Source organism: Microbulbifer sp. NBRC 101763 (genome assembly GCF_040371615.1).
Lineage (GTDB): Bacteria > Pseudomonadota > Gammaproteobacteria > Pseudomonadales > Cellvibrionaceae > Microbulbifer > Microbulbifer variabilis.
Genome location: NZ_BAABQV010000004.1, coordinates 57672 through 173014, shown reverse-complemented (window position 1 = coordinate 173014; position 115343 = coordinate 57672). Strand labels below are relative to the sequence as shown.

The following is a 115343-nucleotide window of genomic DNA, read 5'->3' as shown; positions in this document are numbered from 1 at the left end:
ACAGTTCAGGCCCGATTAAGCCAGGTAGTTTATGAAAAAAATCGCAAGACGAGTTATCTCCTTAATTGCCATTCTTGCCATTGCCAGTTGTGGCTGGCATTTACGCGGCACACCAAAGAACTTCCCTCCAGGCAGCACTATTTATATTTCCAGCGAAAACCCACGCAGTGATATTGCTGATGAACTCAGTCGCCTGCTCCACAACGGTGGTATTCCCGTTGCTGCAACTCCCATGGAAGCAGATTACGTAATGGTTATTAACAGGGAAATCGAACGCAAACTCACAGTTGCCGTAGACTCGGAGGGGCGCGCATCAGAATACGAACTGATCACCAGCGCTATCTATAGTGTTCGTACCGGTAGCGGTGAAGTCTTGCTAAACAAAGCCCAGGCAGATGTTTACCGTTCTCTTGAATGGGATGTATCTGAGATTGTGAGTAAGGGCGAAGAGGAACGCTTACTGCGTGCTGAAATGCGTCGCGAACTTATCAGCCGGATGATTGACCGACTGCGTCGAATTGATGTCAATGCCCCGCTGGAGGATAAAAGCTACTAAGTAGCTGTACAGTAATGCGTATCAACCCCCAGCAACTACCACAGAGTCTCAAAAAGGGGCTGGCCCCGGTTTATATTATTTCCGGAGATGAACCCCTGCTGGTCCAGGAGTGTTGTGACCAGGTTCGTAAGGCGGCGAAGAAGGTTGGCTTTGATGAGCGTGAGCTTCTCCATGCCGAGCACAACTTTGATTGGGGGCTTCTACTCGCCTCTGCTGGCAATATGTCGCTTTTTGCCGAGAAAAAGTTGATCGAAGTACGCGCACCTGGTGGAAAACCGGGGGACAAGGGCAGTAAGGCCCTTCAGGAATTCGCAGCCCTCGCCAGCCAGGACTTGGTTCTGCTTTTAATTCTACCCAAACTGGAAAGATCACAGCTCAACAGCAAGTGGGTAAAAGCACTGGAACAAGAAGGCGTACTAGTCCAGATCTGGCCAGTGCCTGCCCAGGAAATGCCACGTTGGATCAATCAGCGGCTTAGCGCTGCAGGACTGACTGCCGAACCCGAAGCAGTAAAAATTCTGGCAGAACGCGTGGAGGGCAACCTACTTGCCGCTAGCCAGGAGATAGAAAAGCTCAAGCTATTAAATAAGAGCGACACCACAATTACCGTCAGCTTACTGGAACATAGTGTTACCAGCTCCGCTCGCTATAGTGTATTTGACCTAATAGATAGAGCCTTGGCCAGTGAAGCCGATAAAGCAATAACGACTTTACAGGGATTACGCAGTGAAGGCATTGAAGCACCGGTAGTGCTTTGGGCCCTGGCACGGGAAATTCGCTCATTGCTGGAAATTGGGGAAAAGCTCAATCAGGGCCAACCACTGGCTCGCCTGGTGCGTATTCAAAAACGTCAGCCACTAATTCAATCCGCTCTTTCCCGGCTGGCGCCTCGCCAGCTTGAAACTCTGCTTTTACGCGCTCGCGCTATCGATACCGCCATCAAGGGTGGCACTGGACACCAATCACCCTGGACGGGCCTACTGGAGCTCACTTTAAACCTGAGTGGCCAGCGCAGCGTCTAGCTCTCGGTTTACCCTCACCTAACTACCAATCTATTTAATAAACAACCCCTGCCCCTAAAGGGGAGGGGTTGTTTAGGCGAACTAAAATCAGGGTTAGTTCTGAGTAATCGTAGCCATGTTGCTATCACCAATCTGATGAACACTGGCCATATTGAACTCGCTAGATTGAGTAACAAAAGTGGCGTTATTGTTACCAGACTGTCCCAAGTGGGCGCCATGCTCAAAGCCAGATTGAGACAGAACAATCATGTTGTCCCCGCCCATATCCTGGTGAACTTCTGCCAAGTTAAGCTCGCCAACCTGGTCAATATCAACCATGTTAGCTACGCCTTCACTGTAGCCGAAGGTAGAGTTAGCGCTACCAGACTGATCAATAGTCACCTGGTTCAAATCACCGGTCTGAGAAAACTCACTCCAGTTCATGTCACCATTTTGAACCAGGGCAGCAGTATTGCTGTTGCCGTATTGATACATGTCACCAATATTATTAGTGTCGTTCTGAGCGATAGTGGTTACGTTGTCATCGCCATACTGAGCTGCAACACTGGAGTTACCGATTCCATCCTGGGCAATGGTCGTAACGTTGTTAATACCCGCTTGGGACATATCCAGGTAGTTGTAATCTCCAGTTTGCACCAGATTTGCAGTATTTTCAGCACCGCTCTGGTAAGCGAAGCCCACGTTACCCTCACCAACTTGACCGCCCAGGAAGCCATCCGCCGATGGATACCAGGTGCTGCCCCAAACACTGTTTGAGTCGCCAACCTGGGTGCTCACAAACAGGTTGCCATCACCTTCCTGCTGCAAGAAAGCAGTATTGTCATTACCATCCTGTAAAGCATCCATGGTGTTATCATGGGAATTAGAGTACTGGTCCAGGTGCATTACGTTTTCACTGCCCATCTGGGTAGCAAATGCTGTGTTTCTGGCACCATCCCATTGGTGAATAACACCCTGGTTACCCTCTCCCTGCTGGAAAGTGTAGGCTTGTGAACCATCCTGGTTATTCTGGCTGGTAGTCGCATAGTTGCGATTTCCAACTTGGGTCTGGTCAATAAAGTTACTATCAGCAAATGACTGCTCGGTAGAAGCGAGATTGTCATTACCTTCCTGCCATTGATAAGCGGCATTATTGGTAGACTCGACTACCTGATAAATGTCAGCGGCATTATCGTTGCCAGCCTGCAGTTGATCACCGTAGTTACCATCAGCCATGGCCTGTCCAGCACCTACAAGCATTGCAATCGCGGCAGCAAGTGAAAGCTTTTTCATTTATGTTTCTCCCTCGGACTAAATAAACAAATACAAACAAAAAGAAAGCAGCGAGCTAGTCATACTGGACTACCTCCACCGCATGGTTGTCACCGAACTGCGCGACAAATCCAAATAGCCCATCACCGTTTTGAATGATGTTGGCTGAATTTCCATAACCAACTTGATTTATAAGGGCAATATTATCTATACCGTTCTGTATAGCAGTTGCTTGGTTGTAAGCCCCAGACTGTGAAATAGCCGCATAGTTATAGTCACCACTTTGGTGAACTACTGATTCATTGGACGAACCATCCTGAACCAGGAATACCTGGTTGTACTGACCTGTCTGTACTACTTCAGCTACGTTGTAGTCTCCTAACTGCGTTACTTCAGCCAGCTGTCCATTAATTGAATCATCCCGCTGAAGAAGTAGATCAAGTGCACCTTGCCCAGATAACAGTTCATCGTGACTATCGAGATCTCCAGCCCAGGACAATGTAATGGGCATTAAAACTAGAATCAGATAGAAAACAGCCGCCCTAATAGCAGTCACTCAGATTTCCTCAGTCAAATTAAATAAACTATATAAAGCTCATCTACTAAGGAAACTATAGGAATAATAAGAACAGGAATAAATCAGAAGAAAGCGTATTTTTCTATACAAAAATAAGCAGAAACGTAAAACTTTTGTATGATTAAGGAAAGATAAAAGCTATGAAACAGATAAAAATCTGTGAGAGCAACCAGGAGTCCCGTAAATTACACCAACTTACAGAAAAGTTCAACTCGCAAAAAAGCTGGCCACCTAACCACTTTTAATTCAGATAGATATTGCCAGCTTTTTGAATAATTAAATTATTATTAATCAACAATAATTACATTGTTTTCATGAGATCAGAGAATTTTCACCGGACTTTCAGAGTATTCATCCAAGATCGATGCAGGAAACTCACTACTATCCTGCAAAGCCCATAAATTTCCAGTAACCCCATTAGCAATAAGGTGAATCACGGCAGACTCGATAGCCGAAAGTACACAAAGCTGAGCAGGATCATTGGTCGTCATCCCAGCCTCAACCTCTAATAAACGTTTATATTCTACAAATGTGTAAATATCTCCTTGCACCTGCCGGGACAAAATCTTTTTACTGGTAAGCACGCTACTTAGTACACGACCCGTTCTTACATCGACAGCACGCAAGTTTACTGTCACTTCATCAACACGGTACTGTGAAGAAAGGCCAATTCCAAAATACCTTGCCCCTGCTCCACCAGTTTTGATATTGGTGTCATAAGCGACAATCCCTCCTTCCAACATAATATTTGCTGACATCAAGGAGGGTAAATCAAAAGGAGGAACTGTATCTTCCTCTTTCAGTGCAGCACGAATTATCTTTCTCTCTGTCAGCAGGTTTTGCAGTCCTTCCCGCTCTAAAGTAACAAACCATCCTGATTCATTTAAGACCTGCACCAACATAGAAGCAGCGCCCTGAGTCACTGCAGTTGAAAACGAGCTTGATGGGGCCGGCCTGTACTGCCCTGTCTGGTCACTAAAACCATAAACTGCTACAACAATTTTCCCCCTGGGAGAGGGCAAATTGATCAAGTCGGCATAGGTGCTCATTCGATCTGTTAAAGTGGCCTTCTCATATCCTGGACCAAATAGAGCCTCACGGGTTTTCTGAAAAAAACTACAACCACTTATGAAAATAATAAATACTACAAGCAATATTCTAGGCAACATCACCACCACCCCTGAAATCCTCAAAAATGCCATCCAATGGCAGTATGGCTGTTAATTTCCCGGATCTAATCCTACTACGACAATCTCAGAAATTTCGCCGGTGACAGCATCTGTAATAGTTATTGTTAAAGTTCCATCCACATCAATTATATTTACAATAAAGTCATCGGTTACCAGAGTGCCATCATTTCCATTACCTACATCGGTCAAGAGTTGAGACAACAATCTGGATTCCAAAGTATCAGTGAATCTATCTAGAGAGGAAGATTCTGAATAAGGTGACTTACCTGCTTTTGGATCTTTCTTACTATTCTGGGCACTCGCATTATTCAGTAGATAGTTACCATTTAATGGGTTGCCACCGAACGAGGGGTTAACCGGTGTGTAAATCAACTCAGTAGCGTACCCTGCAAAAGGAATCATTAATATAATCGTAAAGAGAGTAACTAAAAATCTTTTCATTAAATTTCATCCCCTGCCAAATCCAAATTTTGAGAGAACAACTCTTGCAGCCTCTGCTGTCGAATATTGTTATTTATTTGAGTTGCTGCTTGAGCAACAATCTCTCCAAAACGCCTTCGCCCAGGGTAGATCACAGTTCTAAAAACCTGTTTATTTTCATAGGTAACCCATACCACGCTACCCCACCTTGCTGAAGGTCGCTCATGAACGGTTAGGTTATAATCGAATTCCGTGAGGTTACTGGTGATATAAATAGAAAGAGAACGGGCAAATTCGTGACCAATACCGCTCACAGTACTGTCGATAACCAGCCCAGTAAGAAGGGAGTCCTCACCCTCTATTGACTCGAGCTCTTGCGACTGGACAAGTGGGGAGATTGAGATAAGCAGAATTAGGAGAGAAACTCTCTTAAAGCAGTAAAAATAGATACTCATTTTATAAGTTCTGGCTAGCCCAACTACTTGCTTCTAAGCGATTTTTACAGCCAATCTTTCTGTATATCTTATAAAGATGACTCTTAACCGTGTGCTCACTAACACATAAAACTTCTGCAATATTTGCATTGGTATGACACTCACATATCAACTGCAATATTTGCGTCTCACGCTGAGTGAGATTCGACGCTTTTTCCCGCCACTTTTTTGGCTTCCGGTGCTGACGTAAAAAATTATGCAGTACATCCCTGGGAAACCAGTATTCACCAGAAAAAATCCTGCCCAATCTTTCCATGATCACTTTGGGCTCACATTCCGAAGGCATCAAGCCAAGAACCTTCTCCCAGTGAAGAACAAAATCCAAATCAGTTGTATCCGCTACATTAATCAGAACAATACTGGGTGGATTGGAAATTGTATGAATGTCACGCAGAATCAGGTCCAGATCGGATGATGAGAGATCTGCGCAGTCCAGGAGAAGATATTCAGTGATAATTTCTTCAAGCGAAGAAATTGACAAACGCTGGAATATAGAACACTTAGTTCTAAACTCATCCTCTATACGCCCTGCAAAGATAGAGGATTGAAGATTAATAGAAGCCGTTAAAAAAGCTACTTCCGGCCCTTCGGATTCATGACCCGGAGTCACAACTTCAAGGCGTGCATAATCCTTATGCAAATTCATCTGGGTTCCCCCAACATGCGGTCCTTTTAAGATCTTACTTAATATCTGATTTGCTCTTATTTTCTATTTATTCTATGGCCGTCTTTCGCTGTGAGCTAAATCTATTCGATCAACTCCCTGCCTGCAACAAGAAGTGATCTAGATATCAAAATTTCAATCTTAAGTGTGCCAACATAAATTTAGAATGTCATTTTTACATACAAAGGTATTACATTTACAGCTGTAAACCACCTCATAGAACATCCTTTGGTATAGACTCAGGAGCCCACAAAAAATTCAACGAATATCGAGAAATTTGTACTGGTCCACAAAATTAATAGATTAATTTTGATAAAAAACAAATTTTTCTGATCTGAAGAATGTGAACAGTCACATATAATCCACGAAGCATCTTAAAATATAAATTAAATCGTTTAGTACTATTCAATTGATATTAAATAAAAATCAAATGAGAAATAGAGCAAACGGTATTACTTTGAATAAAAGTCACAAAAAATATAAGTCTAAAAACACAGCCACAATTTTTTCTGAATTATCCGCAAACAGGTTCCGTATAAATAGTAATCAGTTTGAAGTTGATTTAACCTTAAATACGAACTTCCCAGTGTTAATAAAGCACTTGAAGCTGGGATGAATGTACCGATTAGACCAAGAAATAGGCTATATTCAGCCCAAACTGCATGGAATAAATTCATGAGCACCAGTATCCAACCCTCCGCACATGCATCCACTCATACAATCAATAATCAGGTTCCCCCTCTTACGGGCCATAATTTATACGCGGGGGATCAAGCACTTAAAGAAGCAGTACATATCAATGGAGGACACTGGGCCGAGGAAGATTTACAGCGCTATGGAGAAGTATGTGGTCGCCCAGAAATGATTGAACGTGGTTACGCTGCCAATGAATTCAAGCCAATATTCGAAAGCCATGACCGTATCGGCAATCGTATAGATATAGTTCGTTACCATCCTTCATATCATCAATTAATGCAACTGGCACTCTCAGAAGGATTGCACTGTTCACCCTGGACGGATCCACGTCCGGGAGCGAACGTGGTAAGGGCAGCAAAGAACTATTTACAATGTCAGCTTGAAGCTGGTCATGGATGCCCAGTAACTATGACTTTTGCTTCTATACCGTCAATTCAACTCAACCCCATTGTTGCCGCTGAATGGGCCCCCAAAATATTAAGCAGAGGATATGACAACAGTAATCGCCCTTACTTTGAAAAGTCCTCTCTAACTATCGGGATGGGTATGACGGAAAAACAAGGCGGCTCTGATGTACGTGCTAATACCACGACCGCTATCCCTTTAGGGGATAACGTCTATGAGCTGCTCGGGCACAAGTGGTTTATGTCTGCTCCCATGTGCGACGGTTTTCTGATACTAGCCCAGGCACCCGGAGGGCTCTCCTGTTTTCTGGTACCCCGCTGGCGTCCAGATGGTAGTAAAAATCCCCTGGAAATCCAAAGGCTCAAAGTGAAAGCCGGTAATGTCTCCAATGCTTCTTCAGAAGTGGAGATGCGAGGTGCAATGGGTTGGTTGTTAGGAGAGGAAGGCCGAGGCGTAAACGCAATTATTAAGATGGTAGCCATCACTCGCTTCGATTGTATGGTCGGTTCTTCCGGAGGTCAGCGTCAAGCAGTTGTTCAGGCCATTTACCATGCCTCACAACGAAAAGCCTTTGGCCAAAAGTTGATTGACCACCCCCTAATGCGCAATGTGCTGGCGGACCTGCAATTAGAAGTTGAGGGATCTATTGCCTTAACTATGCGTATGGCAAGGGCTATGGATCAGGAGGACCAGGAGCACGAAAAAATGCTACTTCGTCTGGGAGCTGCGGTGGGAAAATACTGGATCTGCAAACGCAGTCCTCACCATGCCTATGAGGCTATGGAATGCCTGGGAGGAAATGGGGTCATCGAGAACTTTATTACTGCCCGCCTATACCGAGATGCTCCAATCAATGCTATCTGGGAAGGCTCTGGCAATATACAGGCTCTGGATGTCCTTCGGGCAATCACAAAAACACCCAGTGTAGTAAATCACTGGTTGGACGAAATGGCAGCCAGCACAGGTAAGAATAATTATTTTGATAAAGCACTAGATTCATTAAAGAAAGAATTGGCAGATTTAGATCAGTTTGAGTACCGAGCTCGCGCTATCGTAGATCAAATGGCAGTTACAATGCAGGCCCATCTACTTATTCAATCTGGTGATAAGGCAGTCAGTAGCGCTTTTATTCTATCAAGGTTGGAGGGCAAAGGCGGCCATAGCACTGGTAGCCTACCCAGGGGAGTCGATATAGAACAATTGCTCACACGCGGGAACCCACTTTCAGTATAAAAAATGAGCTATATATTAACTTAAACTGAAAACCCGGCATAACCGGGTTTTTTCTAATAAAAAATAAAGATCAGCTAAAAAAAACTATAGCGAAAGCCCAGTTGGCCACGAACCCCATAATACTCAACTTGCTTTGGCCTATCTTCATCACCAATATAATAAGTTAAAGGTTCATTCGTAAGGTTTAAGGCCTCAGCAAAAATAACTAAATTGTCCCCAATCGTATAATTTGCACTCATATCCAGGCTTGTGTAAGCACCGTAGTACTGGTCTTCATTTTTATTGCCACCATGCTCTTCAATATACTCTCCCTTATGGTTTTGAGCCAGGCGAATGGAGACAGTACCATCATCATAATAGATAGAGAGATTATGTAATAAATCAGCTTGACGGGAAATCGGCACCGCACCATCACGGCCCGGAATACGCATTTCTGAATCCAGCATAGTTAAATTTGTCGACAACCCGGTATTTGAAAGAAATCCGGGAAGGAAATCCATTTTTCGCACCAGATTAAATTCCAATCCCCTCAGCCACGCATCTTCACCATTTTCCGGACTATAAATATCGACTCCTGACACCCCATTATATTCACCTTCTTTCACATCTTTAAAGATTGGATCTGTAATATCTTTATAAAATAAACCAGCAGATAAAATCCCCGAGTCATTAAAATAGTACTCATACATAAAGTCCAGATTCCAAGAGTAAGTAGGATCAAGATCTGGATTACCTCCTATAAACTCATTATCGTGCTCGGCATAGTACCCTCCCGGATTCAGATCACCAAAGTCCGGCCTGGCAAAGGTTCTGGTCAGCGCGAGCCTGATATTGCTATCCTCTGTGAGCGCATATTTTAGATGTGCCGATGGCAAAATGGATAAATACTCTTTATCACCATTAAACGGCACCAAATAGCCTTTATTAGCTTCATCGTTAACAAATACCTGGCTTTCCACCTTCGTTTGTGTCTGAGTGAGTCGTAATCCCATTACAAGAATGGCTCTATCTGAAAGCTCATAATTACCCATGCCATAAGCCGATAGGTGCCTCTCTGTTAGCTCAAAATTTCGCCCAAGAGCCCCTCCATTTTCAACTAGAGCTGATTCTTCGGGAATCAAAATGAATTTATCCCGGTTTTGGTTCCAAAAATTCGCCAATTGAGACATTGAAGCAACCTGAGAGAATTGGGAGTCATAGTTGATATCCAACTCTGATAGGAAATCATTTCTGCCAGGCTGATCAGACAAGGTAAAGTCAGAGAGAACTGGGGCAGGCCCATAGTTTTCCTCATCCCAAATGTAAAATGCATCGGAGAATTCAGACACCCGTTCCTTGTCCCGATATTTCATACCGAACTTTAACTCCAGCTCACTGGAAAACTGGGAAGAAAAGTCAAAAGTGGCCACCACTTTATCCTTTTCGTTGACATACACTTTATATAGTTCAACCCAAGATAGGCTGGACTGGGTTGGGTCCATTACAAAACCATCCGGGAGGTGAGTGGGTATATTTTCTGCTGGGTCAGTACCACCATCGATTTGGTTGTAAGCCAGCCCATCATCATCCAGACCAACATAACCTACTTCCGTTTGATCAAAACGCATTACAAAATAAGAGCGATCATCTTTATTGGGTGTATTCCCATAGCGGAATTCATTATCATAGCTGGCTAAATTCCAATTCAGCTGCTTATCATCACCAAAAAAGTGCTCTCCACCAACTTCAACACCTTGCATACGTGTTATCAAAGTATTGTGGATATGCTGAAGTTCCATTCTATCTTTATCGAACCGCAACCTGTGCTTGTAATGTGTCTCCTCATCTTCTAATGTCCCATACAAACCACGAGCAAAAATCTTACCTCCTTCTTCCAATCGGTATTCAGTAGCAAGGTTTAACCCCAGGGTATCTCTGGTTCCGGTATAATCCCGCAGTTCCAATCGATATATTCCCTCCCCTTTACGGCGAGGCTCGTAGTTATCTGTTGCCCAATCCCTGCTCCAACCAGTTACATTGGCCAAAAATCCCCATTTACCACCTTCACTTCTATCCCCATAAAGAATGCTCATGGATTTAATATCACCGTCGGCTTTATCCGCATAGCCACCAGATAGGGATATATCCAAAGTGCGTTCTTCAGGGGCTGTACGAGTCACAAAATTAACATTGCCGCCAATAGAGTCACCTTCCTGATCCGCGGTAACAGCCTTAGAGACCTCAATACGTTCAATCAGCTCCGATGGAAAGAAATCAAACGCCGTAGCCCTGCTGGTAGTTTCCTCTTCTGCAGATGGCAAACGATGACCATTAAGGCTAGAAGAACTCCATTGGGACGGGAGGCCACGCACAGCGACAAACCGTCCTTCCCCCTGGTCACGCTCGATAGATACGCCTGCGACTCTTTGAACTGCCTCTGCGGCATTACGATCCGGTAACTTTCCTATACCATCTGCCGATACCACATTAACAATCCGGTTGGATTCCCTCTGTAACTCCAGGGAACGTAACTCTGTCTCAAACATTCGTCCAAGCACAACAATCTCTTCTATTTCGCTATCATCCTGGACACTCTGCTTACTACTTTCTTGTGCATGAGCGTAATTTACTTGTCCCACCAGCAGAGCAATCGTTGCAGGCAATAATTTGACATAAATCATTTTACTTCCCCTGTATCAATCAAAAAATGATTGGCAAATTTTTATCGACACAAATTAACTTGCTCGATCATCAACATAAATCTGGACTAGACCAGAATCCTAAATTGTCGCTATGACGTTTGTATAACAGGTGTGTGAATATTCCCTGCGAATATATAAATGAAAAATTTTTACCATCTGGAATGGTTATTGAACTTAAAAAAGACTGTCACAAAAACGCAATCATAAGCACCTAAAATCTGGTCTAGACCAAATGGCAGCTATCGATAAAATGGAAAAAACCAGTAAAAAACAGGAATCTGATTCCAGTGAAGATTTCAACAGTGAGCTTTTCTTGCTACTCTTTTCCGGAGTTGCTGCATTCTTCACTTATTTTTGTATGTATGCTTTCCGCAAGCCCTTTGCAGCAGCATCTTACGCCAACATTTCCGGCTGGGATTTCACTCTAGACTTTAAAACCGCACTTATAATTTCCCAAGTACTGGGTTATGCGTTTTCAAAAATTATCGGGATTAAGGTTGTCTCAGAGTTACGGCCATTGCAGCGGGGAAGAATACTGGTAATTCTAATTCTTTTCAGTCATCTGGCCTTGATAGCATTCGCATTGATCCCCGCTCCTTATAATGTTGTCATGCTTTTTTTTAATGGTCTCCCACTTGGAATGGTGTGGGGACTAGTATTCAGCTATTTAGAGGGGCGTCGTCTTACTGAAGCACTAGGCGCCATTTTATGTGTTAGCTTAATCGTCTCTTCAGGAGCCGTAAAAGCAGTAGCCGCATATCTAATGCTGGAATGGAAAGTGCCGGAAATCTGGATGCCTGCAACCGTGGGCTTGTTATTTCTACCTGCACTGATTCTATCGACATTTACACTCAGTAGAATTCCCCAACCCAACCAAGCAGACATCCGTGCACGAAAACAAAGAGTACCAATGACGAATGAAATGCGTTGGACTTTCGTCAATGAAACGAATCTGGGATTGTTGGCTTTAATCATCGCTTATGTATTCCTAACGGCATTTCGTGACTTCTCTGATAATTTCGCTGCAGAGCTTTGGCAAGCTTTGGGTCATGGTCAAGCACCCCAGATCTTCCTTACCAGCACTCTACCCGTGGCACTGATAGTTTTAGCATCCCTGGCGCTACTTATTTTTGTACGTAACAACTATCGCGCATTGCAGCTAAACCAGCTATTAGTCGCGGCTGGGGGAGCAATCTGCATAACTTCAACTCTCGCATTTGAGTTAGATATTGTATCCGGGGCTGCCTGGATGATTGGGATCAATATCGGGCTCTATATAGGCTATGTTCCATTTAACTGTTTATTATTTGAACGTCTGGTCGCCTGCACCAAGAGCCTAGGTAACGCAGGATTTGTGATTTATCTGGCAGATAGTGCGGGTTATATCGGCAGCATTAGTGTCATGCTCTATAAGACTTTCGCGCAACCAAACCTAAACTGGTTACAGTTTACTCAGCAACTTTCCTATGCTACTGGTATTGCATGTATTTTGTTAATGCTGCTCTCACTTCTTTTCTTTCGCCGCTTGCACCGTAATTCTTCTTCACGGTTGAGGCTTATTACTTCTCCAGTGTAAAAAAGGCTATAGAGCAGTTATGAAATTTGATATTGCCATTGTCGGTGCCGGGATATTAGGCAGTTTTGCTGCTTACCATGCACTAAAATCCGGAAAAAAAGTGCTGTTAATTGAAGCCAGCACTAAGCCTCACGGAGCCACGGTACGCAATTTTGGCCAAGTAGTACCATCTGGTATGAATCTAAAACTATGGCGAAATCTGGGGCGACGATCGCTGGAACTTTATGGCAAGTTGGCGACAATAATGCCGGACGCACTCTGGCAGCATGGCTCTCTCTACGTGGCTTCTTCTTTAGAAGAGGCCAATCTACTAGAGGAAATGCATGAGATTAATCGTGAGACTAACTACGTTTCCAGGCTTCTTACCTCGACGCAGTGTCACAAGCAAATTAATTTACTAAAGCAGAGTTACTGCCATGGTGGCCTCTACTATCCACAGGAAATGAGTGCCGAAAGCTCCCTGCTAATGAAGTATTTTTGGAAACTACTTGAAGACACGAAAAATTTACATTTTAAAAAGGCATCTCCAGTAATAGCCGTAGAGGAAGTCAAAAATGGGGTCCAGCTTCGCTGCTCAACAGGTGAGTCTTTTATTTCAGAACAGGTAATGATTTGTTGTGGCCATCAACTTAGTCATTTATTTCCGCACTTATTACAAACAGAACAACTACGGCTTAGTAAATTGCAGATGTTGCGCACCCAACAAATCAAGAGAGTCAAAATACCAGGGAACCTGCTTACAGGTCTGACAATACGCCGCTATGAAGCATTTAAAAGTTGCCCTAATTATAAAAATCTACCGAAGCCCCATATTGATCCAAGCTATGGAAAATTTGGTATCCACCTTCTGTTTCGACAATCTGCCGATGGCAGCATCATCATTGGCGATTCTCATGAGTACTTCACTGCCCAGGACTCAGGCACTTTGAACTATGAAATATGTCAGGAAATCAACTCACTGATGGTAGCTGAAGCCAAGCGTATTCTTAATCTACCCCATTTAAATGTTGCCAGGATTTGGAATGGCTATTACAGCCAGGAAAGTAGCCAAGGCGTATTCCTAAAATCCGCAACAGAAAATATTCATTTAATAACCGGTATTGGAGGAAAAGGTATGACAACCGGACCAGCATTAATGGAACGGGTAGTGAAGGGTATTTTGGACAAGATCCCTCTAGATGAGTGCTTAATCGATGAGAGCTAATGTTGTCGATAAAATTAAACAGTTATTTTTGCAGTACGGGAATTTAACACTTGGAGAAAAATGCACGCAGCTACAGCATGCTACCCAGTGTGCCACCTTGGCGGAACTCTCTGGTATCTCCGATGAAATGACTGTTGCAGCGTTTCTTCATGATATCGGCCATCTCCACGCTATAAAGGAAAAAATACCCGGGACGGATACTGAAGGCTACAGTGCACATGACTTAATAGGTGCAGATTTACTCGAAAGGTGGGGTTTTCCCAATACAGTCACGAAGCCTATCGCCCTACATGTTCAAGCTAAAAGATTTTTAATGAGTACAGATAACATTTATGAGACACGGCTATCCGCAGCAAGCCACAAAACCCTAAAAAAACAAGGCAAAATAATGACAGATAAAGAAAAAGATAATTTTCTTAATACCCCCTTCGCCGAGGATGCTCTGCGTCTGCGCGAGTGGGATGATTCAGGAAAAGTGCCTGGTTTAGCCGTAGCTCCTTTGGATCACTGGCTAAAGATCTGCTCAAAGGTACTTAGTCGATAGATATTTTGCCGCTCAACTCCCTTATCAATTACCAAAAAGGAGATAATCCATGGAACCACTGCAACTTAAAGCTGCTATCCTCGACTGGGCCGGAACCTTAGTAGATTTTGGCTCCCGCGCCCCTTTACAAGCGTTTATGCAAATTTTTGCTGAGGCTGGAGTTACAGTCAGTGAAGAGCAAACCCGTATTCCAATGGGTACTGAGAAGAAAGAACATATTCGCCAGATGCTACAACAAAATTCCATTCAAACTGCCTGGCAAGTGGTTCATGGGCGCCCATCCCAGGAATCTGATATAGACGGACTATATCGCCGTCTGGCCCCGATACAGATTCAGGAAATCGATAGGCACAGCCAAATAATACCCGGAGCCGAAAAACTATTTGTCCGCTTGCGTGAGCGTAATATACGTATTGGTAGCACCACAGGTTACAGTCGCATAATGATTGAGGGCATGCTGGCAAAAACTCAACAACAAGGCCTAGAGCCCGACTGTGTTATTGCAGCAGATGAAGCTGTGGGCGCAAGACCAGGACCCGCAGCTGCATTAAAGAACGTCATTGAAATGGAAATCCCGTCTGTCAGCCAATGTGTCAAGATTGATGATACCGCCGCAGGAATTTATGAGGGGCGCAATGCCGGCATGTGGACAGTTGCAGTAGTACTTTCAGGAAATGCTTCGGGATTATCTCTGGGAAGTTGGCAAGCACTCTCGGAGGAGGAAAAAAGAAATCACAGTATTGGCGCTTATCAAAAACTTGAGAATTGCGGCGCTCATTATTTGATAGACGATATCAATAAGCTTGAACCCGTACTGGTCGATATCAATCGCCGACTGGCTCTTGGACAACGCCCCTGATAGGCTATCAAACTTCAGAAATACCAGTTTGGTAGCCCAGGCTTAAGACCGAGTTTTAGATCAAACCCAAGAGAAATACTGTGTCCTCCAGTTACGTAGAAATTAAATCACATATCCAACTGTTGATCGGTAATGGTCGCCTGGCCGCCAATCACAAGCTGCCCGCTGAGCGCGAGCTGGCGGAGCAGCTGCAAGTCACACGTATTACTTTACGAGATGGTTTAAACCGTCTTGAAGGTGAGGGACTGGTGTACCGACAAAATCGCAGAGGCTGGTTTGTTGCACCAGATCGATTTGTGATGAACCCGACACAAAAGGTAAATTTCAACTCCATGGCCCGACAACAGGGTTTTAGAGCAACCACCAAAGTACTTGGGGTCCGTAAGCTGACCGTAAGACACGATATTTATTCCGCCTTTAACGCCACTAAAAGTACCAGGTACTTTGAAATCCGAAGAGTCCGCTACCTGGACCAAAGGCCAGTCATGGTAGAAGAGAGTTATCTCTCATCAGAGTGTTTTCCTGAATTATCTGACTTCGATTTATCCGGATCTATTACCGAAATATTGCAAGATAATTATAGGGTAAATATCACTCACGAGCGCTGTAATATTCAGGTTGCGAACCTGGAGTTGCAATATGCAGAGCCATTGGGTATACCCGCTGGTGCTCCAGGCCTGAGAATCTTAAGACTTCGCTATGATTCTGCTGAATATCTGATTGATTATAATATTGAATACTGGCTACCCCACGCCATAGAAATGGAAGTAGCCACTAGATAGTACTTATTTTTTACCGCACCTAAAAAATTCCTTGCTCTTTAATTTTAATGAGGGAGATTGGTTAGTTGTTAGCTTTTAAATAGCTGTCTTTTCTTTGCAGTATCGCTGTAAAAATCCCTTCATTGGGATTTAATAGCTATCGTCTATTCTATCATTACTGGTCTAGACCAGAAAATCATTGAAAATACGGGATATTCGATATGAAGACACTTATCTCCTGCCTGTTGTTAATTTCGTTTGTTTCCAGTAACCAATTCGTTTTTGCCCAGAATAATAAAAAGGTACTTCTAATTGGCGTTGATGGGCTGCAGTACGAAAAGCTCAAGGATATAGACACCCCCAATTATGATCGATTAATTCTACACAAGGCTTATACCGGTGGTATCAGTGGCTCTCAAAGTCAACAGGACACTAAAAGTGGCCCCGGCTGGTCCACTATCCTTACAGGAGTTTGGGTTGACAAGCACCAAGTCACGTCCAATGACTCAGGCCTGGCAAATGCAGAATTCCCCAGTTTGTTCAAACGGATAAAGGAGGCTGATAATAGCCTTTGGGTGGGCAGCATATCCCATTGGAGCCCTATAAATACCAACTTTTTTACTACCGACCTGGCACAGGCTAACCTGGTTTTAAGTGGCCTTTCCGATGCGGATGTCACCACACGCGGCGTGCAGGAAATAGCCTCAGGTCATGTGGATTTCCTTTTCCTGCACCTGGATGATCCCGATGGTGTCGGTCACAGCTCCTGTTTTGGCAATCACTATAACGAAAGCATTCGCACAAGCGACACTCAGCTGGGCGCTCTGTTAGATGCCGTAGATACACGTATTGCAAAAGGTGAAGAATGGTTAGTGCTTGTAACTACAGACCACGGCCGTGATTCTCGCGGCTGCGGGCATGGGGCACAAACTGCCAGCGAGAAAACAATTTTTATTGGCAGTAATTTGCCGTTAAATGCTGAGCACAGCGAGTTTATTGGAGATATCCACAATGGAGATTTCAATGGAATTTATGGCCATGCTGCCCAAACCTCCATTGCACCAACGGTGTTGCGTTTTATGGATATTGAGCTGCAAACGAATTGGAAGCTGGATGGTAACCCACTGATTGGCAGCCCTGGAATACGTAAAATGATGGCTGCTGACAATAAGACAATTAAATGGTATTCCACAGATGGCGGACCCGTGGAGATTCACCAGAACGACCAGTTCATTGATGTCGTCGACGCTAGCTCACAAAGCTGGACCGACTATACAGAAGCACAGGGAGTCCTGGACTATGTATTCGTACATAACGATACCCCAGTTGCTTTGCGTAAATCGGCCCTGGAAATTACTGCTGGCCTGGACTGGAGCACTGCACGTGCTTACTATTTTCGCGGTGACGATCAATATGTACGCTACAATAAAACCCTGGACAAAGCCTCTAGCGGTTATCCGCGCATAACCAATAACAGTACATGGCCTGGCTTGGGCGGCTATGCCCACCTGATTGTTGCTGCATTTAAAGCCAACAGTGACAAAGGCTATTTCTTCTTAAATGACGGGCGTTACCTGCGCTATGACCTCAATGAAGATCGGGTCGATTCCGGCTATCCCAAATTGGTGGACAACAATACTTGGCCTGGTTTGGCTACCTACGCGACAAAAATTCGCGCTGTCCTGAAATGGCCTAATAGCAAAGTTTATTTCTTTCTCAAAGACGGGAATTATTTACGCTATGACCTGGAAGAAGACCAACTTGACAGCGGCTACCCCCAACCTATCAATGACAGCAATTGGCCAGGACTCGGTCCTTATGCTACGGAGATTACCGCAGCCCACCAATGGAACACATTTCGTGCATATTTTTTCCTCAAAAACCAGCGCTATATACGCTACTCCATCACATCTGATCAAGCATACAGTGGGTATCCGAGAACAACAGATAATGAAACCTGGCCAGGCTTGATGACCCCCTGATTCACTACCAGGGCAAACGGCTACCATCCCAAAAAAACAGATTACCACTATCGGCGGGCGCCAGTTGTTGTAGTACATCCACAATACGCCCGGCACTCAGTGCCGGGCTGTATAATTTTCCCGGCGCCAGATTACCCTGGAAGGGTTTGGAAAGTGCTGTATCCGTAGTGCCCGGATGAATGGCCACCACACAACTGTTTTCCAATCGGCGCCCCCATTCAATAGACAGGTTTTTTACCAACATATTGAGTGACGCCTTGCTGATACGATAGCTATACCAGCCCCCCAACTCATTATCGCCGATACTACCCACCTTGGCAGACAGGGATACCCATAGCAGCGGCCGCTTGCGTTGTAATTTTCTATCCAGCGCCTGGGCCAGGTGCATATGAGTGAGGAGATTGATACGCATAGACTGTATCAACCAATCATCCTCACATTGCGCTAGAGATTTTTCCGGGCCATGAAATTCATCGTGCAACAATCCACAACAGTTAATTACCCAGTCAGGCGGAGAGGAAAATTCAGAAAGGAAGGTCTCGACAACCCTGGTAGAGTGCTCGTCCGCGAGAGAGACTGTCAGGTGACGACGCTCGCCGGCGTGTCCAGGTACCCGATCTACTGTACCACGGCTCAAAGTCATCAAAGTAATATCGGGATAGCGCCGAACAATTTCGGCGCCGATCGCGCGAGCCAAACCGCCCGAGGCACCCGCCAGTAATACCATCCTTGGTTGATCAAACATACCGGCCTCCATGCCGGATAGCTCGTGTGGCTTTATTTTGCCTTTTTGCCGCCGGACTTTTTGTCTTTGTTTTCTGATATCTCAGCGACTTCCTTGACTACACGCAGCATAGGTTCATCTGAGCGGAAAATCAGGCCGTGAATCTCCGTAGTATTCTGCCCCTGCAACAACTGCTGCAAGTACTGCACTATCTGCTCAGAAATCTCCTGGCCAGGTACCAGAACAGGGATGCCCGGCGGATAAGGCACTATCTCATCGGCGCTGGTGCGACCGATAAGATTCTGTGTAGCGTCCACCCCATTGTCCATCAACGGCAACTCTTCCGTATCGGCAAAGTAGGCATCCGCCGGCAGACAGGTGAAGCGGGTAAACTCAGGCAGGCGGCGCGGAGTACCGACATGAATACGCTTGTGAGTATTCCCCGCCAGCTGCTTCAGTGCATGAATCAAGCGCAACAATTTACTCTCAGTACTGCCCAGAGTTACCAGTACTGTGATGGTATTGTAGGTGGTCTTTTCCACTTGAATACCGTATTGATCAAACAGCTTGATCTGCATCTCATTGCCCGAATAGCCGCTGCGGGAAATATCGATGGTTACCTTGGTGGGGTCCAGGCCGATATTGTCACCTGCTAGAGGCTCAGCAATCAGGTCATCGCGGGTGAGGGCTCGGAATACTCCGGTTTCATTGACTGCACGGCGAAGGGTTTCCACCATCTGCAGACACTGCTTGAGACGCCCATATCCCTCCATCGCCATCTGCTTACGGGCAACATCGAGGCTGGCAATCATGGCGTATTGCGGGCTGGTAGACGCATGCATGTTCAGGTTTTCGCGGAAGCGGAATTCGTCGAAGTCCGGGTCCTGCACATGAATCATGCTGGCCTGGGAGAAAGCCGACAACATCTTATGGGTACTCTGGGTCACATAGTCGGCGCCACACTCAAGCGCGGTCGGGCGCAGCTCTGGGTGGAAGAAACCGTGGGCAAACCAGGCCTCATCGACCAGCACCTTGACACCGCGCTCATGGGCGTAATCGATAATAGGTTTCAAATCGTAGCGCAGACCATCGTAGGTACAGGAAGTGATAACCAATAAGCGCGCATCGCTATGTTCATCAAGCGCCGCCTCGATATCCGAGCGCTTCACCGGGCCATAAATGCCGAATTCAGGGTGCAGTACCGACTTCAGATAAACCGGCTCACAGCGATTCATCACTATCGCATGGTGAACCGATTTGTGGCAGGCCTGGTCGACAATAATCTTGCCGCCGCCACCGAGTATCTGCTGAATCACGACCTTGTTGGCAGTGGAGGTGCCATTGGTCAGGAAAAAGGTATGGCGCGAACCAAACGCCTGGGCGGCAAGATCCTGTGCTTCCTGAATTACCGAGTGCGGTTCCAGCAGGCTGTCGAGTATCTGTACGGAAACAGACAAATCCGTATTGAATACATGCTCGCCCATAAAGCGGTAAAAGTCCCCAACCCAGGGGCTGTTGCGCAGGCTGTCACCACCGGAGTGACCAGGAGTATGCCAAGCGTCACGTGCGGAGAATACATATTCCTTCAGGGTATCGGCAAAAGGCGTGGAGGCGCGGCGGGCAATAAACGCCTGTACCAGGCGGAACATATGGTTGAAATTGCCCTCTCGGCGATCAAACAGCTCGTCAAAGCGGCGACGCAGGTTGGCGAGGGATTCTGCCCCCGCCTCACCAATTGGCGAGGTAGCACCGGCAACATCACTGTGGGCCACCAGGAAGATATTGAGTTGAGAGCGCAGAGCATGGATGCGGTCGGCCAACTGGTCGGCCTCTTGCAGGCCTTTAGCATCATTGCCACCATCCACTATAACCGCTTGTAAGCGATCTTCATCGCGCCCCAGGCGCTCTACATCTGCGGGGGCTACCGCTTCAAAGTGCAGTCCGAAAGGATTTTCATGGCGAGCGGCGGTGCTGTTCAGGGCACTGATCCAGTCCCCCGCCAATTTGCTGTCTGCACTCACCAGAGCGATATGACATTCCAGCTTCTGCGCGCTGTCATTCAGGTTGCCCAATTCAGGCATTTTCAATTCCAAGCCCATATTCTTATCCATCAGCATAGCCCGCAACTTGTTGCAGGCTGCCGCCTTAATTATTTAACTATTTGATTTTATTAACTTTTCTTAAGTCCTCCAGCTATGGCGGAGGATCTGGAATTTCGCGGCTAAAAAGCCAGGGGGCAAATATTAATGGAGCAGGCGCGGGATTTCCGCGACAGGGAAGCATTTGGCGAAATTCGCCAAATGCATGGTGACCGACCAGATCTATTGCCAAGGAAAAGTGGAAAGTTAGAACTTTGCGCTGCGCACACTGCCATCGAACTCCAGGCAGTCCCTGACTCTCTGCCGCTGTACCTCGGAAAGCTGATCCAGAGGGAAATACGCCATTTCAGAGTGCTCGTTTGACAGGGTGATATGCCTCCTGTCGATAAAGCGGGCCCGAAAGATAAAAACGTGGGAGTTATAGACCTTGTGGTAATAAATGCCACTCAGATAATCAATATCTACATCCCGCCCCAACTCCTCGCGACACTCCCGTCGCAGGGCTTCGTGGACTGTTTCACCTGGGTCCAGAGCCCCACCGGGCAGCCCCCAGCTACGATTGGCGTAGGTTGCCAGCAGCTGCAGGACTTCGCCCACTTCATTAGTAATCACCGCATGCGCACTGAGGCGGTAGCTGTCTTCAAACCCCATCGATCCCATCCCTGGCCGTTAGAGGCTGTTAGAACCCCTGAGCCAGAGTGAAACCAAAGCCCAGGGTCTGTACAGACTCATCGTAGTCGATCAGGCTCTCACCATAGCCATTGAAATAACGGATATAACCATCCACCCGCTTTCCCAGTGGGAATCCCCAGGTCAGCTCAACAGCGCCACGATTATCTGAGCGCAAATTGTTGCGCACCATAATCGCGATAGAGTGGTCACCATCCCGGTAGCGCCCACCCAATTCAAAATGACCGAGGTAGTGCTCAATATCCGGATTGTCATCATCCTCTCGCGCCTCCGGAATCCTATACCAGGGCTTAAGACCTATAGAAAAGTTATCCCGCTCAAAGATAAAGTTGGCATAAATTCGATTCCAACTGCGTGAGTAGGGCTCACTGCGTCCATTTGATTGATGATTAAAGGCAATCTGATTGGCGACGTTATGCCAGCCGAACAGGCTCCAGTCGTTGAGCCAGGTCAGGATTAACTCTGGCTCATGATTGGTCTCTCGGAATGGCGCCGAATCATCCGAGTTATAAGCCTGCCAAAAGCTGCGATTGGTGTAAGCCACACTCATGAAAGAGGCACTACCGAGAAAGCCACGCCAAACCGGTACCTGCACCGAGAGCTGGAACTGTACCTCGATATTATCCAGGTCGCGGTCCTCGTAATCGGTCACCCCCCCTGTCTCCGGGGAGGGATTGTAGGTGAAAGGCAAAATATAATTTGCCTTATGGGAGGCCAGGGTGAAAGGGTTACTGGCTGCATCTCGAATTGCCTGGGCCCGCCCTCCCAGCAGTACCTGATCGGTGGGAAGCTCCTCTGCATATTCCTCAACTACCGGATCTACCTCAAAGTAATCTTCCTCAATGCCCAACTGGGCACGCACTCTCTCGGCACAGAGTAGGCGTATTTCCCGTAGGGTGGTATCGGCAGAAGAGATAAGTAGCTGTTCTTGCAGGCACTGTTCATGCTCATGCTGCTGATCCAGCTCCTTAATCTCTACTTGGCGCTCCTCACCAATACTGGCCATGGCGGTATTCAATGGAAACTGGGCAACCACAAGCAGAGAGGCAAAAAATCTAACTCTATTGCGAGTGACGAATCTTAAAAAGGACAAAAGGCGCTCCCCCATTGGCACGCAGTAAAAGTGACGCAAGCTTACACTGGAGAACTGAAAAAATCCTGCCGCATTAGTTCCCGGATGCAAGTATAAAATCAGTATATTTTCCGATTTATTAATAACGGAAAGGAAATGTTAAGTCAGAAAATACCGGTAAAATAAGGAGTTGGGAGATGAATCAATATTAAGCACAGAAATAGGGCAAAAAGTTTACTCGGATACTTTATATGGATAGTCGCTATTCAAGCGACTGATAAAGCCATTCCATTCACCGCATGTTTCCGCAAACTCAGTCGGCGAAATTGCTCAACAAACCAGACTGGTCAGACATGGAGACCACTCGAGGTCTCTTAGGCGAACCTGCCATAGGCGACCCGTACTGGATGGCCAGTCGTAACCGACCAATAGACTGCGACTATCAACGTAGCAGTGCGCATCCCGCTCGGCTTCATCGCCCTGATAAATATAACCGCAAATATCTGGCCCCATATCCTGTGCACGCTGGCTGGCCAGATCTCCGGCCATAGTCCTAGCGCTGCGATGGCTGACCCTCGGTGACAGTAATTTCCCCCGCTGGGAAGGATCAACAATATCCGGAGAAACCACTTCCAAACCATCCTTGTGTTGTACAAGTGTCTTTAAGAGGGGCCCCATAAACACGCGCATCAGAGGAAATAACAGCCGAGACTCGCCCAGCAATTGGGCCTGCTGGGGGCCGTTAGGACCCTCCCAGGAAGCTTCAATCTCATCCCCTAAGCGAGGCGCATACCCCTGAGGACTGCTTAGACGATAATGAGCACTTACCTCATCCACCTCGTCGCGCCAGTGGACATGGCACTCACTTACCAGGCCGGCACAAAGTAGCGCTGAAACCTCTATTCCATAGCCCTGTTCACCTACCAGGCGTCGACTCACCAGGGTACGACGCCCCTCTGAATCGTGGCCCAATTGCCAGCTGTCCCGCACAGGCATTTCACGCCCGTCACAGCTGTAGTGATATCGACCTTGCGCAAGAGTAGAGTTCAAACGCATTGCAGATTTCCTCCCTGCTTACTGCAAGCACCAGACTGATAGTTCAGTACCCAAAAAGTATTGCACATGGAAGATTGACCACGAAGATTTTAGCGCCTGCTTGTGAGGGTTTCATCCTCTATAAAATAATAGCCCAGCGACCAAATATAAATTGGGCGACGTAATAACAAATAGTGAAACACCCACCTATAGGCTCCATAAGACAGTAAAACTGTATTCACAAGTGAAAACCGCAATTAATTTTAAGGGTAAAATTCACAACTCATGAATATCTTCAGGTTAACTGTGCATTACTATCACCTCTTTCTAACCCCCTTAAAAAACGGATAAGTATTCTGCATATAATTACAAAGCCTGAATAAGTAACTCCCTCCCTTTTCACTTCTTGTCCAATTCCGATTAATACAGGCCATTACAAACTGATCTCAATCGAATATTTGTAATGTAAATGTATTATTATGCTTTCATCGTCCCGAAGAGAGCAGTCAAATAATATTTGGCATATCTAAATGCAACGCCAGAATTAATTGACGAAGTAGAAAGCAAAAAAAGTTAGCTTAACGCTCAGCAATGTTATTAGAAATAAGACAAATTGTTTTGATTATAAGTGAGTTACTTCTATGCCAACTTTCGCCTATCAATCCATTAACTCAAACGCGAGTACCAATCATGGGGTTAGTGCCTCCAACAGCCAGCATTTCACCCGTATGACTCACAACCATCAAGCCGCCAACCAGGATCGCTGGCACCTAATTATGCCAACGGCTGACGGTTTGGACCCTCATGTTCCAATTCACGGCCCAGCTCAGCTGGTCGCACAAGCACCACACGGCTATATGGCTAAAGGCCAGCACAACAATGCACAATTTCTCAGTATGATTGAAGGTAAAGCTCGTCAGACTCACCAGCACCTGTATCGCTCACTGGGTCAGACCTGTGATCTTTTAGTGTATGGAGAAATGGACGGAGCCAATAGCGAATGGAGTTCCATGCAGCAACATGCTGGGGGGTTGGTGGGGTCGAGTTCTACAGGAAAGGCCTGTAACAGCTTCAGTGTTCACGCAGCCAATACCACTCAACATCAGATTCTCGGCTCTGGCATGGGCTGGATTGCAATCAGGAGCGGGAATGTGAATGCCGTGTTCGTGCATGTACCTAACAGTATTGCCAAGAAGGAAAGCGAATCAGTCATTTTCTATCGCAATATTAATAACCTTCTAATTCAGCAGGGTTATGGCGCTATTGACCTTGTTATGGGCGACACTAACCAGGGAAATGACAGTTTCACCCCCTGCGCACTTAGTGTGGCAACAGGCACACTATTTCGCGATGCACATACAGAGGACGAAGTAAATCCTTTTGATTCCTACCAGCGGAGTTTTACTGGTACCAACAGCACGGCCAGTAAAAAATATGACGTTGCCGCATACAATACCAAGACCATTCGAGTAATCAAGGTGGACTATATCTCACAGAGCACCCCGGTTAGCGTCAACGGTTCCGACATGGCAGCCGCGGTAACCGATCATATGGGAATTTTTATTGACGTTGCCAAGTGATAGTCAGAATAGATACCACAACGGGGAAAGAAAACTAAAACCAGGCTTATGATCGAATCTACCCTGCATTAAAAGATAGATTCGATCAAAAAAAACTCTATAAATTAAGCAACCGCAATCTGCTGGGCTTCAGGGGTAATCCACTTCATCAAATTGCCTGCTTGCTGATTGTCATACACCGCTTTGCCATGTAAGTCATTAACTACTTGTGCAGCTCGCCAGGCGGAAAGACTTAATTGCGGTTCCGCAATACCATGACTGGTACGGCCAGTGCCGAGGAAGTATAGGCGACGCTCACTATCATCCCCATTAAGCTTTGTTGCAAATGCATCATCAAGCAACAGGCGCCCTTCTGCATCCCTAGGAATGCGCTCCTGTAGAGGAGCTAAACAGGCTGGAAGAGCCTCTCGTAAACCTGTGCACAAAATAACGATATCCGCATTTATCCACTCATTACCATCTACATCACCCAGTAAGTGATTCTGTAATTGTAACTGGTAATCACCGCGACAGGACATATTCACTAATTCGCGATTGGGCATCAATGTCACTCGTTCGGAATCCTTCTCCAGATGCACGAGACGATAAAACAACTGATATAGCTCTTTGAGCGTGTCTGGAGAAATCCCATCGGATGCCAGTTTCTGTTCGGCAACAACCTCTTCACGGCGATGAGGGCTCAGCTGGCGGAATACCTCAACATATTCTGGGGTAAACCAATCATTTGTAAACGGTGTTTCATCCAGGGGCAGATAATTGCTGCGACGGGATACCCAAGTTACCTGCTGCGGGCGCCCCCAGTGTTTGCCAAGAAGATTTATTACCACTTCAGCACCAGTCTGACCACCACCAATCACGGCAACACGCTTGCCACTTACATCGGGGTTGCGCAAAGCTATTTCCAACGCATGGAAACAATTTTCAGAAAGGAATGGTCGACTACACTCCGGGATATTTGGCTTTTTACCAGCCGCAACGCACAGATTCTTAGCAAGTATCTGTTCACGACCATTGGGCCCATGTACGTCCAGCTCAAAATAATCACCATTATCCACCACACTCTGAACACGGCTACTCATTTGGATACAATCCAGACGACGTGCAGCCCAAGCCAGGTAATCGGCAAATTCCCGGCGCATCACGGTACGTTGTTCTGCATGGAGAAAATCATAAAAGCGCTTGTTTTCCACTAAATATGCCAAAAAACTATAGGGGTTTGTAGGGTCAACCGGTGTTACCAGATCTTTTAAATAGGAAGTCTGCATCATGGCGCCCGGTAACATCAAACCCGGGTGCCAGGAAAATTCCGCTTTAGCGTCGAAGAAACGATGGCTCAGGAATTTATCCTGCATTAAAGCGGCAACGGCCAGGTTAAAAGGACCGGCCCCGATACCGGCAAGATCTAGGAAATTACTCATGATTAGGCCTCTAAAGCGGAAGCGGTTTCTGGTTGTGATTTGGGTTGTTGGGACTCTTGCTCAGCGAGCCAAAGAGGGTTGTGCAGGTCACCACCGACGATGGGGACCGGGCGCTCAGCGCTGTCATCATAGCCCTGCCGCAAGCGCACACGATTAATACAAACACGCTCGATGTGAGGGCGGAATAAATTAAACAGCTGGAAACGTTTCGCCATGTGAGCACTGTGCTGTTGCGCAGATTCCTGATAACGGCGCAGTACCCGAGCCAAAATTGCGTAGAATTCCAGCTCTTCCAATCCGATCTCTATCATTAATTGAGCGGACAGGTATCGCAATACTGTTACGAAGTGACCAGTGAACAGATCGTGAATAATGTAATTGGGTGGTAGCTGGTCGAGTGCTTGCACCGCTGCTTCCGGTAAATCTGCACGCTCAGGAAACTCCCCTTCGGCGAGACGCAGATCCCCTTGAAAATCCTTCAAGAGGACACGCACCACTTTATTATTACGCAACACCAACGTCAGGTTTTGCGAATGAGCCACCAAGCCTATGCCATAGCAACTCAGTAAATGATAAAGAGGCACTACTGTCGCCTCGAACAAATGCTCAAGCCATGCATGAGCAGAGAGACCGGAAGCTTTTATCAGAGCCACAGCTACAGATTTACCGCTGGCATCTCTCTGCAGCAAGGCAGCCATTAAAAGATGGCGCTCTCCCTCTGCACATAGTCCAGCTGGACTCTGCCGCCAGGTGGCCCCGAGCAACTCCTTGTAGCGATAAGGAGTTCCATCAATTAACTCATGATGAAAGTGCGGTACGTGCAACCCCGCCACTTCCTGTAAAACTCCTGTGCCACGAGATTGTAATTCGCCATCGCGTTCACAAAGCTGCTGCATCCATTCGGATAGCCCTGGACCGCAGCGCATAAATTTACCCGGAATTCCGCGGTAACAAGAAGTATTTAAAACCGTCAGTGGTAACTTTACATGCAGGGCTCGAGGGCGATCCAGATTCGACAGGGTACGCAGTGATACTTGTGGCAAGTACTGGTCACCAAATTCTCCAAGTAATACTAAATCGCCACGAAAAATCTGTTGTGCATAGTGTTGGCGAATATGATGTTGCCACTGCCAAGGGTGCACTGGTAGTGGCAAAAATGCTTGCCAATCGATACCCTGTTTGCGGCACACTTCAGACAGCTGCTTCAGTTGTATTTCATTAAGGCTCTCTGCCAATAAATCTGGCCAGTCCCAGGAATCATTATTTCCACTAACAACCAGCTCCCGCCGGACCGCAAGCCATAATAATCGAACACCCTGGGAAGCCTCTGTACCATAAGCATTAAACTCTTGTGCCCCCCAACCGATACGCCCTTTATTCACCATCGCTTTAGGATGACCATCCAGCAGGCATTGCAACTGTTCATCAGGCAATTTTGCCAGAGCTTGGGCATTTAATTTTTCGCGTTTTTGTAATAGAGCAACATCGGCAACCAGAGTGTTGGCAAGTTCTTGTAATAGATTACCCAGAGTACTGGACGAGGCCTCCAAATCCTGAGCGGCATCAATAAAAAATTGTGCCGCATCATCGGCTGGCTTCACTTCTGTATCCCGTATACGTTCAATGTCACATGGATCTATTAATAGCCAATCCCAGATGGTCAACTTGCCCTTGAAGCGATAAACAACCCCTGAGGAGAGGTGTACAGAATATCGACCATCTGTTTCTACTACAGCACTGAGCGCCTGCTCATAGCAAAGCTCAGCCAGTGACTTTACCAATAGAGCTGTATTTGCCAGCTTCCAGTGTTTGTCCCCGCTCATACTCCCCCCATGCTCCGAAAAAAATCTTTCCGCTTACACATCACCAACGCGGCGCGTTTGTGCGGAAAATCAAACTCTTTAATTTTTTTCCAGCTAAAAGTTCCGTTGATATATTTAAGCAACGCCCGGTTATCCGCCCGTGGTTCTCCAACCAAATTTTCAGTCCGTGTATCATCAAGGAACATAAAATGGGAAATACCATTAAACCAGGCATAGGCAAAACGCTTGCCTAAATAACGCAGGTCACCAACCAGCATATGTGCACCACGATCGAATGGCTGGCAATCGTAGTAGGGCGCAATACGATCTTCGAGGGCCCAATAAACTTCAAAATAGGCGAAGGGTTCATCATCAAAACAAGCGATCAAAGGGTATTTATGAGGATCCTCAATAACAGTATCGATAAACTGCCGCTGCTTGTCTGCATCACCCTCCTCTTCCCAAAATTGGGCTACACGTCTCTGGTTCATCCAGCCGGTAAAGCGCTCCAAATCTTTCTGAGGGTCTAAGTGGCGCAAGCTAAAATCCATTCCCAGGGAGTGGAAATAACGTCGATAGACTTCCCCTTTTGGTGGTACCGCACGGAGTGGATGGCGAACTCCCTGCTCATTCTTCACCCACTGCAGAGGAAATTTTCCAGCGTTATTTCCACAATACCAAAGCTCCGCACGCTGATAAAAACCACTGCGGGAAACCCGGCTTGCCACTGTATCTGTTTCAACGATATCTATGTTTTGTAATGCCGGGTTCAGTGCAAAGAGCCAATCAAACCATAGGTCTAATTCCACGAGCTGCGCATTACCGTGTGTTAAAATAATTCGTGCGCAATCCCGCCCTGGAATGTATTCAATTTGGAAGTAATCTTTCCCATTAAATTGACAACAATATCCACCAGGAGCAATTTGCCAAGAGCGTCCATCAGGAAGCTGACCATGCTCCCCCAGGGACTGTTCAGGCACAGCTGTTAAACTGGTCATAAATCTATCCTTGCAGTTTTTTTACACATATTAATCAGGCTTCTTCAGCTGTAAGCTTTACTGCCGATATCAGGGGATTCGCCATCTTGTGATAGATAGAAAGCGGGTCTTCGGTCGTGGTCTCATTCATCCCGATAACCGCACATTGGAAATTGCCCTTGGCCCAGATCTCAGGTGAATTGAGCAGGTACTCCAGGCAACTACTATCTCTTCGCTGACCTTCATGTAGCAATAGAAGGCGTTGACGCAACTGACGCAATAATTCCCGCTCAGTGATTAAGCCCGCAGCGGAAAGGGCGCAAATCAAACCGAAACAACTATTGACGATGAGATAGTAAACAAACAGTCGATTCGCCATTTGCTCATCAATTACATTTTCACTACCCTGCGCCAAATTGGGCAGATAAGGTTTAAGAAGTTGCTCCCCCAAACGGCTATAACCACTGCCCTGGCAATCTCTGAAATAACCAGCAACAGGCAGGGGACCTTCAAACGACAGGATCAAGTTTTGCTGGTGGGCACCAAACAAAATTCCGAAATCGGCCTGGGCAATCAATAAAGGTTCTATTACTGCATCGAGGAAGGCGTTAAACCAGCGTTTAGTGGCTGCCTCAATAGAAATACTCTCCTCATCGGCAAGACACTGAACTAATTGCGCGGCTCTGCAAGGAGATCCGTCTGGGTGATCCTGTGTCAAAGTAGCCAACAAGCAAGTATTTTCTGCTGATTCACCAAGGAAAGGATTTTCCCGGAACATAACCAGGCTTTCTATAATTTGCTTACCATCAATGTCGGCAAGCATCAGGTAGGCTGGCTCTGCCAATACCTGAAATCTCGGATAGCGGTTGGCAAATTCCTGTCCTACCGGTGTACCCCTTACCTTCAGCACTTCAAGTCCGCGAACCATTTCTTTCGGCTGCAGGGTGCGCACGGAGTTGGTTAACCGCAAACTGAGAGAGAATTTAAGCATATATGGGCTATTGCCACTGTAAATTGCGCGCAGAGAGGAAGTTGCTCGCCAGGATTCACTACCCTCACCCAGCTCTACAATTTTTCCAGCCTCAAGTAATTCCACAACACTCTGGACTTCACACAATTTTCGCCACTGCCAAGGATGTGCGGGAAAAGCGACAAACCCTTCGGGCGCTACGGGGCCACCATCTACTCCACGCACCAAGTCGGCGAACTGTACTTCACTAATTTCAGCGCCACTGGCCCCCTGCAAAAATTGAGGATCAACCCCCAGCCATACCAGGGCAAAGCGATTATTAAATTCCGGTGCGTAGCACTCGGCATCTTTATCGGTAAATGGGTCTCGGCTTTTCGGGGTTGGATGTATGGAGTGGCCACATAAAAGCGCCTGTTCCGCCTCGTCAAAACTGAGGGGTAAGGAAAATAACTTTTCTGTATCGGCACTACGTGCAACCAGTGCCTGGGTCATATTTTTTACACTGGACGCAACTCGGCGAGTAAATTGCGTTCGGGATTCCACAGTGGCGCCAGGAAAAAATGAGAAGTCCTGGGCGACCAACTCTGCAGCCTCGGCCATCTCAATCACCTTGCTGCTCCCATCATTCGCTCGCCATACCATGGGCAGAGCGAACTGGTGCCTACCACACTCACTGTGATAGGAAATGTTCAACCAAAGTTCGGCGCTAGATGCCGGCAGGGGAATACTTACTGCTGGAAGACCGATTCCATCCGGAAGTTGTTCACCCTCCTGCATGTGCCATGTGCCGCAACCCGTTTCTCTCAACAGCGCATTAAAGAAACAATTGGCTGACATTCGTTCAGCAAATGCATTGACCGGGCTGTATTGATCAGTCATAAATATCTCTTGAGTACCAACCATGCCAACAGTGCGGTCATACTGAACCGAACCGAGTTGGGGATCGTTCATAAATGGGGTTCTTAACTGAGAAAATACTAAATGCGAATGATTTGTATTTAGAAAATCATGCAGGTAAAATTTCCGTTATTCAAGCTTTTTCTTGAAAAAATGATTCGGATGAGAATTTCTGCACAGAGCGGGCGTCCGTTTAGCTGTTTTCATTTAATCCGCGGAGTACCCAATGCGGCGATCCCCTCACCAGAAAAAAATCCACTGGATAGTAGCCAGCCAGGGAGCAGCTCAGGTCGTGCTGCTTACCCAAATCCCACTGATCGTTGAGCGTTGCGGCTTAAGTTTGGCCAGTATCGGTGGCCTTGTGGCACTGGGTACTCTATGCCTGATGGTGGCCGGGCCACTATGGGGGGAACTCGGGGATAGGATTGGTCGCAAGCCCGTATTGCTCGCGGGACTGACTGGCGCCCTATTCGCTCAGTGCCTCTTTGTGGCACTGCTAATTGCACTGGCACAGGGGCTTATCAGCGAAGGTAGCGCATTGTTTGCTCTGGCGATTAGCCGGATCATTTACGGGTTAAATGCCGCCGCTATTTACCCATGCTGCCAAGCCTGGGCCGTTGAATTGGGGGAACCAGAAAAACGTTTGTCGATACTCTCAGGTTTAAGTGCAGCAGCGAACCTGGGGCGAGGGCTTGGGCCGCTACTGGCCTTACCCGCGCTGCTGGCAGGCGACTTGTGGCCCATGGCTTGGCTTGTTCTGCTACCTCTCACAGCTCTGTATTTGACCCTGAGCCTACCCCCCACCACAAATAAATCCCAGCCTAGTTCCGGTGAGAAAGCAGCCTTGCCGCCGGGATCGCTGGCTTTATTTGCCACAGCATTACTCGGCACAGTCAGCGTCGGCCAGCTTCAGGTAATAATGGGGCCCGCGCTTAAAGATTTATACGGCCTGAGCGCCTTGGGAGCCTCCTCTGCTACCGCTGTGTTGTTGGCTACTGTGGCAATCTGCGGTTTTCTGGTTCAAGTGGGGTTAGTGCGCAGGCTCAAAGCACCACAGTTGAGCTTTATGCTGGGGGTCACATCGCTGTGCACTGGTAGTATTTTTCTCTCCTCCACCCTGGGGAGCCTTCTCGCAGTTTTTGGGTTACTTGCCTTTGTTGTCGGTATTGCTTTCCTGGTGCCGGGTTACAGCGCACTATTAAGTCAATCCCGGCAACGTGGAGGCAGGCTCTTTGGACTTTTAGCTCTAATGCACACCGGTGGATATACCATTGGGTTCGCGCTGGGAGGCTGGCTATATGAGGAGCACCCCCAACAACCTCTTTTAGGGATGCTCCTCAGTGTGGGGCTGATTGCTGTGTGCGCGTTATTCGCACTTTTTCGTGCTAAAAAAGGAAAAGAAAAGCAAGCGAGTTTGGAGGTCTAGCCCATGATTTATCTTCAATAACACAACCAGCGCAAAATCAGTTCGGGCCTTATTGCCGCAGAGGCCTGAAAAGGAGGTAGGGGTTGATAGTAATACCAGCCCCAAAATGCTACAGGTATCTTTGCCAGAACTCTGCCTGACCGAACTCCTCATCTAACGTATAAGGTTTAAACCCCACCTTACGGTAGGCATTCTTGGCCGCGAGGTTTTTCTCTAGAACTTCCATTGTTAGCTTGCAGCATCCTCTTTTTTTTGCCTCTCTCACTACAAACTCCATCATAGCGGCACACACTCCGTAGCCTCGAGCCTGCTCGCTGACAATAACATCGTGAATATTGATTAGGGGCTGGCAAGAAAAAGTGGAAAAACCAGTAAAGCAATTAATCAGGCCTAACGCTTTTTCATTGCTGTAGGCCAATACTGTAAAAGCTCCTGGAAACTCCGCCAGCTTGGGCAGCAGTTGATTGCGGCACTGTTCAGGCAGGGGTTCTCCTCCCCCAAAGGGGTGGCGGGAATACTCATCCATCAAAGCGAGAATATCTGCACCGTTGCGACTGTCTCTATAATCCGCCATCGCAACTCGCACGGATGCCTTTTCCTCAGATTTTACAAACTCCATTAATACTACTCTTTCAGCTCTCTGCGCAAAATTACACTTTACGCCATACCTTTAATATTCCCATAATAAAAACAGATTTTTAATAGTTTGGCGACTTGGTAAGTTTTCCACGGCTATTGACCAGCTCAAGTTCTGATGGCACTTGATAACACCTATAGCTTAAAAATGCGTTATCAAACTTCTTCTAGCAAGACTCCTCCTCAATCTCCTTAATACTGAAGCCCTCAGGAACAGGTTCCCGCTCGATCTCACCTCCATCAGTATGGCGGGATAAGGCGTTGCGTAGGCGGGCACGTCTAGCCTGTAACTGGCGCATTCTCAATCGGTGGCGATCCATAAATCCGGAACGCAGCGAGGAACCTCTCCGCCTGCCGGGTCCAGAACTTTTTTTTCTTGCCATTATTTATTCTCCCTTTTTCGACCTGGATCTAGAACACTTAGACCAAGCTCAAGATATTGGTCATAATCTAGGTTAGACCAACACCCCTTGGCCCGCGCGAACAAAGCCGCTATCCTGCAACCATAATGTCCACCTGGTCACATTAGGATACAACTGCATTGCACCCGCTTAATCATCTACTGAAAAATAACCAGCAATGGTCCGAGGCTACCCGTGAGGAAAATCCGGACTTCTTTCTCAAGCTATCGAAACAACAAACCCCAGAATATTTATGGATAGGCTGTGCTGACAGCCGCGTACCCGCAAATGAAATTGTGGGTTTATTACCTGGGGAGTTGTTTGTACATCGTAATGTCGCCAACGTGGTGGTGCATACAGACCTCAACTGCCTGTCAGTGTTGCAGTACGCGGTAGAAATCTTAAAGGTGAAGCATATTATTGTGTGCGGTCACTATGGCTGCGGTGGAGTCCAAGCCGCACTGCACAATGAGCAACTCGGCCTGATCGACAATTGGCTGCGCCATATCCAGGATGTACGCGACAAGCATCACACCCTGATTGACCTTTTCCAGCAGCAACAGCGCACAGACCTATTGTGTGAGCTCAATGTACTGGAGCAGGTAATCCATATCTGCCAGACCACCATAGTGAGAGATGCTTGGCGCGTAGGGCAGCAACTCTCCGTTAACGGGTGGGTTTATGGCCTGGAAGACGGCCTGGTACACGATCTCGGCGTCTCTATCAGCCACCCGGGGGAAATTGCCGACACCTACCAAAACGCCCTAGCCAAAATAGCCAAACGCAATAACGAATAGCAGCACTCCCTGCCGAACTCCCTTATATTTGCTCCTATAAAAAATTTCAGCCCCGGTGTCCTTCCATAGCCGGGGCCCAGGCTCGAGCAGGGAAGCGTTATGTCTGAATATCGCGTATGGGAATGCCAAAACTGTGGCTGGATCTATGATGAAGCTAAGGGCTGGCCCGAGGACAACATAGCGCCAGGCACACGCTGGGAGGAGATACCTGAAGACTGGTGCTGCCCGGAATGCGGTGCCAGCAAAAGCCAGTTTGCAATGCGCGAAGTCTCTACAGGTATCACCCGCCCTAGTAACATTTCACCATCAACATCTACAGCCACCTACCGTATCTGGGAGTGCATGGTATGTGGCTGGGTATACGATGAATCCAAGGGTTGTCCTGAAGAGGGAATCACCACCGGTACCCGCTGGGAGGATATTCCTGAAGACTGGAGCTGCCCCCAATGCGGGGTCAGTAAAGAAGAATTTGACATGGTGTTGGTCTCCTCTGTATCAGTGGAGACCAGCTCAGCAAAACCAATCACGAATACGGGAGAGCCTCTGGTAATCCTCGGCACAGGGCTTGCCGGATATAATTTGGCGCGGGAATTTCGCAAGCTGGACAACCACACTCCCATGCTGATGATTACTGCAGATGATGGCGCCTTCTACTCCAAGCCCCTTCTATCTGCCTCCCTATCTCACGGCAAAACCGCCCAGCAACTGAGCCAAATAAGCGCTGAGGAGATGGCCAGAGAACTAGATGCGGAAATTCTTGTGCACACCCGGGTTTCCGAAATCAACCCAAAAGACAAAACACTTACTCTCCACCAGGAGACTGGCGAGCATATATCAGAAATACACTATGACCGGCTGGTATTAGCCACCGGTGCCTGCTGCCCTCCTATTCCCCACATCGAAGGTGACGCCCAATCACACTTGTTCCGTATCAATAACCTGGGAGATTATCATCGTTTCCGCACAGCCTTGGTGGGCCATAGGCGGGTGATTCTTATCGGTGCTGGGCTAATCGGATGCGAATTTGCTAACGACTTGGTGCAGGCTGGCTTTGCCGTAGAGGTAGTAGAACCACTTAACTGGCCTCTTGGGAGACTGCTGCCGGAACAAGCTGGACGTGACCTGCAGAGGGCATTGGAAAAGCACGGGGTACGCTTCCACTTTGGCTCATCTGTTCAAGCCCTCAAGCGTACTTCCGGGGGGCTGGAAGCTCAACTCGTTAACGGCGAAACAATTCAGGGGGATATCGCCCTGGCGGCACTGGGCTTGAAGGCAAATATAAGATTGGCAGAAACCGCTGGACTCGCGGTCGAGCGCGGTATTAGCGTCAGTCGACACCTTCAGACCAGTAATAAATATATCTTTGCACTCGGTGATTGTGCCGAGGTGGACGGCCACCAACTTTTTTTTGTGGCACCTCTCATAGCCTGTGCCCGCGCCTTGGCAAAAACCTTGAGCGGCGAAGCGACTCCCGTGAACTACGGCGCCATTCCGGTTGCAGTAAAAACCACCTTGCACCCCACCACTGTGTGCCCTCCCCAACCCAATACTGAAGGCCGCTGGCAAGTTTTCGAAGACTCTGAAGGTGTGCGTGCCGAGTATCGTGATCCGTCAGGCAAGCTACGTGGTTTTGCTCTGACCGGCTCCTCAATTTCAGCGCGTGACCGCCTCTGTGAAGAATGCGTGCCAATCATGGACGGCCCTCCACACACAAACCATTAACCGAGCTTCTTTCGCTAGTATTGGAGGCAAAGCGCGCAATAAGTACGCTTTTGCCGTAAAATGGTCGGCTAGCACAGATTTTGTACAAGCAAGCTCCGTATGACGACAGAAAGAAGCCCCATCATCACCCCATCTACCCAACAAAGCCGCCTTTTGCGCGATACCTTGGGTCAATTCGCCACAGGTGTCACCGTCATCACTACCCAGGATATTAACGGCCAACCTGCTGGAATGACCGCAAACAGCTTTAATTCTGTCTCCCTGGATCCAGCGTTGGTACTCTGGAGCATTGACAAGCAATCTCTTGGCTATGAAGCATTTACCACTCGCGAACACTTTGCAGTGCATGTTTTACGTGCAGACCAGCAGCATGTCTCCAACCTGTTTGCTGGCCGCGGGGCCGACAAGTTCGGCCAGGTACACTGGTATGAAGGACCAAATGGCATTCCCCGTCTGGACGAGTGCGCAGCTTACTTCCACTGCCGCCGTGTGCAGTGTATCGAAGGTGGCGATCACACCATCCTTTTGGGCGAAGTTTTGGAGTTTTCCGCCCCCGGCGGCGAACCATTGGTTTTTCATCGCGGCCGCTATCGCGCCTTGGCTGGCGATTAATTATCTGTTTGCTTTTAGTTATCAAGGCACTTTCCGGAGAGCTACTTTGGCCTCTTTTCATACCTTGGCGCTATAAAAAATTTTTTTTTATACTTACAGGTCAATAGACTCGATAAACTTTGGTGGCGGCATAACCCCCTCGTAATAATTTAGTGGCAGGCTCTCAAAATTTACTGATTGGACTCAAAGGTAATGACTCCAGGCACTCTCTTCTGCTTTGCACACCGCGGTTACCAGCGGCGAGCCAGCGAGAATACCTTGCAGGCTATTGGCCACGCACTGGAAATGGCAGTCGGGGGTATTGAAATTGATATCTGGAATGTGGGTGGCCAACTTCTAGTAAAGCACGATCGGCGCCTGGGACGCCTAATCCCGGGCAGTGAGCTAATTACTGAGATGCGCCCAGAGGATTTGAGAGAAAGACCCCTCCCTTGTGGCAATACTATTCCATCACTTCAGGAAGTACTGGAACTGGTCGGCGGCAGCGCACAGTTAAATATTGAAATTAAAGGCCCCAATTGCGCTTCCTTACTGGCAAAGGAAATACGGCGTTTTGTCACTGAAAAAGGCACTACATTCGATCAATATATTATTTCCTCATTTGATCACAGACAGCTGTATGAATGCCTGCGCCTATTACCCGAAGTACGCCGTGGGGTGTTAATTAGTGGTGTACCCCTTGATTTAGCTGCCTGTACCGCGCCATTACAAGCATATTCGCTACACACCAACCTGGATTTTATTAGTGCAGATTTACTGGCTGATGCCGGACAGCGGGGACTCAAAAACTATGTCTTTACTGTTAATAACCCTAATGACCTGGCAATGCTGGCCGCACTAGGTGTAGACGGGGTTTTCACCGATGAACCGCAGATAGTACTGGATTTCAACACACGAGTTCTCGCCAGCAGCGCACTTTGCTAACAGAATATTTGGTATGCCGTTCATGTAATACCATACAAATAAACCCGGCAAAAGTGCCGGGTTTATTTCTTTCAATGGCCTCTTACGACGTATAGCTCTTAACAAAATAAAGTAGCCAAAGACTATTTACTTCCACTGTTTAGAACTCTGCACTAGCACGTAAATACCAGAAGCCGCCGTTGAAACCAAAAGGCGAGGTCAATGCCTGGTCTACGCCCAGAAACTGCAGGGTTCCATCCTGTTCGTCATCAGGCTGTACATCAAAGATATTCTCACCACCGATGGCAATTTTGTAATTCTCATAGAGCGTGAAGGTTGCCTCCAGGTCCACCAGTATCTCGCTGCCATAGCTATAGGTATCCGAAGCATCACCCGGCCCAAACAGCCCCCCTGTTGACTCCCAGCTGCTATAACGATTCAGACGTAAATAACCGCTGAATATATCTCCGGTATCAAAATCCAACGTTAGTGTGGTGCGATCACTGGGCACCTGGTTTTCCAGGTCAAAAACCCTGGAGGCATTGATGGTGTTTTCTGCAACATTACTCACTTCCTGCTGGTTATGATTATGGCGTAAATCTACCACTAACAAATTGCCAGCCACCTCAAAGTCACTGGTAACTGCCAAGTCGATACCCGAAATTTCAGAGTCATAAGCGTTGACAAAATAGTTCGCATTACTACCACTCAGAAGTGCCGCATTTTCAACTCCCGCACTCTGAAGGAGTTCAACTTCCGCATCACCAATCGCATTGTTGCGCAAGGCCAGCCGATCCTCGATATCGATGTTGTAGTAATCGACAGTAACGCTGGTGTTATCGAACGGTGAAAAAACCGCCCCCAAGGTAAAGCTGGTGGATTCCTCTGGACTTAACTCTGCAGCGCCCAATGCCATAGCAACCGGGTGACTCACCGGGTATGTTCCATTCGGAATCAGATTACCGCTGGAATCAGCAGTTGTCGTGACATTCAGGGTGTTTACCTGTCCGGGAGTAGGCGCGCGGAAACCAGTATTTACAGTACCCCTTAGGGCGAAACGCTCATTGATGTCATAGCGGGCTGAGATCTTCCAGTCAGAGGTAGACCCAAACTCATCATATTCTTCAAGGCGTAGTGCCGTACCTAGCGTCAGTGCATCAGTTACGTCCGCTTCAAGGTCAATATAGGCGGCAATACTCTCACTACTGTAACTGCCGACAGCCTCAGTGGGGAAACCCTGAAATCCATCCGAGCCGACGCCAAAATGGGCCGCAGTCGGGCCCACTTCAGTGGAAGCAGAATCACCTGCGCCAATTGAATAGGTTTCCTCTCTCCACTCAGCACCAAAGGCCACGTTAAGCGGCGAATCTAAAAAAGCCAAATCCACAGGTTTCACAAAATCCGCATTAAGGCTGGACTCTTCCTGGGTAAGAGTGCCCGGCTTGAAACTGGTGGGCGACAATAAACCGAGGCTAGGGTTTATAGAATCTTTCAGTACATATTCCACCTCATTCTCCGCAACCCGCGCGCGCAGGTCCCAGGTCAGTCCATTTTGCATTTCGCCTCGAGCACCTACCACGGCGGAAATATCATGAATTTCTGCACCGAACTGGGGGTTATAGCCGCCAGGGAACTGGGTGTAGATGGGGTTGCGCAACACATATCCACTGGGGCTGGAATTATCGGCTACCAAATAATCGGATGGGTTTAACCCCTGGCCGATAATGTAATCAATCAACGACTGTGGTGCCGGATCTGGCAAATAGTCGACACTTCCAGGGTCATTAGGATCACTGGGCATATCCACCTGTAAAGTACCGCGAGCGGTAAATTGATGTTCCGGGTCAAGTACTGGGCCACGATAGAAGAAGTCTGAAATAGTTTCGTTGGTTGAGTAACCAAAATTTCCGTACAGCTCGACATCATCATTAATATCCAGGCCGCTGTTTACAAAAAATTTCAATGTCTCCACATCTGGATCACCCCAGCGCTGGCCAAGCCCGTCGAGCGGCACCAGGTCCTCTCCAACCACAGATCCGACAAACTCGGCATCAGGACGAGCGACGCCGCGCCAGGTTTTATCGGCCTTGGAATATTCCACAGTGCCATTGACAAAGCCCTTATCCCAGAGATTAAAGCCTGCATTGGCCGCCAAGCTGTTACGAGCCCCATCTCCTTCAAAATACTCACCAGTTTGTGCAGAAAAGCCGAAACCTTCTGCATCATCCTTTAAGATAATATTCACTACTCCGGCAATAGCGTCAGAGCCATATTGGGCCGAGGCGCCATCACGCAGTACTTCTATCCTTTCTATGGCCATAGATGGCAGCGTAGAAAAATCCACAGCCTGAGCACCTTGGTTAACCGTTCCCAGCGGAGCAAGTTGTAAGTTTACAAGGGCTGAACGGTGTCTACGTGTACCGTTAACCAGCACCAGTGTCTGGTCCGGAGATAAGTTGCGCAGGGTCACCGGACGAATAAATGCTGTTCCATCCGCAATTGGGAAACGCTGGGTATTAAAGGAAGGGGCAATTTTTGCCAGAGACTCTGTCAGATCGAAACTGGCCTGATCAGCCAGTTTATCACCACCGACCACATCGACTGGGGACAGAGTTTCTGTGGGAGAGACTCCCTCCTTGCGTGTACCGGTAGTAATCACCTCTTCCATCGCCCGGTCATCGACAGCCGGGGGCTGCTCGCTTTGCTCCTGGGCTAAGACGCCTGGAGCCGTAAGTGCGACAGCGATTGCCAGCGACAAAGGTCTTAGCAAATAGGTTTGCATGTTGCCCGTCCTCTCTTTTCATTATTAATTTGGACAGCACACCACTGGATAACCTTGAATAGTGATGAGCAGTATTATTCTTGCGCGCAATGAGACCTACAGAGCACTTTTTTGCTATGGGAATATATCAGCCTACCCTTATCTCTGAAAATTTTCGCGTCAGTGCTAAAAGTCTCTCAATTTTTGACATTTTCCCTCGCCTGATTAGACAACAGTTACTCTGGAAACCAAAACGCATGGCGTTTAAATTTATTTATGTTAATAGTTGACACACCTGACTAATGGTCATTGCTGCCAGGTGTGTCAAATTTTCAATTTTCCAGTAAATATTATTGATAGGATTCACATACCCAGAGAAGAAACACTCCCAGGCCACTCGCCATTATTGCGGGGTATGGGTTACATTCAATTCAAAACTGGACGTTTGACGACTATAGCCTCGAACCATGATGTAAGCTTCGCTATCACCATTTGGCACCTGTAAAGTACAGTTCTCATCAGAGCCATTTTCGTAGGGCCTGCAATCGTAATAACGCCAGGTGGGTGCAGCCCCAAAACGCACATATAAATCGGCATCATTTGTTCCCGTCATATCCGCAACAAAATTTGTGCCAGGCGTCACACTGAATGCCCCGTAGTGCTCCTCACCACCTCGCGACACGTTGCCCGAGAAGCTTTGGGTCTGCTCTTGGCCTGGATCGGGGTCAGGATCTGGATCGGGGTCAGGGCCAGGATCATTGCCAATGTACCCCTTGGCCAGTTCCGCCACATAGGCTGCCGCCAGTTTGCCAAATTTCACGGCATGATTGGCATCTCCACCACTATTAGCAAGAGTGTCATTTACAGTGTGGATATATGGGTTAGAACCATTAAAAGTCGCCTCAAAAGGGAAGGAAACCGCATACCCCTGATCGTGCCAGGAAGCGTGATCAGAACAAGCATAACCACAGTTAGTAGTGCCGACACTGAGGCCACCCTGATAGGTTTGCACCAGATCTTTAAGGAATGTGTTCTGGGCACCATTGGTGTAATCACCGATAATATAAATATCGCTATTCGAACCATAGTAATTGGTCATATCCAGCTGTAGCACACCAATCACGTTCTTATTCTGGTTCTTGTAATCTGTAGCTATATCATCGGAACCACGCAGCCCAACTTCTTCAGCCGCATACCCCATAAATGCCAGAGTTTTTGCCGGCTTATAGTCCGAAACTACTATTGCATTAATCACATCGGTCAAAGTTGCAATACCCGAAGCATCATCATCGGCACCCGGTGCTCGTGTACCCTCCCCGGTGCCAAACCCTACTGTTGAATCCAGGTGGGCCCCCAAAACCACTATCTCATCGGGATCTGTCTGTCCCTGAATAGTGAGAATAACTGAGGGCTGGGCCCAGCTGTGATTGTAAAGTTGCGCTGAAGCATCACTTCTTGAGCTGGTTAGATCCTGCCACTTATCCCGAATCCATTCGGCAGCATCCACCCCGGTTGTCGTTGTGTAATAGCGGTTGGTAAAGCTCGACAGGGTTTCAATAGTCGAGCGAATATTTGCCTCTGAGATTTTTCCTTGTAATGCACTGACCACATCCGCATTATCAATCGTATAACTGGCAACACTCTCTACCGTACTCACTAGCGGTGAAAGCTGCGCAGCCTGCGCCTCCTCCAGTGATTCATGTACCATAAAGCCACCACAGCGATTGTGGCTATTATGCATAATGGTAGAAATATCGGATAAATTACCCTCATCTACCTTTAATATCGTTATATCATTGTGCTCTCCTTGTGCAACCAGCGGCTGTTTTGACATTAATGCACTATTTTTTTTCAGGGTTTGATAGCCATCACTACCAATGGTTATCCACAACTCCTGCGCCAAGGCTATACCAGGCACTGCCAGGAACCCTATTAGCGATGTACGAATCATTTTTTTCATTATCTTCTCCACATTGATTTAGCCCCCTGCGCAAATCGGCAAAACCCAAGAAAACACAGACGGGCACCGTACACCCATGCAAAAATCTTGCACAAACAGCAATGCCGAAAACCAACAACATTCAAATAACATACAAATTATTGAATTTGGAGACGCAACCTGACTTAAAAGGAAATACTACAGGTCATCCAGATTTATTTTTATTATTCAAATTTTGAAAACGCGGAGGAGCCAAGTAAAACCAACTCGAATAGCTGGCAACTAAAACCGTAACACATACAAACAAATACTGAAATAATTTAGCAGTAATCACCAAAAAATAAATCATAAATTTTAAGAAAGATAAAAGATAAAAAAAATAAGAATATAAAAAATCCACTAATAGCAATTTGAACTAGGCATATCTCATAAAAAATATCATGAAATCTTTGCTGTAAAAAAATATACTCAATAAGCGAAAAGTAAAACTTCTTCGAATATAACGAGATTGGCAAGATAAAATGGGGACTTATTGTGACCTACTACTTTGAGACGAGGCATTCAATAGAGAGAAGTAAATTTAACGACTATTGAAATTGCATAAGCAACTCTTCTGCTACATTCCATTACCTGACAGTGAAGATGCACTCAAAGCATATTGACACTTATTAATTCCAGGACAATCGGCAACACCAATACGGACAATGGACTAACTCCGTAACAACCAACTTGAATAAACCCCTGACGCTACATCTCCGCTTGAAACCTGGAAGAACGATATAGGCGAGCTACCGCTCTACCCCACTCTTCTACTGAGACCACCAAGCCCACCCTTAAAATAATCTGCCAGAGGTTTTCTTCATATCTTCAGCCTACAGTCAGGTTCCAGTCAGTAAGCTCTATTAACAACCAGACAACAGGAAGCAACTGTGCAGTTAAGATATGGAATCCTTCTCGCCTCCCTCTCACTTCTGATTACGGGCTGCGCCACAATGAGTAAAGATGAGTGCCAAATGGCGGATTGGCAAGCAGTAGGCTTTGAGGACGGTGCAGCGGGCAAGGATTTAGGGTATATGGGCCGGCGTCGTGAAGCCTGCGCGAAACATGGTGTACAGCTTAATACCGGTGCCTATCGCAGTGGTCGCGATGAGGGGTTAGGGCTATTTTGCACAGAGCTGCGCGGCTTTGCCGAGGGGCGCTCTGGAGAAAACTACAATGGGGTATGCCCAGCCGACTTGGAAGGCTTGTTCCTGCGCGGTTACGAGGCCGGCCAGGATATATTCGTAGCGCACAACGCAGTAAAAGAGCTCGAAGCAACAATTCACGACCTGGAATTGGAGCGTGAGCACATCCTTGATGACATTACGGAGATGAGCGCTCTTATTGTGCTTGATGAAACCAGTCGGGATGAAAGGGTTATCTTGTTAGCAGATATTGCCCGACTAAAAATACGCCACACTGAGCTGGGGATTGAAATTAATGACCTGCTTTTTGCCTTAGGCCAGCGTCAAGCAGAGTACCAGGATGTTCTTGCAAGCTCACCTTACCACTAATAACTTGGTAATTTTCATTAGTGAAAGGCGTCTTATTTTAGGAAGCCTTTCTCTACTGCACTGTCTAGTTTCCCCTTTATTACTCCCCATAGCTCTTTACTACCCGCACCAATTCGGCTATTTAGGGAAAATACCTGGCTTTTACTTATTTCATATTCCTTCCACGTGTGCCCCTCATTATGGCAGTTTTGTAATAGTGGTGGCACCCTATCAATCGCCCGAGCAAACCGGGACTCTGCTGTTTCACCAGCCTCAAATTCTTGCCACAAATGCAGACACTCTGCCTTTAGGCCATCTGGCAACTTAGCCAATAAGCGTTCGATCCCCTGTTTCTCATTGGCTTTTTGCTTATCAGTCTCAGCAAAATAAATAATCTTATCGTCAGCATCTATTTCGCCCAGGTCATGAATCAGTAACATTTTGATAACTCGATCTATATCAACCTCCTCATTGGCATAGTCTTTTAACGCCAGCGCAGCTAGACAAACATGCCAGCTATGTTCAGCTGAATTTTCACGACGATTGATTCCGACCGGCCGAGTTTGACGCAAAACACTTTTCAATTTTTCCACCTCTATCAAGAAATCAAGAATCTGCTCAATCTCTCCCATAAAATTCCTTTGTTTATATTTCTTATTCAAATGGCTATTTAGCGAAAAAACAGGTATTAAATTCAATTCAAAATAATCAATTCTATAGCCATGCAGTATTAATTTTGCACACAATCAACGATGAAAAAAACTTTGACAAGTGAACTTATTCTTTGATCTTTCCTCGCATCGCCTTTACCTGAGAGCGTCGATTTTTGCTTTGCAGCCTTCTCTCTTTTGCTCCGCGACTGGGCTTGGTAGGAATACGCCGCTTTGGAACTTCAGCAGCCTGCTCAATTAGCTGTTGCAACCGAGAGAGGGCATCCTCTCGGTTTTTTTCCTGGGTACGGAAAGTCTGGGCCTTGATTACTACAATGCCATCAGAGGAGATCCGCCTATCTCTTATTTGCAGAAGCCGCTGTTTAATATTCTCTGGCAGCGAGGATTCATAGATATTAAAGCGCAAATGAATAGCACTGGATACCTTGTTAACATTTTGACCTCCCGCGCCCTGTGAACGCACAGCACTCAATTGAATTTCATCCTGAGGTATCTGGATTCGTCGCCGGGTGCCCAACATTTCACCTTTAAGTTCAATTCAAACACATCAGCAAGTGATAAGTCCTTGCATACCTGTGCATTTTAAGCTAACTCCTGGCGATAGAAAAAATACAAGTACAATACAAGTGTACCTATTTACCTCCTTAGGACTCTTCACGCAAATAAAGTGCAATGTGGAGAACGAGGTGAGTAATTTTAAAGTTAGGATGTATTTACCAAAAAAAAATCATCCAGTACTATTGCGCCACTTTTGTAGAGTGTCTCTCAAGGCCACTTCATCCCTAAAGTGACCAAGCAGCCAGCCTCTTTGCCCGTGACTTATTTTATTGTCTGGGTCAAATCCGCTAGTATTGCCACGCTTCCTTGAGGTACAGGAACAAAAAAAATAAAGACGCACACCGTTGTTTCCTCTGGATTCCTCCCGATGTTTCCTCTGGGTGTGCGATTACCGCGACTAGGAGAAAACCATGCCCAACGTCAAGCGCAGCCTCGCGGCCGCTATTGCACTTGCGACCATGACCAGCGCCTCTGCTTTTGCAGAGGAATCAGCTTTCAGCCAGGTTATTGCCTTTGGTGACAGTCTGACCGACGTAGGCAACTACGACGTATTTACCAATGGTGGTGATGCCAACGATATTGCCATCAACATCCTCTCTCAAAATCTGGGGCTGGGCCCTGTGACTGCTTCCTGCTCTGGAATGCAATCTCCTTTCTGCCTACCAGCTGTTGATCCAACATTGAGCCCTGCGGAACTTGAAGACTCAGTTTCAATGCAAGTTACCAGCGGTGCGCTTAATGCCGGTAGTGTTTGGGCTGTAGGTGGCCACAAAGCTGCTGATGTATTAATGAATGTGATTGGCACCGAGAACTATTTAGCTTTCCTTGAAGCCAATGGATTGCAAGATAGCCCAGCCCGACACAACGTCCTCAGTGCGCTGATGCCTCATGTCGGAGCTGATGGCCGTCCAGCCTACCCAGATTCTGAGCTTTTGGGCCTACTGCTTCTAAAGCAGGAAGAAGCTAAGCAACTGGCAATTAAAGCGAAAACTGCACAATTACAAGGTGATTTGGCCGCTGCAGTTGATCTTGGAAAGCAAGCGGAAGCAGCCAAAAATGAAGCCGGGCAGGCATTACAAGCGATTGTTGCCTCCACCGGTACCTCTGGAAACCCACACCCATTAGGCCGTGGTTACCTGGAAACCACCTCTGGAACAGCTGATGCCAATGCCCTCTACTGGGTCAATGGCGGCGGCAATGATCTGCTTAGTGGTTTTAGTAGTTTCGCTGCCGGTGAGATGAGCATTGAAGAAGCTACCGCTGAAATCGGTATAGCTTCCGCCATGCTGGCAACTGCAGCCGGAGCCCTGTCTGGTGCAGGCGCCAACTATATTCTGGTATCCAATGTACCCGATATCAGTAAGACACCTGCTGTTTATGCAAAGATTACCGCTGATTTAAATACTGCTGTAGAAGCAGGCCTCATGACTCAGGAACAGGCTGATGCAAAGCTGGAATCTTCTTTACAGCAAGCCAGCGCAGCCTCCGAAGCCTTTAACGCCAGCCTGCTAGCACAAGCCAAAGATATTGATGGCGTGCTGATGGTCGATCAGGCCGGCTTGCTCAAGGTGGCACTGGAAAACGCCGGCCAGCTGGGCCTTTCCGCTGAGTTCGACCAAAGCCAGTACTGTTACGACGGTAGCGGTGGTGAATGTATTGAGCACCCGGTTTACGGAATCAGCCAGGATACTGCTGACGCCTCCAAACTGATATTCAACGATACAGTACACCCGACGCAAGTTGGTCAGCAGGTACTCGCCGACTACTACACCGCTATCGTTAACGCGGCCCAGGTTGCCGGTCAGTTGCCTGATATCGGTGCCCAGGCGGCCCGCACTCACACCAACAGCCTGGATGAAAACCTGGCCGGTGTTCGTTATAGCCAAGCCCAAACTGGCGTGTTTGTGGGCAGCGTCTTCGGTGACATTGATTACGATAACGGTTTTGCCGCAGATATGAGCGGAGATAGCAATGCTAACCTGATCGGAATGACCTACGCCCTGCGCGACAATCTCGAACTAGGTTTGGCAGTGAGCCGCTCCGATATTGATGTGGACAACGCCCGCTCCGATATCGAGTCCACTTCCACTAACTACAGCCTGTTCGGCCGCTTCCACCACGATATCTTCTTCGTAGAAGGTAGCGCCACCCTGACGGACGTGGACTTCGACCAGGTGAACCGCGCCCTGGCTCTTGGCAATAGCTTCTCCTCAGAACTGGAAGGAGATACTTCCGGAGAAAACACCACCCTGAGTTTAACTGCAGGTGCCAATCTGTTCAGTTACTCCAGCTTCCAGTTCGGCCCCTTTGTTGGTTTAACTCGTGCAACTATGGAAGTGGATGGCTATACCGAAGACGCGATTGAGGGCTTCACCTATAGCGACTTGAATGGCAACGAGTTTGACCCGCTGGGTATGAACTATGGAGACCAGGAACGTCGTTACACCACCATGCGTTTTGGCGCCTTTGCCAATAAGAGCTGGAATACCGTTAACGCCTACGCCCAGCTCTGGTATGAAGATACTCGTGGTACCGACGAAGACACTCTGGAAGTTGGTGTTAAGTCCATGGCGGGCAATATGAATGCCATGCCCAGCTACTCTAGCGTAGATCAGGGCCTGTTCGACGACGGTATGGGCCTGATCGCCGGTATTCGCTGGCAAGCCGCTGAGTCTATTGCACTGAGCGCGAATGTGACTTCTCGCCCAACGGCAGAGTCGGCTTCCGTCAACGTAACCTACCGCTTCTAGTCCTGCGATAGCCTTTATGTTTATGTGCCTCCCAACTGGGAGGCACACTCTTCTCTCCACGCCCTGCTTCGAAACAGCCAGACTCAACTCTCGCCAACTGCTGACTGCCAAGGCAAAATAAGCGTTCAACTCAATATAACTGTGCGCCCTGAATGTTCCAAATTAAAACGCCCAATCTGGTTTTACTCGAGCTAGGAAATGATGATGCAGAGCTGATGCTCAACCTGCTCAACGACTCCGACTTTTTACAGAATATTGGTGATCGAGGTGTGCGTAACCTTGAGCAGGCTCGCCAATATATCGAGAACGGCCCCGTGTCTATGTACCGACAGCATGGTTTTGGCCTTTATAAAGTGGAGCTCAAGGATGGAACTGCAATTGGCATCTGTGGCCTGATCAGGCGTAATGGTCTAGATGATGTGGATATCGGCTTCGCTTTCCTGCCGCAGTACCGGGGCAAAGGCTATGCCCTGGAGGCCTCACAGGCCATAATGCTCCACGGCCAAAAAGCCTTAGGCCTGTTGCGTATTGTCGCAATCACTCGACCAGATAATACGCCCTCAATAAAGCTTCTGGAAAAAATCGGACTCAAAACTGAAAAGAGGGTCACATTGCCCGGAGAGACAGAGGAACTACTGCTAATGGCCTGGGAGGCTGAGAATAACTGCTCTAAGGCATAGCAACAGATTGTTTCATACAAGAAGGTTATTGACTGTTATTGTCAGGCCCGCTTCCTGGAAGAGTTTCTCTCTTACAGAAAAGAGTGCCCCTCTCTATTACCTTACAATATCTAAGGTTTCTCGTTGACATACCCGAAAGCTGGGCTAGTCTCCTTTTACCAACCAGGAGAAGACAGCCATGATTATCGCGACAGATATGCCTGAAGTCAGCAGGTGTGCCGCCACTCAATGTGCCTACAATGCTGACGATGGCTGCCATGCCAGAGCTATCACTATTGGCCACGGGACAGATCCCGATTGCGATACATTCTTTACCAACTCGAAACATACTAGCAGCTCTCGCACTGCCGGCGTTGGCGCATGCAAAATGGAAGACTGTAAGTTCAATGACGATTTTGAATGCTCCGCTGAAAGTATTGAAGTTGGCCACACTGGCAACACAAACAACTGCCTGAGTTACACTCATTAAATTGATCATCGAAAGTCATTCGTAAAAAAAGCCCGACAATAATAGATTGCCGGGCTTTTTTGCATATATATGTTGGCTTCTAAGTTTATGTCTTAGCCAAATTCAATTCACCGCCTGCAAATCAGCCTTTGTTTTCTGAGTGCTATCACTATCTCGTGTCTCCCACACAATACCTTCCACATCTGCAAACTGCTTAAATAGATACTGGTAGTGGGCATCCAATACTTTACGTTTAATCTTCAAGGTGGGAGTTAAGAACTCATTTAGTGGAGTCCACTCCTCTTTGCAGATAAATATAGTCTTGATGCGTTCGTGATGAGGCAAGCGTTCATTTACTGTCTCCAATATTCTTTGGAGCTGTTCATTGACTTCGGTACGAGGCATTTTTTCTGCAGTTTCAGATAGTGTTGCCAACATTACCGGCTGATCCATTCCATGACCAAGCACACAAAGTTGCGCCAGAAGTGTCTCATTCCCAAAGTGCCCCTCTAGGCGACTGGGCTGAATAAATTTTCCTTTACTGGTTTTAAAAGTCTCAGAAATTCGGCCGGTAATATGTAACAGCCCATCCCCATCAATATAGCCCGAGTCTCCGGTATGGTAATAGCCGTCACGGATAACTTCCGCTGTTTTCTCAGGCTCCAGGTAGTAGCCTTTCATGAGGGAGCCACTCTTGAATAATATTTCTCCCTCATCAGAAATCTTCAACTCACAGCCATGGTATGTTTTGCCTACCGTACCCGGTACTGGCTCCTCCCCCGGCAACACAAAGCAACCATAGATAAAGTTTTCTGTCATGCCATAGCCATCGGCAATCTGCATTCCCATACGCTCATACCAGCGCAACAACTCAATAGAAATAGGCGAGGCTCCTGTTACCAGCATTCTCGCCTGGTCCAGACCAAGACCTGTACGCACCTTATTTTTTAGCCAGCTGCTCAATCCTGGTATGCGCAGTAAAACATTTTGTAATGCTGGTGGAATTTTTTCATCTATACCCTCTTTAAACTTGGTCCATAGTCTGGGGACTGAAAAGAACATCGTGGGTCGAGTACGCTGCAAATCCTCAAGGAACGTATCCAGGGACTCAGGAAAATGCACCGGGGTACCCGAGTAGAGGCAGTGAAATTCTACCAGGATACGCTCTGCAGCATGGGCCAGTGGTAAATAAGAGAGAACACGATCAGCCTCATTAAACCCGTAACCCCGAATCATATTTGGTACAACAAAAATTACTGAAGACCAGGTGTGCATAACCCCCTTCGGATTACCGGTGGTTCCAGAGGTATACATAATGGTAAAGAGATCGTCTTCATCGAATACCGGGCTTTCCTCGTAACGTGCACTGGCGTTTATAACCGCTTCGAGTTCCTGATCACAATGAATCTCACAACGCTGAATCGCTACACTCGGTAGAGAGTCTGCAACTTCCTGCAATGCAGCATTGTTATCCGTGGCACCACAGAAAAGTAGTTTTGACTCAGAGTGCTGCAAGACGTAGGACATGGAAGACGCAGACTGCCCAGGGTATAGGGGCACGCTCACCATCCCCGCCAGCATGATACCTACATCCACGATAATCCAGTCTGCACAGTTTTTGGCATGGATCGCGATACGATCCCCAGGCTCAAATTGGCTAAGCAGGTAACCCGCAATCCTTCGGGCTTTGTCCATCACCTCATACCATGTGTATTCTCGCCATTGACGCCGCTGCATCTGGCGGAGAAATACTGTTTCTGGCTCTTCGGCCTCTCTCTTATAGAGGAGCTCCAGAGGCTGGAGGCCTTTCACCTTTTCGTATCGTTCTTCCGGGGTCATCGCTTTCCTCACTCATTATTGTGTTTATTGTGATCTGATGTGTTATTACTGCACCTAAGTACCATATCAGTGCAGTATGTTGCGCCCAGAGTATTTACCCTAGTTACCGTTTAGAACTAAATTACCACTATCGTCAGCCCTGGCTAAGACCAGAACTAAGGTATGGCAGTCGCAACACATAAGAAAGGCAGAATCTTCTTATCCTTATTATTCATCCAAAGTTACTGAAGATATGCGGTTAGTGCAATTCCTTGTGCCACCCTAAAAACAGTTATTTTTTATTAGATAAAATTAGACTGATCAGTCTGTGAGGTAGGTAGGAAAGTTCGCCAAATTGAAGTCTCAATAACTTTGTTGAAATAATCTGTGACTTGTCGACTTAGGCAACTGTACGATTAGCAACGGCAGCACTGAAGTTAAGGAAACCGAGCCACTAGTTAATAAGGCAATCAACATGTTTTTAAACATTAAACTTCAGATTTTAGAGCACCCCTAATTGGTGTAAATATTTGCAGCCTGCCGCCATACAAATGTTAAATTTTTTCCCAGGATAGAAACCTGTACAAATTGATAAACAATTTAAAACAGAGAGACAAACCTATACACAACTTTAAAAGACATTAGTATCAAATTTCTTACTATTGTTACCCCAAATAAAACGCCCATTGATATAGCTTATAAAACCTTAGAAAACGAAGAGGCGAAAAAACAGAAGAAAGCATGTGAAGGAGTGAACTACAAACTCTAACAGTTTACAGATGCTGTCCGGAATTTTAAGTAAGAAAAGAAGAGAAACAGCTTTAGAGGTATTCAGTCAAAAGATTTACCAGGGGCAAATGAAAAATTTTCACTTGCCCCTGGTCTGCACTAGCCTACCTTCTCCCCGTGTGCCTGCTTATCCGCATGGTAAGAAGAGCGCACCAACGGGCCACAAGCTGCGTGCTTGAAACCGATTTGTTCTGCATAGCGGCGATATTCTTCAAACTCATCCGGGTGGACATAGCGCTGTACAGGCAAGTGCTCCTTGCTCGGCTGTAAATACTGGCCGATGGTGAGCATATCGATATCGTGCTCACGCATATCATCCATTACCTGGAAGATTTCTTCCTTTTCCTCACCCAGGCCCACCATCAAACCAGACTTGGTTAGTACATCCGGGCGGCGTTTTTTATATTCCTGTAGCAACTTCAGGGACCATTTGTAATTAGCTCCAGGACGGGATTCCCGATATAAACGGGGCACAGTCTCCAGGTTGTGGTTAAATACGTCCGGTGCCTCCTTCTCTAGAATATCCAGCGCAACATCCATGCGGCCACGAAAATCCGGAGTCAGGATTTCCACCTGCAGATCTGGTGACAGCTGGCGAGATTCACGGATGCATTCCGCAAAATGCTCAGCACCGCCATCGCGCAAATCATCACGATCCACCGAGGTGATCACTACATAGCGCAGGCTCATGGCGGCAATGGCTTCAGCCAGATTTTTGGGTTCTTCCGGATCGAGGGGATTGGGTTTACCGTGGCCCACATCGCAGAATGGGCAGCGGCGCGTACAAATCTCCCCCATGATCATAAAGGTCGCTGTACCACCACTGAAGCACTCCCCAAGATTTGGGCAGCTTGCCTCTTCACACACTGTGGAGAGCTTTTGCGAGCGCAATATGTTCTTGATACGGTCCACCTCTTTGGAGGCTGGGACTTTTACACGAATCCAATCCGGCTTACGCAAAACGGTATCACTGGCAATTACCTTGACTGGGATACGCTCGACCTTATCACCGTCGCGTAATTTTTCCCCCTGCTGGAGGCGGCGGGTGCGCTTTACCGGCACCAGATCGGGTTTTTCAGCCATTACTTAATTCCTGCTGTTCCGCGCTCAGTTGCGCCAAAGTGTGTTCGTCTAGTGGCTGCCACTCTGCTGAAGGCAGCTCGAGCGTGCGCAACAATTCGCACACAAAAATTTCTGCCACTTGCTTCCAAGTAGGTGTCTCTTGCAGTAACTCGGCCATTTGCACCATTTCCATACCTGCGTATCCACAAGGATTAATCCGGTGGAAGGGGGCCAAGTCCATATCGATGTTGATGGCAATACCGTGGAAGCTGCAACCACGGCGTACTCGCAGCCCAATGGAAGCAATCTTGCTACCACTGCGGGGGCCGCCCTCAGTCAAATACACTCCGGGAGCATCAGCGCGGGGGGCGGCAGCAATGCCAAAGGCCTTAAGCATCGCGACAGTGGCGCTCTCCAGTGCCGTCACAAGGTCACGTACGCCAATTTTGGCCCGACGCAAATCCAGAAGTGGATAAACTACCAATTGCCCAGGGCCGTGATAGGTAACCTGCCCACCACGATCCACCTGAACTACCGGGATATCCCCAGTATTCAGCAGGTGTTCGGCTTTGCCGGCCTGTCCTTGGGTGAATACAGGCTCGTGCTCCACACACCATATCTCATCAGAGCTATTTTCATCGCGGAGGTCAGTGTAGCGAGACATCGCGCGCCAGACGGTCTCGTAATCTCGCTTGGCGAGGTTGCGCACAACGGTCATCAAAGCACCATATGCACCGCTGGGTGCTCTTTCAACTCTTCAAACAGAGCTTTGAGCTGATCTTCACCGGTAGCGAGGATAAAGAATGTCATTGAGGTGAATTTACCGGTGCTACTGTCGCGCAGGGTAATTCGATCTTCATCCAGCCCGGGGGCATGGCGACGCATCACTTCCAGTACAAACTCGTGCGCTTGGTCATTGGCATCCCGCACCACTTTGACCATATAGTCTTCGCAGGGAAACTCAATTTTCGGGGGTTGCTGATTGGGGTCTTGGCTCATACCACTCTCCGAGGTCCGGCTGTCAGGTATTAAGAAGAAGCTTAGGCACAGCCGGGCGGCGATTATACAGCGAGCAGTGTGCAGTGGACAGGGAGTGGCAGGGGGAAGTAGGCAGAGAGTTCGGGGAGCTGGCCAGGGGTGGCTAACAGCCACCCCTATCTCATAAGCTTGGTGAAGTTAGTTAAAGAAGCTGATCACGAAGCGCTTGATGGAATCCCACATCCGCTTAAAGAAACCGGCGCGCTCCACATCCTCCGCCGCTACGGCTTTCACATCGGCAACTGTCTGGCCATCCAGAGTCACAACAACTTTGCCCACTGGTTGGCCTTTCTTAATCGGAGCCTCCAGCTCACCATCAACAATCAGATCAGCTTTAATACCCTCTTCACCACCGCGGGGGATAGTGACAAAGATATCCTTCTCCACTGCGATACCAACGTTGGGCTCCTTGCCACCCCACACTCGCTCGGTTTGCAGGACTTCACCCTGGCCGTACACCTTGTGGGTCTGGTAATAACGAAAACCGTAAGCTAGCAGCTTCTGAGTCTCCGAAGCCCGCTTCTCGTCACTGTCAGTACCCACCACGATTGCAATCAAGCGCATACCACGCTTCATCGCAGAGGCCACCAGGCAGTAACCGGCCTCTTCAGTGTGACCGGTCTTGATGCCATCTACCGCAGAGTCACGCCACAACAGGCGATTGCGATTGGGCTGGTTGATACCGGAATAGCTGAAATACTTTTCAGAGTAGATATCGTAGTGCTCAGGGTGATTGGCGATCAGCGCGCGGGCCAGGATGCCCAGATCACGGGCAGTAGTCATATGCCCTTCAGCGGGCCAGCCAGTGGCATTAACAAAATTGGTATTTTCCATACCCAGAAGTTCTGCCTGCTGGTTCATTACCTCAGCAAACACTTCTTCACTACCAGAGACATGCTCCGCCAGGGCAATACTGGCGTCGTTTCCGGATTGAATAATAACTCCGCGCATCAGGTCCATAACTGGAACCTGGTCGCCAACCTTGACGAACATCTTCGAGCCGCCCTTCCGCCAGGCTTTCTCGGAGATACGCACTTTGTCATCTTCTTTGATACTGCCTTTGAGCATCTCTTCCGAGACAATGTAGGCCGTCATCATTTTGGTAAGACTAGCGGGGGGCACCTCTTTATCCGCTTCGTGCTCTACCAACACCTGGCCGGTATTGGCATCCACAAGTAGGTATGAGGTGGCCGCCAGCTGGGGCGGAGCCGGAATGAGTGATTGCGCCTGGGCCAGGCCCGCACAAAGCAACAGGAAAGAGCAGGCGATAATCCGTGTGATCATAGGTGAGAGTCTCGTTAATCCTCGTGTTCGTAGGCTGGCTGTTAACCCAATATTCATTTTAAAAGATTAATACACGACCATGGTCTGTCACCAAATGCCGTCAGCCAGGAATGTTGACAAAATACAAGAAAATTCGCGCCATTGCGCAGTATTTTGTAAACGGCTATTCAACTGACCGTCACCTATAGTAGCGGTCGCTGACTGCCAGAGCCTAGTGCAGGGCTCGTTGAAACATCAGACTTGGCTATTTATTCATATACCACCTGGGGATCACCCAACTGGTTCTTCTGCACGGTTTCCCGAGCGGTAGCCAGAGCCCTCTGCTGAGAAATTGGCCCAATACGCACCCGATAAAATGTCTTGCCACTACGCGTTACAGGACTGACAGAAACAGGATAGTCAATTGAAGCCGTCAGCTGTGCACGGATCTTCTCCGCTTGGCTGGCATTACGGTATGCACCAACCTGAAGAAAGGTATTTTCCGGTAACTGAATCGTTGTATCCTGCGGCAGGCTACGTGTAACGTCACCGGCCAGTATAGTTTCAGTCACAGGTGGCAGAGAGGCCGGGTCCAGCGCTTCTACCTCAACCCGTGCAATCCCCTTATCCACATACCCCAACTTCTGAGCGGCAGTATAACTTAGGTCGATAATACGCCCATGCACAAAGGGGCCACGATCATTTACGCGCACAATAATACTGCGGCCATTATCCAGGTTGGTTACCTTGGCATAACTGGGTAGTGGCAAAGTTTTGTGCGCCGCGGACATGGCGTACATGTTGTAGATTTCCCCATTGGCAGTACGGCGGCCATGGAACTTGGTGCCATACCAGGAGGCTTGGCCCCTCTCCTTATAACCTTTGACCGCACTGCGCACATGGTAAGTAACGCCCCTTACTTTGTAGGGAGATTTGTTTCCGGCTGGGCCAATGGGCTCGCGCACAGGAGTTGGCTCAGGTGTAGCCAGCATATCCACCGGGGCTGCTGGACCACTATCCTCAACGCTGTCGAAATCTGAATCGGCTTGCTTACCCGGCTGGGTTTGCGGCCCCCCACAGGCCATCAAGAATAAAGCGGCGAGGAGGGCCCCACGCCGCAAACTGCACTGAAACATAATCCCCCCGGCGCGCGGCAACCACTAGTTGCCGTCTCCAAGCCGCTATTATCTGAAACTACTTAATAAAATAGAAAGTTTTTGATTACAGGTGGCGCCATTGGTTCCACGATACTGGCAGTTTTTGCCGGTATGCGGCTATTAAGCTCTGCCTAGGATTTCCCTCCACGCGCTTTGACGATTTCCTGAGCCAATTCATTTACCGCCATAGCGTAGAGGCGGCTGCGGTTATAAGTGGTAATGGTGGAAAAATTATTGAGCCCCAACCAGTACTGCTTGCCCTGCTCTGTCTGCAGGGAGAAGACAATTGCCGGCATTTCCGGAGCAACCTGACTCGTCGCGTTGAAGCCTTTTTCTGCCAGCTCTCCCACAGTCCACTCTGGCAACAGGGTGTCATTGACGATTGTCATATCCGCATTGGGGCGCGGGCTCGCCAGCACGGTAACCGGCTCACCGGGTTTCCAGCCATGTTTGGCTAGATAGTTAGCCACACTACCAATAGCGTCAGTAGTGTTATTCCAGATATCCACCTTGCCGTCATTGCTGAAGTCCACGGCATAGGCACGGTAGCTCGAAGGCATAAATTGCCCGTACCCCATTGCACCAGCATAGGAGCCCCTAAGTGCAAGGGGGTCCATTTCCTGATCCCGGGTCAGAAGCAGGTAATTTTCCAGCTCTTTGGTAAAAAACTGTGAGCGGCGTGGGTAATTGAAAGCCAGTGTAGAAAGCGCATCCAGCACCCGGTAGCCTCCCATATTGCCACCGTAGCGGGTTTCGATACCGATGATGGCAACGATCATTTCAGCCGGCACACCGTATTTGTTCTCGGCTTCAGCCAGGGCTTCCTTGTTCTTATCCCAGAAATCAACACCACCGGCGATGCTCTGTGGGGTCAGAAATAGCTTGCGGTATTCATACCAGGGCTTGGCTTTTTCAGCCGGGCGCCTGATTGCCTTGAGTATCGAGTCTTTGCGCTTGGCCTCACGCATTAATTCCTGCAGCTCTTTGCGGTCAAATTGGTGCTCTTCCACCATGTACTCTACGAATTTCTGTGCATCCGCATTGTCACCATGACCGGGCTCCTGTGCGCAGGCGGCCAGGGCCAGCCCCATCCCAACCAATAGTCCCGAGGTCCACTTCAAAACGACCGCTCCTGTCTTCATCTCGCGTCTCTACACATCCAGTTATTAATGGTCAGCGCAAACTTTCAAAAATGCACTCTGCGCCGTTCTGTCCCTACAGCCATGAGGATACCGAATCCTGCCATCAAGGTAATCAGTGAGGTTCCCCCGTAGCTGATAATTGGCAAGGGTACCCCCACCACTGGCAGTAATCCTGTAACCATACCAATGTTTACAAACACATAGACAAAAAAAGTGAGCGTTATACTCCCCGCCAACAGGCGACCAAATAGGTGTTGCGCCATAAAGCTGATATAAATGCCACGCGCTATAACCAGGACGTAGAGTAATAGCAGCAACAATACACCGCGCATACCCCACTCCTCCGCCAGTACCGCAATAATAAAGTCGGTGTGGCTTTCCGGCAGGAAGTCCAACTGAGATTGAGTTCCCTGTAAATAACCTTTGCCATAGACGCCACCCGAACCAATAGCAGCTTTGGAATTAAAAATATTCCACCCTGCGCCAAAGCGGTCATCATGGGGGTTGAGCAGAGTTAGGATTCGCTGGCGCTGATAGTCACGGAGGCCCCACTGCCAGATCGGCCAAGCCGAAACCAGAACACCCAAGCCCGCAGCACCAATCATTTTCCAGCTCAAACCAGCGAGATAAAGTGCAAACAGGCCTGAGGCCGCAATCAAAATTGAAGTGCCCAAATCAGGCTGGCGCACAATCAGCGCAGCCGGCACTGCCACAATGGCCAAGGCTCCAAAAACAGTCATCAAAGATGGTGGTTGCGCACGCTGGTGCAAGAATGCAGCCACCATCATCGGCACCCCCAACTTCATAATTTCTGATGGCTGGAAGCGGAAGCCGGCAATTTCCAGCCAGCGCTGCGCACCCTTCGCACCAGTGCCAAATAGCAGCACCCCGACTAGCAAGGCGCAGCCCCCTAAATAAGCCCATGGCGACCAACGCCGGTAAAAATCCAAGGGTATCTGGGCAACAATAAACATGCCCACAAATGCCAGACACATAAAAATAGACTGGCGCCGCACATAGTTTATATCTCCACCGGAAGCACTAAAAAGCACTCCCAGGCCAACCGAAGCCAACACCAATAGCAGCACTAACAAGGGCACATCAATATGCAGGCGACGAGCCAGGCTTACCGGCTTCCTGAGGCTGCCATGTGCATCGGACAGCCGGTGGGAAAAATCACGGCTAGCCATTATCCGCCCCCTCAGAAAAACTTACATCTGCGGTCGTATTGACTGCTGATTCGGTTCGCGGCACCCACTCAGCAAATAATTCCCTAGCCACCGGCGCAGCCACCCCACCACCGGCTTCACCGTTCTCTACCAATACCGCAACAGCGATACGTGGCTTTTCCACCGGCGCAAAGGCCACAAACAGCGCGTGGTCGCGATGACGCTCCTGTAGCGCCTCAGAGTCATAGCGAGCTCCCTGGGCGATACCCACCACCTGGGCAGTACCTGATTTACCAGCGACACGAAAATCCAGATCTTTGCCAGCTCGCTTACCTGTGCCATAGCTTCGATTAACTACAGCATCCATCCCCTCAAATACCAGATCCCAATTATCCGGATGAGCTTCCAGGTTGTGCAGTATTTCCGGAGGCTGTTCGGCCCCATTAATAGTTTTCACTATCTGGGGACGATAGTGAGTGCCGCGATTCGCTAAAGTAGCGGTCATAACTGCCAACTGTAGCGGAGTGGCCAGTACAAATCCCTGTCCCAGCACCGCGTTGAGACTATCCCCCGGGAACCAGGGCATGCCTCGCGCACCGCGCTTCCAGTCCCGAGAGGGAAAAAGGCCGGAACGCTCCATCGGCAGGTCAATACCGGTTTTGGAGCCCAGGCCAAAGTGGGTTGCAATGTCGTGCATGCCGTCGATATCCCAGCGGTGTGCCATATCCCAGAAGTAAACGTCACAGCTCTGTGCCATCGCCTGGATCAGGTCCACCTTTTCACCATGCCCCCAGCGGACATGATCCCGATATATACGAGGATCATTCGGCAGTTTATAGAAACCCGGGTCCTTGATTTTGGTCTCGCGAGTGATAAGTCCCGCCTCAAGCCCTCCAAGCCCCATTAATGGCTTCAGGGTTGAGCCGGGCGGATATTGTCCTTGCACTGCGCGGTTAAAGAGCGGCACATCAAGTGAGTCGCTGAGGGCCCGATAATCGGCAAAGCTAATTCCGGTTACAAACAGATTTGGGTCGAAGGAGGGCTTGCTGACAAATGCCAAAACACCACCGGTGTTAACATCGATCGCCACTACAGCCCCACGGCGATCTCCCAGTGCATCGGAAGCCACCTGTTGCAGGTGCGCATCCAGGTGCAGGGTCAAGTCGGCGCCGGGCTTGGGATCCTGGCGTTCCAATACGCGCAATACCCTTCCCCGCGCATTGATCTCCACATTTTCATAACCCACCTCACCGAGCAGGGTTTTCTCGTAAGAGCGCTCCAGTCCCACTTTGCCGATACTATTGGTACCGCGATAGAGACGCACGTCTTCTTCAGTGAAGTTACTCAGGTCGCGATCGCTAATGCGACCTACATAACCAACACTATGGGCAAACAAATCCCCCAGCGCGTAATAGCGCACCAATTCGGCCTGCACTGAAACGCCGGGCATACGAAACTGATTAACGCTTATCCGTGCGATTTCCTCTTCGCTCAAACGAAAGCGGAGAGGCACCGGCTCAAACGGCCGACGGCGCTTCATGCGCTTGCGGAATTTAGACACATCGCTATCTTCGAGGCGAATTAAATGACCGATTAATTCAAGGGTTGCGTCCAGATCCTGCACTCGTTCACGGACAATAGAAAGGTTGAAACTGGCTCTGTTGTCAGCCAGTAATATTCCATTGCGGTCGTAAACCAGCCCCCGTGTGGGAGCCACCGGGCGCACCTGAATACGGTTCTCATCGGACTGGGTGCGGTAATCGTCGTAATTAACAACTTGCAGGTTATAGAAACGAGCTACCAGAACAGCCAGTAAGGCGATCACACCGACAATAGCCACCAACATACGGTTGCGAAATAACCGCTGCTCCGTGTGTGGGTCCTTAAGGTGATGGTCGTGAGGCATTAGAATTTATTTGAATGAATTTGACTGGCGCGCGAAAAGTCTAATCGCCTACATTACCACAGGGAATGTACGGAGAGAGAACTTGAATTGGCAAATCTCTCCGCCATTCATCGCAAACACTTTACTTGTGGTAAGGGTGCCCCGCCAAAAGTGTCCAGGCCCTATAAACCTGCTCTGCCAAAACCACTCTAACCAGAGGGTGTGGCAATGTCAGTGGTGACAGGGACCAGCGCTGATGTGCATTTGCCAAGCACTCTTGGGAGAGGCCATCGGGACCACCGATCAGCAGGCTGACATTTTCTCCCAGCAGTTGCCAATCGCGCAGCTGACCAGAAAGCTGCTCGGTACTCCAGGGTTTGCCCTTCACATCCAGTGCCACTACATGATCGCGCGGACCGAGGGCTGCAAGCATTGCCTCCCCCTCTTTTTTCCGCGCCTTTTCGATCAACGCTGCAGAACTTTTCTGGCCGCGTTGCCCAAGAGGAATTTCCACCATTTCCAAGGATATTTCGCGGGGCAAACGCTTGGCGTATTCGGCATATCCCTCCTGAACCCAGCCGGGCATTTTCCCCCCGGCGGCGAAAATTCGGATTTTCACCCCACTTAGTCCTTGTGAGGGTCACTGCCATCGGCATCATCACGGGTATTCGGTGTCATCGACCAGAGCTTTTCCAGGTCGTAGAAGTTACGCACATCAGCCAACATGACATGTACGACTAGATCGCCATAGTCCACCAAAACCCACTCGCCCTGCTCTTTGCCCTCAACACCAATCGGGCGCACACCTTCCAGCTTAAGTTCATCCACCACGTTCTCTGCCAGGGACTTCACCTGACGGCTGGAGGTACCTGTACAGATCACGAGGTTGTCCATTACATCGGAGAGTTCAGATACGTCCAGCGCAACAATGTCTTTGCCTTTCAGATCTTCCAGAGCCTTGAGCGCGATATCTTTAATATTTGTCATAACACCTTTATTCATTACTGGTCACCAATGGCAACCGCTTTTGTATAGAGTTGATGGTCTTCAATGTATTGCAATACGGTGGCCGGCAACAAAAATCGCGGCGACCGACCACTATTCAATAACTGGCGAATTTCAGTCGCCGAGATAGGCAACATGGTCTGCTCGCGCAATACCAAGCTTCCATATGCCTGCTCGCGCAAATCTTTTGCTGCCCCTTGATGGCTCTGTAGCAAGTCCATCAGTTCTGGGTTGCCCCCCGCATCACCGCTTTCTGGAAGATGCCAGCCGGGGCGGGTCACTACCACCAGGTGTGCAAGCTCCAATAGCCTCTGCCAGCGGTTCCACCTATGCAGGGTCAACAGGGAATCAGAGCCCATACAAAAACTGATGGATACGTCCGAACCCAGTTCTTTGCGCAACTCCTCCAGGGTATCCACCGTATAGGTATCACCGCCACGATTTAGCTCCCTCTCGTCCAGCTGCAGCTCATCACAGCCCTGCAGGGCCAAAGCCAACATGTCGCTGCGCTGGCGCGAGGAAACCCCGGGACTTTGGCGATGGCGTGGCTGGTGGCTGGGAAGCAGGCGCATTTCATCGAAATCCAGGGCCTGGCGCAGTTCCAGCGCCATGCGCAGGTGGCCAAAGTGCACCGGATCAAAAGTGCCGCCGAACAGGGCTATCGTATGCCGCTTAGTCGCCAAAATTACCTCGTTACTGGCTCATGAATGAGGGCCGGAATTAACGGCGAATGTGCCCATCCCCAAACACAATCCACTTCTGAGAAGTGAGCCCCTCCAGCCCCACCGGGCCTCGGGCATGGATTTTATCAGTACTGATGCCGATTTCCGCCCCCAGTCCATATTCAAATCCATCGGCAAAGCGTGTTGATGCATTGATGATCACCGAGCTGGCATCCACTTCCGCCAGAAAGCGACGACTGCGCGTGTAATTTTCAGTAACAATCGCCTCAGTGTGTCCTGAGCCGTAGCGGGCGATATGGTCCATCGCAGCATCCATATCTGCCACCACCCGAATGGACAGTACCGGGGCCAGGTATTCTTCACTCCAATCACTTTCTTTGGCCTCTGCGCACTGGGGCAGTATCTCGCAGGTACGGGCACAGCCACGCAATTCCACACCTTTAAGCTCATAGGCTTCTGCCAAACGCGGCAGCATTCGCTCTGCAATCCCCTCCGCCACCAGTAGGGTTTCCATGGCGTTGCACACGCCATAGCGATGGGTTTTGGCATTCAGGGCAATCTCAAACGCCTTCTGTTCATCGGCCAAGTCGTCGATATAAACGTGACAAACACCGTGCAGGTGTTTGATCACCGGTACTCTGGCCTCACGGCTGACCCGCTCAATCAGGCCAGTGCCACCTCGAGGAACGATTACATCCACATAATCTGGCATGGAGATCAGGGCACCAACTGCCTCGCGGTCACTGGTGCCCACCACTTGCACCGCCGTTTCCGGCAATCCCACTTCCCTGAGCCCCTGGGTAATACTGGCCGCGATCGCCTGATTCGAGTGCAATGCCTCACTGCCACCACGCAAAATAGTGGCGTTACCGGATTTCAGGCATAAACTCGCCGCATCAATCGTCACATTAGGGCGGGATTCATAAATAATCCCCACCACTCCCAGGGGTACACGCATCTTGCCCACCTGGATACCACTGGGGCGATAACATAAGTCCTCAACTTCTCCCACTGGGTCAGGCAGGTCCGCAACCTGCAACAACCCCTCGATCATTGCGTCGATGCGCTCATCATTGAGTTCCAGCCGATCGAGCAGCGCCGCATCCAGACCGCGTTCACGACCCGCCTGCATATCCTGAGCATTGGCCTCAGCCAGTTGAATCCGTTGAGCTTCCAATTCTGCGGCAATTGCCCGTAGAGCGCGGTTCTTACTATTGGTATCGGCTCTCGCCATTAGTCTTGAGGCAGAGCGAGCGGCGCGGCCCATCTGTTCGAGTTTGACGCGGGTGGATTGCTGATCAGTGGTATTGGTGGCGGTCACTTGGCGCTCCGTGCGAAATCCGGTCGGCCGCGCAGTATACCCCAGTGGCTATGGGTTGAAACGGCATAAATATAGGATGCCAACGGAAAACAGGTCGCATTCTTACTCCCTCGCCCAGCGGTCCAGGTTCTCGGCGATACTAGCGAGACGCATCAAGGGGTCCTCAACGGCCAACAACTCTACTCGCGCCTTATCCTCTAGGGGAAGCAACTGGGCGAGCTGCCAGGAGAGGGCATCTGCAGAGTCGACACTATCGAACTTGAGTGACAACATCTCAGCGCGATCCTTCAGCTCATCAAGCACCGATAGCAAGCCATCGCAGTCTGCGGGAATGGGTTTGGGCTCTTCGTTTGGCAACCATTCAACCTCCCCGAACAATAAACCGTTATCAGCGCGCTCGGTGCTGGCAATGCGGAAGCGACGCCGACCAACCACCTGTACATTCAATAATCCCCCCTCTCCCTGGCTCCAGTCGACAATGTGTACATAGACACCGAGCGGCCATACGGAGGCGTGTCCTACCTCCCCTCCGGAGCGGATCAATACAACGCCGAAGCCGCTATCACTTTTCAGTGACTCGCTGACAAGATGTAGGTAACGCTGTTCAAAGATACGCAATGGCAGGGTGACCCCCGGATACAGGGCCATACTCAGGGGAAAAAGGGGAATCTTTTGCAATGCTGTTCTCACCAGTTAGCTCATTTTGTAAAGATACCACCCACAGTACTACTCCTAGATAAATAGGAAGGGCGTTTTAGCGCCAATCCGCAGAACTGCGACAGAGTTTCCGCTTTATCCAAGTAATTGCCGGTGGCATGCTCGCCCTACACCCATTAAGCTGCTGCGGTTTATCAACCGAATGGAGACTATTGATGCCCAAAGCAACAGCCCGCCATATTCTGGTAGAGAGCGAAGGCAAGTGCCTGGAACTGAAGCAACAAATCGAGAATGGTGCAGATTTCGGCAAAATCGCCGAACAGCACTCCCAGTGCCCATCAGGCCGTTCCGGTGGGGACCTGGGCGAATTCAGCAAAGGCATGATGGTGCCCGAATTTGACAAGGTCGTATTCTCCGAGGAGCTCCACAAGGTGCACGGCCCGGTGAAAACCCAGTTCGGTTACCACCTGCTGGAAATTACCAGCCGCCAGGATTAATTGCTTGCGAATTAATCTACAAATAAAAAGCCGGGCAACAGCCCGGCTTTTTATTTGTAGAGAGGGGAATTCCCTCAGGCTTTGGCTGCGCCCTCAGGAATGTCCACTTCTCCCTTGTCCACTGAAGAGCCAGCACCCAGCGGCTTAAATATCACCAGCAACAACGGCAGCAGAGTGAGTGATCCAAGCAATGCTGCAGACATCGCCAGTGCGGTCAGTAAGCCAAAGTAAATTGAAGGCACAAACTTGGACAGCGCAAGAATTGAGAAGCCGGCAATAATCGTAATTGCCGTATAGAACATCGCGCGGCCAATAGTCGCATGGCTGCGATGCATGGTCTCCAGGTAATTGCCGTCTTTGGCGAATTCCGCACGGAATCGGTACAGGTAGTGAATCGCATGATCCACACCGATACCCACAGTAATCGCGGCGATGGTGATAGTCATCATATCCAGTGGAATACCGGCGAGACCCATACCACCTAATACCACACAAGCAGCGAGCATATTAGGCACCAGCGCAATAATAGCGATCGACAGGGAGCGGAATAACACCAGGAACATCAGCAGGATGCCCACAAATACCGCACCCAGCGTCAGGATCTGGGACTTAAACAGGCTCTGCAGCATATTGTTATACAGCACTAGCAAGCCGGTCTGGTGGATATTTTCCGGCGCTATGCCCATTTCATTGTGGGCGTAGTTGTAGATACGCTCGATCAATTCGCTACGGCGCAAATTCGGATCGGTTTCCATCACCCGCAAAGTGATACGCGCCTGGTTGTTCTCAACAGAGAGATAGGGATTAACCAGCACGCTACTGATTTCAGGCGGCAGGCTGGTGTTGGCTACTGCCAACTCAAAGTCATTGAGCTGACCGCCTTTTAAATCGCGAGCCACCTTAAACAGGGTCGCCAGGGACTGGACCTTGCCAATTTCCGGCTGCTGCTCCAGGTAATCGTGTAACTGTTCCAATTTGGTGAGGCCGGCCACAGTAAACCAGTAACTCTGCTCCTGGGACTCCTCTTCTCCACCGAAAGGATCATCAGAGGCGAAGGGATCTTCTTCAACCGCGAACGGGTCCTCCTCCGCCTCCATGGCAAAAGGATCCTCCTCACCTTCGAAGGCCGGTTCCGCTTCCTCCGGCTTGTCGAGGATAATATCCAGGGTCACAGTGCCACCCAGGCGGCGGTCAATCACCAACATGCCCTGGTAGATTTCAGTGGAGTCATCAAAGTAATCGATAAAGCGGTTTTCCACTTTCAGCTGGGAAATACCCACCACACTGACCACAGCTGCCAACAGGGAAACGCCCAGTACGATGAATTTATGGCGCTCAGCAAAGCTGGAGAAACGCAGGGTAAACGCGTGCGAATTATCCTGGCTCACCTTGCCCTGGCGCTTGGGCAGGATCATCAGGAAGCTGGGGATAATCAGGAATGACAACACCAGGGCCAGAGTTACACCCATGGTCATCATCCAGCCGAAATCAATCACCGGACGGATACCGCTCACCACCAACGACACAAAAGCAACGATCGTGGTCAGGGCAGTGTACAGACAGGGCTTGGCCATAAAGCGCACCGTCTGCAGCACCAATTCCTCGCGCCCCCATTGCGGATTCTGCGCAATATATTCGCGATAGCGCACTGCCAGGTGGATGGTGATCGCCAGGGTAATAATCAGCAGTAGCGCAACAAAATTGGCGGAGATCACCGTCATGCGCCAGTCGAGCCAGCTGAGCAGTCCCAAAATCATCACTGCTGTAGTGACACAGGTAAGTAGTGGCAACAGTACCCAGCGCGGCTGGCGGAAAATCAGTAATAAGGTAAGGATAATAAAGGCGAGGATACCCACACCAAAAACCACCAGATCACTCTTGATAAAGGTAATCATGTCTGAGGTGATCATGGTTACACCACCGAGGAACAGTTCCGCCTCGCCTTTATAACTGGCGAGAATCCCACGCACCTCATCAACCCGTGCCCGCGCTTCCAGCTCCTGGGCCGTTCGGTGTTCCAGATAAACTGCGCTTACCTCTTCCAGACGCTTAGCCTCTTCCGGGCTCAAACCCTCGCTATTGCGCTTGCGGCGCAGGGCGTCGCGCTCGCGCACCAATTCGATACCACGGCTGTCCAGTTTCAGGTTGGCAAGCAGCGCGGTCGTCTGGCCATCTGGACTTAGAATAAGCTCGCGGTAAATAGGACTGGAGAGGAACTCCTGCCGAGCCAGGTCCCTGTCAGTATCCGGATTGGACAGGGTGCGAATCTCGTCAGTGATATCGGTTAAAGACAGCTTGGGGCTGTACAACAAGGGCACATCGAGAATGGTTTGTACACTGGAAACGCCATCTACCCCGGCCAGCTCATCGCGCAGCTTGGCGAGAGTCTGCAGAGACTCGTCGCTAAACAGATCACCATCGTTGTAGCGGTACGTCACTACCAGGAAGTCGCCACTGGCGTAGCGCTCGGCAATCTCACGGAAATAGTCCAGGGATTTGTCCGCTTCCAGAGTTAGGGAGTCAGCGGAGGCATCGATCTTAAAGCGGGGCAGGCCCATAGCTGCCACAAGGGTGAGTAAGCCAACAACCATTAACACAGCCACAGGCCGTTTGGTCACCAGGTATTCGTAGCAGGTCTTGAAAGCTGACAGCATAAATTTCCGCTTATATCCAATAAATCAGTGGGCCGCGATGCGGCGCATATTTTGATCGCCCTGGCGGTGAATACGCAAATATAAAATTTGCAATATCACGGCGCTATTGGAAATATTTTCAGGGAGTATCGATATGTCCCAGATCGCGCTCGGGAAACAGCAAGTCCCGAACGCGCCGTTTGAGTTCTTTTGCTCCGGGAAAGCCGCCATCACGCTTGCGCTCCCAGATCAAATTTTCACCAATACGGATTTCAAATACTCCTCCAGTTCCGGGTTGTAATGCAACCTGTTGGAGGTCATCGGCAAAGGTATACAGTAGTTCCTGGGCCATCCAGGTGGCTCGCAGCATCCAGTTGCACTGCACACAGTAATGAATCGTGATGCTCGGTTTCACGGTTCTAGCCTCCCTCCAGTCTACTCACCCCAATGCGGAAGCAGCTTTTGTTCTACCCCCAGCTGGTCTAGTAGTCGTGCCACCACAAAGTCGACAATATCCTCAACTGTGCTCGGCTTTTGATAAAAACCGGGGCTGGCGGGCAGAATCATCGCGCCCATACGAGTGAGTTTGAGCATATTTTCGAGATGAATCTCCGAGTAAGGTGCTTCGCGTGGAACCAATATCAGCTGGCGGCGCTCCTTCAGGGCTACATCAGCAGCTCGCTCAATCAGATTGTTGGAGGCTCCACAGGCCACTGCTGACAGAGTGCCGCCGCTGGCTGGACAAACCACCATACTTGCCGGCGCTCCTGTGCCTGAGGCCACAGGAGAGAACCAGTCCCGTTTACCGAACAGGGTCAGCTGCCCCTCCTTTGCCGCAAAGCGATCGGCAAGAAAGCCCTGCAGGATATCATCATCACCCTCGGGCAGCTGCAGGTCTGTTTCCGTATTGATTACCACCTGAGCCGCATCAGACAATAACAACCAGACACGCACGTTAGCGGCGAGCAGGCACTGTAACAAGCGCAGGCCGTACTGGGCTCCAGAGGCCCCGGTCATGGCCAGGGTAACGGTTTTATCAAAAGTAGGTTGCTGCAAGGTCAATCCCTCGGGTTTCTTGATGGGAAACCCAGGGGTTGCCCACCGGTATTCTTTTCTAGACTGGGCGATGGTATTTCTGTTCCAGAGCGCCGATCAGGCGCTGGTGGATACCACCAAAACCTCCGTTGCTCATCACTACAATATGGCTGCCCTCACCCGCAAGCTGGAGCGCAGATTCCACTCCCCCCTCAATGGTGTCAAAAACTTTGGCTGGAACCGGGGAGTGGTGGGTGACTTCATCCAGAGACCAGTTCATTCCCTGTGGCTGATACCACAACACCATATCCGCACCGCTACAGGAGTTTGCCAGCTGGCCCTGGTGCACGCCCATTCGCATAGTATTGGAGCGCGGCTCAATCAGGGCGATGATCTTATCTTCCCCCACCTTGGCCCTGAGCCCATTTAAGGTGGATTCAATTGCTGTGGGGTGGTGGGCAAAATCATCGTAAACACGGATGCCTGCCACTTCACCCAAGCACTCCATACGGCGCTTCACCCCCTCAAAACGCCCCAATGCGACGGCACTCAATTCCGGTACAACACCCACGTGTCGAGCTGCAGCCATGGCGGCGAGGCCATTGCGCACATTGTGCATACCAGTGAGTTCCCACTCCACTCGCGCCACCTCAGCCCCTTCAAGCTGCACAGAGAAGCTGCTGCCATCCGCCGCAATATCGTGAGCCAACCAGTCTCCCGTGCGAATGCCCGGCGGACCTTCAACACCGAAACGCTGTACCTCAGTCCAACAGCCCTGCTCGAGAACCTGTTCAACATTTTCCTCAGCTGCAGCAACAATCAGACCATTGGCCGGTACGGTACGTACCAGGTGGTGAAACTGCCGTTGTATCGCCGCCAGATCATCAAAGATATCCGCGTGATCAAATTCCAGATTATTGATGATCACTGTGCGTGGGCGGTAATGCACAAACTTGGAGCGCTTGTCGAAGAAGGCAGTATCGTATTCATCCGCTTCCACAATAAAGAACGGAGACTCCCCCATACGTGCCGACACACCGAAATTGCCAGGCACACCGCCGATCAGGAATCCAGGCTGCATATCTGCCGCTTCCAGAATCCAGGCCAGCATACTGGCAGTGGTGGTTTTGCCATGGGTACCGGATACTGCCAGCACCCAGCGTCCACCGAGGAAGTGGTCACATAACCACTGGGCGCCAGAGGTATAAGGCAAACCTTTTTCCAACACCGTCTCTACTGCAGGATTACCCCGGGACATGGCATTACCAATAATGACCAGATCCGGGGCTGGCTCCAATTGTGCCGGGTCATAACCCTCGGTGATCTGGATACCCGCCTGCTGCAACTGGGTGCTCATTGGTGGATAGACGTTCGCATCGCTGCCGGTGACCCGGTGTCCTTCGGCCACGGCCAACTGGGCCAGACTGCCCATAAATGTGCCGCAAATACCTAATATGTGGATATGCATGGCGGAAATGTGTACTCCTGCTGGTTGCGGCGCAAGCTTAACACGGCAAATCAAGCCAGTAATTGCCAAATCCCGCACTTGCAATGCAATTTACTCGCTATTCCATTAGACTCCGCCCCCGCACTGGTCGGCCTCATCCCCTGTACGGTGGTAGGAATTTTCCAACAATGGCCGACACCCGATACGAGCTCCCGGAATTCCCTACTAGTACCGCTAATTGAATAGTGAGTACTGGGAAGAATTACCGGATCGGGACACTTCCCTAGATTTCTACGAATACAGGATAACCATGTCGAAGAAGAACGCCTTTTACGCACAGTCCGGTGGTGTGACTGCCGTGATCAACGCATCCGCCTGCGGCGTAATAGAAGCTGCCCGTGAAAACCAGGACAAGATTGGCAAAGTCTACGCGGGGCTGAACGGCATCCTCGGCGCACTGCGCGAGGAACTGATCGACGTGAGCCAGGAAAGTGTGGAAGACATCGCCGCGTTGCGCCACACCCCATCCGGCGCCTTCGGCTCCTGTCGTTACAAGCTGAAAAGCCTGGAAGAAAACCGCGCGGAATACGAGCGTCTGATCGAAGTGTTCAAAGCCCACGATATCGGCTACTTCTTCTATAACGGCGGCGGAGATTCTGCGGATACCTGCCTGAAAGTATCCCAACTATCTGAAACCATGGGCTACCCAATCCAGGCCGTACACATTCCCAAAACTGTGGATAACGACCTGCCGCTGACCGACAATTGTCCCGGCTTTGGCTCAGTGGCCAAATATGTAGCGGTATCCACCAAGGAAGCCGCAATGGATGTCGCCTCCATGTGCGCCACCTCCACCAAAGTCTTTATCCTGGAGGTGATGGGCCGCCACGCGGGCTGGATTGCCGCAGCGGGTGCCCTGGCCCAGGAAGAAGAAGGCGATGCACCGCATATTATCCTGTTCCCGGAAGTGGCCTTCGATAAAGAAAAGTTTCTCGCCAAGGTACAGAAGACCGTGGATGAAAAAGGCTACTGCGTTATTGTCGCCTCAGAAGGCGCCCAGTACGCAGATGGCACCTTCCTCGCCGATGCCGGCACCACCGATGCTTTTGGCCACAAGCAATTGGGCGGTGTAGCCCCGACTCTTGCCAATATGATCAAGAGCGAACTGGGCCTGAAATATCACTGGGCACTGGCCGACTACCTGCAGCGCGCTGCCCGCCATATCGCCTCCGCCACCGATGTGGAGCAGGCCTACGCCGTTGGTCGCGCCGCTGTAGAAATGGCGGTAGCCGGCAAGAACGCGATTATGCCGGCAATTATCCGTGCAGAAGGTGAAGAGTACAGCTGGTCTATCGCGGAAGCGCCGCTGTCTGAAGTGGCCAACGTGGAAAAATTCATGCCTGAAGAATATATCAGCGAAGACGGCTTCGGTATCACTGAAGCGGGACGCAAGTACCTGCTGCCGCTGATCCAGGGTGAGGATTACCCCCCCTACAAAAACGGCATCCCCCAGTACACAAAACTGAAAAAGCAGCTGGTGGAAAAGAAGCTGGACACTGAGTTTAATGCGTAATCTAAAAACTCTTTAGCCCTGGTTCAAAAAAGCCTCCGAATAAAACCGGGGGTTTTTTATTGGCGCAGCTGGAAAAATTACTTTTGTAATCCTGTATCTGACCAAACTGCAAATTCATTACCGCAGGGCTCGGCAAAGTGAAAGCGCCGACCTCCAGGAAAGGAAAAAATAGGTTTTATTACTTTGGCACCGCAGCTCTCGACTTTTTGTAAGGTATCCTCTAGGTCAGAACTATATAACACTACCAGCGCTGCACCGTTGACTGTTGAACTGTGCAGATTCGCCTGAAAAAAACCACCATCCAACCCTGCACCGGAAAAAGCAGAATACTCGGGGCCGTAATCCGTAAATTCCCAGCCAAAAGCTTCAGAAAAGAAAGCCTTGGTCTTTTCCAGATCCTTCGATGGGAACTCTACATAATTAATCTTTTCGTGATTATCCATATAACCTTCTCCCGGTATTCTAATTAAATGACATCCTAATCCGTGATGGGCTTATCTGGCGTGTCCACAACTCGGAAACTGCCATTGGCCACCGCCAGGGGTTGGTCATTATGCATAATAACTGCGCGATCCATCATCAGATCAAAATCCAACATGGCGTAAAGAACAACTCCACTTCGTCCCTGGTAGATATCCGGACGATAAACCAGTGTTGCCATGCGTACTCCCATTGGTGCATACGAATAACTGGCTTTGCCGACCAGTTTGCCCCCCGCAGTAACATAACAACTGGACTCGGTTTCATAACTGACAATATGAGTGGATAAATCGGGAAAATCTCCCCCTTCGGAGTAATGGGTGCCAGTCCACTCCAGACTTAATCCCACAAGACTTTCAAATGTACGTGACATAGAAGGGACTCCCCCCTGCAATCCAATTGGTATGAACAGACTCAAGTATGGCCGTTCTTTCGGGGCGCAGAAATCCAGGAGCTTAAAAATTTATTAAGAGTGATTAATTTTTTGAGGGGAGCGAAATAAAAAGGACCGCACCACCAGGGTGCGGCCATTCGCTTCTAGGGAAAAGCTATCAACTTCAAGAATCCTGGAGAAGCGACGACAGGGAGCTGATAACCCCATCGCCAGGACAACCAGAATATTTATTATTAATCAAAAATTGATATATATCAGCGTGGCCAGGAAATTTTGACTTCACGAGAGGCGCTATCTTCAGCACCATCGCCATCACTCACTGTGAGGGTAATTTCGTAATTTCCAGTTTGAGAGTAACGGTGTAACGCCCAGCGTCCACTACGTTGTACGCCATCACCAAAATTCCACTGATATTGAAGTTTGTTATCGCCATTATATTGACTGCGATCTTCTACCCATACCAAGCGAAAAAAGCGATGTAATTTAAAATTCGCTTGCAGAGAGGCAACGTCATCTTTCACTTCAATAATTTTCTCAATAGTGGATATCGCACCACGATCATCTTTTACCTGCAAACGTACCAAGTAACTACCTGGGATATCGAAACTGTGGCTGGGGTTTTGCTCTGTGCTTCTCGCACCATCACCAAAGTCCCAAGACCAGCTCACCAGGTTCCCATCTTCATCGCTACTGTTGTCGATAAAGTGGAATATAAGACCCTCAGACGCCCAGCTAAATTCAGCCGTGGGGACCAGGTTGTCTGCACCCAGGTCCAGCTCAACGATTACAGGGTCGTGATCCGATGCTCGGTAAGGCCCCGCGGAGTACAGATTTTCCTGCTGCTCTACGCTTTTATATTCAGTGTTGTAATCCAGCGCACGCGGCTCATCGGCATTGATATGCCAATCCACTGTGGCAGTTACCAGTGGAGCCAGGGAAGCGCTGGCAAGAGCATGATCCAGGTAACCGGACTGGCCGTCATACACATAGGAATAAGCTTCGCCTGCTCCGTACCATTCCAGCAGATCGGTATAACCTGCACCCTTAAGCGCGGTAATGGGGTTTTCCATGGCGTAGCTGTTGAGATCACCCAATACCAGCACGCGATCGATGCCAGTTCCTGCAGGGTCGCTATCGATCCAGCCAGCCAAGGCATCCGCAGCCAGAGTGCGTAGGGAGTTCCAGCAGCCCTGTCCATCCCCCTGATCGCTGTTTAGGCTGCCATCACTGGGGCAACTGCCCTTGGATTTAAAGTGGTTCACAACCACGACAAGACGCTCACCGGAGGAAATCTCAGCAAATGCCTGTAACAGCGGTTGGCGATTACCATCGTCGAAGGGATAATCCTGCAGTGTGACAGCACTGCCGATCGGCATAACACGGTCGCTGCGGTAGATCATACCTACGGCAATTTCATCGTCGCCGAGCTGTGGGAGCTCCGGATTTACAAACTGGTAGCTCTGCCCTGAGCCTGCGCTGTTCAATCCATTGACCAAGTCCTGGATTGCACTGTCACTACCGTAGCCATCATTCTCAATTTCCATCAGGCCAATGACATCGGCATCCATACGCAGGATTGCAGAAATAATTTTATCTCTCTGGCGCTCGAACTCTTCCGGGGTGTCAGCACCACGAGCTGTGGGGAAGCCGCCTCCGCTGCCATCGCCATTGAAGTAATTCAGCACATTAAAACTGGCAATACGCAAACTGCCTTCACCAGGCAGTACAGGAGCTTCCTCACGCAGGTTTATGGGAGAGAACTGCGGTATCTCAACCGGGTGTACTCGATAGGCACCAAACCCATAAGCCATCACGCCGGTAAGTTCTTCCAGAGTATCGCCACTGCGCAGCGTGTTGTATGCGCTCAAACCCGGTGCCGGATAAGGCATTTCTTCAGGGTTTTGTACGGTGGAGCCATCATCCAGAATAATTTGATTGAGCTCGTTGGCCGCTGCCTGGGCAATAGCCGCTGAGCCGGGAGCATTATTGTGGGTAGGGATGTAAAGTCTGCCGCTGGAAAGAACAATCTCACCATAACGGCCCAGGTTGTAGTGACCATTGACTGTCAGGCTTTGCGGGAATTTTACCAGCATACCCTCGAGCTGCTCCTGCTCTTGGGCTGAGTTAAATGGCATCTGCACATTGGCAGCCGTTACCTCGTAACCGCTACCACAAACGCTAACGCCGTCCACCTGATTCAGCTCGGTAAAATCGTAAAACTCATCAACAATACCGCCAACCCGTACCAGATCTCCAACCTGAACATCCACCCCGAAAGCATTATCGTGAATAAACAGACCTTCAGAAGTCGAGTCCTGGCCATCCTGATCACCATCCTCTTCCTGCAGGAAGAAGCCGGCAAGGCCGGTATTGGAATCTTGGAAATTGCCAACCACTACGGCTTCAATTTCGTGGCGTTCACCCTCCAACGAACTTGCGAACCCCTCACCCTGTATCTGGCTGATTAGTGTCGCTGAATCACCACAAGCACCTAACTCGATTCCACCGCTGCCATCGCCACCGCCTGTATCACCCTCAATATGCCAACCCAGGTGGCCGAAGTTGTTCTGGCCAACACTGGACCACTCCTGGGCGGGATTGAACGCACTATTGCCATCGGTACGACCACTGACCACATCCAGGTTGCGTATCAGAGTCTGATTCTGGGTACCGACACTGCTATTGCCCCACTGGCTACCGGGGTCAGTACCAATTTGACCGATTACATCGACGAAACCGTTAGGGCCAGCAAGTGCTACCGCATCGTCACCATTGAACAGGCCACCGCTATAAATCTGGTCGGCCACATCCAGCATGGCTGCATCAGAGCTGCCGTGAGCGAGAACAAACACTTCATCATCACCCAGGGTTCCAGAGAGTGTGATATTTACAGCGGCAGAATCGGAACCATTGAAAAAAAGCTGTATCGAGTAATTACCCAGATCTACAGCCGCTCCGGTACCGTTATAGATTTCCAGTGCCTTGTTATTGCCGCTGCCCTCGATATATTCCGAGATTATGAGGTCGTTGGCCTGGACCTCTTCAGCCATCAGTGGAAGACCCAGGGCTGCCAGAGCAGCCAAGCCAAATTCTTTCATCGCCATTTTTCCCAATTGCCGGATTCGCATTTAGCGGCGCAAAGAGTGGCGGGGAATTCCTAAATTTCGATGAAACAAATGTTAAGGTTAAGTTTCAGTGACTCGACTTGGCGACTCATCCTCAATTTGCACTCAACTTGAGTAGCAAGCTCTCTCCCTTTAACAAAAAGACAAGCTGATAGTTGCATTTGTCACCAGACAGTATATAGTCACTTATATAAGCACTTATATAAATATTAATTTATGGATTACAGTCAATTGGGAACTCGCCTCAGACACCTGCTTGAGCTACTGGATGGCGATGTCAGTAAGAGCTATAGCAGCTGCGGTATAGAAAATTACAAACCGCGGTATACCCCAGTAATGCGCACTCTAATGCAAAAAGGCGACGTTACCATCGGCGAGATAGTAGCCAGTGCTCAACTGTCCCAACCTGCAGTCAGTCAAACCGTTAAAGATATGGTGAAACAGGATCTGGTAGAAATAGTGAAAGGAGTAGATGCGAGAGAGCGCAAGGTTAGACTGACCCACAAAGGCGCATTACTTCTACCGCGCTTGAAAGCTCACTGGCAAGCCACTGTATCTGCAGAAAAGTCCTTAAATGCAGAGCTACCCATGCCATTGTCAGATTTGCTGGATACCGCCATCAACGCCCTGGAAAGAAGCCGTTTTCAAGATCGTATACAGAGGCAATTACCCGAGGAGATCAAGAAACAATGAAGCCAGTCATAGCGCTTTTCCTGCCCTTGCTATTCTCTGCCCATTCAGGCCAAGCTGAAGAAAAATGCCAGTTCAATACCAATTCAGTCATCAAAGCGGTATCTGCCGCTGTCGGAGATAAATACGTACTGGCAGATAAAGCTGATATCCTGTCGAAACAAATAGCTGAATTAGCAGACTCCGCCGAATTAGAGCAGTATTGCAACAATACCCAGATATTCTCCAAAAAAATCACTGATAAAATCCGCGAGTTATCCGGCGACAAGCACTTCTACTTGGAACATGTTGGAGACCAGGATGAGTCAAATAACTGGATAGAACAATGGCGAATAGAAGCCCCAAAAAATAATTATGGAGTGAAGAAAATCGAGATACTATCTGGCAATATCGCCTATATATCCCTTTCCTCTTTCCATACTTTTGAAAATGCCAAGTCCACCCTAGGGGCAGCTTTTACACTGATCCAACATAGTGATGGCCTAATTTTGGACCTGCGTAACAATGGCGGAGGCGATGAAAATACTGCAGGCGCTATTCTGGAATCCCTTATCGATACCACTAAGCCATTCCCCTTTGTAATAGAAAGCAGGGAAAAGAAAATAAAACCAAGTCGTATCACCACCCTACCCTGGCCAGCCTATGGTACGGAGAGACCACTGGTAATCTTGATTAATGACCGCTCCTTCTCCGCCGCTGAAAGCGTTGCATTCTCGTTGCAGCAATTGGGCAGAGCCAAAATTATCGGCACTGCCAGCGCCGGCGGGGCGCACATGATGGATACACCCCAATCCCTACCCTTCGGATTTGAGATCGGTATTCCCAGTAGCCGCCCGGTTTCTACATTGACTGAAGGCCCGGTTAATTGGGAAGGGCACGGTGTAAGTCCAGATATTGAGACCGGTGATCAAGATAGCTTACAGGTTGCTCTAAAAACGATAAAAGAACAAAATTAATCGTGAATCGTTTACAAGGACCTCGGTAATGGAGTTTAAGGATTAACGATGGCCACCTCCCTTCGACCAATAACCAAGGATAATTACGAGGCTGTTTGCGATCTAGATGTTGCCTTGGAGCAGCAGGAATATGTCGCATGCAATCTGTGGTCACTGGTAGAGGCACAGTTCAATACTGGATATGAAACCCGCGCGATTTATTTTGGAGAAAATCCAGTTGGTTTTTTTATGTGGGTCAAGGAAAACCATGAAAAGATGTCTATATGGCGTTTTATGGTTGACCAGAAATACCAGCAAAAGGGAATAGGCAGGGCTGCCCTGAAGTTAGCCCTGCATGAGATCAGGCAGACCCCCAATATTAAGCAAATAAAGATTTGCTACAACCCCAAAAACCCAGTTGCTAAAGATTTCTACTCTAGCTTTGGCTTTGTAGAAGTTGGAATAGATGACGATAACGAGGACATGCTTGCCATAATCGACCTCTCCAATACAGAAGTCCAAGTTGAGCCCTGTACGTACCAGTAGCTTTAGAGCATGGAGTTATGATTACTTAGCGAAATGGACAAACAGGCTTAACTCCGCTCCAAACGGTTAAGCTCTGATCTTCCTTGTTGTCGGTAGGCGCTCCACTCCGGCTCTTAAAAGAGCCCTCCTCTATAGTCAATCGCATTAGCGCTGTGCCCTTGCGTTCCTGGATGTTGGGAGGGCGGACCTGCTCCCATCGGTCAGGCTCAATATCGTTCATTATGACTTTAAAAGCCTCATCGAACTCCCGGGAGTCATGCACACGTTCCCCACGGCAAAACAACACTGCCGAGCGATAGTTGGCACTGTGGTGAAAAGCAGATTTTGCCAGCACCCATTCATCGTATTGTGCAAATGAAATACAGATTGTTTCCCCCGCATCTACCAGCTTCTGCAAACGGCTTTTATTTGCCACATGGAAATACAGGAAGTCTCTCTTCCGCCATACAGTCAATGGAATAATGACCACCTCCCCATTCTGTATAAATCCAACATGGCCGAGCTTTAGCTCATCTACCAGCTGATACACAACTTCCCTTTGATAGCTGGCTCTCTTTGCCGCCCGACGTATCCTGCTCTTTGCAGTGGCAGGCAACTCAGGGCCAAAATGATTGGTAGTGTCCATAGAAACCTCCTTACTAACCGCTGCTCATTTAATCTATGTCGCCAATCTAAGAAGTTACTGGTACTCTGAAAAGGTCCAGTTTTTGCTCTTTCATGGTGCCAGTTTTGAGCGTTCCAGACTTCACTGACCTAACCCTGGATCGGGCCCAACCACTACAGGCCCAGCTGTATCGAATGCTTGTACAGCGCATTTGCAGTGGTCGGTTGAGCACCGGCAGTAAATTGCCATCTTCCCGCAGAATGTCGGCGTCTCTGGGAGTGAGTCGCAATACCATTACGCAGGTATTGGAACAGTTAAAGGCCGAAGGCTTCCTCACCAGTAGATCTGGTCAAGGCGTGTTTGTCTGTGCATCACTGCCGCCACATGTGGAAGCCCCCCAGCGAATGAGCTGGCAATCGGATACTGATCATCCGCCACAGCTGTCAACTTTCGGGGAATCGTTAAGAAATGCACCGCTTGTCAGGGAGAAGCTATTGCCCTTTACACCGGGATTACCGGATCTCGACAGCTTTCCTTTTCATCTATGGAATCGCCTCTATCGGCGGCATCAAGACAGAACAGCACTCATCGGCTATGGCCCCAGTCAGGGCTATCAGCCATTAAGACAGGCATTGGCAGAATACTTACGTAACTCCCGGGGAGTCCGCTGTAGCGCCGAGCAAATCATTATTACTAACGGTACCCAGGAGTCCTTGAGTCTCTGTGCACAAGTCATACTAAATCCGGGGGATACCGTAACCATGGAAAACCCCGGCTACCGACGGGCACGCATCGCTTTTCAATCTGCCGGTGCAGACCTCCATTTGGCAGGACTAAAAAATGGCTCTCTGGATGTAGAATCACTGACAAAGCACAATCACACCGCCAAGCTTCTCTATACAACCCCTACACACCAATATCCGATGGGTGGAGTAATGCCTGCCAGTGACCGCTTAAGGCTGCTGGACTGGGCAGCAAGCTCTGAAGCCTGGATATTGGAGGATGACTACGACAGCGAATTCTCATTTGTACACAAACCCGTGGCAGCGCTGCAAGGAATGGCGGAGGACACACCTGTACTTTATATGGGCAGCTTTAGCAAAACTCTTCAGCCCGGTATTCGTCTGGGCTATATGGTGGTTCCCAAATCAGTGATACAGGTATTTAACCACGCCAAAGAGATGCTATCTGGTCACTCACCCCTTCTTTCCCAAGCCATAGTTGCCGACTTTATTGAAGAGGGACATTTCGTACGACACCTGCGTAAAATGCGCATCAACTATCGGGAAAAATGGCTGCATTTTTGCGATTTGGCACGACATAAACTTGAACCCCAGGCGCAACTCATCGCAAGTAGTGCCGGAATGCACGTGGTACTCGCCACGCCCGGCAGGAATGACCTAGAACTGTCAAAGAAATTAGCCGAACACCGCATCGGTAGCACTCCACTTTCTTTTTTCTATCCCGACAAATCCTTGAACCATGGCCTGGTATTAGGGTTCGCCAATACCAGTAAACAGCAGCGAGAGGACTGCATAGATCTTCTGCAGAGTTTTTTGACAAACTCATCCAGCTAGCAAACTTTCAATATCACTATTATTGGCAACAGCATTTCTATGCTATGACCAATAGAAAATACTGTTAGTGCACCTCCTATGCACACTCACCCTGCACATGCCTGATCAACCCTAGCCTGAAGTTATCCACACTTTCCTATTGCCGATAAAGACAACAACTGGGATAGATACACGCTGAAATAGCGAACTTTTTTTGGCACAAGTATTGATCTATGGGAATCGAATTCAACTAGGATAGGATTTATGCACAATTCCAGCCAAACTTTAGATACTAGCCAAACAAAAACGGCAACCTCGTCAACTGCATGGCTAGCCATGATAAGCCTTTTTTTAGGCGCCGCCTGTATCCAACTGGTCATTACGCGCTACCTTAATGGCGAGGTAGCACCGCAGGCCTTTGCAGCCGCATTAGAGCAGCTTATTCGAACAGAAAAAGCCCCCACAGCCATTCAATCTTTAGCCATATTTTTCACCCCGCACATCACCAGCCTGACCTACTCACTGCATTTTGCCATTCTACTTGCCGGGGCACTCTTAATATTACGGATATTAATGCCCCTAGGCGCCCTACTCATGTTTCTGAGCTTCATAGTATTATGGGGCTTTACTTATATGGGCGAAAATAGCTGGTTCTTTGAATTTTTATCACCGGCGTTGTATGCATTAGTCTTAGCGGTAAGCAGCTATAGCCTCACCCCAAATATTCAGAAAACTTCCGATCACCCCTCATCTCATCCAACGCCCTATTACCAGCGTCTATTGGGCGGTATTCTGGCACCCGATATAAGCTTTTTGTCCTGGTGCCTCTGGGTGATTGTGGCATCTAGCGTGCTGTTTGCGATATTTTTGATGTCGCGCAATGGCGGCAATCACATACTTCTAGCCAGCCTATTATCCAGTATCACCATTGCCATCCTAGCAATACTTTCGAAATTTTTAGACCGATATCGCGTAGTCGCACAGACACAACAATCCAATCTGCTGGTAGGGCGTTGGATTAACCTGTTCACCATCACCATTGGTGTTATGTTGATTTTTCAGGTTTATGAAGACAGCTTACTGAACTGGTTTACCGTAGAGGGCTATAGGGGACTGGTGAACTCCTATGTAGAGTACGGAAACACCCCGTTATGGTTTCGCAACGCATTAGCCTGGGTTGCAGAACATGCCAATATTTTTATGCCCATTCAAAGGGTTTTCGAAGTCTCTGCTGCAATCTGCATGGTCATATTAGTTTTTCGTTTCCCTATTGTTCTATTGACCACCGGGCTATTCGCCATTCTTTCCTTTACCGAATTCGGAGTAACCAATATTTGGCCCCCAGCACCTGGCAAGCCCCCGGCCTGGGTGTTTGAGCTACTACTCACAACGTTAGTGAGCTTAACCTGTGGCCTCTACTATCTTTTTGATGCTTTGAAATACAAATCCTGGCATTACTGGCTGCTTGGTTCAAAGGTGTTTGAATCCATATCTAACCTGGATAAACGCCTACTTTTTGTCTTATTTTTCATCTTGGAAATAATTTTATTTTCTGAAGGAGCCATCAGTAAAGAAAACGATATACTGGCATTACATTTTGCATTACTCGCACTGATTCCTTTATTTTATATATTGATACTTATAGATATCTTTAGAAAAGATATCACAACGCTCTAACCATCAATTAGATTTAAACATGGTTAAAATGATATCTGGCCAGGCTCAACTCCTCACTTTATCATTCACATAATTAATCCGTAGAAAAAAATTCGTTAAAAATACAACATGAGGACAAAGCACCCCATTTGATAAGCCGCTACTTTAGCTAGAACAAACTAATACTATAAAACTACTTTTAAAGACAGATATCTATTGATACCTGCCAAATAGCACATAAAAAATTTTTAAAAAAATTATCTAATAAGCGTAATTTCTGTGCCGCTTTCACTCTGATCAACCCAGGTCCAACGGGCACTGGGATTGACGTCAGGGAAATAAATATAGTAATCGCCGGAGAGTGGAACTGCCGAAAGCTTAACAGTACTGTTTACACCTATACAGCCGCTTGTATCGCTAACGATATAGAATAAATCTGATATCTCTCCACTCGTTTTTGGTAAGTCATCATAAAATTCGGCAGTGTCTATCAGAGGCTCTTTTTCATCTACAACAAATAATATTTGATCTGCCAGATACTGTTTGACCTTAATTATGTCTTTATCTTCCAAGCAATTTTGATTGTTATTTCCGAATCCCTTGAAGTGTAAATTAAGATCATACCTATCAGCTTCCGTCTTTGTATCAACCACTTCGGGCAAGCCAATACCCTCATCATTGGTCTTCATATAAGTCCCAGAAGGACTGACGAGATAGACCCTATCAACACCCACACCTGCAGCCTTTGATTGACTGGCGCAAACCAACCCTGCAGCTAACAATATAAATTTAAAATTAGATCGAATATTCATTTTCCCAGCATCCTTTTTTACATTTAATCTAAAATTATATTGATTCCATCATCATACTTGATATTAATTCGATTATTTTTTAATTGAGTAGATCCAGAAAAATAACTTAAAACTGACGAACACCTCACAAAGATAACAGAACCATCAAGCTAGACCCGATATATCAGAAAATGGAAGATACACAGGTGTAACCACTTAAATTAAACATGACACGACGACATAAGCTTCGAATAAGAGCGATTTTTAAGCTAAGAAACACTATCGAAAATATTATAATCAGTCTGCATTCCAGGAAAATCAAACTAAAATTAGAAGAAGATATAGTAAGTTATGAGGCTAAGTTAAACACCTCGCAATTCTAAAAGATTTCGCATTCGCTTAGAAAGTAGCAGAATTTTATCAATGGTTGATCTCGCCCCAGCTTTACCCAAAAAGAAAAAATGGCCTCCCGGAAGGGACTCTGAGAGATAGTTTTCAGAAGTCTTAACTAAGCGCTTTAGTTCTTCCCAACGTGTTAGAGAAAGCTCCTTAAAACTCTTATCTCTTAGCACTTCCCTAATTAAAACTCGACTTCTAATAAATGCCCAGTCGGCTGTATTTAGCAGTACGTTTTCCGCATCACAAAGTGAATCTCCGTGGATAACTACAGGAAAAGGATAATCTTCATAACCAAAAGTATTAGCTGACTGGATGCTTCCTTGAATATCATCAATAAAGCGGTTTTTCTTATACATTAAACCGGTGCCAATCAGGCCTACTGGTGTGGCCCCCAGCATACGCTCTCGATAGACTTCTTTCTTTAGAATAGGATGGCCATTATATTTACCTTGATCTTCCAAAGCTTGAAAAAACCAAGGATAGAGACATTCTCGATTGGCTAAGCCCTCGGGTGTCATGGTGATATTTTCTGAATTAGCCTTTGGCATAAAGCCGGGAACTGCAGGATCTCCAGACATTGCGACAAACATCGCAATTGAAATCTTCTTTCCAATAACCTCCTTCCCAAGAGCTCCGGCAATCTTACATCCCATACTCCAGCCGCAAACGATCACCTCACGTTGTAAGTTATTCCTAGAAACCACCTCATCAATCACTTCAGCGACTTGCTTTCCCCAATCGGCAATCGTAAAGCTGGGATAGAAGCCATCAAAAACCTTATTGGCAATTGGGAAAGAGACAGCCAGGAAGGGATGGCCTGAGCGATGAACCCAGTAACTGATAAAATCCTCTTCCCTGGCCTCAGGGCAGCCATAGAAGATACGTGCCAGATGAGAGTTACCCGGTATGAATACCATTAAAGGTTTGGATTTTTCCGCAGCAATATAGCGGTAAAGAACAGGAAAGCCAGCTGCAGAGCCCAAGACTTCCCCTTCTTGCAATATCCCAGGCTGTATTTTTTTCATGCCTTTACCAAGACTGAAGCCCTACAGGCACGCTTCGATGCAGGGTTAAAGAAACCACTATAGAGAAAGTAATTAAATGCTGCACCAGCCTGATTAACCGGGCGCTTTGCCCCAGACTTCCTCCAGTCGCTGATCTCGCCCACAACGGAATCGATAGTACTTATAACGCAGTGGATTACGCTGGTAATAATCCTGATGGTAAGCTTCCGCAGGATAAAATGTAGCTGCGGGTTTTATCTGGGTCACCACTTTCTTACCCAGCTCGGCCTCTACTTTCTTCTTACTCTCTTCGGCCAGTTGTTTCTCTTCTTCATTGCCGTAGAAAATTTCAGCGCGATACTGGTCACCCCGATCACAGAACTGTCCACCAGCATCAAATGGGTCCACATTGTGCCAGAAGATATTGAGTAAATCCGAGTAACTCACTTTGTTAGCATCATACTTAACCTGAACCACCTCAGCATGACCGGTACCACCAGCAGAGACCTGATCATAAGTGGGATTTTTCACATGACCTCCGCTGTAACCTGAGGTGGTTTCCAGCACGCCATTCACTTTGTCATAGGGTGGTTCCATACACCAGAAACAACCACCGGCAAAAATAGCGGTACGAATATTCGGGGAATCCTGGGCATATCCGAGGGTGGCAGCCAGGAGGATAAACAGAGTAAAGACGCCGCGCATAGCTAATTCCTGTGGACAATTCTATTGATAGGTAATCTTCTGTCGGCTTATAGGGTGAAACTCTTACAGTGTGACAGTGCCCTGGCAGGCACGCAGGAAAATATCGCGATATTCCACTGCGTTAAAAGACATTGGGTTACTGGCTGCAGACGGATCTTCTGCAGCCATACGTCCAATCTTATCGGCATCATCGCTACCAATACCAATTTCTTGCAAAGTATGAGGAATGCCCAGCTGCTTACGCAGGCCAATAACCCAGTTAAGCACTGCATCAAAGCCACTCTCAAACATGTCTTTCCCGGTCAATTGCAAAGAGAGCGCCAATTGTCCCATGGGAACCTCTATGGCTGGCCTGTTCGCTACAAGGACATAGGGCATCAGTATGGCATTGAGTAAGCCGTGATGTTTATCGTAAAGGCCACCAAGAGGGTGGGCGAGAGCATGAATGGCTCCCAAGCCACGTTGGAAGGCAGTTGCACCCATACAAGAAGCAACCAGCATCTGCTGACGCGCCTTCAACTCGGTACCAATCATGTAAGCCCGCGGAAGATACGTCTTGATCAGCCGCATGCCTTGCAGGGCGATCCCCTCTGCCATGGGGTGGTACATCAGTGAATAATAGGATTCCAGGTTATGGGAAAGCGCGTCCATCCCTGTCGCTGCAGTTACTGCTGGTGGCAATCCGATCGTCAGCTCGGCATCCAGAATCACAATATCCGGCAAGATATTGGGATGAAAAATCAATCGCTTGATTTTTGCATTTTCATCAGTGATCACTGCCACCCGCCCAACTTCTGAACCGGTTCCAGCAGTGGTGGGTACTGCAATCACCGGAACCATGCCATTGGGGTCAACACGCTTATAATTATCGCCAATATCTTCAAAGTCCCAAATGGGCCGACTCTGCCCTGCCATCAATGCAATAGCTTTGCCTGCATCAATAGCAGAACCACCACCAAAGGCAATGACTCCATCGCAATTTTTATCCCTTAAAATTTCGACGCCTTGATCAATATTCTCACTATTAGGGTTGCCTTTTATCGCTGAGAAAACTTCTAGTTCTAGGCTATTTTCCCGACAGGGAGTATAGGCACGCTCAATCAGTGGCATAGTGGCAAGACCGGGATCTGTCACCACTAAGGGGCGCTGTATATTCAATTCAACGCAGGCCTTGGCAAGATCCGCTATTCGCCCGGGTCCAACCCAAATATTGGTAGGGAAATTCCAGTTTACCCGGTATTTATCCACACTTGCCTCTTTATTTATCCAGTCCAGCCAATGCCCTCAATGACTTTCTGAAAACAGCTAATCTGCAACCTGTAAACGGGGCTTTATTGAGTTAACCAGATTAAAAATCAATGTACGGTTTATCGAGTTACAATCTTCCCAGTACCCTATTCCAAAATGATCCTCACCATTTGCCATAGACCAAATCTCTCCACACATCCCTTCATCTTCATAGCTCAGAAAATAGCCGGAAAATTGTCCCAGTTGAATTGCGGTAAGGGCTGCCTCACCCTCGTCGTAGTCATTCAGGAAAGTTTCAGTTTGTTGCTGTGCAGTTATCCCTTGAGAAAACCCTATTTTCAGTTGCGCATTGCTACACCGTTTCCTTAGCTCCATGCCCATTTCTCCATCAACCGTCTGTATGTACCACTTTTCCGGCAGGTCTATTGAATAATTTTCTAGCTCGTATTCCGCGGCACTAATCAATAACGGAGAAAAAAATGACAATACTATGCAACAATGTATGTACTTCACCTCAACACCTCCACCCAAATACCCACTCTATGTAACTTATAACTCACTAACTATTCAACGGTGTGAACTTTCATTGTGATAGATTTAACCACTTCGATTACCGGCGAGAAATCCACCGAATTACAGTCACTTTGAAAGTGTGCAACCAGTAAATCGATTCCATCGCCCAAAAACCATTTTGCCATACACTTTCCTTTCGATTTAAAAGTGACGAAATAACCGGAATAATTACCAATCTGCACTGAAGAAACCGGATGTTCCAATGGATGTTGTTCTAAAAATACGTCAGGATCGCCACCATCTTTTAATAATCCCTCTCTCAGAATGTAGGCCATCAAGTTACCGGTGCCTTTCTGTCGAAATTGAATTCCTATCTTGTTGTAAGGATCTTCGTACCTTGACCACTCACCAGGAACATCTAAAGTAATATTTTTATAAAGATAAGGTTCCGCTTTTAGCACCAATGAATTGAGTAAAAGTAACCCTGCAACACAACTTTTAATCAACCTCACAGAAATTCCCTCTTTAACGGTTCCCTAGCCTTAAATTTTAAAATGGAAGGACTTGGGTCTAGTTAACTGCTCAAATCCAACCCGGGACAAAGTACACCCCCTTCCGGACCGCTTTACCCCAGTCCAGGCCAACTCTGGGTCCAGGTAATCACACCGATTAAGGAAAACTGTGCCTACCTGTAAATGATCCCCAATTGCCAGGGCGACCTCTTCATCCTGTGAAAAAATTGCTGCGGTGAGGCCAAACTGGCTGTTATTCATAAATTCTAGAGCCTCGCCATCATCATGCACTTTTTGCACCCCCAATACCGGTCCAAAAGACTCCTCACGCATCAGGCGCATTTTTTGGCGTACTCCAGTCAATAACTGTGGTGCCAAATACTGGGTACCGCGTTTATCCAGCGGGAAGTCACTGGTGCTCAGGTGCGTCTTGGCGCCCTCGGCCACAGCTTCGTCTATTTGTACACGTACTCGATCAGCGGCTTCTGCACGAACGAGGGGGCCTAGTGTGGTGTCCGGATCATCCGGGCGGCCAAGCTGATATTTACCAACCAGAGCGACGGCACGCTCTACAAATTCGTCGAATAGTTTTTCTTGAACATAAACACGCTCAATGCCGCAGCAGGATTGACCTGAATTAAAAAATGCGCCATCTACAATTGTCTCCACCGCCAGCTGAAGATCCGCATCTTCCCGTACATAGGCAGGATCTTTACCTCCCAGCTCCAAACCCACCTGAATAAAGCGGCCTGCTACGGTGCGCTCCAAGTTTGCCCCGGCTTCTACCGAACCCGTAAAAGCGATGTGCTGGATTTCCTCCGCGCATGCCAACCTTTGGGTGTAAGCGTGATTCAGGTGTAGAAACTGAAATACCCCGTAGGGTAGTCCTGCCTCTCTAAACGCCTCAACCATTCGCTCTGCACAGAGAGGAGTTTGCGCAGAGTGCTTCAAAATTACAGCATTGCCCGCCAATATTGACGGCACCACTGTATTTACAGCCGTCAGGTAAGGGTAATTCCAAGGGGCAATTACAAGGGAAATACCCAGCGGTTCGCGACGAATAAACCGGGAAAACCCCGGCTTGGCTGACAGCTGGATATCTGCGAGGGCCTCTTCCGCAATATCTGCCATGGCTGAAGCGCGCTCGGCAAAACCATCAATTTCCCCGGGGGCGAAACGTATTGGCCTTCCCATCATCCAACAAATTTCCTCAGCCAGACGATCTCTGCGCTCCGCAAAAAATTCCACTGCGCGGTGTACAATAGCGATACGTTCGATGAGAGGGGTTAGGCGCCAGGCCCGCTGGGCCGATGCCGCTCGATCCAAAGCCACACGAATTTCAGCTTCGCCAGCCAGCGCTCTTTCCAGGTACACGCTGTTATCTACAGGGGAAATACATCGCAGGTGGTGCATGTTGGAAATCCCTTTAATTAATTTTCACCGGTTTCCTACCAGTGAAGGAAAGACAACTGGGTTACGCTTTCAAAAAGACGGGCAACTGCCCAATTAAAGTACAGATGTGAATGGCTTAAATCAGATTATTTCGAAATACCTATCCAGCTCCCAGTCAGTCACATGACGGCGATATTCACGCTCTTCCCATTCGCGACTGGCCGCGAAGTGCTCAACAAATTCACTGCCAAACAACTCCTTAGCAGCTTCAGAGCTTTTGAAACGCTGGGCTGAATCCCACAGGGTAGCGGGCAACGTTTGCTGGATCCCGGGCGTCAGTGCATAGGCATTGCCCTCAATAGGATCGCTTGGCTGCCATTGCTGCATCACGCCATACAGCCCAGAGCCGAGCGCTGCAGCCAGAGCTAAATAGGGATTGGCATCGGCGGCACCAAGGCGATATTCCACTCGCTGCGATTTACCGTTGCCAGGAATAGCGCGCAGCGCTGTAGTCCGATTCTCAACTCCCCAATTAGCGCCGGTAGGTGCCCAAAAGCCGGGTACCAGGCGACGGTAACTATTTACAGTGGGCGCCAACATGGCCAGAAACTCAGGCATCAGGCGCTGTTGGCCAGCAATAAACTGGCGCATAATTTCGCTGACCCCTGTGGGTTGGCTTCTATCAAAAAATGCCGATTCACCATTGTCCGCACTGCGCAATGAGAGGTGGATATGGCCACTTTGTCCGGGGTAATCACTGGACCAACGCGACATAAATGTCGCCATTAATCCCATGCGTTGAGCCAGGATTTTCATAAATGTTTTAAACAGGGCGGCCTTGTCCCCTGCAGCCTCTGCTTTATCCACTGCAATTGCGGCTTCAAGAACTCCTGGACCCGTTTCCGTATGCAGTCCTTCCAGCGGGAAATCCATGCGCTCCCCCATATCCAGGATTTCCCCGTACAGTTCGGAATGCACAGAGTTGCGCAATATTGAGTAGCCAAACCAGTCCGGGGTGAAAGGCTTCAGATCGCGAAAGCCCTTTTCGCGCACGGAATGCGGCGTTTCATCGAATAGGAAATATTCATACTCAAGGGCAGCAAAGGGCTCAAAGCCCGCTGCCCGGCAGCGCTCCACCACCCGGCGCAAAGCCGCGCGGGGGCATACTGCCTGGGCCCGCTGATCAAACTCAGCCAGAAACAGCAACATATTCTCTTCAAAGGGAATATCTCGGCAGCTATCTGGAAGTATCCGCACAGGAGCATCTGGATACCCTGTATGCCAACCGGTATAGCGGGCGTTGTCATAGAGCTGGTCTTTTACATCCCAGCCCAGCACCACATCACAAAAAGAGAAGCCCTTATCCAAGGAAGAGAAAAACTTTTCGCGGCTCATATATTTGCCGCGCATGACACCATCGATATCGAAAAGGCCCACTTTGACATGACTGAGGCCGCGCCCTTCGACAATCGCACGGGCCTCCTGAACGGTTTTAACCTCCCTGGCTTTTAGCATTTCCGTCCCTGCCCCGTTGTTGTTATCAATGACTTACAGGATAGACCCGCCAGCCAAATCCTGACGCCCGATATTTCCCCAGGGGCGTGACTTTCAGCTGTGCCGAACTGCATATATAATCCGCGCTCCAAATTTTTCGTTTTACCCAGTTCAGGACCAGCAATGAGCTTCGACAAGATCCCCGCAGGTAAGGACCTGCCCAGCGATATCAACGTTATCATCGAGATCCCTGCCAACTCCGACCCCATCAAATACGAGGTGGACAAGGACTCTGACGCCGTATTTGTGGATCGCTTCGTTGCCACTCCGATGTTCTACCCGGCTAACTACGGCTACGTGCCTCAAACCCTGTCCGAAGACGGCGACCCCCTCGACGTGCTGGTTGTCGCGCCTTACCCGGTAATGGTTGGCTCTGTTATCCGCTCCCGTGTAATCGGCGTTCTGAAAATGACCGACGAATCCGGTGTAGACGCCAAACTGCTGGCGGTACCTCACACCAAGCTGACCAAGCTGTATGATCACGTACAGGAAATTGGCGACCTGCCGGAATTGCTGCTCAAGCAAATCGAGCACTACTTCGAGAATTACAAAGCCCTCGAAGCCGGCAAGTGGGTAAAAGTAGAAGGCTGGGCCGACGCTGAAGAAGCCCGCAAAGAAGTGCTTTCCTCTCGTGAGCGTTACCTGAAGGAAGAAGGCTGAGAGCCACTTCCTTTAGCTAGGCTCTTGGGCACAAAAAAACCGGCTTTATGCCGGTTTTTTTGTGCGTGGAGACTCCCTCAGAGGGAATGATTTATGTTTAGTCCAGATCCCACTTGGGAATATTGACTGGGGCAGCCTCCGCCTCAGCGCGCTCACTCTTATCAAGCAAAAGTCCTTCCGCCGCACGCAGGCTGATATGGTCAGTGGAAACCTCGACCGCAGCCACTTGCTTGCGCTCATGATCTTTGACCAAATTTCCCTCCATGGGCGCAAGCGTCCAATTGGGTATCGGGGAACTGTCGGATTCAGGTGTTTCCTCAGGCTGAACAGCCTGTGCCTGTATGGTTTTGGGCTTGGCGGTTGCTATCCCACTCTCATCCTTCAAGGTTACCTGGGCACCGATTTTGGCCAAAGTGGCTTGAAACTGCTCTGCCTGGGCTTGGCTGAGGCCTTTTCGCAAGATCAGTGGACGACCACTGAAAAGTTTCTCCACTGCCTGCGGGGTGCTCTTAAACAGGCGCGCCATATTGGATTTCACATCGTTCGCAGTAAATCCGTCGATCAGGTCACCGCGGAAAACCAAGCTATAGGTGGCTTGCGACATTACTTAATCCCTGTGTTATTCATCCGGGTCCAGAGTCTGGTCCATGGTAAAGGCAGGAGCTCCCTCAATTCGGCCACCAACTTGGCGCGCTGGCACACCAGCTACCGTGGTGTGATCGGGCACATCGTGTAATACCAGGCTGCCAGCAGCAATCTTGACATCATCTCCCACCCGCACAGGCCCTAATACCTTGGCACCGGCACCAATCATCACTCCGTGACCGATTTTTGGGTGGCGATCGCCGGAGCCCCGGCCACTGCCACCAAGGGTCACAGAGTGGAGGATGGATACATTGTCCCCCACTACACAAGTCTCCCCCACAACCAGACCAGTCGCATGATCAATCATAATGCCGCCGCCAAACTTCGCCGCCGGGTGAATATCCACAGAAAACTGCTCTGACACCCGGCTTTGGAAATACAAAGCCAGGGTGAAACGCCCCTGCTTCCAAAGCCAATGGGCAATTCGGTGGGATTGCAGCGCGTGGAAACCTTTGAAATAAAGAAACGGAGTCAGGTATTGATCGCAGGCCGGATCACGATCGTACCAAGCGCAAATATCAGCATGCATCCGACTGGAGATTGAGGGATCACTCTCCAGAGCGGAAGCAATAACTTCCTGCAGTGAAGTGGCAGTCAGCGCATCGTGATCCAACACAGCAGCCAACTGGTCGGCAATTGCATGCTCCAGCGATTTGTGGCGCAGGATAGTATTGTGGAAATAACTCGCCAGGATCGGTTCGCCACTGGCAGCGGCAGCGGCCTCCGCACACATGGATTTCCAGACATCACGGGGCTCGATCGAGCTGTCGATAATGATTTCCTCGCCGGTCTTTTCCACTTTCCTGTTACTTCCCAATTGTATATGCCAAGGGCTGAAGCCCCGCGAAGCTTGGCAGGAATGTCAGGACCTTTCAAGCGCCGCCCACTGGGGAATCCAGGGGCATAACAAGGCGGCGCCCGCTTCGTTCTCAGAGCGGCATAATCTCCGGATAACAGTGATCCGGGATCCACACAAAGCGCGTATAGATTTCCTCAAGATGCTCACACACGGTGTCACACAGGGCCAGGTCACCGCGGCGCAGCTGTTCCTGCAGGCGCTCAATCGTCAATAGATCCTGCAATTCCTTCGCACGCGGTGCATAACTCAGGTGCCAGCGCTCAGGGGCCACCCCCCCCTGATCTGTGGCGAAGGGGCGAAACAAGCCATAGCTCTGCGCGGAGGCAATACGCTCATCCAGCCAGAGATGAAATGGGCCAAAAATGCCATTGTCCGCCACTTCCTGGGGGGTTAGCTGAACATCGTAGCCCTCCGGGAGGGCAGCCGCATCGATCATATCGAAGTCGGTGCCCCAGTGGTGGCGGGAAGCACCAGGCAATGCCGACCAACGCAATATGGCCATGACCAGCTCTCGCGGTGGCAATCCGGAAATTTCCAATGCCACTCCCTCGCTGTCGAGCACCGGCCTGAGTCCCTGTGCCTTGCCGTTCCAGATCGTGCGCTGGCGCTCAAAGCTACGAAAGCCTGAGGCGATCTGGGGATCAAAGCCTGCCTCGCGGGCATCACGTCTCAGGCGCTGGAAGGCCACCAGGGCCTCGGGGTGCAGCAACTGGCCCGAAGTTGGATCGAGGATGACATGCTCATCGGTGAGTCCAAAGAGCATACGTTGTAGCGGAACAGATAACATTTGACTCCTATAAGCGGGCGATTTTTGTAATGCGGTCTAAAGTGAACAAACCCAAGGTGCCTACTCTATCAAAGAGCAATACGGAATAAGCAGGTCAGCCCGGAATTGTAGGAAAAGCAATTGGCGCTGTCACAAAGGTACCGATGGTTAGGTTTACTGATCGACAATTAAATTATGTTAAGTTCAGCCCGCGATCGATGGAGAGATCGTATTAACTGAACGTTAAACCTTGTAGGGAAAACTGAATGCACCCGAGTCAATCAGAGTTACTGAAACTGAAAAACCTGGGCCTGGCCTCTGTAAATATCCTGCACTCTATCGGCATCCGCTCCCATGAAGACCTGCGCCGCATAGGCCCGGTGGAGGCATTTATCAGTATTCGCAATCGCGGCATCAATGCCTCCAGAGTCATGCTCTACGCTCTACAAGGCGCTTTATTGGACGTCCATTGGAACGACCTGGACCCAGACCTGAAGCAAAAGCTGGCCAGCGAGGCTGACCGACTGCTGGCCACTCAAAACTTAGACTAACGCGAACAGCCCAGATTTCTCCCAACGATTTAACGCCCGGATAGCCCCTGCGGGGATGGAAAGGGTGCTCGGCATGGTATTGCATATCGCCCGACTGTCACACAAAACGCCCCGCCCTATCTAAACTTACTCAAAGACGATTAGATGGAGAGAGCCGATGTTACGCATTGGGCTATTCCTGCTGACTAACTTGGCTGTCCTGGTTCTGGTCGGCATTATTTTCAACCTTTTTGGCATAGGAGGCATCCTCCAGGCCAATGGCGTTGACCTGAACCTCGGCGCCTTACTACTTCTCTGTGCACTATTTGGTTTTGGCGGTTCTTTCATCTCGCTACTGCTTTCCAAAACCATTGCACGGATGACCACCCGCACCCAGATTATTACCGAACCCCGCAGTGCCGATGAACAATGGCTGGTAGAGACAGTGCGGGAACTTTCACGCAAAGCCAACATTGGTATGCCAGACGTGGGGATATTCCCCATGCCCCAAGCCAACGCCTTTGCCACAGGCTGGAATCGCAACAACGCCCTGGTTTCTGTCAGTGCCGGACTGTTACAGCGTTTTAGCCGCGAGGAGGCGCGTGCAGTTATCGGACATGAGATTGGACACGTGGCCAATGGGGACATGGTAACCCTGGCTCTGATCCAAGGAGTCGTGAACACTTTTGTCATGTTCTTCGCGCGCCTGGTCGGTTTTTTTGTCGACCGGGTAATCCTGCGCAACGAGCAGGGATTGGGAATCGGCTACTACATCACCTCTATCGTCATGGATATCGTCTTTGGTTTCTTTGCCATGATTATCGTCGCCTGGTTCAGCCGTAGACGGGAGTACAGGGCAGACCACGCAGGTGCAACACTGGCTAGCCCCAATTCCATGATCGCAGCTCTGCAGAGACTCAAGGTGGAATCCGAGCGGGGCCACGAAGAGCCACTGCCTGGCAATATGAAAGCCTTCGGAATCTTTGGCAACATGGGCGCACTGCTGGCCACACACCCACCTCTGGATGATCGCATCCAGGTTCTGCAGAATTTCCGTAAATGATTTTCACGCAACTGCACAAGCGCTGTTGTTTCGAATTATCCACAGGTGCAGATTTTATTCTGGTAAAAAAAAGCCTGTGAATACATTGATCCTGCAGGTACAGGTTTGCATAAACGCCGCTGTCTTTTCGCCCCCGGCTCAGGCGAGGTAAACTTTCCAGCAAATTGACAAAGGAAAGACTGCTATCCATGACAGCGCTAAAAACTCTGCCAATTATTTTTTCCTTAATGCTCCTCTGCCTCACATCTCCCCTGTACGCACAAGTCCAGGACTTCGCTACCGATGATGAGCGCAACACCATGCAGGTGTTCAATTTTGCCAGCCCGTCGGTGGTTTACGTTACCAACGAAGCCCTGGTGCGCGATCGCAGGACCCTGCGACTGCATGCTGTACCCAAAGGTGCCGGTAGTGGTTTTATTTGGGACGAACTGGGGCACGTGGTTACCAATTTCCACGTAATTGAAGGTGCGCGCAAAGTTACCATTACACTACAAGACCGCAGTGAATGGCCTGCCCAGCTGGTGGGCTCAGCTCCAGAGAAAGACCTTGCCGTACTGAAAATTGAAGCGCCTAAAGAGCGATTAAAACCTCTTGTAGCCGGTACTTCCAGCAACCTCTCGGTGGGGCGCAAGGTACTCGCCATCGGCAATCCGTTCGGCTTGGACACCACGCTCACCACTGGGGTGGTGAGCGCTCTGGGGCGTGAAATTGAAGCTGCCAATAATCGCACCATCCGTAATGTAATCCAGACCGATGCTGCCATTAACCCCGGCAATTCCGGCGGCCCACTGCTGGATTCCCTCGGGCGCTTGATCGGCGTCAACACGGCCATTTACAGCCCCAGTGGTACCAGCGTGGGAATTGGGTTTGCCATTCCGGTGGATACAGTCAAGAAAATCGTCCCGGAACTGATTGCCCACGGCCGCCTGGTTCGCCCCATACTCGGCATTGAATCCGCACCGGATCAATGGAGCAGTCGTTACGGTTTCGAAGGCGTAGCCGTATTGCGCATAGCCCCGGGGCTTCCCGCAGAGAAAGCGGGCTTACAAGGCATTTATCGCACACGCCAGGGAGGGTGGCAGCTGGGGGATGTGATTGTTGAAGTGGAGCAGCAACCCATCCGCAGCTACGACGATCTGCTCAACGCTCTGGAAAAACATCAGGTAGGTGACGAAATTACTTTGGGTATCATGCGCGACGGGACAATACGCTACACCTCGATTACACTCGCGGCGCCGCAATAGAGCAATAATAGATCCCAGAGCCGACTTTATGCAGAAATACTTCCTGTGCCGCTACGATGAATTGAGCGAGGGACAGTCGAAAGGCTTTTCCCTCGGCGATACTGCCGCCGGAACTGACAATGTCTTTGCCGTGATGAAAGAGGGGGAGGTTTATGCCTATAAAAACACCTGTCCACACCGCGGTATCAACCTCGACTGGCAGGAAGACCAGTTTCTCGATCCGGATGGGGCCCTGATCCAATGTGCCTCTCACGGGGCTCTGTTCCTGATTGAATCCGGTGAGTGTATCGCTGGCCCCTGTACCGGCGATGCACTGACACCTGTGCCTGTGGAATACGCCCAGGACGGCCTCTACGCCCTGCTGCCGGAGTAGGGTTTATCTTGCCGGGCCGTTCCTGCCCGGCCATTCATATCAACCCCCTCAGCGAAATGGCAGTTCCTGCGCGAGGACAATTTCACTGGCGCCTAGTTGCGCCTTGTAAGCGAGCACCTGCACACCGGCTGAAACCGCACTGTCGAGGGCGTCAGCATAGGCGGGGTCAATCTCACGCGCGGCCTCAACACTTTCGATACCACTGTGCTGAACACAATAAAAGAGTACTGCACGCACTCCGTCTTCAGCCAATTTCTGCAATTCCCGCAAATGTTTAGCGCCGCGGGCACTCACTGCATCGGGAAAGTAACCGCGCTCCCCATCTGCCAAGGTGACATTCTTAACCTCCACATAGCAGTCCCCCTGATCACCGGACAACAGAAAATCAATACGGCTATTCTCATCCCCGTAACGCACTTCCCGGCGCAGGGACTCGTAGCCTTGGAGTTCGCCAATTACCCCGGAGCGTATTGCCTCCTCCACTAGAGCATTAGAGCGCCCCGTATTTACACCGGCCAGGGCGCCATCGGGGGTGGTGGTGATCTCTAAAGTATGGCGGTACTTGCGTTTGGGATTACCCGAGTCCGAATACCAACAAGCGCCACCCTCAACCCAACAGTTCTTCATGGAGCCGGTATTAGGGCAGTGAATAGTGAAAACCTCCCCTTCTGAGGACTCCACATCTGCGAGAAAACGTTTGTAACGACGCAACAGGGTTGCCTTTTGCAACGAGGGGGTAAACTTCACGGGCTGGCACTCTTGTACATTTCAGCGCCACAAAATAGCAGACAACTATTTGTGGCGCGAATCGCGTAGATTTGATAGCTTCCTCGCTCTCGGTCGCCGGGGTATCGGCGGCGGAAACAAGGATTAGCCTGCCACCGCAAGCTTTTTGACAGGTGAAAAAAGCATCAAACAAAAAGATTCCGGTCTAGGCTAGATTGAATTTGGTGGTATCGCCCCCATTATCGGGGGCCCGTATAGAAAGAGAGGCAACGACTATGCCCAAAACTGCTGCGAGCACCGATTCTCTGCACGGCTTTGAGCCCTACAAGGAGACTAAGGGCGAAGAGTACATGAATGAGAAGCAGCAGGAGCATTTCCGCAACTTGCTGTTAGCCTGGAAGGCCGAACTGATGGCGGAAGTGGACCGCACCGTTTCCCACATGAAAGACGAGGCCGCAAACTTTCCCGATCCCGCCGATCGCGCCAGTCAGGAAGAGGAGTTCAGCCTTGAACTTCGCACCCGCGATCGCGAGCGCAAACTGATCAAGAAGATCGACGCCACCCTGGAGCTGATTGACCAGGATGACTACGGTTTCTGTGAAGCTTGCGGGGTTGATATTGGAATCCGCCGCCTTGAGGCTCGCCCCACCGCAACCCTGTGTGTGGACTGCAAGACTCTGGCTGAAATCAAAGAAAGACAGATTTCAGGCTGATCCATAACTAATAGAAATCCGGTGATCCCTAAGGGGCACCCGGCGCGAAGGGGCGGTCGACGGGACCGCCCCCTGTCATTTTGAAAAGTACTCACCCCTATATTGGTCGATTCGCTCCCTCCCCAAGCGGCCCCCTGCACTTTGGCTCTTTGGTGTGCGCACTTGGCAGCTACCTGGATGCCCAGTCCCATGGAGGCCACTGGTTGCTCCGAATGGAGGATCTCGACCCACCGCGCGAAGAGCCCGGCGCGGCCACCCGCATCCTGAATTCCCTGGAGACCCACGGCCTGCATTGGCACGGTGCCGTGGAATGGCAGAGCAAGCGGCACAGATTGTACGAAGAGACCCTGGCGCAACTGCGTGAACAAGGCCTCCTGTATCCCTGTTACTGCTCACGCAGCCAAATCCGCCAAAATGGCGGGCACGACAACCTTGGTTGCAGAGTCAAACACAGTGGCAGTGGTCCCTCTGCCCTACGCCTGCAATGTGCTGGTGACGAGGAGGTATTCGAGGATATCTGGCGCGGGGAACAACACCAACCGGTACGTGAAGACACGATCCTGAAGCGTCGCGATGGCCTGTACGCCTATCAGCTGGCAGTAGTGGTGGATGATATTGCCCAGGGGGTTACCCAAGTGGTGCGTGGCGCCGACCTTTTAGATACCACTGGCGCACAGATCCGTCTGTTCCACATACTCGGCACAACCCCTCCGGTCTTCGGGCACCTGCCTCTGGTAATGGGCCCAGGGGGAAAACAGAAACTCAGCAAGCAAAACCACGCGCCAGCTATCGATGACAATAAAGCGGCAGATAACCTGTGCGCCGCATTAATTTTTCTCGGTTTCCATGTGCCCGAAACACTGAGACAGGAGAAACCAGAACATATTCTGAAGTGGGCCACAGCCCGTTGGCAACGACACCAAATTGATAAGCGCGACCGGCAATTGCACTGAACTGCTGAGACATTTAACATTTTTGCGCCAGCCGCACCCACCTTTTGGGTAATATACGCATATCCCAATAGCGCCTTGCCCCTAAATCCAAGGTGATACCGGCCACCATTAATGCCTTTTCCCAAACGGGTTTCCAAGACTGTCTATGAGCAATCGCACCCTGTTAATACTGCTCGTGCTAGTGGGCTATGTGTTTTCACCCACCATTTTTACCTGGATGATCAATCCCGTTGGCGCCTGGTATCGCCCTTTTATTCTCTGGTTCGTTTTGATCCTGTTGGCGATTTTTATCCAATGGAGACGCAAATCGAATGAGCTTTGAAATAGCCCATATCGCCCTGATTGGCGTCGTTTATATTGCCACTCTGTTCTTTGTGGCCTTCGCCACCTCAAAGGGCTGGCTGCCCGCACGCTGGGTACGCCACCCACTCGTTTATGTCCTCTCCCTGGGGGTTTCGCTGTCTGCCTGGACTTTCTACGGTATTGTCGACCTGGCCTGGCAGTATGGTTATGGCGTATTGGCCTACTACCTGGGCACCGGCGCTATGTTCTTATTTGCGCCAGTAGCTCTAGAACCGCTAGCGCGGCTTGCCCAGCGCTACCAACTGTACTCCCCAGCGGATCTACTGGTTTTTCGCTACCACAGTCGCCAGGTAGGCATTCTCGCCACCCTGTTCATGTTACTGGCACTGTTACCACTGGTAGCTCTGCAGATACAGGCGGTATCTGAAACCCTGGCTCTTTTATCCCGGGATAGTGTTGCCGCGCTCGGTTTGCCAGACAGTGGGGTTTCCAGCAAGAACCTCATTGCTTTCTTCTACTGTGTGCTTTTGGCGGTGTTTACCAGCATGTACGGCGCGACCCGCGAACGGGGCGAGGGCCTGGCCAGTGCTATGGCGCTGGAATCCCTGGTTAAGCTGGTTGCTCTCACTGCGGTAGGTGGCTATGCCGTTTATGGTGTATTCGGCGGTTTCTCGGGGCTCGACCAGTGGCTACTTGAAAACAGCGATATGCAACAGCTGCTTTACACCCCCATTGAACAGGGCTCCTCCCACACCTTACTGTTGGTATTTATCGCCACCGCTGTGGCCATGCCGCACATCTTTTATCTCAGTATCGCTGAACGCCCCACAGGCCAGGCCTTGCGTACCGCCAGCTGGGGCTTCCCGCTGTTCCTGCTACTGATGGCGCTGCCAATCTTTCCGATTATGTGGGCGGGCTTCGCCCTGGATGTGGCAGAACCGGTGCAGTACTTCTCGCTGGCGGTGCCGAGAGCCAGTGGTTCAGCGCTGCTCACCACGCTGGCCTTTATCGGCGGTCTCTCCGCTGCCACCGGCGCGCTCATTATGATTACCCTGGCATTGTCCACCATGGTAATGAATCATTGGCTGCTGCCCGGTACACGCTGGCACTCAGAGGACAATATGTATCGCCAGCTGGTGTGGCTGCGCCGTGCGCTGATTGCCGCGCTGTTTATTGCCGGCTTTGCCTTCTACCTTCTGTTGAACAACCGCCTCTCCCTATCGGACCTGGCATTACTGGCGTTTATCGGGTCATTGCAATTCCTGCCGGGAATATTCGCGGTAATTCACTGGCCACGCGGCAACCGGCGCGGCTTTATCGGGGGACTGCTGGGCGGTATGCTGATTTGGGGCTGCGGCCTGATGTTGCCGTCTATTTTCGACTTAACCGGCATCACTCTGCCCGGTACATCGATTCAGATACCTCTAGGAATGTCGATCTGGACACAGATCACCACTCTATCCCTCAGCATCAACATTCTGCTATTTGTCGGGCTGTCACTCTTTACGCGCACCAGTAACCTGGAGCAGTACGCTGCTGATCTTTGTAGTGATGACACTATTGCTCAAGCGTTACGATTAGGTCTCGATGTGGAATCCGCAGCAGATTTCCGTTTGCGTCTTGCGGAGAGTCTCGGTGCCGCCACCGCCAATAAAGAGGTCAAGCGCGCCCTCAACCAGCTCGACCTGCCGGATGATGAGCGTCGACCTTACGCCCTGCGCCAGCTGCGCAACAAGCTTGAGGCCAACCTCTCCGGGCTGCTTGGGCGGGTGCTGGCAGGGCAGATTATCGACCGCCACTTCCCATTCCAGAACAGCGATCAACCGGCTAACAAGGATATCCACTTAATAGAAACGCGCCTGGGGCGCTATAAACACCAGCTCACCGGGCTCGCAGGGGAGCTAAACAACCTGCGCCTCTACCATCGCCAGATGCTGGAAGAGCTGCCCATGGCTGCCTGCTCCCTGGGCCGGGACGGTGAGGTACTGCTTTGGAATTACGCCATGCAGGACCTGACCGGTATTGCAGCCGGCGAGGTAATCGGCTCCAAGCTGGAGTACCTCGCCGAGCCCTGGCGCGGGCTGCTGGCGGAATTTGCCGAATCCTCTGATGCCAGCCGTTTTAAGCAGCAGGTGAGTCTGGATGGCAACAGCCACTGGCTCAATTTACACAAGACGCGCCAGAAGCGCAGTCGCAACGATCGTGTACGCAACGAGCGCGGCGACGGCCAGATGTTATTGCTCGAAGACATTACCGAAACCCAGGTACTGGAACAGGAGCTGATTCACAGCGAGCGTCTGGCTTCGGTAGGGCGCCTCGCTGCCGGAGTCGCCCACGAGGTTGGCAACCCTGTGACCGGCATTGCCTGCCTGGCACAGAACCTCCAGTTTGACTGTGACAACCCAGAAGTACTGGACACCGCCGACCAGATACTTAGTCAAACCCAGCGTATCAGCCGGATAGTGCATTCATTGGTCAACTTCTCCCACAGTGGCAGTCAGGAGAGCGAGCATGCCCCAGTAGACCTCTATGCCTGTGTGCAGGAAGCAGTAAACCTTCTGTCCCTGCAGCGCGATAAAACTGAAGTGCGTTTCGACAATACCGTACCTGAGGACCTGATCGCTCCGGGAGATAACCAGCGCCTGATCCAGGTATTTATCAACCTGCTCAGTAACGCCCGCGATGCCAGCCCCGATGGCGGTCATATTCTGATCGAGGGCTACATCGACAACGGCAGCGCCTGTGTCTCTGTAACTGACAACGGGCCCGGTATCTCAGCCAAGCACCGAGACCGTATACTCGAGCCATTTTTCACTACAAAAGAACCCGGCGAGGGCACCGGCCTCGGCCTGGCGATGGTATACAGCATCGTTGAAGAGCATGGAGGCCAACTGGAGTTAGTGAGTCCCGCCAACCGGGAGACGGGACGTGGCGCCAAGTTTATTGTGCAGCTGCCACTGGCGGGTTGAGGCGTAGATTGCCAAATTGAATATTTTTTGATCAAAAAGCAACCAATTCTCAGTATTTGAGTTGCATAGAAACGGCGCGCAGGTAAAACTAGGCGCTTATTGAGCATTTTGTAACCAGGCGTAACACATGAGCCACATCCTGATCGTCGAAGATGAAGCCATTATTCGAACGGCGCTGCGCAAACTGCTGGAGCGGCATCGCTACAAGGTCAGTGAGGCGGGGTCAGTACGCGAGGCCCTGAGCAAATACCGCGTAAATGAAGTGGACTTGGTGATCTCCGATCTACGCCTGCCCGGTGCCCCAGGCACCGACCTGCTCAAGCATGCTGGCGAAGTTCCGGTGTTGATTATGACCAGCTACGCCAGCCTCAGATCTGCGGTGGATTCCATGCGTATGGGCGCGGCAGACTATATTGCTAAGCCCTTTGATCACGATGAGATGATTGCCACTGTGCGGCGAGTTATCGGCAAGGCTGAGCAGAGCCGCGCACAGGCACCCTCAGAGAAAGATAATACCGGCACGATTGCCGGGATGATCGGTAGCAGCCAGGTGATGCGAGAGCTTTACAGCCGTATCCACAAGGTCGCGCCAACAGACGCCACTGTGCTGGTACATGGTGAAACCGGTACCGGTAAGGAACTGGTGGCCCGCGCCATTCATGAGGAGAGCCGCCGGGCAGGCAAGCCGCTGATATCTGTTAACTGTGCAGCCATTCCCGAAACGTTGATCGAGTCAGAGCTATTTGGTTACGAAAAAGGCGCTTTTACCGGCGCCCAAAGTGCCCGTGAGGGGCTTGTTGCTGCCGCTGATGGAGGCACTCTGTTTCTCGATGAAATTGGCGAGCTTCCCCTGGAAGCCCAGGCTCGCCTTCTTCGGGTGATCCAGGAAGGGGAAGTACGCCCTATCGGCTCTATCGAGTCACGTAAGGTCAATGTGCGACTGGTAACAGCAACCCACCGCAACCTCCGTCAACTAGCGGCAGAGCGCAAGTTCCGTGAAGACCTTTACTACCGTATCAATGTCGTACAAATGACCCTGGCACCTCTGAGAGAGCGTGGACGAGACGTGCTTGCACTGGCAGAGCACCTACTGGAAAGGTTTTGCACCAAAATAGAGCGTTCCCTGCTCCGCTTATCTCCAGAGGCCATCCAGGCTGTTACGACCTACACATGGCCCGGTAACGTACGCGAGTTGGAAAACGCTATTCAGCGCGCTGTGATCCTCACCGATCGCGACAGTCGGGAGATTAACCACAAGACACTGGATATCGACCTGGACCTGGTGCCAGTGGAAGAGACTGGTGAGATTCCTCGCCCCAGAAGCCTGCACACAGACCCCCGTGAGGACTTGTCACTGGAAGATTACTTCGCCCGCTTCGTGATCGAGCATCAAGACACTATGAGTGAAACTGAGCTGGCCAAAAAGCTGGGGGTCAGCCGCAAATGCCTGTGGGAGCGCCGTCAAAAACTGGGCATCCCCCGCAAGAAAACCCGCCGTAGCGCAGTTGCAGAGGCCTGATGCCCTCTTTCGGGGCTTAGGCCCTCACCGCGGCCCCCAGGTAACCCCCCTCTAAATACTCCCCCTCTACTGTGGGTATACCGCACGCTGTCCCTTTGTGCTCCTCAACTACCACATCGGTAACAAAAGAAGTGTTACCCAAGACGCCCTGCAAGTAACAATTGCCGCACTTTACGTAACGCAATGGACTTAAAAAAAGTTCCGTCAAATTTCGTAAAGATTGTAACTTATTGATTTATATCAATTTTTAAAAGTTGGCACACTAAGTGCTTTACCCTTAGTACAAAATTTGAAAACGGCCAACAATAAAAATAAATGACCGTTAAAAGCCCTATAACTACTCACAATAAGCGGGCGAAACACAATAAGAATAATGGGGAGGCCGACAATAAAAGCAATGAGTGGCCAAAACCGTAAGAACAACAATAAATAATAACAATAAACCTTAAGAAAGAATAAAAATAACAACAAGCGCGTTGCAAACTGACTGAATTGTACCTGGGAGAGGGTGTTTGCTTGATAGCAAATTGAGAGCGCAAGGAAGCCGCTGCCTTCATACTGGTAATAATAATTCCCAAATCTTTTCTCCAAACTTCCCGGCACCCGCAGATTGCGGGCGCATTCCTTTGCGTGTGTTAGAATCGCGCCCGCGAATCCAACTCACCGGCAATCGATGCCATTGGCACCCCTGGTTACGGACTTCGCCCCCTGGGCCCGCCCAGGTATATGAGGCCCCAGCAGTGCCGCAGAGAACGCCCTGGTCAAAAGGGGTAGAGACGCGCGGGTACCAAACCTGCTGCCACCGGAAGTGTGGCCTGAGCACCAGCGGGGCTTTTCCGGTCATTTACGAATGGCAGCAGTCAAAATAGACAGCCGTATGCTCAACAATCTGATTAGTAGTATTAAGCGCTGGCGCAAGCCGGCCAACAAAGGCCCCCGGGTCATCGCCCGCAATGACCACAACATCTCCCGCCGAGAGATCAGCCGCGCGGCCCTGACAGTTATGAAGCGTCTACAGGATGCTGGTTACCAAGCTTATATTGTCGGTGGCGGTGTTCGCGACCTGATGCTAGGCGGCCACCCTAAAGACTTCGATGTTGCTACCGATGCGACGCCAGAACAGGCCAAGGAATTATTCCGCGGCGCTCGTATTGTGGGAAGGCGTTTCCGTATCCTGCACGCTCGTATCGGCCGCGAGGTCATTGAGGTAACCACTTTCCGCGGACACCACAGTGATGGCGAAGAGCATGAAGCAAGGCAGTCCGAGCACGGTATGCTGCTGCGGGACAACGTCTACGGTGATCTCGAAAGTGACGCCATGCGCAGGGACTTCACCGTCAATGCGCTCTACTACACCACTAATGGTTTTGCCATCCACGATTACACTGGTGGGGTCGAGGATATTGAAAAGCGCTTGATCCGTATGATCGGCAAGCCCACCACCCGCTATAAAGAGGACCCTGTACGGATGCTGCGCGCGGTACGTTTCGCCGCTAAGCTGGACTTCGCGATCGAGAGCAAAACTGCAGAGCCTTTACAGGAGCTTGCGCCATTGCTGCGCAATATCGCTCCAGCCCGCCTGTTCGATGAGATACTCAAATTACTAATGAGTGGACAGGGCGAGCGTACTTTTGAGCATTTGCACCGCTACCATTTGTGGCAGCACCTGTTCCCGGACAATGCCCGCCAAATTGAGAAGAGCCCCGCTGCCCTGGAGCTGACCAGGCGAGCACTGCGCAACACAGACAAACGTATCCAGGCGGATATGCGCGTCACCCCCGCCTTCCTTTATGCCGCCCTGCTGTGGCCAGCAGTAAACGAAGAGCAACAAAAACTGGTGGAAAAAGGTATTCCACCGGCGCCAGCCCTCGCCCAGGCAGCCCAAAAGATTACCAGTAACCAGCTGGCCCATACCGCTATACCCAAACGCTTCTCTATCCCCATGCGTGAGATCTGGGACCTGCAGCACCGCCTGCCCCAACGTGGTGGCAGCCGCGCTCAGCGCCAAATGGAGCATCCCCGGTTCCGTGCAGCGTATGACTTCCTGCTGCTGCGCGAGGAAAGTGGCGAAATTGAGGCCGGCCTTGGTAAGTGGTGGACGGACTTCCAGCAAGCCGATGACGAGCTGCGTCAGCAAATGGTGCGCAAACTACAGCGCAGTGGCGGAGGTAATCGCCGCGGCCGTAACTCTCGCAGTGGGCGCCGTCGCAAACCCAGGGCAGCTGAGTGATGGAAAGAGTTTATATCGGGCTCGGCAGTAATCTGTCTGAGCCACAGAGGCAGCTGCGCAGTGCCCTCACAGCAATGGACAAAATCCCCAGCAGCTGCCTACTGCGCTGTTCCAGTTTTTATAGCAGCACCCCCATAGGCCCAAGCGGGCAACCGGATTATGTCAATGCAGTGGCTGAGTTGAACACGTCACTCTCACCGATTGAGCTACTCGACCAGTTACAGTCTATTGAGGCCGCTCACGGTCGCGAGCGCTCAGTGCGCTGGGGAGCGCGCACCCTCGACCTGGATATATTGCTATTTGGAGAAAGGCAAATTGATGACGTGCGCTTGCAAGTACCACACCCACGTATGGCAGAGCGCAACTTCGTACTCCTGCCACTGGCTGAACTGGAGCCCCAGTTACAGCTGCCTAACGGCGATCCATTACAGCAATTGCTGCAGAACTGTCCGCAAAACCGCCTGAATAAAATCTGAGCAACCTCCGATAGCGCGATAAAAGTACTCGACTGAGCGCCCCGCTTAATAGTACTTTGGCGCCTGCAGCCCATCAGGGAAGACGCCCCAACAAGAGGAGTCGAACACGTGGTTATCGACAACAGCGAAACCAATCCGTGTGAATTCGGCCTGTCGGACAGGACTTTGCCGAAATTTATTGCCGTGGAAGGCAATATCGGCGTAGGTAAAACCACATTGGCCAAGAAGCTTGCCACTACCTTCAACTATGACACCCTACTGGAGCTGCCAGAGGAAAACCCCTTCCTCGAACGCTTCTACCGCGACCCCAATAACGCCGCGCTACCAACTCAACTGCATTTCCTTCTGCAGCGGTCCCAACAGATTCAGGCCCTGCGTCAAGACGACCTGTTCGAGCCGGTACGGGTGGCAGATTTTCTGATCGAAAAGGACCAGCTGTTCGCCCAGGTAACCCTGGATAAGGACGAGTTGGCGCTCTACCAGCAAGTTTTCCAACACTTAACCTTAGAGGCTCCCAAGCCAGACCTGGTAATTTACCTGCAGGCACCGCTGGAAGTACTACAGGCACGCATTCGCAACCGCGGTATTCCCGCAGAGCGCGCCATTAGCAATGAGTATCTGGCAACGCTCAACGACGCCTACACCCAGTTTTTCCACTTCTACGACAGCTCACCATTGCTGATCGTCAATAGTGAGGAAATCGATATTGTCGATAGCCCTAAGGATTACCGTCAGCTGGTCGAGTACATGCTTACAGTGACCAAAGGCCGACACTACTACAACCCGGGAAGTTAATCGTTATGTATGCACCTTCTGAATTAGAGAAGCTCGTCACCGTTCAGACCCTGCGCAAAATGAAGGCAAATGGTGAAAAGTTTATTACCGTGGCCCTTTACGACGCGCCTATGGCAGCCATGGCACAAAAAACCGGAGTAGAAACATTGTTGGTGGGCGATTCCCTGGGTATGACAGTACTCGGGTATGACAGCACGGTACCGGTAACCATGGAGCAAATGATTTACCATGTGGAAGCAGTAGCGCGCGGCAACAAGAAATCCCTGATCATGGGCGATATGCCGTTTATGACCTATGCCACTCCGGAACAGGCTTTGACCAATGCCACCCGCATCATGCAGGCAGGCGCCCATATGGTGAAAATTGAAGGCGGCGCCTGGTTGGTCGATACCGTTAAGATGCTCACTGACCGGGGCATCCCCGTCTGCTCCCACTTGGGACTCACTCCTCAATCGGTTCACAAACTCGGAGGCTACCGTGTTCAGGGCCGCGATGAAAAGCATGCAGAACAGATGCTTGAGGATGCCATCCTGCTAGACCAGGCGGGCGCTGACCTGTTGGTACTCGAGTGTGTCCCAACCGCCCTGGCAAAACGTATCACCGAAACAGTTTCAATGCCTACCATAGGCATCGGCGCCGGTCGTGACACGGATGCCCAGGTATTGGTTATCAACGATATTCTCGGTCTCACCGAACAACCGCCAAAATTTTCCAAGAACTTCCTGGTAGAGGCAGAGGACATCCCCGGGGCCCTGCGCAAGTACGCTGAAGACGTCAAGCTCGGCATCTTCCCTGGCGACTCCCACACTTTCAGTTAATATCATTTGCCCGGACATTAAACAGCCTCGGCACTCTCGCAGGCAGCTCCATCGGAGGCTGCCTGCCCAGCGGTAACATTATGAACTTCGATCAACTACTCCTTGAGTGGAATCCAGGCCAGGACAACATCGCTGTCCCCGAAGGCTGGAGCCAGGGGCGTGCCACCTTTGGCGGCCTGGTAGCAACAATGCTCCAGGAAAAAATGACAGCGGAAGTAGCTGAGGACAGCAGCCTGCGCTCTGCAACCTTCTCATTTGTCGCCCCAGTAGGCGCAGAAGCGGTACAACGCTCCGCAGAAGTTTTACGTGCCGGGCGCTCCGTCACTCAAGTGCAGGGTCATCTGTGCCAAGGCGGCACTGTCGTACTTGCGGGGCTAGCCAGCTATGGTCGAGGCAGGGATTCCTCAGTGAAGGTGGGCGTGGCAACAGCACCAGAATTTAGCAAGCCTGAACAATGCATGGCGCTCCCCTACATTGAAGGTGTAGTGCCGGAGTTTACGCAGAAATTTGATTACCGTATTGCCCTGGGTCAATTGCCTTTTAGTGGAACTCAAGAGAGGCAGTTGGGCGGTTGGGTACGCTTTAAGGATGGCAGTGAGAATACAGTATCCATTAGCCATCTCCTCGCCCTGATTGATGCCTGGCCCCCTGCCACTTTGCCAATGCTTAAAACACCAGCTCCAGCCAGCTCATTAACATGGACAGTGGAGTTTATGGAGCCCCTCCCCAATCACAAGGCATCTGACTGGTGGCAGTATCTTGCCGAAGTTGAACAGGCAGGGGATGGCTACGCTGTGATCCAAGCCCGCCTATGGGATGTCAGCGGCAAACTTGTCGCCCTGTCCCGGCAAATGGTCACAATTTTTGGCTAAAAAAACGAATTAGCCATGCCCTATGGAAGAAGTGCCTTAGATCTTTCAATCCTTACCTGCCCCACGAGTTTGGCGCAATTCCATCTTTTCTTTTATTGATTTCATTATTTTTTTCCCAAAAAGTACATTTTGGCGCCGCCATTACATAAAAATAAAATAAAGAAAATATTTTTTACTCCAATTTGTAATCTACGCTTTCCATCATCCCCACCCGCGGAGGGACAAAGCCTCAACTCAAGAGCTTTACAAATCCCTCCACAATTAACTCGCGGTAACAAATGTGGAGAAATCAATAATGATAAAAAAAATATTTATTTGTCTCGCCTTGCTCACCAGTTTTCCAGCCAGCGCAGCAGATTTTGAAGACGTTTGGGATGCTATTACCTCGTGCAACTGGTTCGAATTTATTGGCGATGTCGATGACACCGGCTCGAAAGACCTGGACGGCTACGAGTATGGTGACACCAGCTTTAAAGATGCCAACTCAGGCACCTTTAACATGATTGTGTACAATATGGACGGTTTTTTACAATGTATAGGTGGTAATAGTAAGTCAGATTTCAAACAAATTATTCGCACGTTCAATGACAATCCCAAAGATCTGTGGTTAATGCAGGAAGTTTGGAACAAAACCAAAGCCAACTATCTAGATGACGACGATAAGCTAAGCAACGACACCGTTCCCTATCGTTCAAAACACTGGAAAGGTAGTGGCACCTCTTTTGGCAACGGTCTACTGACTTTTTCTAAGTTCCCCTTTGATCGGGACAATCGTGATGATAACGATTATTCCTTCGCGACCTATGAGGAGGAAACCTTCAATAAGTGCTCAGGCAACGATTGTGATACCGAAAAAGGCTTCACCGTAGCCAAGGTCGAAGTGAATGAAAATTATCATGTGCATATTTACAACACCCATATGGATGCAGGCCATCAGGATGAAGACCTCAGCGCCAAGGCAAAGCAACTCGATCAAATCGCCGATATGATCGTTGCACACTCGAGTAATGCCACCGTTATTTTGGCCGGCGATTTCAATATGGCATTTGATGAAAATGATAATGACTGGCGCGGTGTCAATTATCAGACATGGAAGGCCTTCTTTGAGAAGACCGGAGGCAAGCACGCCTGCCAATACATGCTCTCCGGCAGCGATACCAGCCTGGAGGCCTGTGCCGATGAGCTTCAAAACGACACTGACCATGTAGTGGTTATCAACAATAATCCCAACTACACACTGGAAGTCACCAACTATTTTATCGGGTCCCCAGCTTATTCTGGATTAAGTGATCACGATCCAGTTTTTGTAGATTTTTCCTGGGCAAAAAACTAGCCAGATAAAGAGCTTCCTTCACAGGGGATTGGAGGGAGCCTCAGAGCCACTTTTTCCAGTAAAAAAAAGCGACTTGTCCGGCAAGTGCTATTGCCAGCAGAATACAAAATGCCAGGAACCCCTCTCGAGCTTGCGCCCATGGAATCCCACCGACATTAATTCCAAACAACCCGGTTAAAAAGCTTAAAGGCAGGAAAATTGCTGCAACCATCGACAAAACATACATACGACTGTTGAGTTGGTCGGAATTACGACTCAGCAGCTCCTCCTGGGCAATCGCCGCCCGCTCACGCACTGTATCTATATCATCGATGTGCCGCTGCAAGCGTTCGTTGATATCCGCCAGTAAGACATGGCTCCCTTCATCAAACCAGGGTACCGACTCCTGCTGCATACGAGTTAAAACCTCCCTCTGCAGACAGAGGTATCGTCGCAGGGCAATTGTCCGCTTGCGAAACTGGACTAAATTCGCACCCAGGCCCTTCACCGACCACTCGAGTAACTGATCCTCAAGCGCGTCAACCTTTTCTTCAAAGTCATCAACCCGGTCTCCCATGCGCAGCACAAGCAGATCAGCCAGGGACACTACCAGTGCTGCAGTACCACGCGGTCCACAACCACTGCGCAGACGGGAAATCAAATCCTCCTCTGCCAACAGGCGTCTTTTACCGGTGCTGATAATACGGTTCTCTTCCACCCAAATTCGAATAGAGACCCGGTTTTCCCTCCGGGACTTGTGCTTTGGGTCCACTCCACACATTGCAAGGAAAAGTCCATCATCGACAGCCAGGGTGCGCGGTCGAATCTCTTTAGCCAACAACGCCTCTACAACCACAGGCTGCAGCCCACTATTATCGCGTATCCAAGCTGAAACCTCTTCATCAGCGCTATCGAAGTGAAGCCACAGCAAGCCCTGGCGGGGATGCCAGGACTCCACTTCAGGCCAGGTCATTTCCCGGCCTGAGCCATTCCTATCAAGCAGGGTTGCGTGAATATGCCCAGATTCCATGGACTTAAAATTCCATTCGCTAAACATCCGGTGGAGAAGTCACCCTCCACCAAGGGTTTTAAATAGCGTCAAGTTAGCCCCGTTTCACTGCAGCGATACAAAAGAGATGGGGCTCGATAATTACTCATTCTGGCTCAGGTGCGCCAGCTCTGCTGCATGCTGTTCCCAGTTCTGCCCATCGAAAGGCTGCACTTTAAGTCCCCGCGGCCGCTCATCCAGACATCGAGCATTGAGACTGTAGCCATCAGGGTTTGAGCGTGGGATATAAAAAGACTTCACCCCACAGCGGCTACAAAAATAGTGCTTGGCAACACCTGTATTGAAGGTGTAGCAGCTGAGCACATCCTCTCCGCTCACCAGCTCAAAATTCTGCGCAGGCACTATCAAGTGCAAATAGCCTAGCTTTTCACACATAGAGCAATTACAAGCGTGAGCTACCAAGGGGTCATCATTGTTACGCTTATGCAGAGCAGTAAAACGCACGGCTCCACAGTGGCAGCCCCCTTGCAGTTTGGTAGTTATTTCATTCATCAGCAGATTTATCTCGGATAAACAACGGCCGCGCGCATAGCAGGGAAAAAACAGAAACGGCTAAAAGGAGGTGGAACCAATTCGTGCGCGCCAGGCCCAGCAGCTTCGAAGAACCAGTACCGATCAAAAGCCCGCTTATTACCGCCAGCAAGGCACCACCACCCAGTAATAGAGCATGGTTTCGTGGAAGTCTGCCAGATCCAACTAGTTCCAATAGGGCCACCAATAACCAGAGCAGCAAACCCAGGGCTGAGTAGAGATCCACTACCGTCGAAGGCATCAAGATCCCACTCTCGCTGAAGCCAATTGCGCTGGCGAGGACCAGCACCATTACCACATAGGCTGGAGCCCGGTTATCCGAACCCCATGTTAGCTCTAGCCGAGCCCAAAGGAGGCCGATGCCAATTAGTAGAAAAGAAGTAAAGCCGGAAAGTCGTGAGAGTGCCCGATGTAGCTCGGTTATACCGGGGTCTATTCCGTAGCGGTAAGCACCGACCAAAGCTGCGAGGGCCATGCACAACAATGCAGCGACAATAATCAAAGCTGCAGATTGGAAACGCTCTCGTGTGAGGTACCAGTATTGATTGGCCATCAACAGGCAGGTGAGCCCCAGTATTAGGTCGAGAAGCCAGAAATTAAGCAAGGTTTTCCCCTTTTTTCTTTGGATTCTAACCTAAAAATATCTTTACTAAATGCCATAAAGGCTCTGCCCCCCTTAAAAAATCCATAAAAAAACCCGGCTCAAGGCCGGGTTTTTTCAGGTCTTTTAAGGCTTACGCCTCTTCGGAACCCTGCTTCTCCTCTGCAGAAGCAGCCTGATCGGCTTTGGCTTCTTTGATAGAGAGCTTGATACGTCCACGCTGGTCCACGTCCAGTACCTTTACGAATACCTTCTGGCCTTCACTCAGGTAATCAGTTACAGCGTTAACACGCTCCTCAGCAATCTGGGAGATGTGTACCAGGCCGTCTTTACCCGGCAGGAAGTTAACGAATGCACCGAAGTCCACGATACGCACCACAGTGCCCTCGTAGATAGCGCCGATCTCAGCTTCCGCAGTGATTTCCTCGATGCGGGTTACCGCCGCTTCCAGGCTCTCACCGTCTTCACCGAAGACCTTGATAGTGCCGTCATCTTCGATATCGATGGAGGCGCCGGTCTCTTCAGTGATGGAGCGGATAGTCGCACCGCCCTTACCGATCACGTCGCGGATCTTGTCCGGATGAATCTTCAGGGTCGCGTAGCGCGGTGCGTTCTCATTCACGGTGGTACGGGAAGAGTCGATCACCTTGTTCATTTCCGCGAGGATGTGCAGACGCGCTTGCAGGGCCTGCTCCAGAGCGGTTTCCATAATCTCTTCGGTAATACCTTCGATCTTAATGTCCATCTGCAGCGCGGTCACACCAGAGGCGGTACCCGCTACTTTGAAGTCCATATCGCCGAGGTGGTCTTCGTCACCGAGGATATCGGTCAGAACCGCATAGCCTTCGTCTTCCTTCACCAGGCCCATAGCGATACCGGCTACCGGTGCCTTCAGCGGAACACCCGCATCCATCAGCGCCAGGCTGGAACCACAAACGGAAGCCATGGAACTGGAACCGTTGGATTCAGTGATTTCGGAAACCACACGCACGGTGTAGGGGAAGCTGTCCGGGCTCGGCAGAACTGCAGCGATACCGCGACGAGCGAGGCGGCCGTGACCGATTTCGCGACGACCGGTAGCACCGACACGACCCGCTTCACCTACAGAGTAGGGAGGGAAGTTGTAGTGCAGCATAAAGTAGTCTTTGCGCTCACCTTCCAGGGCGTCGATGATCTGTGCATCGCCAGTGGAACCGAGGGTAGCCACTACCAGAGCCTGGGTCTCACCACGGGTGAACAGCGCAGAGCCGTGGGACTTGGGCAGAGCGCCAACTTCCACAGCGATCGAACGTACAGTCTTGCTGTCGCGACCGTCGATACGGGGCTCGCCACGCACTACAGCGCCGCGCACCAGCTTCTTCTCCAGCTTGCCGAAGTAGCTTTTTACCAGATCGGCGCTAATTTCTTCGGTAGCCAGGGCTTCAGCGGCTTCGCCGCGCAGTTCCGCCAGGCGGGTGCTGCGCTCTTGCTTGTTGGTGATGCGGTAGGCTTCGGCAACCTTCTCGCCAAACTGAGCGTCCAGGGCAGCTTTCAGCTCGGTGTTTTCCGCCGGAGCCTGCCAGTCCCATTGGGGCTTGCCCGCTTCCGCTTTCAGCTCTTCACAAACCTTGATAATGGCCTGCATTTCCTGGTGTGCGTAGAGTACGGCACCCAGCATGATGTCTTCCGGCAGCTCCTGGGCTTCGGACTCCACCATCAGTACGGCGTCTTTGGTACCGGCAACGACCATGTCCAGCTCGGAGGTCTTCAGAGCTTCGTAGCCCGGGTTCAGCAGGTAGCCGTCTTGCTGGGTGTAACCCACACGCGCAGCACCGATGGGGCCAGCGAAGGGAATACCGGAAACAGACAGCGCTGCGGAAGTGCCGATCATGGCAGCGATATCCGGATCCATGTCCTTCTCCGCGGAGAGAACAGTACACATCACCTGAACTTCATTCATAAAGCCGTTCGGGAACAGCGGGCGGATCGGGCGATCGATCAGACGGGAAGTCAGGGTTTCTTTTTCAGACGGGCGGCCTTCACGCTTGAAGAAACCACCGGGAATTTTGCCAGCCGCGTAGGCTTTTTCTTGATAGTGCACGGACAACGGGAAGAAGCCCTGATCTGGCTTGGCTTCTTTAGCGCCGACAACAGTACACAGGACGACAGTCTCTCCCATGCTAACCAGGGCAGCACCGGTAGCCTGGCGCGCGATACGGCCGGTCTCGATGGTGACTTGGTGTTGTCCGTATTGGAAAGTTTTGCTTACTGGATTCACTAGTTTTTCCTATTTCCTTACGGTTACTGGCCCATTCCAGTAACCCCTACATATTTGCCGGGGCCGGGGCTCCAAACCTCCTGCCCAGGGCGGTACGGGGATGTACCGCCACCGACCAGGGTGGCCGGTGCAAGCGCAGCACTTTCATTTGGGTTTATCCCTTAAGGCCATGCTGCGTGTCTGCCAAAAGTGACAACTAAGCCACTTTTTAGCAAGCATTAAAAAAGAATGCCCGCCAAAGGCGGGCATTCCAGGGTCTTAGCGACGCAGGCCGAGCTTGGCGATCAGCTGTGCGTAACGGTTCAGATCCTTGCGCTTCAGGTAATCCAGCAGCTTGCGACGCTGGTTTACCATGCGGATCAGACCACGGCGAGAGTGGTGATCCTGCTTGTGCGCAGAGAAGTGACCCTGCAGTTTGTTGATATTGGCGGTCAGCAGGGCTACCTGGACTTCCGGGGAACCGGTATCGCCTTCGGATTGGCCGTGCTCTTTCAGGATGGCTGCTTTTTCAACTGCAGTCAGTGCCATAACGAATTACCTCGTCGTAATATGCTTTAAAAGATCCGGCTGGCCCGTGCATATTTACAGACCAGCTAATCGCTATTGTGGGCGCAACCGCCCGGCACTTTCACTCACACCGCTTAATTAGTTATCACCAATATAGCGGCTTGTGCTCAGGTGCCACTTACCAGACGCCGAGGCGCTACGCACCCGTCGTCAGTAATTTCTCCCACACCCAGAAAATCACCATTTTCCAGGAAGAGGCGCACCATATCACCTTCCGCACCGATACGATAGACCTGTAAATCCATTACTGGCTGCCCTTGTCGCACATAGTAACCAGAGTCATCTGGCAGTATGAGTTTGGCCAATGAGGAGGCAGGGGAGTCCACTGGTAACAGATGGTGGTCCAGCTCTTCCGCCCGACCCTCACCACGCTCTTCGGCGAGTTCATCCAGGGTCACTGAATCCGCTTCGTCGTAGGGGCCGGCGGCGCTGCGATGCAACTCTTCCACATAGGCACCGACACCCAGGGCCTGGCCCAGGTCTTCGGCAATACTGCGAATGTAAGTGCCCTTGGAGCAGTGCACCTCAACTTCCGCACGGGGCTGGGCGCCCGCTGTAAAGCTCAGCAGTTCAAATTCAAAAATCTCCACTTCCCGCGCCTCGCGCTCCACTTCCAAACCCTGGCGAGCCAACTTATACAGCGGCTGCCCCTTGTGCTTGAGGGCCGAGTACATGGACGGCACCTGCTTGATGCGACCGCGGAAAGCCTCCATCGCTTTCAGCACGGCTTCTTCGGTCAAACCGGAAGCATCTTTGGTTTCCAGTACATCGCCATCAGCATCGCCACTGGCAGTGGTCATGCCGAAAACAAAAGTACTGCGATAACGCTTGTCCGCATCGAGCAGGTACTGGGAGAACTTGGTCGCCTCGCCGAAACAGATCGGCAATACACCGGTTGCCAGGGGGTCCAGCGCTCCGGTATGACCGGCGCGATTGGCGAAAAAGAGTCGTTTGGCTTTTTGCAGGGCGTCGTTGGCGGTAATCCCGGCGGGCTTGTTC

The 115343-nt window shown here is 49.8% G+C and carries 104 protein-coding genes (1 of these 104 only partly in view); 42 read left to right on the top strand and 62 right to left on the bottom strand.

Annotated features, from left to right (window positions below; genetic code table 11):
• Positions 1-31: 31 nt before the first annotated feature.
• Positions 32-556 (top strand): LPS-assembly lipoprotein LptE, encoded by a 525-nt coding sequence (locus ABWV76_RS11345; RefSeq protein ID WP_282952582.1) that lies wholly within the window; start codon positions 32-34, stop codon positions 554-556.
• A gap of 14 nt (positions 557-570) precedes the next feature.
• A complete protein-coding gene (gene holA / locus ABWV76_RS11340) occupies positions 571-1578 on the top strand; it encodes a DNA polymerase III subunit delta (RefSeq protein WP_020412507.1) in 1008 nt (335 codons plus the stop codon).
• Positions 1579-1671: 93 nt separating this feature from the next.
• Here the strand turns inward: holA and ABWV76_RS11335 are convergent, their stop codons facing one another.
• From ABWV76_RS11335 to ABWV76_RS11310, 6 genes are all read right to left on the bottom strand, one after another.
• Complete coding sequence (locus ABWV76_RS11335) at positions 1672-2850, bottom strand: hypothetical protein (RefSeq protein ID WP_020412506.1); 1179 nt, start codon at positions 2848-2850, stop codon at positions 1672-1674.
• Positions 2851-2905: 55 nt separating this feature from the next.
• A complete protein-coding gene (locus tag ABWV76_RS11330) occupies positions 2906-3385 on the bottom strand; it encodes a hypothetical protein (RefSeq protein WP_020412505.1) in 480 nt (159 codons plus the stop codon).
• A 341-nt stretch (positions 3386-3726) separates the two neighbouring features.
• Positions 3727-4575, bottom strand: coding sequence for a CsgG/HfaB family protein (locus ABWV76_RS11325; protein ID WP_282952578.1), 849 nt, complete (start codon positions 4573-4575; stop codon positions 3727-3729).
• Positions 4576-4626: 51 nt separating this feature from the next.
• On the bottom strand, positions 4627-5037 hold the full coding sequence (locus ABWV76_RS11320; protein WP_353375997.1) for a curli assembly protein CsgF: 411 nt from the start codon (positions 5035-5037) through the stop codon (positions 4627-4629).
• Positions 5037-5471, bottom strand: coding sequence for a CsgE family curli-type amyloid fiber assembly protein (locus tag ABWV76_RS11315; protein ID WP_282952577.1), 435 nt, complete (start codon positions 5469-5471; stop codon positions 5037-5039). The genes ABWV76_RS11320 and ABWV76_RS11315 overlap by 1 nt, the downstream gene beginning before the upstream one ends.
• 1 nt (position 5472) lies before the next feature.
• Positions 5473-6156: a helix-turn-helix transcriptional regulator gene (locus ABWV76_RS11310; protein ID WP_020412501.1), complete on the bottom strand. Its 684-nt coding sequence runs from the start codon at positions 6154-6156 to the stop codon at positions 5473-5475.
• A 693-nt stretch (positions 6157-6849) separates the two neighbouring features.
• Here ABWV76_RS11310 and ABWV76_RS11305 point away from each other — a divergent pair.
• A complete protein-coding gene (locus tag ABWV76_RS11305; RefSeq protein ID WP_353375996.1) occupies positions 6850-8508 on the top strand; it encodes an acyl-CoA dehydrogenase family protein in 1659 nt (552 codons plus the stop codon).
• 74 nt (positions 8509-8582) lie between these two features.
• Here the strand turns inward: ABWV76_RS11305 and ABWV76_RS11300 are convergent, their stop codons facing one another.
• Positions 8583-11168, bottom strand: coding sequence for a TonB-dependent receptor (locus ABWV76_RS11300; protein ID WP_353375995.1), 2586 nt, complete (start codon positions 11166-11168; stop codon positions 8583-8585).
• Between the two features lie 253 nt (positions 11169-11421).
• On the opposite strand from ABWV76_RS11300, the gene ABWV76_RS11295 reads away from it, so the two are divergent.
• The 6 genes from ABWV76_RS11295 (at position 11422) to ABWV76_RS11270 (ending at position 18115) form a co-directional block, all read left to right on the top strand.
• Positions 11422-12765 (top strand): DUF5690 family protein, encoded by a 1344-nt coding sequence (locus ABWV76_RS11295; RefSeq protein ID WP_353375994.1) that lies wholly within the window; start codon positions 11422-11424, stop codon positions 12763-12765.
• Positions 12766-12784: 19 nt separating this feature from the next.
• Positions 12785-13969 (top strand): TIGR03364 family FAD-dependent oxidoreductase, encoded by a 1185-nt coding sequence (locus ABWV76_RS11290; RefSeq protein WP_353375993.1) that lies wholly within the window; start codon positions 12785-12787, stop codon positions 13967-13969.
• Complete coding sequence (locus ABWV76_RS11285; RefSeq protein ID WP_353375992.1) at positions 13959-14513, top strand: HD domain-containing protein; 555 nt, start codon at positions 13959-13961, stop codon at positions 14511-14513. Before ABWV76_RS11290 ends, ABWV76_RS11285 begins: the two co-directional genes overlap by 11 nt.
• Before the next feature lie 49 nt (positions 14514-14562).
• The gene (phnX, locus tag ABWV76_RS11280) at positions 14563-15372 is read left to right on the top strand and encodes a phosphonoacetaldehyde hydrolase (RefSeq protein ID WP_353375991.1); all 810 of its coding nucleotides are present in this window, start codon (positions 14563-14565) and stop codon (positions 15370-15372) included.
• Positions 15373-15452: 80 nt separating this feature from the next.
• Positions 15453-16154, top strand: coding sequence for a UTRA domain-containing protein (locus ABWV76_RS11275; RefSeq protein WP_353375990.1), 702 nt, complete (start codon positions 15453-15455; stop codon positions 16152-16154).
• A gap of 200 nt (positions 16155-16354) precedes the next feature.
• The gene (locus tag ABWV76_RS11270) at positions 16355-18115 is read left to right on the top strand and encodes a hemopexin repeat-containing protein (RefSeq protein ID WP_353375989.1); all 1761 of its coding nucleotides are present in this window, start codon (positions 16355-16357) and stop codon (positions 18113-18115) included.
• Between the two features lie 4 nt (positions 18116-18119).
• Here ABWV76_RS11270 and ABWV76_RS11265 read toward each other — a convergent pair whose 3' ends face one another.
• From ABWV76_RS11265 to ABWV76_RS11245, 5 genes are all read right to left on the bottom strand, one after another.
• Complete coding sequence (locus tag ABWV76_RS11265) at positions 18120-18860, bottom strand: SDR family NAD(P)-dependent oxidoreductase (protein ID WP_353375988.1); 741 nt, start codon at positions 18858-18860, stop codon at positions 18120-18122.
• A gap of 32 nt (positions 18861-18892) precedes the next feature.
• Positions 18893-20950 (bottom strand): aminotransferase class I/II-fold pyridoxal phosphate-dependent enzyme, encoded by a 2058-nt coding sequence (locus ABWV76_RS11260; RefSeq protein ID WP_353375987.1) that lies wholly within the window; start codon positions 20948-20950, stop codon positions 18893-18895.
• A gap of 234 nt (positions 20951-21184) precedes the next feature.
• Positions 21185-21589, bottom strand: a complete 405-nt coding sequence (locus ABWV76_RS11255; protein WP_353375986.1) for an NUDIX hydrolase — start codon at positions 21587-21589, stop codon at positions 21185-21187.
• A gap of 28 nt (positions 21590-21617) precedes the next feature.
• Positions 21618-22721 (bottom strand): phospholipase A, encoded by a 1104-nt coding sequence (locus ABWV76_RS11250; protein WP_353375985.1) that lies wholly within the window; start codon positions 22719-22721, stop codon positions 21618-21620.
• Positions 22722-23030: 309 nt separating this feature from the next.
• Positions 23031-23756: a hypothetical protein gene (locus tag ABWV76_RS11245; protein WP_020412488.1), complete on the bottom strand. Its 726-nt coding sequence runs from the start codon at positions 23754-23756 to the stop codon at positions 23031-23033.
• Positions 23757-24376: 620 nt separating this feature from the next.
• On the opposite strand from ABWV76_RS11245, the gene ABWV76_RS11240 reads away from it, so the two are divergent.
• A complete protein-coding gene (locus ABWV76_RS11240; RefSeq protein WP_020412487.1) occupies positions 24377-25315 on the top strand; it encodes a hypothetical protein in 939 nt (312 codons plus the stop codon).
• Positions 25316-25419: 104 nt separating this feature from the next.
• Here the strand turns inward: ABWV76_RS11240 and ABWV76_RS11235 are convergent, their stop codons facing one another.
• The 4 genes from ABWV76_RS11235 to ABWV76_RS11220 are packed head-to-tail and all read right to left on the bottom strand — an operon-like array spanning position 25420 to position 31433.
• A complete protein-coding gene (locus tag ABWV76_RS11235) occupies positions 25420-26733 on the bottom strand; it encodes a lysine N(6)-hydroxylase/L-ornithine N(5)-oxygenase family protein (RefSeq protein WP_353375984.1) in 1314 nt (437 codons plus the stop codon).
• A 2-nt stretch (positions 26734-26735) separates the two neighbouring features.
• Positions 26736-28556 (bottom strand): IucA/IucC family protein, encoded by a 1821-nt coding sequence (locus tag ABWV76_RS11230; protein ID WP_353375983.1) that lies wholly within the window; start codon positions 28554-28556, stop codon positions 26736-26738.
• The gene (locus tag ABWV76_RS11225; RefSeq protein WP_353375982.1) at positions 28553-29533 is read right to left on the bottom strand and encodes a GNAT family N-acetyltransferase; all 981 of its coding nucleotides are present in this window, start codon (positions 29531-29533) and stop codon (positions 28553-28555) included. Before ABWV76_RS11225 ends, ABWV76_RS11230 begins: the two co-directional genes overlap by 4 nt.
• Before the next feature lie 34 nt (positions 29534-29567).
• On the bottom strand, positions 29568-31433 hold the full coding sequence (locus tag ABWV76_RS11220; RefSeq protein ID WP_353375981.1) for an IucA/IucC family protein: 1866 nt from the start codon (positions 31431-31433) through the stop codon (positions 29568-29570).
• Between the two features lie 172 nt (positions 31434-31605).
• Here ABWV76_RS11220 and ABWV76_RS11215 point away from each other — a divergent pair, with 172 nt between their 5' ends.
• Positions 31606-32805: an MFS transporter gene (locus ABWV76_RS11215; RefSeq protein ID WP_353375980.1), complete on the top strand. Its 1200-nt coding sequence runs from the start codon at positions 31606-31608 to the stop codon at positions 32803-32805.
• Positions 32806-32914: 109 nt separating this feature from the next.
• Here ABWV76_RS11215 and ABWV76_RS11210 read toward each other — a convergent pair whose 3' ends face one another.
• Both ABWV76_RS11210 and ABWV76_RS11205 read right to left on the bottom strand, forming a co-directional pair.
• Entirely contained in the window at positions 32915-33424 is a 510-nt protein-coding gene (locus ABWV76_RS11210; protein ID WP_020412481.1) for a GNAT family N-acetyltransferase, read from the bottom strand.
• Between the two features lie 184 nt (positions 33425-33608).
• Complete coding sequence (locus ABWV76_RS11205) at positions 33609-33824, bottom strand: hypothetical protein (RefSeq protein WP_353375979.1); 216 nt, start codon at positions 33822-33824, stop codon at positions 33609-33611.
• A gap of 158 nt (positions 33825-33982) precedes the next feature.
• Between ABWV76_RS11205 and can the strand changes: the two genes are divergently transcribed.
• The 4 genes from can to ABWV76_RS11180 all read left to right on the top strand — a co-directional run bounded on the left by can (position 33983) and on the right by ABWV76_RS11180 (position 37897).
• The gene (gene can, locus ABWV76_RS11200; protein ID WP_020412479.1) at positions 33983-34639 is read left to right on the top strand and encodes a carbonate dehydratase; all 657 of its coding nucleotides are present in this window, start codon (positions 33983-33985) and stop codon (positions 34637-34639) included.
• 99 nt (positions 34640-34738) lie between these two features.
• Entirely contained in the window at positions 34739-36361 is a 1623-nt protein-coding gene (locus ABWV76_RS11190; protein ID WP_444946221.1) for an FAD-dependent oxidoreductase, read from the top strand.
• Positions 36362-36460: 99 nt separating this feature from the next.
• A complete protein-coding gene (locus ABWV76_RS11185; RefSeq protein WP_020412477.1) occupies positions 36461-36973 on the top strand; it encodes a flavin reductase family protein in 513 nt (170 codons plus the stop codon).
• Between the two features lie 192 nt (positions 36974-37165).
• Positions 37166-37897: a glycerophosphodiester phosphodiesterase gene (locus tag ABWV76_RS11180; RefSeq protein WP_020412476.1), complete on the top strand. Its 732-nt coding sequence runs from the start codon at positions 37166-37168 to the stop codon at positions 37895-37897.
• A gap of 139 nt (positions 37898-38036) precedes the next feature.
• On the opposite strand, the gene ABWV76_RS11175 is transcribed toward ABWV76_RS11180, so the two are convergent.
• Both ABWV76_RS11175 and ABWV76_RS11170 read right to left on the bottom strand, forming a co-directional pair.
• Positions 38037-40658, bottom strand: a complete 2622-nt coding sequence (locus ABWV76_RS11175) for a TonB-dependent receptor plug domain-containing protein (protein ID WP_282952553.1) — start codon at positions 40656-40658, stop codon at positions 38037-38039.
• A 382-nt stretch (positions 40659-41040) separates the two neighbouring features.
• Entirely contained in the window at positions 41041-42597 is a 1557-nt protein-coding gene (locus ABWV76_RS11170; protein WP_282952552.1) for a M28 family peptidase, read from the bottom strand.
• Positions 42598-43505: 908 nt separating this feature from the next.
• Between ABWV76_RS11170 and ABWV76_RS11165 the strand changes: the two genes are divergently transcribed.
• On the top strand, positions 43506-44129 hold the full coding sequence (locus ABWV76_RS11165) for a DUF2799 domain-containing protein (RefSeq protein ID WP_020412473.1): 624 nt from the start codon (positions 43506-43508) through the stop codon (positions 44127-44129).
• A 32-nt stretch (positions 44130-44161) separates the two neighbouring features.
• Here ABWV76_RS11165 and ABWV76_RS11160 read toward each other — a convergent pair whose 3' ends face one another.
• Complete coding sequence (locus ABWV76_RS11160) at positions 44162-44740, bottom strand: HD domain-containing protein (protein ID WP_353375978.1); 579 nt, start codon at positions 44738-44740, stop codon at positions 44162-44164.
• A 145-nt stretch (positions 44741-44885) separates the two neighbouring features.
• Positions 44886-45299 (bottom strand): alternative ribosome rescue aminoacyl-tRNA hydrolase ArfB, encoded by a 414-nt coding sequence (arfB, locus tag ABWV76_RS11155; RefSeq protein ID WP_020412471.1) that lies wholly within the window; start codon positions 45297-45299, stop codon positions 44886-44888.
• Between the two features lie 448 nt (positions 45300-45747).
• On the opposite strand from arfB, the gene ABWV76_RS11150 reads away from it, so the two are divergent.
• The 3 genes from ABWV76_RS11150 (at position 45748) to ABWV76_RS11140 (ending at position 49236) form a co-directional block, all read left to right on the top strand.
• Positions 45748-48087, top strand: a complete 2340-nt coding sequence (locus ABWV76_RS11150) for an autotransporter outer membrane beta-barrel domain-containing protein (RefSeq protein WP_282952550.1) — start codon at positions 45748-45750, stop codon at positions 48085-48087.
• Positions 48088-48239: 152 nt separating this feature from the next.
• Complete coding sequence (locus ABWV76_RS11145; RefSeq protein WP_020412469.1) at positions 48240-48767, top strand: GNAT family N-acetyltransferase; 528 nt, start codon at positions 48240-48242, stop codon at positions 48765-48767.
• Positions 48768-48945: 178 nt separating this feature from the next.
• Positions 48946-49236 carry a DUF1540 domain-containing protein gene (locus tag ABWV76_RS11140; RefSeq protein ID WP_020412468.1) on the top strand — a complete coding sequence of 97 codons (291 nt, stop codon included), beginning with the start codon at positions 48946-48948 and terminating at the stop codon, positions 49234-49236.
• Between the two features lie 102 nt (positions 49237-49338).
• Here ABWV76_RS11140 and ABWV76_RS11135 read toward each other — a convergent pair whose 3' ends face one another.
• The 14 genes from ABWV76_RS11135 to ABWV76_RS11070 all read right to left on the bottom strand — a co-directional run bounded on the left by ABWV76_RS11135 (position 49339) and on the right by ABWV76_RS11070 (position 64237).
• Positions 49339-51054: an AMP-binding protein gene (locus tag ABWV76_RS11135; protein ID WP_353375977.1), complete on the bottom strand. Its 1716-nt coding sequence runs from the start codon at positions 51052-51054 to the stop codon at positions 49339-49341.
• Positions 51055-51921: 867 nt separating this feature from the next.
• Positions 51922-52905 carry a lipoyl synthase gene (gene lipA / locus ABWV76_RS11130; RefSeq protein ID WP_020412466.1) on the bottom strand — a complete coding sequence of 328 codons (984 nt, stop codon included), beginning with the start codon at positions 52903-52905 and terminating at the stop codon, positions 51922-51924.
• Positions 52898-53602: a lipoyl(octanoyl) transferase LipB gene (gene lipB / locus ABWV76_RS11125; RefSeq protein WP_353375976.1), complete on the bottom strand. Its 705-nt coding sequence runs from the start codon at positions 53600-53602 to the stop codon at positions 52898-52900. The genes lipA and lipB overlap by 8 nt, the downstream gene beginning before the upstream one ends.
• Positions 53602-53883, bottom strand: a complete 282-nt coding sequence (locus tag ABWV76_RS11120; RefSeq protein ID WP_282952549.1) for an HP0495 family protein — start codon at positions 53881-53883, stop codon at positions 53602-53604. Before ABWV76_RS11120 ends, lipB begins: the two co-directional genes overlap by 1 nt.
• A gap of 177 nt (positions 53884-54060) precedes the next feature.
• Complete coding sequence (locus tag ABWV76_RS11115) at positions 54061-55206, bottom strand: D-alanyl-D-alanine carboxypeptidase family protein (RefSeq protein ID WP_020412463.1); 1146 nt, start codon at positions 55204-55206, stop codon at positions 54061-54063.
• Between the two features lie 248 nt (positions 55207-55454).
• Positions 55455-56321 carry a septal ring lytic transglycosylase RlpA family protein gene (locus ABWV76_RS11110; RefSeq protein ID WP_020412462.1) on the bottom strand — a complete coding sequence of 289 codons (867 nt, stop codon included), beginning with the start codon at positions 56319-56321 and terminating at the stop codon, positions 55455-55457.
• Between the two features lie 152 nt (positions 56322-56473).
• The gene (gene mltB / locus ABWV76_RS11105) at positions 56474-57484 is read right to left on the bottom strand and encodes a lytic murein transglycosylase B (protein ID WP_020412461.1); all 1011 of its coding nucleotides are present in this window, start codon (positions 57482-57484) and stop codon (positions 56474-56476) included.
• 44 nt (positions 57485-57528) lie between these two features.
• The gene (gene rodA / locus ABWV76_RS11100) at positions 57529-58674 is read right to left on the bottom strand and encodes a rod shape-determining protein RodA (protein ID WP_020412460.1); all 1146 of its coding nucleotides are present in this window, start codon (positions 58672-58674) and stop codon (positions 57529-57531) included.
• Positions 58667-60559, bottom strand: a complete 1893-nt coding sequence (gene mrdA / locus ABWV76_RS11095; protein WP_026304987.1) for a penicillin-binding protein 2 — start codon at positions 60557-60559, stop codon at positions 58667-58669. Before mrdA ends, rodA begins: the two co-directional genes overlap by 8 nt.
• 121 nt (positions 60560-60680) lie before the next feature.
• Positions 60681-61157, bottom strand: coding sequence for a 23S rRNA (pseudouridine(1915)-N(3))-methyltransferase RlmH (gene rlmH, locus ABWV76_RS11090; RefSeq protein WP_026304986.1), 477 nt, complete (start codon positions 61155-61157; stop codon positions 60681-60683).
• A gap of 5 nt (positions 61158-61162) precedes the next feature.
• Positions 61163-61540: a ribosome silencing factor gene (gene rsfS, locus ABWV76_RS11085; protein WP_353375975.1), complete on the bottom strand. Its 378-nt coding sequence runs from the start codon at positions 61538-61540 to the stop codon at positions 61163-61165.
• Complete coding sequence (nadD, locus tag ABWV76_RS11080; protein ID WP_020412456.1) at positions 61540-62226, bottom strand: nicotinate-nucleotide adenylyltransferase; 687 nt, start codon at positions 62224-62226, stop codon at positions 61540-61542. The genes rsfS and nadD overlap by 1 nt, the downstream gene beginning before the upstream one ends.
• A gap of 37 nt (positions 62227-62263) precedes the next feature.
• On the bottom strand, positions 62264-63547 hold the full coding sequence (locus tag ABWV76_RS11075; protein WP_353375974.1) for a glutamate-5-semialdehyde dehydrogenase: 1284 nt from the start codon (positions 63545-63547) through the stop codon (positions 62264-62266).
• Positions 63548-63649: 102 nt separating this feature from the next.
• Positions 63650-64237, bottom strand: a complete 588-nt coding sequence (locus ABWV76_RS11070; RefSeq protein ID WP_245556667.1) for an LON peptidase substrate-binding domain-containing protein — start codon at positions 64235-64237, stop codon at positions 63650-63652.
• 182 nt (positions 64238-64419) lie between these two features.
• On the opposite strand from ABWV76_RS11070, the gene ABWV76_RS11065 reads away from it, so the two are divergent.
• Positions 64420-64701, top strand: a complete 282-nt coding sequence (locus tag ABWV76_RS11065) for a peptidylprolyl isomerase (RefSeq protein WP_020412453.1) — start codon at positions 64420-64422, stop codon at positions 64699-64701.
• Positions 64702-64775: 74 nt separating this feature from the next.
• Here ABWV76_RS11065 and ABWV76_RS11060 read toward each other — a convergent pair whose 3' ends face one another.
• The 4 genes from ABWV76_RS11060 to mpl all read right to left on the bottom strand — a co-directional run bounded on the left by ABWV76_RS11060 (position 64776) and on the right by mpl (position 69837).
• Entirely contained in the window at positions 64776-67355 is a 2580-nt protein-coding gene (locus tag ABWV76_RS11060; protein ID WP_020412452.1) for an efflux RND transporter permease subunit, read from the bottom strand.
• Between the two features lie 118 nt (positions 67356-67473).
• A complete protein-coding gene (locus ABWV76_RS11055; RefSeq protein ID WP_026304984.1) occupies positions 67474-67749 on the bottom strand; it encodes an Rdx family protein in 276 nt (91 codons plus the stop codon).
• A gap of 20 nt (positions 67750-67769) precedes the next feature.
• Positions 67770-68351, bottom strand: coding sequence for a flavin prenyltransferase UbiX (locus ABWV76_RS11050; protein ID WP_051089485.1), 582 nt, complete (start codon positions 68349-68351; stop codon positions 67770-67772).
• Positions 68352-68448: 97 nt separating this feature from the next.
• Positions 68449-69837 (bottom strand): UDP-N-acetylmuramate:L-alanyl-gamma-D-glutamyl-meso-diaminopimelate ligase, encoded by a 1389-nt coding sequence (gene mpl, locus ABWV76_RS11045; RefSeq protein WP_026304983.1) that lies wholly within the window; start codon positions 69835-69837, stop codon positions 68449-68451.
• Positions 69838-70126: 289 nt separating this feature from the next.
• Here mpl and ABWV76_RS11040 point away from each other — a divergent pair, with 289 nt between their 5' ends.
• Entirely contained in the window at positions 70127-71389 is a 1263-nt protein-coding gene (locus tag ABWV76_RS11040) for a 6-phosphofructokinase (RefSeq protein ID WP_353375973.1), read from the top strand.
• A 77-nt stretch (positions 71390-71466) separates the two neighbouring features.
• On the opposite strand, the gene ABWV76_RS11035 is transcribed toward ABWV76_RS11040, so the two are convergent.
• The 3 genes from ABWV76_RS11035 to ABWV76_RS11025 all read right to left on the bottom strand — a co-directional run bounded on the left by ABWV76_RS11035 (position 71467) and on the right by ABWV76_RS11025 (position 75361).
• Complete coding sequence (locus tag ABWV76_RS11035) at positions 71467-71832, bottom strand: VOC family protein (RefSeq protein WP_020412447.1); 366 nt, start codon at positions 71830-71832, stop codon at positions 71467-71469.
• A 35-nt stretch (positions 71833-71867) separates the two neighbouring features.
• On the bottom strand, positions 71868-72242 hold the full coding sequence (locus ABWV76_RS11030) for a hypothetical protein (RefSeq protein ID WP_353375972.1): 375 nt from the start codon (positions 72240-72242) through the stop codon (positions 71868-71870).
• A gap of 275 nt (positions 72243-72517) precedes the next feature.
• Positions 72518-75361 carry an ExeM/NucH family extracellular endonuclease gene (locus tag ABWV76_RS11025; RefSeq protein WP_353375971.1) on the bottom strand — a complete coding sequence of 948 codons (2844 nt, stop codon included), beginning with the start codon at positions 75359-75361 and terminating at the stop codon, positions 72518-72520.
• A gap of 258 nt (positions 75362-75619) precedes the next feature.
• On the opposite strand from ABWV76_RS11025, the gene ABWV76_RS11020 reads away from it, so the two are divergent.
• Genes ABWV76_RS11020 through ABWV76_RS11010 form a run of 3 tightly spaced genes read left to right on the top strand, consistent with a single transcriptional unit; the run spans position 75620 to position 77559 of the window.
• Positions 75620-76081 carry a MarR family winged helix-turn-helix transcriptional regulator gene (locus ABWV76_RS11020; protein ID WP_211214909.1) on the top strand — a complete coding sequence of 154 codons (462 nt, stop codon included), beginning with the start codon at positions 75620-75622 and terminating at the stop codon, positions 76079-76081.
• On the top strand, positions 76078-77034 hold the full coding sequence (locus ABWV76_RS11015) for a S41 family peptidase (protein WP_353375970.1): 957 nt from the start codon (positions 76078-76080) through the stop codon (positions 77032-77034). The genes ABWV76_RS11020 and ABWV76_RS11015 overlap by 4 nt, the downstream gene beginning before the upstream one ends.
• 48 nt (positions 77035-77082) lie before the next feature.
• Positions 77083-77559, top strand: coding sequence for a GNAT family N-acetyltransferase (locus ABWV76_RS11010; RefSeq protein ID WP_353375969.1), 477 nt, complete (start codon positions 77083-77085; stop codon positions 77557-77559).
• A gap of 25 nt (positions 77560-77584) precedes the next feature.
• Here ABWV76_RS11010 and ABWV76_RS11005 read toward each other — a convergent pair whose 3' ends face one another.
• On the bottom strand, positions 77585-78184 hold the full coding sequence (locus ABWV76_RS11005) for a pyridoxamine 5'-phosphate oxidase family protein (protein WP_353375968.1): 600 nt from the start codon (positions 78182-78184) through the stop codon (positions 77585-77587).
• Between the two features lie 104 nt (positions 78185-78288).
• Here ABWV76_RS11005 and pdxR point away from each other — a divergent pair, with 104 nt between their 5' ends.
• Both pdxR and ABWV76_RS10995 read left to right on the top strand, forming a co-directional pair.
• Positions 78289-79740, top strand: coding sequence for a MocR-like pyridoxine biosynthesis transcription factor PdxR (gene pdxR, locus ABWV76_RS11000; RefSeq protein WP_353375967.1), 1452 nt, complete (start codon positions 78289-78291; stop codon positions 79738-79740).
• Positions 79741-79983: 243 nt separating this feature from the next.
• Positions 79984-81396, top strand: coding sequence for a hypothetical protein (locus ABWV76_RS10995; protein ID WP_353375966.1), 1413 nt, complete (start codon positions 79984-79986; stop codon positions 81394-81396).
• A 236-nt stretch (positions 81397-81632) separates the two neighbouring features.
• Here the strand turns inward: ABWV76_RS10995 and ABWV76_RS10990 are convergent, their stop codons facing one another.
• The 8 genes from ABWV76_RS10990 to ABWV76_RS10955 form a co-directional block, all read right to left on the bottom strand.
• Positions 81633-82187 carry a hypothetical protein gene (locus tag ABWV76_RS10990; RefSeq protein ID WP_353375965.1) on the bottom strand — a complete coding sequence of 185 codons (555 nt, stop codon included), beginning with the start codon at positions 82185-82187 and terminating at the stop codon, positions 81633-81635.
• Between the two features lie 341 nt (positions 82188-82528).
• Complete coding sequence (locus tag ABWV76_RS10985) at positions 82529-83590, bottom strand: alpha/beta fold hydrolase (RefSeq protein WP_282952534.1); 1062 nt, start codon at positions 83588-83590, stop codon at positions 82529-82531.
• Between the two features lie 93 nt (positions 83591-83683).
• The gene (msrA, locus tag ABWV76_RS10980) at positions 83684-84274 is read right to left on the bottom strand and encodes a peptide-methionine (S)-S-oxide reductase MsrA (protein WP_353375964.1); all 591 of its coding nucleotides are present in this window, start codon (positions 84272-84274) and stop codon (positions 83684-83686) included.
• A gap of 63 nt (positions 84275-84337) precedes the next feature.
• Entirely contained in the window at positions 84338-85522 is a 1185-nt protein-coding gene (locus tag ABWV76_RS10975) for an iron-containing alcohol dehydrogenase (protein ID WP_353375963.1), read from the bottom strand.
• Between the two features lie 57 nt (positions 85523-85579).
• Entirely contained in the window at positions 85580-86035 is a 456-nt protein-coding gene (locus ABWV76_RS10970) for a hypothetical protein (RefSeq protein WP_020412434.1), read from the bottom strand.
• Positions 86036-86085: 50 nt separating this feature from the next.
• Positions 86086-86547, bottom strand: a complete 462-nt coding sequence (locus tag ABWV76_RS10965) for a hypothetical protein (RefSeq protein WP_353375962.1) — start codon at positions 86545-86547, stop codon at positions 86086-86088.
• Between the two features lie 30 nt (positions 86548-86577).
• Positions 86578-87960 (bottom strand): aldehyde dehydrogenase family protein, encoded by a 1383-nt coding sequence (locus tag ABWV76_RS10960; protein ID WP_353375961.1) that lies wholly within the window; start codon positions 87958-87960, stop codon positions 86578-86580.
• A gap of 120 nt (positions 87961-88080) precedes the next feature.
• Positions 88081-89454: a glutamine synthetase family protein gene (locus ABWV76_RS10955; RefSeq protein ID WP_353375960.1), complete on the bottom strand. Its 1374-nt coding sequence runs from the start codon at positions 89452-89454 to the stop codon at positions 88081-88083.
• A 162-nt stretch (positions 89455-89616) separates the two neighbouring features.
• Between ABWV76_RS10955 and ppa the strand changes: the two genes are divergently transcribed.
• Complete coding sequence (ppa, locus tag ABWV76_RS10950) at positions 89617-90153, top strand: inorganic diphosphatase (protein WP_020412430.1); 537 nt, start codon at positions 89617-89619, stop codon at positions 90151-90153.
• Between the two features lie 97 nt (positions 90154-90250).
• On the opposite strand, the gene ABWV76_RS10945 is transcribed toward ppa, so the two are convergent.
• The 3 genes from ABWV76_RS10945 to ABWV76_RS10935 form a co-directional block, all read right to left on the bottom strand.
• Positions 90251-90757, bottom strand: coding sequence for a hypothetical protein (locus tag ABWV76_RS10945; protein ID WP_353375959.1), 507 nt, complete (start codon positions 90755-90757; stop codon positions 90251-90253).
• A gap of 15 nt (positions 90758-90772) precedes the next feature.
• Positions 90773-91597, bottom strand: a complete 825-nt coding sequence (cysE, locus tag ABWV76_RS10940; protein ID WP_475113874.1) for a serine O-acetyltransferase — start codon at positions 91595-91597, stop codon at positions 90773-90775.
• 130 nt (positions 91598-91727) lie between these two features.
• Entirely contained in the window at positions 91728-92444 is a 717-nt protein-coding gene (locus ABWV76_RS10935) for a M15 family metallopeptidase (RefSeq protein WP_157533404.1), read from the bottom strand.
• Between the two features lie 245 nt (positions 92445-92689).
• Here ABWV76_RS10935 and ABWV76_RS10930 point away from each other — a divergent pair, with 245 nt between their 5' ends.
• From ABWV76_RS10930 to ABWV76_RS10915, 4 genes are all read left to right on the top strand, one after another.
• Complete coding sequence (locus ABWV76_RS10930; protein WP_020412426.1) at positions 92690-92974, top strand: TfoX/Sxy family protein; 285 nt, start codon at positions 92690-92692, stop codon at positions 92972-92974.
• Positions 92975-93131: 157 nt separating this feature from the next.
• Positions 93132-94016 carry a protease HtpX gene (htpX, locus tag ABWV76_RS10925; protein ID WP_020412425.1) on the top strand — a complete coding sequence of 295 codons (885 nt, stop codon included), beginning with the start codon at positions 93132-93134 and terminating at the stop codon, positions 94014-94016.
• 188 nt (positions 94017-94204) lie between these two features.
• Complete coding sequence (locus ABWV76_RS10920) at positions 94205-95260, top strand: S1C family serine protease (RefSeq protein WP_020412424.1); 1056 nt, start codon at positions 94205-94207, stop codon at positions 95258-95260.
• 28 nt (positions 95261-95288) lie between these two features.
• The gene (locus ABWV76_RS10915) at positions 95289-95633 is read left to right on the top strand and encodes a Rieske (2Fe-2S) protein (RefSeq protein WP_020412423.1); all 345 of its coding nucleotides are present in this window, start codon (positions 95289-95291) and stop codon (positions 95631-95633) included.
• A 48-nt stretch (positions 95634-95681) separates the two neighbouring features.
• Here ABWV76_RS10915 and sfsA read toward each other — a convergent pair whose 3' ends face one another.
• Positions 95682-96380 carry a DNA/RNA nuclease SfsA gene (sfsA, locus tag ABWV76_RS10910; RefSeq protein ID WP_020412422.1) on the bottom strand — a complete coding sequence of 233 codons (699 nt, stop codon included), beginning with the start codon at positions 96378-96380 and terminating at the stop codon, positions 95682-95684.
• A gap of 254 nt (positions 96381-96634) precedes the next feature.
• Here sfsA and dksA point away from each other — a divergent pair, with 254 nt between their 5' ends.
• From dksA to ABWV76_RS10855, 11 genes are all read left to right on the top strand, one after another.
• Positions 96635-97072: an RNA polymerase-binding protein DksA gene (dksA, locus tag ABWV76_RS10905; RefSeq protein WP_020412421.1), complete on the top strand. Its 438-nt coding sequence runs from the start codon at positions 96635-96637 to the stop codon at positions 97070-97072.
• A gap of 80 nt (positions 97073-97152) precedes the next feature.
• The gene (gene gluQRS / locus ABWV76_RS10900; RefSeq protein WP_020412420.1) at positions 97153-98025 is read left to right on the top strand and encodes a tRNA glutamyl-Q(34) synthetase GluQRS; all 873 of its coding nucleotides are present in this window, start codon (positions 97153-97155) and stop codon (positions 98023-98025) included.
• Between the two features lie 145 nt (positions 98026-98170).
• Positions 98171-98347, top strand: a complete 177-nt coding sequence (locus tag ABWV76_RS10895) for a hypothetical protein (protein ID WP_169337099.1) — start codon at positions 98171-98173, stop codon at positions 98345-98347.
• Entirely contained in the window at positions 98337-101297 is a 2961-nt protein-coding gene (locus ABWV76_RS10890) for an ATP-binding protein (RefSeq protein WP_020412418.1), read from the top strand. The genes ABWV76_RS10895 and ABWV76_RS10890 overlap by 11 nt, the downstream gene beginning before the upstream one ends.
• 127 nt (positions 101298-101424) lie before the next feature.
• Positions 101425-102816: a sigma-54-dependent transcriptional regulator gene (locus ABWV76_RS10885; protein ID WP_020412417.1), complete on the top strand. Its 1392-nt coding sequence runs from the start codon at positions 101425-101427 to the stop codon at positions 102814-102816.
• An 850-nt stretch (positions 102817-103666) separates the two neighbouring features.
• Complete coding sequence (gene pcnB / locus ABWV76_RS10880; RefSeq protein WP_353375958.1) at positions 103667-105046, top strand: polynucleotide adenylyltransferase PcnB; 1380 nt, start codon at positions 103667-103669, stop codon at positions 105044-105046.
• Positions 105046-105522 (top strand): 2-amino-4-hydroxy-6-hydroxymethyldihydropteridine diphosphokinase, encoded by a 477-nt coding sequence (gene folK / locus ABWV76_RS10875; protein WP_353375957.1) that lies wholly within the window; start codon positions 105046-105048, stop codon positions 105520-105522. The genes pcnB and folK overlap by 1 nt, the downstream gene beginning before the upstream one ends.
• Before the next feature lie 108 nt (positions 105523-105630).
• Positions 105631-106317: a deoxynucleoside kinase gene (locus ABWV76_RS10870; RefSeq protein ID WP_020412413.1), complete on the top strand. Its 687-nt coding sequence runs from the start codon at positions 105631-105633 to the stop codon at positions 106315-106317.
• A gap of 5 nt (positions 106318-106322) precedes the next feature.
• A complete protein-coding gene (gene panB / locus ABWV76_RS10865; RefSeq protein ID WP_020412412.1) occupies positions 106323-107135 on the top strand; it encodes a 3-methyl-2-oxobutanoate hydroxymethyltransferase in 813 nt (270 codons plus the stop codon).
• Positions 107136-107215: 80 nt separating this feature from the next.
• A complete protein-coding gene (locus ABWV76_RS10860; protein ID WP_282952527.1) occupies positions 107216-108007 on the top strand; it encodes an acyl-CoA thioesterase in 792 nt (263 codons plus the stop codon).
• 295 nt (positions 108008-108302) lie between these two features.
• Entirely contained in the window at positions 108303-109340 is a 1038-nt protein-coding gene (locus ABWV76_RS10855) for an endonuclease/exonuclease/phosphatase family protein (protein WP_353375956.1), read from the top strand.
• A gap of 40 nt (positions 109341-109380) precedes the next feature.
• On the opposite strand, the gene ABWV76_RS10850 is transcribed toward ABWV76_RS10855, so the two are convergent.
• From ABWV76_RS10850 to truB, 6 genes are all read right to left on the bottom strand, one after another.
• On the bottom strand, positions 109381-110349 hold the full coding sequence (locus tag ABWV76_RS10850; protein WP_026304979.1) for a zinc transporter ZntB: 969 nt from the start codon (positions 110347-110349) through the stop codon (positions 109381-109383).
• Between the two features lie 120 nt (positions 110350-110469).
• On the bottom strand, positions 110470-110880 hold the full coding sequence (locus ABWV76_RS10845; RefSeq protein ID WP_353375955.1) for a GFA family protein: 411 nt from the start codon (positions 110878-110880) through the stop codon (positions 110470-110472).
• Positions 110873-111523: a hypothetical protein gene (locus ABWV76_RS10840; protein WP_353375954.1), complete on the bottom strand. Its 651-nt coding sequence runs from the start codon at positions 111521-111523 to the stop codon at positions 110873-110875. Before ABWV76_RS10840 ends, ABWV76_RS10845 begins: the two co-directional genes overlap by 8 nt.
• Positions 111524-111653: 130 nt before the next feature.
• Entirely contained in the window at positions 111654-113777 is a 2124-nt protein-coding gene (pnp, locus tag ABWV76_RS10835; RefSeq protein WP_020412407.1) for a polyribonucleotide nucleotidyltransferase, read from the bottom strand.
• A gap of 258 nt (positions 113778-114035) precedes the next feature.
• Positions 114036-114305, bottom strand: coding sequence for a 30S ribosomal protein S15 (rpsO, locus tag ABWV76_RS10830; RefSeq protein ID WP_020412406.1), 270 nt, complete (start codon positions 114303-114305; stop codon positions 114036-114038).
• A 146-nt stretch (positions 114306-114451) separates the two neighbouring features.
• Positions 114452-115343: the 3' portion of a tRNA pseudouridine(55) synthase TruB gene (truB, locus tag ABWV76_RS10825; protein ID WP_353375953.1), read on the bottom strand. Its footprint extends 50 nt past the window's final position; 892 of the gene's 942 nt are visible here — the last part of the coding sequence; the start codon falls outside the window, past its right edge — the gene reads right to left on this strand; it ends in the stop codon at positions 114452-114454.

Bases quoted from the DNA above. Each gene is read 5' to 3' on its own strand.
- ABWV76_RS11345 (WP_282952582.1), top strand. From the start codon at position 32: ATGAAAAAAATCGCAAGACGAGTTATCTCCTTAATTGCCATTCTTGCC.
- holA (WP_020412507.1), top strand. From the start codon at position 571: ATGCGTATCAACCCCCAGCAACTACCACAGAGTCTCAAAAAGGGGCTG.
- ABWV76_RS11335 (WP_020412506.1), bottom strand. From the start codon at position 2,850: ATGAAAAAGCTTTCACTTGCTGCCGCGATTGCAATGCTTGTAGGTGCT.
- ABWV76_RS11325 (WP_282952578.1), bottom strand. From the start codon at position 4,575: ATGTTGCCTAGAATATTGCTTGTAGTATTTATTATTTTCATAAGTGGT.
- ABWV76_RS11320 (WP_353375997.1), bottom strand. From the start codon at position 5,037: ATGAAAAGATTTTTAGTTACTCTCTTTACGATTATATTAATGATTCCT.
- ABWV76_RS11315 (WP_282952577.1), bottom strand. From the start codon at position 5,471: ATGAGTATCTATTTTTACTGCTTTAAGAGAGTTTCTCTCCTAATTCTG.
- ABWV76_RS11310 (WP_020412501.1), bottom strand. From the start codon at position 6,156: ATGAATTTGCATAAGGATTATGCACGCCTTGAAGTTGTGACTCCGGGT.
- ABWV76_RS11305 (WP_353375996.1), top strand. From the start codon at position 6,850: ATGAGCACCAGTATCCAACCCTCCGCACATGCATCCACTCATACAATC.
- ABWV76_RS11300 (WP_353375995.1), bottom strand. From the start codon at position 11,168: ATGATTTATGTCAAATTATTGCCTGCAACGATTGCTCTGCTGGTGGGA.
- ABWV76_RS11295 (WP_353375994.1), top strand. From the start codon at position 11,422: ATGGCAGCTATCGATAAAATGGAAAAAACCAGTAAAAAACAGGAATCT.
- ABWV76_RS11290 (WP_353375993.1), top strand. From the start codon at position 12,785: ATGAAATTTGATATTGCCATTGTCGGTGCCGGGATATTAGGCAGTTTT.
- ABWV76_RS11285 (WP_353375992.1), top strand. From the start codon at position 13,959: ATGAGAGCTAATGTTGTCGATAAAATTAAACAGTTATTTTTGCAGTAC.
- phnX (WP_353375991.1), top strand. From the start codon at position 14,563: ATGGAACCACTGCAACTTAAAGCTGCTATCCTCGACTGGGCCGGAACC.
- ABWV76_RS11270 (WP_353375989.1), top strand. From the start codon at position 16,355: ATGAAGACACTTATCTCCTGCCTGTTGTTAATTTCGTTTGTTTCCAGT.
- ABWV76_RS11265 (WP_353375988.1), bottom strand. From the start codon at position 18,860: ATGTTTGATCAACCAAGGATGGTATTACTGGCGGGTGCCTCGGGCGGT.
- ABWV76_RS11260 (WP_353375987.1), bottom strand. From the start codon at position 20,950: ATGGATAAGAATATGGGCTTGGAATTGAAAATGCCTGAATTGGGCAAC.
- ABWV76_RS11255 (WP_353375986.1), bottom strand. From the start codon at position 21,589: ATGGGGTTTGAAGACAGCTACCGCCTCAGTGCGCATGCGGTGATTACT.
- ABWV76_RS11245 (WP_020412488.1), bottom strand. From the start codon at position 23,756: ATGCGTTTGAACTCTACTCTTGCGCAAGGTCGATATCACTACAGCTGT.
- ABWV76_RS11240 (WP_020412487.1), top strand. From the start codon at position 24,377: ATGCCAACTTTCGCCTATCAATCCATTAACTCAAACGCGAGTACCAAT.
- ABWV76_RS11235 (WP_353375984.1), bottom strand. From the start codon at position 26,733: ATGAGTAATTTCCTAGATCTTGCCGGTATCGGGGCCGGTCCTTTTAAC.
- ABWV76_RS11230 (WP_353375983.1), bottom strand. From the start codon at position 28,556: ATGAGCGGGGACAAACACTGGAAGCTGGCAAATACAGCTCTATTGGTA.
- ABWV76_RS11225 (WP_353375982.1), bottom strand. From the start codon at position 29,533: ATGACCAGTTTAACAGCTGTGCCTGAACAGTCCCTGGGGGAGCATGGT.
- ABWV76_RS11220 (WP_353375981.1), bottom strand. From the start codon at position 31,433: ATGAACGATCCCCAACTCGGTTCGGTTCAGTATGACCGCACTGTTGGC.
- ABWV76_RS11215 (WP_353375980.1), top strand. From the start codon at position 31,606: ATGCGGCGATCCCCTCACCAGAAAAAAATCCACTGGATAGTAGCCAGC.
- ABWV76_RS11210 (WP_020412481.1), bottom strand. From the start codon at position 33,424: ATGGAGTTTGTAAAATCTGAGGAAAAGGCATCCGTGCGAGTTGCGATG.
- ABWV76_RS11205 (WP_353375979.1), bottom strand. From the start codon at position 33,824: ATGGCAAGAAAAAAAAGTTCTGGACCCGGCAGGCGGAGAGGTTCCTCG.
- ABWV76_RS11190 (WP_444946221.1), top strand. From the start codon at position 34,739: ATGTCTGAATATCGCGTATGGGAATGCCAAAACTGTGGCTGGATCTAT.
- ABWV76_RS11185 (WP_020412477.1), top strand. From the start codon at position 36,461: ATGACGACAGAAAGAAGCCCCATCATCACCCCATCTACCCAACAAAGC.
- ABWV76_RS11180 (WP_020412476.1), top strand. From the start codon at position 37,166: ATGACTCCAGGCACTCTCTTCTGCTTTGCACACCGCGGTTACCAGCGG.
- ABWV76_RS11175 (WP_282952553.1), bottom strand. From the start codon at position 40,658: ATGCAAACCTATTTGCTAAGACCTTTGTCGCTGGCAATCGCTGTCGCA.
- ABWV76_RS11170 (WP_282952552.1), bottom strand. From the start codon at position 42,597: ATGAAAAAAATGATTCGTACATCGCTAATAGGGTTCCTGGCAGTGCCT.
- ABWV76_RS11160 (WP_353375978.1), bottom strand. From the start codon at position 44,740: ATGGGAGAGATTGAGCAGATTCTTGATTTCTTGATAGAGGTGGAAAAA.
- arfB (WP_020412471.1), bottom strand. From the start codon at position 45,299: ATGTTGGGCACCCGGCGACGAATCCAGATACCTCAGGATGAAATTCAA.
- ABWV76_RS11150 (WP_282952550.1), top strand. From the start codon at position 45,748: ATGCCCAACGTCAAGCGCAGCCTCGCGGCCGCTATTGCACTTGCGACC.
- ABWV76_RS11145 (WP_020412469.1), top strand. From the start codon at position 48,240: ATGTTCCAAATTAAAACGCCCAATCTGGTTTTACTCGAGCTAGGAAAT.
- ABWV76_RS11140 (WP_020412468.1), top strand. From the start codon at position 48,946: ATGATTATCGCGACAGATATGCCTGAAGTCAGCAGGTGTGCCGCCACT.
- ABWV76_RS11135 (WP_353375977.1), bottom strand. From the start codon at position 51,054: ATGACCCCGGAAGAACGATACGAAAAGGTGAAAGGCCTCCAGCCTCTG.
- lipA (WP_020412466.1), bottom strand. From the start codon at position 52,905: ATGGCTGAAAAACCCGATCTGGTGCCGGTAAAGCGCACCCGCCGCCTC.
- lipB (WP_353375976.1), bottom strand. From the start codon at position 53,602: ATGACCGTTGTGCGCAACCTCGCCAAGCGAGATTACGAGACCGTCTGG.
- ABWV76_RS11120 (WP_282952549.1), bottom strand. From the start codon at position 53,883: ATGAGCCAAGACCCCAATCAGCAACCCCCGAAAATTGAGTTTCCCTGC.
- ABWV76_RS11115 (WP_020412463.1), bottom strand. From the start codon at position 55,206: ATGATCACACGGATTATCGCCTGCTCTTTCCTGTTGCTTTGTGCGGGC.
- ABWV76_RS11110 (WP_020412462.1), bottom strand. From the start codon at position 56,321: ATGTTTCAGTGCAGTTTGCGGCGTGGGGCCCTCCTCGCCGCTTTATTC.
- mltB (WP_020412461.1), bottom strand. From the start codon at position 57,484: ATGAAGACAGGAGCGGTCGTTTTGAAGTGGACCTCGGGACTATTGGTT.
- rodA (WP_020412460.1), bottom strand. From the start codon at position 58,674: ATGGCTAGCCGTGATTTTTCCCACCGGCTGTCCGATGCACATGGCAGC.
- mrdA (WP_026304987.1), bottom strand. From the start codon at position 60,559: ATGCCTCACGACCATCACCTTAAGGACCCACACACGGAGCAGCGGTTA.
- rsfS (WP_353375975.1), bottom strand. From the start codon at position 61,540: ATGAATAAAGGTGTTATGACAAATATTAAAGATATCGCGCTCAAGGCT.
- ABWV76_RS11065 (WP_020412453.1), top strand. From the start codon at position 64,420: ATGCCCAAAGCAACAGCCCGCCATATTCTGGTAGAGAGCGAAGGCAAG.
- ABWV76_RS11060 (WP_020412452.1), bottom strand. From the start codon at position 67,355: ATGCTGTCAGCTTTCAAGACCTGCTACGAATACCTGGTGACCAAACGG.
- ABWV76_RS11050 (WP_051089485.1), bottom strand. From the start codon at position 68,351: ATGACCGGGGCCTCTGGAGCCCAGTACGGCCTGCGCTTGTTACAGTGC.
- mpl (WP_026304983.1), bottom strand. From the start codon at position 69,837: ATGCATATCCACATATTAGGTATTTGCGGCACATTTATGGGCAGTCTG.
- ABWV76_RS11040 (WP_353375973.1), top strand. From the start codon at position 70,127: ATGTCGAAGAAGAACGCCTTTTACGCACAGTCCGGTGGTGTGACTGCC.
- ABWV76_RS11035 (WP_020412447.1), bottom strand. From the start codon at position 71,832: ATGGATAATCACGAAAAGATTAATTATGTAGAGTTCCCATCGAAGGAT.
- ABWV76_RS11030 (WP_353375972.1), bottom strand. From the start codon at position 72,242: ATGTCACGTACATTTGAAAGTCTTGTGGGATTAAGTCTGGAGTGGACT.
- ABWV76_RS11025 (WP_353375971.1), bottom strand. From the start codon at position 75,361: ATGAAAGAATTTGGCTTGGCTGCTCTGGCAGCCCTGGGTCTTCCACTG.
- ABWV76_RS11015 (WP_353375970.1), top strand. From the start codon at position 76,078: ATGAAGCCAGTCATAGCGCTTTTCCTGCCCTTGCTATTCTCTGCCCAT.
- ABWV76_RS11010 (WP_353375969.1), top strand. From the start codon at position 77,083: ATGGCCACCTCCCTTCGACCAATAACCAAGGATAATTACGAGGCTGTT.
- ABWV76_RS11005 (WP_353375968.1), bottom strand. From the start codon at position 78,184: ATGGACACTACCAATCATTTTGGCCCTGAGTTGCCTGCCACTGCAAAG.
- ABWV76_RS10995 (WP_353375966.1), top strand. From the start codon at position 79,984: ATGCACAATTCCAGCCAAACTTTAGATACTAGCCAAACAAAAACGGCA.
- ABWV76_RS10990 (WP_353375965.1), bottom strand. From the start codon at position 82,187: ATGAATATTCGATCTAATTTTAAATTTATATTGTTAGCTGCAGGGTTG.
- ABWV76_RS10985 (WP_282952534.1), bottom strand. From the start codon at position 83,590: ATGAAAAAAATACAGCCTGGGATATTGCAAGAAGGGGAAGTCTTGGGC.
- msrA (WP_353375964.1), bottom strand. From the start codon at position 84,274: ATGCGCGGCGTCTTTACTCTGTTTATCCTCCTGGCTGCCACCCTCGGA.
- ABWV76_RS10960 (WP_353375961.1), bottom strand. From the start codon at position 87,960: ATGCACCACCTGCGATGTATTTCCCCTGTAGATAACAGCGTGTACCTG.
- ABWV76_RS10955 (WP_353375960.1), bottom strand. From the start codon at position 89,454: ATGCTAAAAGCCAGGGAGGTTAAAACCGTTCAGGAGGCCCGTGCGATT.
- ppa (WP_020412430.1), top strand. From the start codon at position 89,617: ATGAGCTTCGACAAGATCCCCGCAGGTAAGGACCTGCCCAGCGATATC.
- ABWV76_RS10945 (WP_353375959.1), bottom strand. From the start codon at position 90,757: ATGTCGCAAGCCACCTATAGCTTGGTTTTCCGCGGTGACCTGATCGAC.
- ABWV76_RS10935 (WP_157533404.1), bottom strand. From the start codon at position 92,444: ATGTTATCTGTTCCGCTACAACGTATGCTCTTTGGACTCACCGATGAG.
- ABWV76_RS10930 (WP_020412426.1), top strand. From the start codon at position 92,690: ATGCACCCGAGTCAATCAGAGTTACTGAAACTGAAAAACCTGGGCCTG.
- htpX (WP_020412425.1), top strand. From the start codon at position 93,132: ATGTTACGCATTGGGCTATTCCTGCTGACTAACTTGGCTGTCCTGGTT.
- ABWV76_RS10920 (WP_020412424.1), top strand. From the start codon at position 94,205: ATGACAGCGCTAAAAACTCTGCCAATTATTTTTTCCTTAATGCTCCTC.
- ABWV76_RS10915 (WP_020412423.1), top strand. From the start codon at position 95,289: ATGCAGAAATACTTCCTGTGCCGCTACGATGAATTGAGCGAGGGACAG.
- dksA (WP_020412421.1), top strand. From the start codon at position 96,635: ATGCCCAAAACTGCTGCGAGCACCGATTCTCTGCACGGCTTTGAGCCC.
- ABWV76_RS10895 (WP_169337099.1), top strand. From the start codon at position 98,171: ATGAGCAATCGCACCCTGTTAATACTGCTCGTGCTAGTGGGCTATGTG.
- ABWV76_RS10890 (WP_020412418.1), top strand. From the start codon at position 98,337: ATGAGCTTTGAAATAGCCCATATCGCCCTGATTGGCGTCGTTTATATT.
- ABWV76_RS10885 (WP_020412417.1), top strand. From the start codon at position 101,425: ATGAGCCACATCCTGATCGTCGAAGATGAAGCCATTATTCGAACGGCG.
- pcnB (WP_353375958.1), top strand. From the start codon at position 103,667: ATGGCAGCAGTCAAAATAGACAGCCGTATGCTCAACAATCTGATTAGT.
- folK (WP_353375957.1), top strand. From the start codon at position 105,046: ATGGAAAGAGTTTATATCGGGCTCGGCAGTAATCTGTCTGAGCCACAG.
- panB (WP_020412412.1), top strand. From the start codon at position 106,323: ATGTATGCACCTTCTGAATTAGAGAAGCTCGTCACCGTTCAGACCCTG.
- ABWV76_RS10860 (WP_282952527.1), top strand. From the start codon at position 107,216: ATGAACTTCGATCAACTACTCCTTGAGTGGAATCCAGGCCAGGACAAC.
- ABWV76_RS10855 (WP_353375956.1), top strand. From the start codon at position 108,303: ATGATAAAAAAAATATTTATTTGTCTCGCCTTGCTCACCAGTTTTCCA.
- ABWV76_RS10850 (WP_026304979.1), bottom strand. From the start codon at position 110,349: ATGGAATCTGGGCATATTCACGCAACCCTGCTTGATAGGAATGGCTCA.
- ABWV76_RS10845 (WP_353375955.1), bottom strand. From the start codon at position 110,880: ATGAATGAAATAACTACCAAACTGCAAGGGGGCTGCCACTGTGGAGCC.
- rpsO (WP_020412406.1), bottom strand. From the start codon at position 114,305: ATGGCACTGACTGCAGTTGAAAAAGCAGCCATCCTGAAAGAGCACGGC.